Genomic DNA, 91,465 nt, shown 5'->3' with positions numbered 1-91,465 from the left:
CGTGGGAATTGCGCCACCTAATGAGAGATATGCGTTATGCGTCTTCCCACGAGAGAATTGCGCCGATCCATGAGAGAATTGCGTCAATTCATAAGACATATGCGTCAATGCACGTGGGAATTGCGCCAACTCATGCGGCATTTGCGTCGATGCACAATAAAAGGTTATCCTATCAAAATAAAAAACAGATCTATTGAAGATCTGTTTTTTCATTACATATATTTTCAATTATAGATAGACTCACGCGAATGAAAGCCATCTAAGATGATGGTTTCTTCAATATTTGTACTATTTACTGGAATTGGTTCGAGTAATACGGATGGTACATCTGATCTCCCATTATTTATAATTGTATCCGTGTGAATTTCCATACCTTTTGCTAGTTTAATAGCAAGTTCAGCAGCTTCTTGTGTTAAATCCTTAATTGGTTTGTACACAGTCATGGACTGCGTTCCTGCCACAATCCGTTGAATCGCCGCGAGTTCTGCATCTTGCCCAACAATAGGAATTCTACCACTTAACTCTCGCTTTTCCAGTTCTTGGATGATGACGCCTGCCGTCGCATCATTACCTGCAATTACTGCATCAATGTCATTACCATTTGCCTGTAAAGCCTCTTGCATATTGGCAAGTGCATTTTCAGGTAACCAATCCTTTGTCCATTGGTCATAAACAATGGTGATATTGCCATTATCAATAAGGGGTTGAAGTACATTAAATATTCCCTTTTTCACTAGGTGGGCGTTGTTATCTGTTTCAGCTCCACCAATTAATACATAATTCCCTTTAGATACCATATTAATGGAGGCAATCGCCTGAAGTTCACCAACCATTTCATTGTCATACGAAACATATAAATCAACCTCAGAATTCTTAACAAGGCGATCATAAGATAGTACTTTTATTCCTGCAGCATGGGCCTTCTTCACAATAATTGCAGTTGACTCCGCATTATGTGGAACAATTACCAATACGTCTATTCCTTGATTAATCAACGTTTCTGCTTGGGATATTTGTAAGGCATCATCACCTTGTGAAGCTAATATTTCCACTTCTGCACCTAATGCCTCAACAGCTTGCTTAAACAAATCACGATCCTTCAACCAACGCTCTTCCTCAAGTGTATCCATAGAGAACCCAATCCTTACTTTACGATCTGCTTCCAAACCTTCTCGCTTCACTTGATCATTTAAAGAAGGTTTCCTATCTAGTGCCTCTTCTTGACTGTCATCATTTTCTATCGGCTTACATGCTGAAAAAGTAAGAACAAAGATCAGTATAAGTATTAAAGTTAGTAGAGTATATGCCTGTTTCATTGTCTCAACACCTTTAAGCAAAGTTGTTTATTTTTATTCTATAATCGTTAATAGCTTCTTGCGGTATTCATTTGGTGACATCCCACTAAACTTTTTGAACACTTTACTGAAATAATTTGGGTCGTGATATCCTACATCAAAGGTGATTTCTTTCAAGCTCTTTTCTGGATTTGAAATCAACTTTTTTGCTTTTTCTATACGACACTCTGTTAAAAAATGAATATAATTAACTCCAAATTTTTCTTTAAAAATCTTGCTTATATATATTGGGCTCAATTCAAATTTAGTAGCAATCGATTCCAAGGAAATGTCCTCATTAGAATGCTCCATAATATATTGTTTAATTTGATAAGTAGTGTCCTCTTCTATTTGATTGACATGATCCATATAGTGTTGCTTCATTTGGTTGATCAGATGGTTGACCTCTACCCGTAATTGTCGATAATCAAAAATAGGAGTAGCGTAACGTGGTGTAACTAATTCTATACCTATCTCATTTAATAATCGTGATGCCAGCCAAACAATTTCAAGCACACGCTGTTGAGCCTCTAGGAGATCTGTGTCGTTATTTTCATACTGATGAATAAGCCCAATGATCTGTTCAGAGACCGCTTCCCATCTTCCACTTCTTATATGTTCAAAGAACTTTTGTTCTAACTGTTTTTCCTTCTTCAAATCGTTGCCATCTGTTAATTTTGGCAAATCGGTATAAAAACAAAACTTTGCAGGCCTTGTCGTATCCTTTGTAGCAATAAATGATTCTTGATAGGACTGCCTTGTCTCATCCAACTTGTTATAAACATTCCCTATGCCAATAAACCATCCATCGGTTTCCCTAGATTGCACGATTGAAAGTATTTCTCTAGCTAAGGTAACAGCTTGAGAACGAAAGCTTTTTTTTGGATCTCGGAATACAATGATTGGAAGCTGACGTCCATAAATAGCCCCAATCCATGCCTGTTCCAACTGCCTTATCCTCTCTTTAATAACACGATATCTAGTTTCAGAATATGGTGGTAATAGGACACAGATCACAAACATTTCATTTGTCATACGAATATCTAATAAATCAACTAGTTCATTTAGATGAACATCATGGACATGATCAAATAACAATTGGGTAACAATATCTGTTTCGATTATAGGTAAAGCTTTTTGAAATGTTATCTCTTGAATGGAATTCATTTCTTCTATTTTCTTTTCCTCTTCAATTTGTTCTAAGACAACACCAATTGTTTTGACAATATCACTTGCCCTACTAGGTTTGACTATATAGTCTAATGCCCCCAATTTAATCGCCTGTTGCGCAAAGCTAAATTCAGCATATGCAGTCATTATAATAAATTTTATAGATGAATTTCCTTCATTAATTCTCTCCATTGCCTCAAGACCGCTTATACCAGGCATTTTAATGTCCATTAAAACCAAATCAGGTTTAATTTCCTCTACTTTCTCCATTGCAATTTTTCCATTCTTTGCTTCTTCAATTGAAACTTCCGGGAAATGTTTTCGTAAAATGGCATGGATACCTTCTCTTTCAATTTGTTCATCATCAACAATTAGGAGCTTAATCATCCTTGTCCATCCTCCTTTTTCTAGGTATGTTTAAAACAACCTTCGTCCCTATACCTAAAGCGCTTTCAATATTGATGATATCTTCAACGCCATAAAAAAGTGTTAAGCGTTTTATTACATTACTAACACCAATACCTGTTGAATGTCCTTCTGTTTCATTAGATTGACCTTCTAAAATGCTACTGACCTTGTCTGCTGACATCCCTGGACCATGGTCTTGTATTTCTATTGTGACACGATCTAAACCATTAACCGCTCTAAACCAAATTGCTCCCCCATCTTCAAGTGGTTCAATAGCATGTATAATGGCATTCTCTATAATCGGTTGTAATGTTAACCTCGGTAGCTGAATATCTAAGCTCACTGGATCAATATCCATATGGAACTGCAGTCGTTCCGTAAATCTAGCCTTCTGTATTTCAATATATTGCCTGAGCACATATACCTCGTCAGATAGATAGGTTGTTTTATCCAAATTCCTTAGATTGTAACGCAATAAATCAGCAACACTTACTAAAAGATCACTTGTTTGCTCTGATCCCTCTAAGTAAGCTTTCTTAGATAAAGTATCGAGCGTATTAAACAAGAAGTGTGGATTAATTTGACTTTGTAAACTATGAAGCTGGCTTTCTTGTAATAAAAGTTTATTCTTTTGTAATTCATTTTCTAACTGTGCTTTTTGTTTTATTTCAACTAAATAATTATTAATGTTAATCCGCATTCGATCAAATGTTTTAGCCAGAAAGGCAATTTCATCATTAGATTCTACCTCAACCTTCAGATCAAAACGCCCTTTTGATAATTCACTGGCTGCTAATGTTAGCTTTTTCAATGGTGTTGTTATTCGTTTCGAAAACCAGTAGGTAAAGAGGAGTAATAATAACGTTATTAACATCAAAAGTCTAACCCCAAGCACCTTTAATTCTTCAGAACGATCAATAATACCGTGATAGAAACTATCGTATGTCTTCAGTTCTGTATCAATTAAATCTAGTGTCATCTCCGAAATATACATAGAAATGTTTGTTGCCTCAGAGAGCGCTTCCTGATAATCTTCTGATTCTTCCTCTGTTCGAAACATTAGAGCACGGTCTATTGTTTCGATAAAACTATCAATTAAGTTTTCGTAGTTAGCAATTGCAAAGTCATTCTCCACACTTCTAAACTTCGATACTTCCTCTTTCATAGTAATAATTTTAAATTTATCGTGGTTAAGCGCTTTCTTTTTGATCAACGATTGATCTACAAAATAATTGTTCAAATCTGTAACGATTTGTTGGCTTATACTTGAGACTTCATTCATAATTAAATATCTTTCCAAAATGTTATTATATTGACTTTGCATTTTATTGTTATAAGAAGTCAATGAGATCCAAATGGTTACCATAATAGAAAGTACTACAATAGCCAGGACCCATATGTTTTTCAGAATACTATTCATCGTATATCCTTCGCTTTCAGTACTCTAATATCTGTAAAATAACCTTCCAAATGAAGCGGATTTGTTTCATTATTTAACCAGTCAACCATTAACTTTACACTTAATTTCCCTATCTCTCCTGGTGACTGCTCAATAATACCATCTAGCTTCCCTTGCTTAAGTAGTGTATTCGATTCAGTATCGTCTCCAAATGAATAAATATAATACGGAATTACTTGAGAACGTCGTTCAATCTCTTGGATCATTGTCTCTGCTATATTAGCATCTACGGCTATAAAGGCATCTACATTCGGTTCCTTATTTAACAATCCTTTTGTAACTGCTATCACCTGTTCGCGCGTATGATTCGTTTCACCATCAACGATATTTATATCAGGGTAATTTTTTAAAATATCCTTTATACCCATCAAACGCTGTTCCTGATAAAATTGCTGTTCACTATTATGGATAAGAATGACATCTCCTGTGACGCCCATATCTTTTACTAATTGTTTGGCAATCATATTCCCTGCCAAATACTGGTCTGATCCGACATAAGTTCTTCGTAGACTTTCTTCCACTGATACATCATTTGCTACCGTAATGATTGGAATACCATAAGCAGCAGCTTTTGTTTTGGCTAACTCTTTAAACCGATCTGTATCAAGTCCTTGTACGATAATACCATCCACTTGGGAGTATATAGCTACCTCCATTTTCTTCAGGAAATCATCATGGTTATTTCCGTAGCTTCCCCAGACTTCTAAACTAACATTGTCCGACTTTGCCTGTTTTTGAGCCTCTGCTCCTACTTGATTCCAAAAGGGTGTATCCAAATCCTGTGAAATTAAAACTAAACGAAAATTAGATTGTGCTGTTACTTTCGTCTCTGGCAATTGCCAATCTGTTGTAAAAACTTTAGTTGCAGACATTACAGTTAAGTAAAAAAGGAAACCACAAATGAGGGTGAGTAGGGTAATTACTATTTTTCTCACGAATACTTTTCCCCTTTCATTTGACTTCACTAGCTTAATAGTAGCACAAATCAATGAAAAGACATATTTCAAATACTGTCGCCTTACTCCCTTCTCATTAATAGTCCTTTTACCTTTTTTTATTCCAGCTAGTCTACACCAAAAACATATATCTTTAAATTAGCTTTCCATTATAAACTATTAATAGACTCTTTACTACCTATACCTCTATATAAGTATGTACCTGATTACGCCCTTCTCGTTTTGCTGAGTATAATGCTTTATCCGCTTTATTTAAAAGCTGATGCAATGTTTCCATCTCTTCCGTCACCTCAGCTACTCCAATACTTAATGTAACTGAAATTAATCCTTCAGTAGTAATCAGGGGCTGCATTTCTATGCCATTTCGTAGTAGATTCGCAATTACTTTTCCCTCTAAAAGGGTCCTCCCTTTTAGCGCAAGAACGAACTCCTCACCACCATATCTAGCAAATAATGTATCCTCCATCAACTCCTCTTTGCAAACCTTGGCAACATGGATAAGCATTTGGTCACCAACATGATGACCATATGTGTCATTAACTAATTTAAAATGATCAATATCAATTAAAAGGACCGTAAAAGGGGAGGAATCCTTTCTTGCCACCGTGTACTCTTCTTCACATTTTTGAAAGAATGCTCGTCGATTATAAATTTGTGTCAGCTCATCAAAATAAGCTTGATGCTCTAATTTAACCTGAAGTCTTTTAATTTCTGTGATATCCGTAAAAATAACAACTAAACCTTTCGTATTATTCGCGTGGTGTAAGTGTGATGTCCGAACCTGATAAGTCAGTTCTGAATGATTAATAGTAAGCGTAATTTCTTTAGCAGGAGACCTTGAATCTAACGTAAATGGCAATGCTGATCCTGTAATAGATAACCACACTTTATCAAAATCATTACCAAACATTTTCTTGTTTAAGTCCGGGAACATATGACTACTTGCTTTGTTATACTCAATTAATCGATACGTGTTATCTAAGACCATTACTCCGTCATTTATACTATTAAATATAGCATCTTTGGCAAATGGCATAATCGCAAACAAACGCGATGAATTAATAGACCATAAATATAGTAGCGAAGGGACCCATAGGATAATAGGCACTGGATCAATTCCGGGTGGCGTTATTCCAATTAAATAAATGAATGCTGTAAACATAGGAACTAGTTGTCCTAACGCTAATGCAATTAATTGCGGACGGTAAACTTTAGACGTTTCTCTCCAACGGGAAAGTACTAAGAGAAACGCAATAAACATACATCCGAATGTAAAGATACCATGGACTAAATACCATATACCTATCTCTATATGAATAAAAGGAATACCCAAACTTGGATCTACCTCAAATACCTTGTAATGAAAATGATGCAACTCATTGGTAGCAACCATTATTAAACTAATAGAAGGGATCGTAAAAAGGGCAATCAGCCTTTTTTTATTTATGTTTATTCCCAAATATTGCATGATAAATAATAGACCTAAAAGTGGGGAAAATGGTAAACCTAAGTACTGAACGGTCGTCCAAAATTTCATCTGGTCTAATGTTGTAGCAGCTAAACCAAATGCAGCCCCAAAACAATAGATAGTTGTAGACAAGGCATAGATAATAAAATAGTTAGCAATATTTGTGTAATTATATCGCTTGATGAGAACGTACGCACATAAATATACATTAAGGACGCCTGATGTGCACGCTAAAGTAATAAACGCAGTTAGTTCTGAATTCACTTATAAACCTCTTCTTGTAATTATTTTTTCTTTAAATGTAGCATAAAAAATTCTATATTTGCACCTAAATATTACTTATTAGGAAAAATATTCAAGCATAAAGTACTAGATTATAAGTGTGGTTGTCACTTTTATCCGAAAAGTGAACCATATAGGAACAGTACCATTCATCATGATTATGTATTAGTTTTCTATAAAAAAAGGGTTGTCCATATAAATCTAGTGGACATCCCTTACATTAACTTCCATGATGGTTACATGTCTTATAACCTTATGTTTCAAATAAGCCATATTTCACTTTAAACCGTTCGATGATCCTAATCCAGCTATTACTAAACACCCATAGGAAAAGAACATTACAAATTGCATGAGTTAAATCAAAGTATAAGCTTGAGCTATAATACAAAATTACTTCTGTCCAGTTAAACTCCTCTATAACACCGAATACAAACCAAAGATTCATAATCCACCCAAACGCTATTCCAACCAAAAAACCGTATACACATCGGCCAAATTTGCTATGCATCATCCTCGTGTTACCTAGAAGGCCAGCAGTAAGACCAATCATTCCCCAAGCATACATTTGCCATGGAGTCCAAGGCCCATGACCTAAAAAGAGATTAGAGACAATCGCAGCCAAAGTACCAACAACAAATCCGCTTTGTGGTCCCAACACAATAGCTGCCATAATAATAACAAAGGTAGTTGGCTGAACACTTGGAATTGATGCAAACGGAACCCTACTGACAGCAGCTATAGCTGCTAAGATAGCCACCACAACAAGCTCCCTACTCCTCACTTTTTTCTTGGAATAATGAATCATAAATGGTAAGAAGGATGCGACCATAATTAGTAAGCTTAGCACCATAAAGTGCTCTGTATTGAATAATGGGAATCCTACAAGAATAACAGATATTAGGAAAGCTACTACGATTAAGATTGGCTTTGAACGAGCCATGTTCGTTTCGCCTCCTCTAACGTTACGACAGGATGGACACGATTATTTCGTGTAATTCGGTTGATTACAGTTGTGTAGTACGTGTTTTCATGAAAGAAATCTCTCGTATTTTCCGTAACCGTGATTTCACCTTGGAACAGCATGCTACATCTTGTTGCATAGTTAGAAGTAAATTCAATATCATGCGTTACCATGATAACAGTAAGTCCTTCCTCTTTAACTAATCCTGATATCACTTCCCCAAGGGCTCTTTTCGACTCTGGATCAAGCCCTTTTGTCGGTTCATCAATAAGTAATATGGTTGGTTCTGTAAGTAAGGTACCAATTAGTACCGCTTTTTGAAGCTCCCCTCCACTTAAGTCATAGGGATGGCGATCCTGCAAATGTTTGATATTAAACTTACATAATAATTCTTGAATACGATCTTCGGCATTTTCTAACCCATGCTGTAGCGCTATATGATCATATTCCTTCTTAATTGTATCTTGAATGAAAAAAAGCTTCGGATTTTGAGGTAAGTAGCTTAACGATTTCCGATCCCATTTTTTCACCTTTTTACCGTTATACCGAATTACTCCATGCTGTTGCTTAACGATACCACCGATCATTTTTAAAAGGGTTGATTTACCAGTCCCATTGGCACCAACAATCGCGTGCCATTCGCCACCACGTATCGTCAAATCTAAATTGTACAAGACAGGCGGTTTACCTTTTTCATACCGGAAGTCCACTTCTGTTAACTCTAGGATCGGCTGATTGTTTAGATTATCTACTAACACCGCCTCTTCAGAATCAAAATTTTGAGCTTTTAGCCAATTCCTTGCTTCTTTGACATTAAGCGGGATCTCTTCTGGATATAATCCTGGATAGAAGCTCAAATATAACAGCGCCGCGCTCGGTAAATAACCTCTCATTGTTTGATGATTTGCTAACTTACTTACTAATTCTCGAGGTGTAGTATCAAACCTTTTGACACCTTTTTCTAGCATGATCACCCTATTGGCTATTGTAAATAATTCCTCCAAACGGTGTTCAACGATTATAACTGTGATTCCAAACTCTTCATTTAAACGCTGCAGCATATATATAAAATCTTTTGCAGCAATAGGATCTAACTGTGCTGTCGGTTCATCTAGTAATAGAACCTTCGGATCTAGTAATAAAATAGCTGCTAAGTTCACTAATTGCTTTTCTCCTCCAGATAGCTCATCTGTCTTCTTATCTAACAAATGATTTAACCCAAAAAAATTGACCATTTCAGCGACTTTTTTCCGCATTTGTTCCGTTGTAAAACCTAAGTTCTCCATTCCAAAGATAAGTTCCTCCATCACATTGTCCATTGCAATTTGATTCTCTGGATCTTGAAAAACCATCCCTAGTTCTTTTGCTTTCATACTAGGTTCCAAGTCATCCATTGTTTTCCCTTGAAAGGAAAGAGAGCCTTCCAAACTTCCGTGTGGGGCAATCTCCGGTTTGAACAAGCGAAGTAATGTTGATTTACCACTTCCTGACGGTCCACAAAGGACAACAAAATCACCTTGTTGCACTTGGATGTTAATATCTTGTATTGCCCTTGTTGTAGCGTTAGGATAGGTAAAGCTTACTTGTTGTGTCGATAGTATTTCCACTTGATCAGCTCCTTTCCTTCCAACCAAATCGGTAAACCGATTAATAGGATGAATACGAACAAATAAAACCATTCCCTACCATATAACCAAAATGGCTCTAATATTGGTAGTAACGCCATCACTCCATCACCTAGCCACCATCCTAATAAGACAAGTGATCCACTCATTAAAAGAAATACTAATGTGATCCAGTCTTTTCTTTTCATATAAAAAGGTTGATATTTACTACGATTTCCAAGTCCATATCCTCTTGCTGTCATCGAATCTGCTGTTTGTATCGATTCCTCTAAAGACCATGTTAACAGGATCTGTAAGAGAAACATTCCATTTTTAGCACGACTTTTTATTGACCCGCTCTTAACCGATAAACCTTTCACACACTGTACATCACTAATTTCGTTGAGCCTTTTCCTTAATAGTGGGACAAACCGCATCGTTAGCATAATCAACAATGCCCACTGTGGAAAAAACTTGGAAAAGAGAAAAATAAATTTATCTGGTGTAATGACGATATTAAAGGAAATAAACAAGCACAGAATACTCACTAATGTTAAGGAAATGATTAGACCCTGCCAAATCGCCTCGTGCATAACTGGATTTTCAAACAAATAAAATAAAATATGATTGCCTTTGTGATTAAATATGGGTGTTAATATCATGGTTAAAACACCCATTATCATGATCATAAACCGCCATTTTCTTAATTCCTTTCCTCCATCCAGAATCAAATTAGCGAGGAGAATAGCTAAGAAACCTCCAGTTAAAAATAGGGGTTGCTGATACAACATAAGTCCAGCTATAGCCAATATATAATATAGTAATAGTATAATAGGATGAAATGAACGAAACCCTCGTACCATATAATTCAACTCAATTCCTTGGTTGTTCTATTCCATATAATTCTTTGTGTAACGCCACTTGATTGCTTGTCCAGCCTTTACTCCATAAACCCCTGTACTTCTATCTATTCCTTGGCCATCCACAAAAACCTCCCAGCCACTAAATGCACCATATTGCATTTCCTCGATATTGCCAATACTTTTCACATATGCTGTGGCATTAGCTCCTGAGACACTCATCTGAATCTCCTTCGCTTTGACTATTTTTTGAGTAATATCAAGCACTGTATCTCCGTCATTCATTTCCACTGTAGTAGTTGGCAGAATGGTTTCGTTATTTGTTCCCGGAGCAACAATGGTGATTGTAACTGTTTGCTTGGGCTTTGTTGGTTCCTTCGGTTGGTCTTGTTTTGTTGTAGAAGGTTGCTCCTTATTTTCACTAGTAGTTGCTTTATTCTCTTTACTTTTTTCATTATTTTCTTTGTTTTCCTCTACAGATATCTTAGGTGCTTCTGTATTAGTATTCACCTGTTCATTCGGTTGATTAGAAATACTTTCTTCTTTTTCATTTTCCGTACTAGTAGATTTGTTTTCCGATTTATCTTCTTCAGTTGATTCCAGTTCTTCCTCTATTTTCTTTCTTTCATACGTCTTGTGCTCCATTGTTACATCGTGAGCTGTTAACTCGCCCGATAGTTTTTGGGCAGCTTCAGAGCCTGGTTCCACTACTTGGTCTTTCGCACAACCAACAACAAGAAACAACGTTAGCATTATCATTGATATAAGAACCCGTTTCATCCCATTATCCCCCTTTTCCCTAATAAGAAATCAGGGTAACCCATCAAATGATAGATTACCCAACATTTACTTATACTTCTCGTTTACGTTTAACATAGATAAGAATGAACCCCATAAGCAATAACCCAAAACCAATCACCGACATGTTGAAGGTGTTAGTGGCTGTATCTGGTAATTCGTGCCCTGCTTCTTTATCTGGTTGAGTTTCAGCAAATTGATCTACATTTACTGGTTCATATTTAAATACACCATACTTACTAAAATGTGTTGTTGTTGCTGTCACGATTCCTGTTTCAGGGTTATAGGAACTATTATCCATTACTTCCCACTCGCCTGTCTCTTCATTATAATAGAAGACTTTGATCTGACTTGCCTTTAATTTAGCAACCTTATCTTGGTCAACTTGGAATGTTAACGCCACTTCTTGTCCATTAAAATTGCTAATTTCTTTTGCGCCAGCCGTAATGGTGAAATCATAAACAGCACCAATTGCCCCTGGTTCTTCTTTTTTCACTAATTTTATTTCAACTAGTTCACTTCCTGCTTCAGCAGCAATTTGCGATAGGATGGAAGTAGGAATATGAACAGAAGTATCACCTTTATTTATCTTAAGACTTGCTTTTTTGTACTTTAGATCTGAAATCGAATCGCTATCTAGTGTTACATGTAATTCGTTTTGATTGGCTGCATTACTTGATTCCAATAGAACTTCTTGTCCATTCATTACACTTTCTAAATCTGATTTCTTTATCAAGACAATAGTTGTTTTGTTTTTAACTGTAGTGTCCGGATTGATCTTAACTTGATGCTTCGTCACAGGAAACTGGTAAACTGGTCTCTCATTAGCTTTAAAACCTTGATAAGCTAAAAGAGCAAGGAAGGCCTGTTGAGTAGCCATTTCATTCGTGCCTTCACCTTTAATATGGCTAAACCCATTTTCATTTGTTTTAAACTGCATCAAACTAGATAGTAAATCTCCACCACTCTTAGTAAAATCATCCCCTGTTGGATCAACTCCGACAGATGCTAATCCTAGAATAGCTTGAGAGATAGATTCACTCGTAGCACCATCACTTGTTGAAAAACCACCTGTACTCACCTGTACGGATGATAGATACTTAACTCCATTGTTTATTGCATTTTCAACCGCTTCTTGTTCTTTGTATGGCGCCAATGCAGATAAAGCCATTCCCGTTATATCTGGACTAGCTTCTTTACCAAAAAAGGACCAACCTCCTCCATTTACTTCTGCCTTAACAATTTTATCAATAAGCTTCTCTCTAAATCCTTCAGATGTTTGATAATTACCGCTATCAACTGCTAGTAGAGCATAAATCGACCAGTTAATTGATCCATTTTGCAAATATGCATGGTTTTCTAACTTATCTATTAAGTTATACCCTTCAACGGAAGATGCATCTATTCCAGCTGCTGAAAGTCCAATAATTGCTGTCTCTAATTCTGTTACACTTTTAATAGTACCTTTTGTTCTTTTAACCTTTTCCTTTACACCGGTAATATAGGACGCAGGGATATCCTCATTAGCGTTCACTAGTCCCCATGCCCACCAATCATTAATAGTAACTTTATTCGTTTTTATATATGTTTTGATGTTTTGAATAGTATCTTTAATTTGCTGATCCGTTACGAGACTTGTTTTGTCCCCAGTTTCTGACTGGTCATCTTCAGTACCGTCAGGATGATCTGGATTTTCTGTATCCTCTGTATCGGGCTCACTAGATGTTTCATATTGTAATGTTAATTGAACCTGATCACCTTCATTAACTGGCGTATCTACAATACTGTTATTAATTGCTGTACCATTATGATCTACTTTCCACCAATCACTTGGTTCCATCTCTGTGTTGCCCACATTATTTATATACGTTAACCAACTGTCATCAACAGTAGCTACTACTGACTTCCCATTTACTTTTGCTGCTTGGATTAGTGCGTCGTAAGCACTAGCACCCTTCATTAAAGTTACTTCCTCATCAGAAATAATTTTAGTTCCTTCTCTTCCTGTTACATTTACTTTAACAGTTACAGATGGATCAAAATTATCAGTTAAAACAAATAATAAGTGATCTGCATTTTTCAACTCATAATCAGAGACTCCATCAGATCCAGGGGCTAGTCCATTTACATTAAAACTCCAATAGTAGTCATCATGATTGTTTACATTATTAATGCCTGAGATCATATTACCAAAGTTAAATTCACTATACTCAATAGCTTTTTCTTGTTTTTCACCAGCCTTAATTAACGCATCAAAAGCAATTTCACCTTCATCAAATTCCACTGCTGTTAATGGTAAAACAATATCACCATTCTCATCAATAGCTTTAACCGTTACCGCATTATCTAACGCTGCCCCAAAAGTAGTAGTTGGAAAGAATGCTAGATTACTAACAAACAATATAAAAACAGCGATAAGTGCAGTCCAACGTTGAAATACTGTCTTATTCAAATTTAGTTCCTCCTAAATATTTATTCCAAAAAAAATACACCTCAATATCTAGAGATGTGTACAAGCCAAATTACGTTGTCTGCACTGACTTAGTAACAGAAAACCAGAATTTGCTTACACCTCCCTATATCCGCGTAGGTCGAATGGCGTCAAAAATAGGCAGGTATCCTGGCTCATGATCACTGCTTTCTATCCCCTTCCCATCATAAGATAGTGGTATGTAATAGAAAGCTCCCATATACAGTGGCGGGACCGCGCCGGAATTTCACCGGTCTTCCCTTTTAATAGTTTACTTTATATATAAGTAAACTAAACCTATTCCTTCTGTATTCAATTACATTTAGCATAGATAAGGACGTGAAAATTGTCAATATGAGAAAGATAACCAGAATATTTATGAAGAACGAGGAAGTATATTATACCTTAGATATATGAGTTACTATCTCAGAATGGTGGTGGACCTAGAATGGTGTTAAGGATTAGACTACTAAACAAAAACAGTACTATAATATCAATCGCACCCTCCGCCTGATCCCCCATCACTACAACTGCCTGAATCACCGCCACCTCCATAGGAGTAATCACCGCTATTTCCATCAAACATAAACGTAAAAAATTCCCACCAACCAATTGGTGACAAAGTTACTCCATAAATTCGATTTATAACATATAAAACTAATAAAATAATATAAACTCCTATTTCAATGAAATAGATGGTATCCAGTGGTCCAAACTTTAAAAAAGTGAATAGCAATAGAAATCCATAAACAATAGATAATAAAAAGAGGTGATTTATATGGTAGTAAACAGTGGTGGTTATTCTTTTACGTTTGTATTTCTTTCTTTTTAGCTTTGGCTTTTTCATTCCATCAATAAATAATTTTGGATAATATAGTATAGATACAATAGAAAGATAAATGAAAATCCCAAAACATATTGTTAAAAGCATACCCATTTCCCCTATCCTAAGATTTAACCTTTTGAAACATTAATAGTGTATAACGTTAATTACGTATATCTATATCAAAAGTTCCATAATAAAAAAACGGCTAAGCTATGGAAATTACAAGTTATTTGTTATAGTTTACAATTCCATTCAATACACCATCAACATATCCATGTAAAGCGTTCACCTCGTTAACCATTATTTGCGAAGCGTCAGTAATCCAACTTGAAAAAAATCCCCACCTATATAAGTGGGGATTGATATGCGAAATAATATTCCTCATTAATTCGCAGCATTTATTTAACTTATTCTTCTGCGCCTTCTTCTGTTCCTTCTTCTGTTCCTTCTTCTGTTCCTTCTTCTGTTCCTTCTTCATTTGTTTCTTCGTTAGTTTCTTCTGTTTGATTCTCTTCTTCTTTTTCGGTATCATCTTTGTCTTCACTACATCCTGTGGCAAAGCCACCTACCATAACAACCATTAATAAAGCGAGTAATCCTTTTTTCATTTTCTTCATCTCTTGCATCCTTATTGCCTCCTTTTAAATTAGCATAATTACCTTATATTGCTATCATACAACATTGGAGGCCAGATAATACCCATATTACCATATATTTACACAAATGATAAATAGCATTAACCTTTTTAATAATTCCATAACAATTACTCTTAATATCACCCTAATAGGAAAATAAACTATAAAGTTTGTCCATTATCTATTATAAATGTTTGACCTGTTACGGAATTTTACGCGATTTTAAAAAGGACTGCTTCTGCAATATCATAGGGTGTAGAAATCTTCTTGAGCGGTAAGTTTCCTGCGAGCTGATACATTTTCTCCTCGTTTCTGTCCCACCACCTTGTTTCTACAGCCCCTGGTGCAATGGCATTCACTCTAATTTCAGGTGCTAATGCAATTGCTAAAGATCTAGTCATCGTATGGCAGGCTGCTTTGGTAGCTGCATATGGAATGGATGACCCTATACCCGTAATACCTGCGACACTCCCTATCATAATGATAATGCAGTCTATTTATTTTTTCATGTAAGGTTTGACTGCTTTCGCACAAAAATATTCCTTTCACATTTACATCCAAAAGCTCGTTCCATACCCTTTTCTGTTACACGAAAATTTTAAAATTCCTAATTCATCATGAGTAATGTAAAGTACGGATCGTAGTTGTTGTTTTCTTGGAAAATTCACCAATTAAATACCTACCCCCATCAATATCCCTCAATTATAAGGTTCTATTACTATCATATAACCTCACGTAACATAAGAAGCAAGTGGTTTTTTTGATAATTAGTATTAGAAGGTTCATAGCATACTAATTTATTACTAATAAGTTAATTTAATCCAAATGTACTATGAAATAATGTAAAACAAAGTCGATAGAATAAAAGAAATATAAAATAGAAGATTGCATATCTCATATAATTCCATGATCAGTAGAAAAATTAAGATTGGTCTATATATATGATGTATTCAATCGTAGGAGGATGATGTAGTGTTTTACATTTGGAAGTCATTTATAAAGTCTATAGGGTTATTGATAGCGTTTGCTCTTATCCTATCATTTTCTGCTCCAACCCTTACAGCGAAGGCAGAAATTGCAGAAGTAAAGGCAAATACTGAGGCAAGACAAATGGAGAATCTTGGACGTGGTGTTGTTGCTGTCCGCGATGGCTCAACTGTTTTTATTAGTTGGCGTTTACTTGCATTAGATGCAAAAGATATTGGTTTTAACATCTATCGCTCTTCAGCAGGAGGCAAGGAAGTCAAAATTAACAAGTCAGTCATAACAAAAGGTACTAATTATGAGGATAAGACAGCTGATTTATCCGTGAGCAATGTTTACCATGTACAGCCAGTCATCAATGGTAAAGAAGTCAAAGACAATAAAACAGCAGGCTCCATCTTTACGTTAGAAGCTGGAAAAGCGGATGGCCCCTATGTGACTGTTCCACTAAAAGAAGGGGGACCCATCAGAAATGTTTGGGTAGGGGATTTTGATGGAGATGGAGAATATGATTATTTCGTCAGTCGTTATAAAGAAAAACCTCAAGTCATAGAAGCTTATAAACAAGATGGCACGCTTCTATGGTCCGGAAACATGGGACCAAACAGCGATATCGAAAGCTCTTACAACTCTGCAACAATAGATGTAGGTATGTGGGATAATGTTACCGTTTATGATTTAGATGGCGATGGAAAATCAGAAGTAATCCTAAAAATTGCTAATGGTGTAACTTTTGGGGATGGTGAAAAATGGAGCGACGACAGCGACACCAAGCAGTGGATCGCGGTGCTTGACGGCATGACAGGAAAACTAAAAAGTGCCGAACCTCTACCTGATGATTACATCTCTGATGGTCCTTTAGCCACTCAACTCGGAATTGGCTACCTTAATGGGAAAACACCAAGTATTGTCGTATATGCAAAGAACCGTACGAAAGATAGAAAAGAATTTAATCTAGTCTATTCTGCTTATAGCTATAATGGTTCGAACCTAGTAATGGATTGGAAATGGTTACGTGAATCACAAGTACATGCAGATGGCCATCAGATGAGAATTGGTGATTTTGACGAAGACGGAAAAGATGAAATCAGTCAAATTGGTTTTGTCTTAAATGGTGATGGTACATTGAAATACTCTTTATCTGATGTGCGTCATGGTGACCGTTTTTATATCGGAAAGTTTGATCCGAACAGCGATGGTTTCCAGGGATACGGCATTCAACAGGATAATAAAAATGGATTACTAGATTATTATTATGACGCATCTAACGGTTCCATGATCTGGCAGCATAAAGATCTATCCACTGCTGGCACACAGGATGTAGGACGCGGTAATATTGGTGATATAGATCCTAGGTATTCCGGTTATGAAGTTTGGTCATTTGATGGGATATATAATGGTCCTACAAATACCCAAATTACCACATCAGAGAATCAACCTTATCCTAATTTCCGTCTATGGTGGGATGGAGATCTTTTAAGTGAGAAATGGGACTCTGGGAATATAGATAAATGGGACTACAAAGAGAACAAAGTTGGTCGTTTAGTCACCACTTGGAAATATGAAAATGCCACTAAAAATGATCGTAAAGTTATGGCATTCTATGGTGATGTTTTAGGGGATTGGCGTGAAGAAGTGATCCAACCAAGTCGGGATTACTCAAAACTTGTAATCTTTACCACTGATATGCCAACAGATACACGTTTATATACACTTGCTCAAAATCCGATGTATCGAAATTCTATGACAGTTAGAGGCTATTATCAGTCACATTTAACAGACTATTATCTAGGAAGTGAAATGACTACTCCTCCAACACCTAATATCTATTTAGCTCCATAATATGATCTAGATATAATGGTTAGATGGGATATATCTTAGACTGAATATCTCTTTTGATGAACAGAGGGATAAAGAAGTCCTTCTTCTAAATAAGGAGAGGGACTTCTATTTATATAAAGATGATTACTTCGCTACTAGGACATAATGTAATTATATTAACTTTCTTAACATTGTTCACTCGATATAATGACTATTCTCTATTATTTTACTATTTAGAGAAAGGATTGCTAGTACCCTAAAAATAGTATTAACTTAATAATGAATACAGTTGATATCCCATATAAATAGCCATAACCCATATTATAAGTGCGGAAACTTGGTTCATATGTTTTAAAAGATTACCACTTTTATCAAATTGACCAATCTTTTTACTAGAAATCGCTACGAAAAAGAACCCTACTAAAAATAACAAAGTCTTTAACCATTCGAAACTAAATACAATAATGAATACTCCCACAACAGCCAAATAAATCAGTATGGCATCACAAACTCCTGCAGTAATAATTGCAGGTAGGCATTTGTGATTTTTTTGTGTGTTGCTACTTGTTTAAATACAAATACATTCTGAATCCTAAAGGTAAGAATAATCCAAATGCTAATATCATTCCATGTAATAGGGCTTCCACCATGATTCCCCCTCTTTTCATCTAGAATAGCGAAAGATAACAAATATGTCTCCAACCAATTTAACCAACCATTTTGTTATACTTTAAAAAAATGATTGGAGATAGTCTATGTCTGAATTAGAGTGGAAGCCTCAAAAAATTCATCCGTTCCTTTACATCAACAAATATCTGAATACATGAAAAAGAATATAATGATCGGTGAGTGGACAATAGGTACTAAAATTGCACCACAAAGAGATTTAGCAAAACTATTTCAAGTAGATCGTAGTACAATTGTAATTGCACTTGAGGAACTGGCTGCCGATGGACTAATTGAATCAAAGGTTGGGAGCGGTACTAGAGTCGTTAATAATACATGAGGCCTACTTGCCTTCACTCCTCCTCCAGATTGGAATAGTTATGTAAAATCCGGTAATTACAAACCAAATATATCAATAATCCAAGAGATTAATAAAGCAGAAGCAGACCCTACTATGATTAGGCTTGAAACGGGAGAACTTTCACCAGACCTTACTACCCAACAAAAAAATGGGGCAAATACTTCAAATAGATAATGAACAGTCTTTGTCGTTTGGATACATGGAGCCTAAAGGAAGTCTATCTTTACGCGAAACGATTAGTACATATTTAAGAACAAAAGGAATTGAAGCATCATCTGAGTCAATTTCAACTGTTTCTGGAGGACTTCTAGCACTGCAATTGATATCAATTGGATTATTAAATAGAGGATCAACTTTCCTTCATGAAACACCTTCCTATTTGAACTTGGTACACGTATTCCAATCAGCTGGAATGAATTTAATGGGTTTGCCAATTGACAAGGAAGGAATTAAATTTGATGCCATTGAACGTATGAAAAGACAGCATTATGCTTCTTTATTTTATACGATTCCCACTTTCTATAATTCAACTGGCAAATTAATGTCTGAAAAAAGGCGGCTTGAATTAATAGAGGTTTGTCAAAAGGAGACTACTATCCCTATCATTGAGGATGATGTTTATGGTGACCTATGGTTTGAAAATCCACCACCAAAGCCTTTGAAAGCCAAGGATACACAAGGAAATGTTCTGTATATAGGTAGTGTGTCTAATACATTGAGCCCCGGGTTAAGAATTAGTTGGATTGTTGGACCTGAACCCGTTATTGAACGTTTAGCAGATATAAAAATGCAAACAGATTATGGCTCTAGTTCCTTATCACAATATGCTGTAGACAAGTGGCTCTGTAGTGGTATGTATGACGATTTTTTAAAGGAAATAAGAGAAGAATTAAAATTCAGAATGGATTTCACAATTCTAATATTAAAAAAATATTTTTCAGAGATAGCAACATGTAGTACCCCAAAAGGTAGCTTTTATATCTGGATTAATTTACTATCATGTGTTTCCAACCGAAAAGTATTTAATGTAGTTCTTCGAGAAGGAATTTTATTAAATCCAGGAAGCGTATATGATAATAATGACTTACAGCACCTTCGTATATCATATTCATATGCTTCCATGGAACAATTAGAAAAGGGGCTTATTTCTTTAGCAAAACTTATTAAAAGTCTTCTATGAATTTAAATTGAATCTTTTTTGCCATAAATTAACCTATTATTTTTTTAACCCTATTTCTGATTAAAGGTAAATAATATATGATTTATCACATCAAAAGTGCATGCAAATAGTGAATAAATTTCAAAAAAGAGTAGATGTTTATCTACTCTCTAGCTACTTAGTTGAATATGTTTGTTTCTTAATATGACAAACTTGTGAGTTAGTTTGTAGTTAATTTTATAGGTACTCCACTTCTCGCTGACTCCAATGCAGCATACGTCACCTCATGCGTTTTATATGCATCACTGTAGTCTGATAGAATTTGCGAAGTGTCACCAGTACGTACCGCATGGATAAATGCTTCATTTTCCAAAACATATGGATCAGCAGTATCGATATGTTCCGATTTAGGACCATTCTCGCATATTTCCAGTCGGTCAGGTCTCCAATCTAGTGTGCCTTTATCTGTATAAAGCTTCATCCCTATTTCTCCCACCCCATCAGGAAGAATGCAGGTATTTGTTAGATTGGCAATAATTCCATTCTGGAGTCTAATACTAACCGTTCCTACGTCAGCTACCGTAACATTCTCGTATTGATTATGCATGACGCGATTCCCATACATAGCATATACTTCTTCAACTTCGCCACATACAAACCTTAATAAATCAACAATATGGGTAGTTTGTTCGATAAATTGTCCACCAGACTTTTCCTGATTCCTCCACCAATTAACTCTTGGCATTTCGCCCATCCATTTTCCTAATACAATACCAATCTTTTGTTTTTTTAGATGTTCTTTCATATACTGAATCGAATTCTTGTATCGAAAATGATACCCAACAGATGTAATGAGAGGTTTTTGCTTAACACTTTGTAAAACTTTGTTAGGAATTTCTTTTTCTATCCCTAGTGGCTTTTCTACAAAAAAAGGAATATTTCGCTCTATTAGCTCTAATTCCATTTTCCCCCGTACCATGGGTGGTGCGACGATATAAACTGCATCAAGCTTCTCTGCATCTACCATCTCAAGAAAATGATCATATCCATTTGCATCCTGATGTTGGAATGCCATCTTTGCTGCCTTCTCTTTACTTGTTCCACAGATTGCTTGTATCTTAACCCCATCCATTTTTGACAAGATGCTAGCATGCAATTGACTAAACCCACCTGTTCCTATCATTCCAATTTTCAATGTCATTTCTTCTCTCCACCCCTTTGATAGTTTCAAAAGATAGTAAAGCAACATTGCAAATATATTGTAAGTAGTTCTAATCCCTCGGTCGATCTAATTTTTGATACTCCTCCATATACTTACCATTATTAGCTACATATGAATGATAAAGTGCCTTTACTGCTAAATTTTTCTCTAAGTCCATTTCGACTTTAACCTTCTTTAACTCATCATGTAATTCACGATGTCTGTTAATTAATTTCGTCATAAGTGTTTTATTGTATTTCACTTAAGCACACCTCCCTAGTTCATCACTTTTATAATTACAACCTTTAAATAATTAAATTCTGGAAAGTTATGTGGTACGGTAAAATCTTCTGGTAACTGATACTCTTCTAAAACTCTGTAGCTTTTATTTGTGTCGGTAAATGCTTTATCAATAAATGTTTTAAACTTTTTCATATTGAAGCTTGCGTTATTTGTAGATGCAACAATTATTCCACCATCATTCGTAATTTTCAGGGTATCTTTAAGTAGCTTCGGATAATCCTTTGCGGTACTAAATGTCATTTTCTTTGTCCGTGCAAAGCTTGGTGGATCCAAAACGACAACATCAAACTTCAAATCATGACGTGCTGCATAACGGAAATAATCAAAGACATTCATCACCTTAATGTCCTGTGCTTCATAATCAATTCCATTGACTGCAAATTGCTCAATTGTCTTTGGTAGACTCCGTTTTGCTAAATCTACACTCGTTGTTTCTGTCGCACCACCAAGTACTGCCGCCACAGAAAATGCACCTGTATAAGAAAACGTATTTAAAACCGTTTTACCCTTTGAGTAATGATCACGTAATGCTTTCCGTACGTTACGTTGATCTAGGAATATACCTGTCATTGCACCGTCATTTAAATCTACAGCATATTTCATGCCATTTTCCAAAACAATTAAAGGAAATTCTCCCTTTTCACCTGAAACGTAATCATCCTGTTCCAGGTATTGACCATTCGTATTAAATCGTAACTTTTCATATAACCCTCGAACATTTACTACTTCGTTTAAGGCTTGATATATATCATCACGGAATGAATAAATACCTTCACTATACCAGCTCACCATATAAAAGCCGTCATAGTAATCAATGATTAATCCACCAATTCCGTCCCCTTCCCCATTAAACACACGAAAAGCTGTTGTATCATCCGCTTCATATAAATTAGCGCGCTTTGCTACAGCTTCACTCATCTTTTTAGCAAAAAACTTCGTATCAATTTTTTCCTTTTCTTTACGAGTTAAAACCCAGCCAATACCTTTATTTTGTAATCCATAATATCCTGTTGCAACATATCTATTATTTGTATCAACTAAGTGTAAAATACTTCCCTCTTCCATCGTCACTTCTGGATTTTCCAAGGCCTCTTTCGAAAGTAGTGGATAGCCATTCGTAATGTCTTTAACCGATTTCGATTTTAACTTCATTTCTATTAACTGTCTCATATAGTCATCCTTACTATTACGGTTTATTTCATTATGCCATTATTTAATAGAATAAGCGAAAATAGTCATACATTTCCAATGAAGTAGGTTTGGTTTTAAATGGGTGATTTATGTAGGGGATCGTGTTGATAACTTAAGATAGTATATAAACATTTTTGTGATGTTATTGATAGAAGTAGCTATTCTCAAAAATACAAATCATATTATTCAAACGGTTTTCTCCGTAGTAACTTAGTCAATTTCAAAACCTAAATCTTTAATCATTTGATGATCTTTAGATCCTTCTTGACCAGCTGTAGTCAAGTAATCTCCTACAAAGATTGAGTTTGCAGGATAAAGACCAAGCGGTTGAAGGCTTCTTAGGTTAACTTCTCTTCCACCTGAAATCCTTATTTCTTTTGTTGGATTTATAAACCGAAAAAGACATAGCACCTTTAAACAGTAGGTAGGATTTAACTCATTCGTTCCTTCTAACAGCGTGCCTTCAATGGCATGCAAAAAATTCACTGGAATGGAATCTGCATCCAGGACATTCAATGAACGTGCCATTTGAATGACATCTTCATTCTTTTCCTTCATCCCTATAATCACCCCTGAACAAGGGGAAATCCCAACTCGCTTTGCGTGATTGACAGTCTCAACTCGGTCTTGATAAGTATGACTTGTTGTAATGTTTTTATGATGTTGTTCGGAGGTGTTGATATTATGGTTATAGCGATCTACTCCGGCCTCTTTTAATTGTTTTGCTTGCTCAGGTTTCAATAATCCTAAACATGCACAAACTTTCATATCGTAATTTTCTTTGATTTCTTTAACGGCGGAAGTAACAATATTTAGTTCACGATTTGTTGGTCCACGTCCACTTGCCACAATACAATAGGTACCTGACTGTTGTCGCGCCGCTTGTTTAGCTCCTTCAATAATTGTATCTTTATCCATCATCCTGTATTTTTGAATGGGTGCAGAAGAATCCCTTGATTGGGCACAATAACCACAATTTTCGGGACAAAATCCTGATTTTGTATTAATTATCATATTTAATTTTACTCGATTTCCATAATAATGCTTGCGTACCTGATATGCGCTATTTAATAGTTCCAATATTTCATCATCAGGACAAGTTAAAACAGTAAGTGCTTCCTGGTCTGTTAGTTCTTCACCTATCAACACTTTTTCAGCTAATAAATTCCAATTACTCATATTACCCCACCTTATTTTTTGACTTCGATATGTGCTTCTTTAACTACTTTCCTAAATTTTCTAAATACTAGCATAGTAAGTTATATAGTTATTGTCAACCTATTAGAAATACAGTTAACATTAATAAGGTTAGGTGTTTAGTAGAATAGAAGATAAAGTGGGAATCTTGAGAAGGATTTACATTAACCAACAGATTAATTTAATTATTAAAAAGCCTATCCATCCGGTATTGTCATCGGAAAAATAGGCGTTAGGTTATTGAAATATATTAAGTGTACAGTAATTTCCAAACATATTTTTTGTAACTAAATTACTAATTGACTTTATTTAAACAATGGCAAAATATGCTTTCTAATCAATTCGATTCTATCTTTGGCACGTGGCATAAAGCGAGAGGCAATAGTAACTACCACTTTCTTCTTGGGAATTATGAATATTACATTTCCACCATCACCTAAAGCTGCATAGCCACCATCAACAATCCACCACAAGTAACCATAGGACTTTTCTCCCCATCGACTTTTTTCCTTCGTGCTGTCCTCTATCCATTTGGAAGATACCACTAGCTCACCGTTCCATTTGCCACCATTTAAATATAATTGACCTATCTTTGTCATATCCCTTGGCGTTAAAGTAAGTCCCCAACCAGCAGTATTTACACCTTTAGGATCTGCTATCCATCCAGTTACATATTTACCCTTAAGAAAAGATAAATAGTCTTCTTTATTATGTATAAATGCATTATTAGGAGCCTGGATTCCAAGAGGTTTAAATAGGTTCTCTGTAGCAAAATCAACCAATGACTGACCAGTTGCATTTGTAAGAATACCTGACAAAACATGAATTCCAACGGTAGAATATCTAAACTCCCCAATATCGCTTTTGCCCCCTAGCAAATCTAATGCGGCTTTTACCCAGTCATCACTTGAATAAACCTTTGTATATGGCTCTGATTTATATTTATATGGTGCAGTCATGGTCAACAAATTTCTTATGGTAATATTTTGGATTGTTTTTTCGCCGCGTTTAATCGTATAATCAGGAAAAAATTCTAATACTTTCTGTTCTATATTTTTAATGTATCCTTTATCTACTGCAATACCAGTAAGAATGGATATAATACTCTTTGTTACAGATGCTACATGCAAAACGTCATCCTGGGTGTACCCATTAAAATATTTTTCATAAACCAAACTTTTATTTCTTATAATAGCAATGCCTACTATATTAGAATATTCATTTCTTATTAAATCTTCAAAATTAGAAATAAGATTATTATTCATTCTTACCTTTCGTATTTTGACACATTTATGTCAAAATACATTCCCTTCGTTATAATGATTAGCCAATATTGATATATTCAAAGTAATTTATTATAAAATATTTTTCAATGCTTTTTTACATATATACAATTCACTAGTTAGTTAAAAATATATCAATGGGAACTTATATCATTTTAAGTTATATTTTGGGTAATTTTAATAACAATAAACCCCTTGACTCAACTGAGCCAAGGGGTTTAGGTGAAGATTTAATTCATGATGTTTTTTCTTCTTTTAACTGTAAATAAAATAATGCCACCAGCTACGACTAAAAATAAACCTATCGCTAGCCAATTATATAGGTTTGTAGCAGTATCAGGTAAAGATTCTTCATCTGTTCCTGTTTGAGTATTAGCTTCTGTTGATTCCACTTCAAATACCCCATAGGCACTAAAGTGAGTCAGTTCTGCTACTACTTCACCAGTTTTTTTGTTATAAGAAATTGGTGTCAAAAACTCCTTCTTTTTCCCATTATTATCTATATATACAACCTTTAGATTATCCCAATTTTTAACCTTGTCCGGGTTAACCTTGAATGTAACTGTAATAGGGGTATCAGCAAATTCAGTAATCTCTTCACCATCTACTAAAAGAGAAAAATCAATAATTTCGCTTAAAGCATCCTTATTCTTATCAGCTGTTTTATTAGATACTTTACCAAAATTAAAGACAATATCTTTTCCTTTTGGAAACAATCCCACTGGAATGGTTGCTTTCACCTTTCCATTTGTAAGTTCTAATGAGTATTCATCAGACAATTTTTCTATTTCTTCTTTATTAATAGAAATGACTTTAGATGCTTTAGGGTAAGCGTACACCTTACTTGTATCATTTCTTACTAAATCTGATTCGGTTACTTTTTTACCAACTACTGGTTTTTCTGCTCCAGATTCATCTGTTGTTGGTTCTTCTGTTCCCGGATTTTCCGTTTCTGGCTCACCTGTTGCTGGTTCTTCTGGTTCTGGGTTTTCCGTTCCTGGCTCACCTGTTGTTGGTTCTTCTGTTTCTGGTTTTATAGTATTATAGTAATCTCTAACTTCATTTGCCGAAAGCACTTTATTACCATAGATACGAAGATCATCCATTAATCCTTCATAAGGAATATCCCAATAGTTTACCCCTAGACCGAATACAGCATCTGTTGTCGTAAAGATATTCGGGAAATCAGTTCCAGTAAATGCTTGTTCACCATTTACATACATAACTACTTCTCCATTATGAACAGTAGCTGCTACATGGGTCCATTGATCTATTGGTATTTGAGCTCCAGTAGTTGCATCATACCAAGTACTACTTCCAGACCATAGTACAGTATTACCTTCACCCGGACCATTTGGTACTAGGCTTATCCAATTGTTTGTGTCCTTACTTCCAAAGAAGGTAGTCGTATATTGAGTTAAGGCTTTTGGTTTCAACCATACAGATAAAGAGTATTCGTTGCTTGAGATCAATCCATTCGGTAACTTGACACCTGATTGACCATTAAACACAGCTGCTTTACCATTGACCCCTTCTTGATAAGATATCGTACCACCGGTGTTATCCACTCTGTCACCAGTAATACTTCCTGCATTATTATTGCCCGTTACATCTTCTAGATTATCTTCAAAACTGTAATTTGCTGTTAAACCATCTGGATTTTCATATAAAGACTGAACTTCTTCAGCAGGAAGTACAACGCCATCATATACGCGAACCTCATCCATTAGTCCTTTAAATGGTGTGTCCCAGAAGTTAACACCAAGACCAAAGACTGCATCTAATGAAGTAAATATATCTGGGAAGTTACTGCCAGAGAATTTCTGCTGCCCATTGATGTAGAACATTGCTTCTCCATCATTAACAGTAAACGTTAGATGTGACCACTTATCTGTTGGAATAGTCATGTCTGTTTTTGCATCGTACCAATTATTACTATTATTGGACCATACCATTGTTTGTGCAAAATCTGTTTTAGGAACAATGCTAATCCAGTTATTCTCCGTTCTTGCACCGAAAAATGAAGTTGTGAAATTTGTTATTACTTCAGGCTTCACCCACAGAGATATAGAATACTTATCTGTAGAAATCAACCCATTAGCAAGTTTTATTCCAGATTCACCATTAAATTTTGCCGCTTGCCCTACTACGCCGTCAGCAAAGGTAATTTCTCCACCTGTATTATTGATTCGGTTACCTGTAACTGTTGCTTCTTTCTGGTTACCAGAGCGATCTATTAAACCTTCACTAAAGTCATAATACGCAACGAGTTGACCTTGTTCTTCAGTTGGAACAGTGACTGTTACGGTTACTGTTTCTGTTATTTCATTCAAAGTAATGGTAGCCGTTAACTCTACTACTGCATCTTCAGAACCAAACTTCGGTCTTTGCACATTACCTTCCTGACTTATTACTCCTGGGTTAGAAGATTGCCAAGAAATCTTTGCTCCCTGTGTTGCACCTGTTGGCAATTTAATATCCTTGATTGCTTCAGTTGGAAGTGTTTCGCTTAGTTCTTGTTTGATACCATCAACTACCACTTGATCTGTTCTACTATCCACGTGACTTCCCCAGATAACAACACCATCATTTGACATCGCACTGAATGTCATCACCCATTTTTCTGAAGTAGGGTCATATTGACGAATAAACACACCATCATAGACTTGTCCATCCACTGTTAATTTAGCACGATAATTATCATACAGTTCCCATGTCCCTGTTACTGAACCAGAAACAGTGTGGTCTGCATTTAATTTCACCCATGTAGATTCTGTTAATGCTCCAGTTATTTCCTCACCGTGATTAATATACTTATAATCACCTAACACATCTGCTTCGGAAACGGTTTCAATTGTCTCGCCAGCATAATGATAAGGAGTTGGAACCGGCCATTTGTCACTATTTTTAAATGTTTGGTGTACGCGCACTTGGTGAAATTCGCCTTGTTGTGGGAAACGAGTATGCGTCACAATAAACTCTTTGCCTAGATCTTTATCAATTAAATAAGAGTTATGACCTGGTGACATGTAGCCAGTACCTATTCCTGTACCTTCCTCACCAAGATCTCTTTTAAATAAAAAGTTACCGATCATTTTATTACCAATATCCTTATGATCATCATTTCCTGGATAGTTCCCTACACCAAGATCAAAGCTCTCAGGATAAACAGCTTCATTTCCAGATGCATCAACATAAGGCCCTGTAATGTTTTCTGATCTAAATTGTCTCATTTGATAACCACCATCAGATGCTAGACCGCCGTACGTAATATACAAATAGTAATAACCTGTCTCTTCATCATAAACGGCGTAGGTTGCCTCACCGGATCTACCGTATCCACCGGCAATCTTTGTACCAAAATATCTATCAATCATTCTACCATCGGCTGTCTGTCCATCTTCACCTGGATAGATTGGGACACCAGTTTCTTTATTTAGCTGTAAAACATACGTACCACCGGACCACGAACCATATGTCATAAATAGGTCCCCATTCTCATCATAAAGAATATTCGGATCGATAGCATTTGTATAAAGTGAGTTTTTATAATTTCCATTTGACGTAAACCAATCTGGATTTGGCTCTTTAATAACACCGTCAGCAATCAAATCTGGGATGTTAGTATTCTCCCAATGCTTATTTATCGTACTATTACTATCATAAGCCTCATAGTTCGTAAATCCAGAGTATATGATGGTATCACGGTAATCATAAGGTCCTTCAATATCCTTTGATACTGCTATACCGATGGCTGAACGAATATAGGTGGAGGAAACACTATAGTACATCATATATGCACCAGTTGATCCATCCTCCCAAACATAGTCACTATTCCAAAAAGCATCTGGCGCCCAAACCGCATATCCACCTTTGCTGTCCGAGTCATTTTCCCCAGCCCATGCAAATGATTCAGCAAGGTTTTCAGATAAGTTGCCATATATAGGGTTGTTTTCAGGGGTTTGATATTCACTTTCGACTATAGAATTCCAATTAATTAGATCCTCTGACTTTGCCGCTCCAATATGCGAACCAAATACGTAATATGAACCATTATTCGCTTTTATAATGGAGGGGTCATGAACAGTAGCTCTATCAAATTCTATTGGTTCAGAGGTGCTAGTTGCTGCATTTACTTGGTTTGCCCCAAATAATGAATTTGGGAATAATAAAAGTAATATAAGAAAAATTATCGAACACTTTTTAATCATACTCCTCATCATTTCCTTCTCCTTTTTATCACGCGTTGAAAGCGCATACAATACTTCCCCAAAAATTCCTATCGTTTCTAAATATACATTTAAATGGATAGGATAGCTTAATTATGAAATACCTTATTGAATTATTATGAGGGAAAGTATATATTTTCACCTTTCAATGTGCGTACATGTTTTTAACCAATGTTTACCAGTGTTTGTTTTTCTAATTACGCTGAAATTCTATTATATATCCCCCCTATTCTAAAATATGTACTTATGAGTAATCTTCCGTTTAACAAAAAGTTATAGATAAGTTCACTCTTTTTAAGACTACTATATATCTATAACTTCCACAATAATAAATAATCAATTATCTAGAAAAAATCACTATTCACTTGTACTTTATGTGATAAAACATTACAAAAAAGAGGATTTATAAACTAGTGTGCATGTAATACTTCTTCGGTATTATGATACATGTACGTATGTGGTGTTTTTTATAGCTAGTAATGGATCTTATTTAGATATTGGGTACTGTCACTTTGTTTCCTTAAAAATAATTATGAGAGGGGTGTAAGGAACTTTAAGTTTGCCAGGTAGAAACCGAAATTAGCTAGAACCATTCGAGGCCCGTTTTTTGTTAGAAAGGGGGAATATTAAAGAATGCTCTTTTACGTTTGGTTTATTAAGAAAAAAGTAAAAATGTTAACTACTCTCTTAATTATATAGATTAGTAGTTGATTCCTATCATCGAATAGTTTTGAATATGGCCATTTTTCCACTTTTTTAGAGTTCCTTTGTACAAACAAATAACACTTTTATTGAGAGCGTTCTCAATTGGGGAACGCTCCTTTATTAGTGACATTTATTAAACCAGAAACGGAAGATGAATAACGTTTACGCTTCCAAGCATACTAAACAAGAACATGTTCGATGAGAAATATAAAATTTTACAACAGATAACCATTAGGAGGGACTCTTTTAGCCTTTTACGCTTAGGGCATCCAGGATATTTCACTTTTAAATTAAAGTTGAAATACATGCAGGCTGTTACATATTTACTTTTACAAAGTCATATGTCATCTCTGCCACTCTTTTATTTCCTGCTTCTGAAAAACCATGGCCTTCTCCAGGGAATATTTCCACTTTTGCGTGAGGATATAGCTCTCCAGCCTTTTTCCCATAATCAAGTGCTACAATTTCATCCTGATCTCCATGAAAAATACTAACATTATTGTTGAATTTTCCAATATGGTCAAATACATTATATCCATGTAATGATTCAATAAACTTTCTACCCAATTGAACTCCCCACAGCTCATATGTATCAGGAATACCTTCAAGTGTTGGAAATCTTCTATTCCAGTCATCTGCAATACCAAGCGCAGGATAAAGTAATAAGAGTCCTTTAATTCCCTTTATACATTCATCCGCTACTAATGCAGATACTAATCCTCCCTGACTCCCTCCAAATAAAAAGATATTATCAGGATCTACACTCTCCCAATTTTTTATAGTTTCAACAACAGCTAACAAATCTTCTTTTTCTGTAAATATAGTCATTTCATTAGTTTTTAAGTCACTCTTTGAATTTACAGAGCCACCACAAAAATCGAAACAAAATGCACCCACACCTTTTTTTGCTAAATAATCACTATTCATTGCAAAATCTACATTTGTTCCATTAAAACCATGGCTAAATATTACGATAGGACTCTTTATCTTACTGTCGGGCATGTAAGAAACACCATAAATTTCCCTCCCATGATGTCTAATCTTCACAATCTCTTTTTGATAATCACTCATCTCTAAACCTCCATGTCTTAGAAACTAGTTTACAAACTAAACAAAAAAACTCTTGGCTTAATTAATTTAAGCGCTTTATTTATTTTATCATCAATTTTAGACACAAGCCATTTCTGATACCCCCATCTTTTATTACTAATACTTTATAAGATAGGGTTTACTTTATGTTAATATTATTTTATAGATAGCGTCTCGTCTGAAATTTTTGAGACGGATCGATGGACTATATGTGGATGGATATTGCTTCATAGGACAATGATGAATTTAGATCCAATATATTTTTAAATATCGGCCAACTTTTCCGCATTTTACAAGTATAATAAACGTTATCCAGATTATGCATATAATATTTATTGGGGAGAATTCTATACATATCTTGAAAAAACAAAAAACGAGGTCATTTAATGAATAAAAGTAGTTTTGCCGATTACCATGTAAGCGAAGAAATAAACAAAGCACTAGCTGCTTTAAAGTACGAAACTCCAACAGAAGTTCAAAGTAAAGTCATTCCATTAGCATTAGAAAAGCAAGACCTTGTCGTAAAAGCCCAAACAGGAAGTGGCAAGACGGCCTCCTTTGGTATTCCTATTTGCGATCTGATTGAGTGGGAGGAAAAGAAACCACAGGTCTTAATTCTTACCCCAACTAGGGAGCTTGCGGTACAAGTTCGTGAAGATATTACGAATATCGGAAGGTTTAAACGCATTAAAGCAGTGCCAGTCTATGGAAAAGAACCATTTTCGAAACAAAAAGATGAACTAAAACAAAAAACACATGTAGTTGTTGGTACGCCTGGACGAGTGATGGATCACATTGATCGAGAAACCTTAGTTTTGGATCAAATAAAGTATCTTGTTATTGACGAAGCCGATGAGATGCTTAATAGAGGTTTCATCGATGAAGTGGAAGCGATCATTAAAGAGCTACCGTTAACTAGAGTAACGATGGTTTTTTCCGCGACCTTGCCTAAAGATATTGAAAGTCTTTGCCACAAATATATGAAAGATCCTGTCCATATTGAGATAGAATCAACTGGGGTAACGTCCGATACGATAGAACATTTTTTAATGGAAGTGAAAGAGGAAAATAAAATTTCACTCCTTCAAGACGTCACGGTTGTTGAAAACCCAGACAGTTGTCTAATCTTCTGCCGCACCAAAGAAAATGTGGATAACGTGTATCAAGAACTGAATGAAGCTGGATATCCTTGCGAAAGGCTTCATGGGGGATTAGAACAAGAAGACCGCTTTGCTGTTATGGAAGGATTTAAATTGGGGAACTTTCGTTACCTAGTCGCCACTGATGTAGCTGCCAGAGGTATTGATGTTGATAACGTAACACTTGTGATCAACTATGACGTTCCAATGGAAAAAGAGAGCTATGTGCACCGAACTGGGAGAACCGGCCGTGCTGGAAATAAAGGAAAGGCGATTACATTTGCGACACCTTTTGAAGATAAATTCATAAAAGCAATTGAAAGATATATCGGCTTTGAGATACCAATTATGGAAGCTCCCAAGCACCATGAAGTCGCTAGTGGAAAAGCCAGTTTTGATGAGAAGCTTACTAGTAGGCGCATTATAAGGAATAATAAAACAGCACGAATCAATCACGATATTATGAAACTCCATTTCAACGGTGGCAAAAAGAAGAAAATTCGTGCCGTTGATTTTGTTGGAACGATTGCCAAAATCTCCGGTGTCACAGCAGACGACATCGGTATAATTTCCATCCATGATCAGATGTCATATGTTGATATTCTAAATGGAAAGGGCTCACTGGTTATACAAGCCTTAGAGAATGCGACAATCAAAGGAAAGAAGCTAAAAGTAAGCAAAGCGATTAAATAAAAGTGCCTATGTTAAACGGCAGACAACACCTAATCTGGGTGTTGTCTTTTTTATGATCATTTCTAATGGGATTGTTTTAATCTATTAATCACGGACCCAATCAAGGGCCTCTTCTCTCTCATTTAGATTAAAGTTTTCTACTTGAATATTTGGTATCTGATCAGCAAGTTTTCCGATAGCATCAACCCATTTCTTGTCACTTATAACAGCTACCTTATTGAATTTATCTAAATGATTTGCTTCAAATTTAATATTTTCTATAAATCCTTCAAAAGAGTACTCCAAGTTGTTAACAGTAATCATCACATTTAAAACATCATATTCTTTTTCCTTCTGTTTGAAATATTTTTTAAATTCCTCAATATCCGATTCTGATACTTTTCCTCCTATTTCTACCTCTATTACCTTTGGCATATCATTAGTCTTAATGAAAAGCATGATCTTTCCCCCTAAATACTGGTTTAATAATAGTCTGTAGATAGCATTCATTAAAATACAAAATCTTAAATCCTAGGTGCTATACTTTATGTTTACCGCAGTTTAATAGCCATTAAACATCATTACTAGATCAGTTAATTTCGTCGACGATTAAACATCGTTATTCTTTTCTAGGAACCTGAAAAATTGCTATATAGAAAATCCACGCCTATTCAAAGACGTGGATCAAATTAAGATACTGATTTCCTATTGTATGTACCAGTAAATAATAGGAAATTCGTTTTTTTACTTTATGAGAAATCTAGGAGCTTTAAAAAGAGGCTATTGTTTACATAGATGAATTTACATGAGCGATTTCTTTCATTAGAAGAAGTTTACTTATTTTGGATAGTCATGTATTCGTTGTTTGAAAAACGCAGTTCCTCCATCGTATTAGGAATTTAGGAATTGCACCAGTTCATTGTTAAATTGTTCAGCATGTGTAGCGTTAAATCCGTGCGGTCCATCTTTAATGATTACTAACTGGCTACCTGGAATCTGCTCATGCGCCCTCTGACCACTAATTTCAACTGGTACAATTGCATCGGCGTCACCATGAAGAATTAGTGTTGGCAAGTTAAATTTCTTCAAGTCTAAACGAAAGTCTGTATAGCTAAATGCCGAGATGCAATCAAGTGTTCCTTTCGGTGATGCGAAGGCTGCAATATCACGATTATAGATACGAAAAGCTTCGGTAACCAAATCTGTTCGATCACCCGAGGCGAAGAAGTTCGTTGTGAAGTCATCCAGGAACGCCAATCGATCGGCCTTCACCCCATCAAGAAAACCTTGGACAGTTTCATCATCGAAACCACCCTCTGGATTATCAGGAGTTTTGTGCAAGAACGGAGGTATCGCACCGGCTAACACCGCTTTTGACACACGCTCTGTTCCATAAGTACCGATATATCGTGAAACTTCTCCGCCCCCCATTGAAAAACCTACTAGCGTCACATCGTGAAGGTCCAATTGCAAGATTAATTTATTCAAGTCTGCTGCTAGTGTATCGTAGTCGTAACCAGACCACGGTTGTGATGATTGACCGAACCCACGGCGGTCGTAGGTGATCACTCGGTAACCGGCTTCCACTAATGCAGGTACCTGCCTTTCCCATGATCTTCCACTAAGCGGCCATCCATGAATCAAAACAACCGGTCTGCCCACCCCCACATCCTCGTAGTGAATCTCAACCTCAATTCCATTTTCATGCCCCACTGTAACCTTTGCCATTTGCCATTCCTCCATTTTAAAGTACCTATTTTCACACATATTTCTATCCCATATTATCAAAGAAGCTTTTATTTTAAACGAGTTAATTGTAAAGGTTATATGTATTTCTTCGACATAGTGTTCGATATTCCAAAAGGATGTAAATGTTCTCAAGAGGGCGCGTCTTTAGTTATTCCAATTAAAACATCATTCTTTAAGATTTTAACGTTTTCAGATAAAACTCTTTCCGATAGAGAATTTTCTTTATCCTCCACACCCATTTCCCGAAAATGAACATGATTGGGGTGGCGGTTAATTAACCTATCTGCCATCCCTATACCATCTAGTTCTAGATCACTCGCATAATATAACTCGCAACCTGATTAGAAAGATAGTCTAATTATTCTTTTTAAAAACTATCATAACAAGAAATGAAGAAATGATGGCAACTATAAGAACGGGAAGGTCTATAGTAAATTCGAATAGTACTTTCAATCCTGCAATTGCTAAATGTAGGAATATGAATATCGTTATAAGGTTTAATACAAAAATTCTAATGAAACGTGGGATTTTAATCCATTCTTCTAGTAATCTTCGAGAAAATCTACTCATCTCACACCTCTTCGCATTTATTTTATTCACCTTAATTTTGAACTTTTTCAATATAGTTAGCAATTTTGTAGAAAACTTTGGTTGCCATTATTATAGGAATTCACCTTCCACAGCATACTTAATACGTGTGCAGTTGATAAATTCAACTTAGGATTTACTATCACAGTGGTACGGTTACTTATAGATTAACTAATAAATAACTTTTTTCATTGTGTCTTCTTAACTATCAAATCATCTTTTGACTATTACATCTTATCACCTCTACCAAAAATTAAACCAATATCTTTTTATTCCTCTTGACTGTATACTATATAAAGTTGTGTAAAAATTTGTAAATTTTATTATTTTTTGATGATAAAATAAAAAAGTTGTAACGAAACCTAAGAAATCTGGATATATATATGATCGGACTATTAAATAGGTGATTTATCATAAAAAAAACCAAAATTAATATCACCAAAATATTGTGTTGTAAGCGCAGTTCTATATAAGTCCGATAACAAAGGGAGGGCAGTAATGTCTAATGGGGGGATATTCTTTCTATATTTGTATATGAAAAAAGAAACGATTTCTCTACTCCTGCGAAAATATTACAAGATGGGAGTAGTTATACCTACACTTTTGTAGATGAAAACACCTTATCGCTTGATAATGGAAAAAAATACAAAATAAAAGAAAAGATAAAATAACTATACACTACAAAGATAAAATAGAAGAAGTCTTAATTAAAGATTTATATAATGAGAACTATTAATAAAAATAGAGTACTCATTTATACATGATGAGTTCTCTATTTTATCAACTAGGCTAGAAAAATGTATTTTCTACTCCTTCTAGTTAAACTTTAAATACCTTTATTCATCAGTTGATTCCGTTCTGCTTAATCTTCGGCGTAGTCAAGGTACATCGTTACAATACGATTAAGTTGCTTCATTTCTTTTTCATTTAAGTAGTTTTTTGCAACCCTTACGTCTTGCTTGCGTACTTTATCGCCTTTCCATGACTTTAAGCCCATGTTCTCCTTTGTAGCGTCTTCTCGACTTTCAATAAATTCTGATGCTGTATGACCATGTATGGCAAAGTGCAATTTATTTTGTACCGTTGCAAAAAATTCCTGTGACTGTTCTGCTTGAGGGTCATAATCAACTGCGGTAGCATATATATATGTAATCTTTAGATAAAACCTTTTTTCCGAAGCACGAATATCTCGAATACGTTCAAGTAATTCATCAAAATAATCTTGTCCAAAGTTACGCATTTCTTTTAGACGATCACCATCCTTGTAAAGCCTTTTACCAAATATTCATTTAAGCGTTCTGTTGCCCATTGACGAAATTGTGTACCTCTATGCGACCGAACTCGATAACCAATGGCAATAATCATTTCAAGATTATAAAAGGAAACCTCTCGCTCAACTTCTCGTTTTCCTTCGGTTTGAACTATTCGATTTTTCCGAATAGTTGCTTGATTCATTAAATCTTTGGATGACCTTCAATCCACTGTTTGCTGTAAGACCTTCCAATACATTATCTTTATTCCCTGTAATCAGCTGGGCAACTATAAATCTAGCAAGTAATCAAATGCTGTTCCAACTACAGATGAATCAAAGGATTTATTCAAATTGTATGGTGCTTTCACAGTGTACAGCGAAGAAAAGGCATCGTTACCCGATATCGTTTGAAACTCCTTTTTAGTTGGGATAGATTCCCTCAGTATGTTTTGTAGCTTTATGTCCTTGTTACTTTTCCCTTTAAGCATAGAAGTTAAAGACATATATACCCCCCTAAAAATAAAAGTCGTCTCTTTTATCTCTATCAAAAATAGTACTTCATATTTATGGAAATATCCATAAAAAGGAATATACTGGAACTAGATATGTAAATATTTCTCTAATTATACTGTAATTATCAAGTGAAATGTTTCATCTTATTATTAGAAATGGTTGTTCAGGGGGGACTCCATGAAAACAGAAGAAGAGGTAATTACTGAATGGTTCGATGATTATGTGGAAGATATATATTCCTTTTTATTTTATTATAGTGGCCATGCTGAAGTAGATGATCTGGTTCAAGAAGTGTTCGTGAAAGCATGGAGGAAAATACACACCAGGAACTTGGATCTGGTATTCCGTGATAAACAATAGAAATCTTTCTGAAATAGCATAAAGGAGGGGTCTTTATATATGGAAATAAATATTAAATTAGAACGAAAAGATACTTGGGAATTATCAAAAAAAGCCCGTGTTTATTCACAACGGATAAGAACATCACGCTTTTGGTTGTACGTTATATTAATATGTGTTTTCTTTCTTTTATCTCTTGGGCATACACTGCTCTATTCAGTCACAAACACTTTTATTTGGTCTGCACTCATTTTCCCTATTCTTGAACAAACCTTATACTTTTTTAGAGATAAAGTTTTTGTGAATGCTCAGTATCTTGAGGAAAGAACGCTTATTTTAAACGAGGATGGAGTTGAGTTAATCTCCCCCTCCAAAAAACAGATAATCGCTTGGGATTTATACATTGAAGCAGTGGAAGATGAAGAGTACTTCTTCCTATTTGATAAGGAAGGAAAAGTTATCTCGATACCGAAAAGATTTATAGATGATAAAGAAAAAATGGATTCCCTTCGAAAAATAATAACAGCATATATTCAAACTCCTATTAGTCATGAACCGTCACCAATTAAAGAATTTATGCCTAAGTTACGAATACTTATTCTTATCCTAATATTAGTGTTAACGGTAATTGAACATAACACTGAGCCTAAGCCAAAGAATGATATGAATGAGTTATTTAAAGTAATCCTAGGCAACTAAGACTCTAATATAATTTTTTGGAATAAAAATACTATTTTGAGGTGAAAGCATGATCAAGAAAATAATTACTTTATCCCTTCTAATGGCTATGTTCCTTTTAGCGGCTTGTCAGAATGAACCAGATAAAGCGGAATACCAAGAGAAAGAAAATGATCCACCATCGACTACTGAACAAGACATGAACGAGCCTGAGACTCCTCCATATTCCTATGGTGCAGGAGTAAAAGGCGGACAATATTCCATTACATTACAATCTGCTTACTCTAAATTTAATGAAATAAAAGAAACGCAAAATCCCTATATGGTAACAGCTGTTGTAGATGTGAAAAATGTGACACCGGATAAAGAGCTGAATGTAGAAACCATCGCCTTTAATTTAGCAAGTAAAAGTAAAGATGTTTCTTATCAAGGGGTGCTACCAGAAAATAGGAATCCCTCTGATTTAACTTTGGAACCAAATGAGAGTATATCTATTCAAGTAGTTTTTGAAGTAGAGTCTATTGAGGAAGACTTCATTGTGACCGCTAGTATATTTAACGAAGCAAGTATGAAACCTGAGTGGAAATTAGAAGGGTTAGAAACATTTCAATAAAACGAGGTCCCGATAACATACTATCGGGCCTTTTCTATATATCGACCTTTTTGTTTATGGGTTGAGTAACCTAACTATATAGAGTAAAAATAAGATAATGCAAACAGTAATAACTTATCTAATCGGAAAACCGCATTTTATTGAAGAACACCTAATTTATGGCTAGCAAAAAATCGAGAGGATAATCCTCTCGATTTTGCTATTCCTTTTCCGGTTCTTTTTCAAGTAGATTTGTCTTTATACCATTCTTTTCTCTTTCTTCTTTCAGTTCAAAGTACTTTTTAATAATTCTTTTTCCAATGGCATGGTTTACGTCGTATTGACCTGGTGCTGGTTTATTTTTAGGTACAATGACCGCGAAAGCTACTTCCGGATTATCGTATGGAGCATACCCAACAAGGGATAAGTTCTCTGTATCAATCTTATTCCCATTCTCATACTGAGGGTTTTGAGCTGTACCAGTTTTTCCAGCAACTTTGTATTTATCATACTCACTTCCCCAGTGAGACACTGCTGTTCCTTGTGAACCATGGAATACATTTATGAAGCCTTGTTGCACTCTCTCGATATACTTATCATCCATTACGATTTTGTTTAAAACATCTGTTTCTTTACTTTCTATAACAGGCCCCAATTCTCCATTTTCTGAATCAGGTTGTCGGATTTCATTTACCAGATGTGGTCGTACCCGGTAACCGTCATTTGCAATGGTGGAGACATATTGAACTAATTGCAAGGTTGTGTAAGTATCATATTGTCCAATCGCAAGGTCTAATATTTTACCTGCAATCGTATCTTCCCCAACAACACCTGTAGCCTCATAAGGCAAATCTACTCCAGTTTCTACACCTAGACCAAACTGGTTGTAATAGTTTCGCATCTTTTGGAAGGTATCCCAGTTAAAACCACGCAAAGGTTGATTCGGTTGGTAGTTCGCCCCGCTAATACGTAACGCAATATTAAACATATACACATTTGAAGACCTTTCCAGGGCTTTCAGATCAGTTGGTCTCCCTAAATCTCGCCAAGATCCTTTTTCAGGTGTACCCGCTATTCTTATTGGCGTATCGAGTATCGCTTCACCTATCTCAACAACACCGGTATCAAAGCCCGCCAAGAGAGTAGCACCTTTTATCGCTGAACCAGGCTGATGTGCATCATAGATAACTCGGTAGGATTGATCCTTGTATTCTCCATCCTCTCTATCATAACGAACACCAGACATCGCTAAAATTTCGCCAGTCTGAGGGTTCATCATCGCAACAAGTGCATCCTCCAAATATCCATTATTGTTCTGACTCATCGCTTTTTTTAATTCATCTTTAACAATCTGATCAACAGCAATCTGTAGTTCTATGTCTGTAGCTAATACTAAATTCTTTCCACTTTGACCTTCTACTACTACTTCAGAACCAACAATATCGCCTGCATTGTTCGTCTTATATTGTATTTTCTCTTTTCTACCACGTAACACGCTTTCGTATTCTTGCTCTAATCCACTAGTTCCAACCCGATCATTTAAACTATATCCATGGGTTAAATAATAATCTCTATTTTCTAGTGGAATGCCCTCATCTGCGGTAGTTATTCCACCTATAAAACTTGCGAAAGTATCTCCAAATAGTGGTTTCCGTTCCCAATCAATAGCTGCATCTATCCCTTTTAATTCAGGTAAATGTTCCGCTACTTGGGCAAATTCTTCTTCCGTAATTCCTTCATTTATGACTACATGAGGCGAGAGTTCGTATGCTTGATCAAATTCCTTCTTTATAGAGATAATGTTCAACAATTCGTCTGTCCACTCAATTGTTTGTAGATCATTCTCTGTGATGCGTTCTAGCATTAGTTTATATTGCTCACTATTATCTAACTCTAGCTCTTTCTTCGATAATTTATCTTGTGCTTCCTTCGTATTTAGTAAATACCAATACTCTTTTTTATCTCTTTCACTTACGTTATCAATTAGTTCTTCTTTGTCTTTAAACACGGTGACATACTGGCCAAGTTTTTCAGCTAACTTTAATCGTTTTTCTGCTGACTCTCCATTCTTAGGAGGTGTGTACGTAATCGCTTTGACTGGTTCATTATCTAATATTAACCTTCCATACCTATCGTACATTTTCCCTCGGGGAACTGATTTAGTTGATGCTGTACTTTCTGTTTTGTTAATCTCATTTTGTGCTTCTTCCCCATTTAGAATTTGAACAACACCTAGTTGTAAAATTAACAGTGCAAACAATGCAAAAACTCCGATAAATATTATATTTAATCGAAAAGGAACTTGAGCTTTTTTCTTCTTTTCCAATAAGCATCCTCCTCTGTTTTACTTTTGAATTTTTTCACCATCATTATTATTTTAACATATTTATCCAAGTGCAGAGATAGTCATTTTCACAGAATCGAGTTATATTCTAGAGCCTAAGTCAATCATTTTTCCCTTTGATGTTTTCTCGTAATGAGATTTTCTTTTTATGTATAAAATATCTTCTATATATAACAAACAGGTATTGGTATTTGTTCGGTATTACTGATTTTAACTATAAAGCTCGTTTTCCCCATACATCCTAAAATAATAATAAAATTCCTGTCTGTTTTTTATTCATTTTGTTTATAAAAATGAACACGATTTTGAGTCGCTTTTTAGGTGATAGGAAAAGAAAGTCAATAGGCCAAGGGTTAAGATCAAATCTTTCAATCTTTCTCTTGTTGTATTAAAACTGAAAAAAAGGACCTCTTTCGGTCCTTTTTAATGTGGTTCAACACTGTATAGCTATGAAACTGTCCGCTCGTTTTAGCCATCGTAGTCTTCTTCAAACATATCATCCATAAATAGACATATATCTTGTGAAGATCAATGTCTGTAAATGGCCCTATCTGCAAGATAAAAGAATATGTTCGAACAAATTTGGTAGTAGCTCCTTTAAAACCCTCTTGCTGGTCTTTAGGTAACTCTTTGTTTTAAAGATTCACAGCTTTGTCCAGGATAGAATTCAACTTCTCCTGTGTCTTACTTGTCTTTCTCTTCTCACTGAATTCTAAGTTACAAACTTCTCAATTTCTTCCTTTGTGTTCACCTGACAGGTATCTAATACTCTTTCTAAATCATAAAGCAAGTTAGGATCTGTTGTTTCTTGTTTACCATCACTTGTGATACGGTTCACCGTACCGGTTTGTAGGGTAAAATAATATTTAGCTAGCCCTTTTAAAGTAGAGGCTAGCTTATTTTCATAATCAAACATTATCCTTTGATCCCTTTAATCTTGATTTAGGAGAAATGAAAAGATTCTTCAAACCCAAACTCTTTTCCCCACGGCCCGGACATTACCTTAGGAATTCTATATAATTTGTAATAGGATTATGAAGTAAATGCTCTTCTCTATATGTTTCATAAAGCTCTAGCTCTTTCTAAGTCTTTAAGGAAACAATATTCTTCATAGACTTTTTCTAAGAAAGAAGTGAGACTTGTAGCTATTGCAGCCTCTTTCTCAAGCGCAAAGGTACTTTCACGAAGTAGAGCACATAGAGATCTCAATGCATATTCCATATTACTCCCGTTGACTCCCTTTGTTCCACTTAAATTTTCCAATTTTTGTTCAACACTACTCATTATTGATTCTATTGATTGATTACCGTTCAGTTTTACATTTAAGTATTCAAGCGTGCCCGCATCCATTTTACAATTGCCCAAGCAATATAATATAGATTTATATACCCCTATAATAGCATCTGCACTTAAGTAATGATTTGAATAGATAGCAAAAAAGTGCTGAAACTGACTTACATATTTTTCTATAGCTTTAATATATTTAAGATTGGTAAATGTCGTTGAAGCTTGAGTTGAATTTAAACCACGCCCATCAAAAGGTGGTACTAAATTATTTGATTTACCAAAAAGTCTTTTTAGAAACGGCCTTTGATTCTCTCTATTGTATTCAATTACAGCGGGTATGAGATTATTTTCAAGCCAGTTATATGCATACTCTGCACTCCAAACTTTATTAGTTTGAAAATCTCTTGCATTATCCACTAGTATAGATGGTTCCCAACATAACCATACATCATTATCTGATAGAGAAAATTTCTCCCACATTTCATGCTCTACAGCTTCTGGATATATAAACAATCGATAATTTCTACTAGTATCTTCTGGTGTTTTACAATATATCTTCAAATAGCTAGCATTTCCGTCAAATATATGCCAATTCGTTTTTCCCTTTTCATAATCATATTTATTTGCAAATTCGATTATATTTCTCCATAAAGATCGAGATATCTTTAGTAATCTGAATCTTCCCTTAGCAGAGTATGAAAATTCTCTTGTCTTAAAGACATTTTCAGTAGACTTAATAGCATTAATATACAATGGTGCTATCTTATCAATGATACTGCACAGCTGTTTTACTTCATCTAAACTGATGTTAAATCGATTGTTTCCCAACTGAACAACTGAACTGTTTTTACTAATATCACTATGTACTATAATTCGTCTGAAAACATTTTCTGCAGACGATCCAATTCCATGAAATATTTCATTCACTATTTCTGAGTGATTAAAAGTAATTAAACAGTCACGGATTCTTAAACTTCTAAAGGTAATTAGCATTGAACCATGAACATCTGGAAATTTTGGTAATAAACATTGAACTTCCACATTTTTAGTACTAATTCTAATTAAACTAGAATCTATATGTTCAACCTCTTTAAAATACTCATTCTCTTTAGTGAAGTAATCATAAAGTTCCTCAGCTGAGGATATTCCTTTTTCTAAGTACGTTTCTATTTGAGATATATTCTCATCAAATTTCTCTTCGGTGTCTAGTTTTTCTTTTATCTTAAGTATCATCGGAAGTAGCCTTTCGGTGATTACTAATACACCCGAAAAACTTTGAGCAGTAGGTACATACTTGCCTTTTCTAGAAATATTGCATAATGAATGTGATGGAACTAAGTTTTTTAAACCATTGAAATCAAAATCACGTTCAAGTTTTAACTCGTTAAGTATTTCCTTTTTTAGATTTTCATCAGTACTATTAGGAATAAAATGGTCGATATGTAGTTCTCTAATCGAAACATCTTCATGGCAGTAATAACATTTTTTATTATGTGCTTTCCAAATCGCTCTTCTCATATTATTCTCCAATTGTTATCACATCCAATTACTAAATATTATATATCATTATATTTCAATAAATATCATAACTTATTTCAAACAAGTCATAAAAAGTTTCTTCTAACATGTTTGGTGATTCTCCACTGATTACTTCAAACAGTTGTACCATCCCCCATATTAGCATCGAAAAATGTTCTTATTGATGTTTTTTAAGTGATCCCATGAAGATGGTTTAATAGCAATATTAACAGCTTCCATAGGTAATAATTTATTTAAATATTTTCTTCTATTATTTCAGGTACATCAAAATCAGATAAGTCTTGAAGATGGTTACCTTCAAAAACATTCGTTAATACCGCAAAACCCGAGGCTGCGAAATTAATATCTTTAGTGAATTCCCAGAACTTCTTTTTAGTTCTTTATAGTTACCAACATAGTTTTCCGGATTGGTAAAAGAAACATCATCATTTTTATCTAAGCAGCACTTTTTGTGTTTTTTTCCACTTCCACGGGGACATAGATCATTTCTCCCGACTTTCCTCATTCTATCTTCACCTACTCACTACCAGTCCATTTTTTCGTAACACTTTTAACGTCAATACCAACTCTATTAATCCCCATCCAGTGTGAAAAGAACTCCGGATCATTACTATCGGGACTTGGATTGACATCGTATAAACGAACTTGTGTAGGACTTTTAACCGCATCACCCAAAAATATCGCGTGTTGTTGTGGTAAAATAGGAAGCTGACTTAATATGTCAGCGTTAGCTGACGACACCATTTGCCTCACAAAATTCTGATCTTCAGGATTTTGAAGCCGATGTACTATAAAGGAATTGCATTGGGAAAGTATCGTTTTTGATAGTTCAGATGGCCTCTGAGAAGATATAATTAATGATAGACCGTACTTTCGACCTTCTTTAGCAATTCGTTCAAAGACTCGTTTTGAAATTGAAACACGGTCTTTCTTACGATCTAATTGAGGAATGTAATTATGCGCTTCTTCTAATACGATGGATATTGGATACTTACCACGAAATTCCTTATATTCATCTACTTTTTCAATTCTCTGTACAAATTCTAGAAGTAGTCTACCTATAAGACCAGTAATATTTTCTAGAACCTCAAAAGGTAACAGTGACATGTCTAAAATTGTTACCTGGCTTTTTTTGTCAGGATTATTTACATTATCAACTTTAAATCTGTAATTTTCAAAATCACTCTTTTGATCCTCGCTACCCTCTTGTTCAAAAATGCCCCCTAAAACATAAGTTAAAAACTTAGCCAACGAATCACCAATATCTTCATTTCCTAACATAAAAGGGATGCTAATTCTTTCGTCTGAGTTATAGCTAGAAAGCCTTAATTTTAAACTAGAGAGAAATTCCTTATATTTTGCTTGTGATGAACCTATTTCATCAATAGCCTCATCAATGAATTCTGTTATTATTTTAGAAAAGTTAAAGTAAACTGGCAAATCGATATCCTTTTCATTTAATAGCGATTCCGTTTTGGAATCCTCAATAATTTTTTTGACTAGAGTATTTAGTTTGGTATAAGCTGTATCCACAGCTACTGAACTTACGTCTCCTTTAATTCCATAATCGTCTCTTAAATTTCCTGTTTCTTTTGCCTGCCGTAAATCATTCAATTCGGAAACAATGAGACAAATTAGTTGGTCTTCGTTGTCCTGCAATGTATTAATTAAATCATCAAGCTCATTCAACAAGAAATGCTTCATATCCCTATCATTCTTCTGCAGCAAATCTATCAATCTTAATATCTTATTTAAAACTGGTTCAGATATTGCTTTTTCCACATCACTACTATTGGTAAGTTCATAATTTTTAGCTAAAGCTATTGATCTTTTTAATATCGGCGCTTGTGTCTGATAAGAAGGTTCAAACAAATAGTCAAAGTCTTCATAGTTCATAAACCAGTATGGTACTCTCAAACCATCCCTTTTTATTGTAAAGGTGTTAACACGCGATTTTAATTCTTCATCTTCAAATTGAAAAGCTCTTCTATACTCACCATTCGTATCAAATATTACAACGTGAGCATCAGTTAATTTCCTTGATTCATTTGAAACCTTAAACTCTCCTTTAAACATAGATTGGAAAATGGAAGCTATTGTACTAGACTTTCCTGATCCAGTATTTCCAAGGACAGCTACATGTTTGCTAAAGAATTTATCTGGATTTATCTTAATATCAAATTCAGAAAATACCGGTGAACTACCAATCGGTAGATAATAATCTCTTTTCAAATCAATATCGCTTTCCTTAGGCTTATAATCAAAAATAATCTCTAAATCCTTTCTTAGCACATAACAAACTGGATTATCTAAAATTGGAAAATTGTAAACACCCTGTATGTATCGATTGTCATTATTTATCGTACCTATCATAGTAGCTACTATATATCGATTAGATTTTGGTAATAATATAGAGTTTTCCAATGCGTCAAATTCCGTCTCATCATTTATTTTCACTTTAGTTATCATTGAAATAATTTTTTCAGCACCTACTGGAATAGAAACATATGAGTTGATACGTGCGATTTCATAAATATCGTTAAAGCCACTTTTGAATAGTGTTTTTACACTATCATCCAATTCAATTACCACTCTGAAACTATCTATACTTATAACTCTACCAATTGTCTGCTCTTGCATCATTTTCCACCTCTGACTCTGTTTCATTTGAACCTGAATATAATTTTTGTAAACTAGCAGCTATTTTTTCGCGAGATTCAATTTCATGGAAGTTAGGAATAATCTTCTTTGAAAATGTCTTAAAATCTCCTAAATAAGGGCCTTCTAGAATGATAATACGAGGATCATCAAGCTCATATAGTTTATTAATCACTTTATTTTTTGTACCATTAAAATCAACTATGATAAGTGTAAAACTTGGAATAGACAAGGCTTGGTATATAATATCGTTAACATGTTCGTCGAAAAAACTGTAACCAATACAAAACAGTACTGATTGAGGTTGGGTAATGGCTGATGCAAACTGCCTGAACAATTCTGAGTAAGGAAAATCGAGAGTATAGCCTTTTTTATGTGCGGTTGGATAAATAATAATATCACCAGCTGCATCCAAGTTTGCTCTTACCCAATTAATGTCTTTTTCAACTAAGCCATATTGATTTTGCGCTGAATTTGATTCTCTTATCCAGGTAAGTGAACCATGTAACTTAAAATATCTAATCATTCGTTCTACTCGTCGTACTCTACCTTCTGTCGTGTTTCCAGGGTAATATAAATCATAATCATAAACTTCTGGCTTAAAAGTTCGATTATGAAAGCCACTAAATCCATTCATATAGTGAACACCTAGTTCTTCAAAAGTATTCTCAAAAGCCAAGTCATAATTTGTTGTAAAGATGTTGGCTCTTCTCAAATTTAAAGGGCGTTGTAATAAAGATTTAATAAGGCTATTATGATAAGTATATTTGCCATTTCTTTTCATTTCGTTACTGGTTTGTTCATCTTCTGGCGGATAATACTCTAGACTGTCTAGATCACATAGCTTGAATAACTCCGACTTAATCATATTTATCAATTTTTCTATTGATGTGGTAGTTATTTCAAGATGCGTTTTACCAAAAAAATCATCATATTCAAACCCATTTATAAGATTGCGAGAATGTCCTTCTACATATTGCAGTGCAAGAAGATAATCTAAAAATTCTTCTAAAGGAACCTTTATCTCTGAGGATTGTGATTCCTCATCTCTTAAAATATCATCCGAATTCTGATACTGTTTCACTAGGTGAGTAAAAAGTGTATAAATTTCGCCATCATGTTCTATAGCATTTTCAATTTGTTTGGGAAAATTCCGAATGGAAGTCGTACCTAGATGTAGCGATGACCCAGTTCCAAACAAAAAGTTAACATTATCAAGTTGTAGGTAATTTTTTAACATCAATCTTATTTTATCAATTAACTTTTCAGCACTCTTATTGTTGGGATTTTCATTTAAAAACTCATGTACCCAATCTTTTGACCCTACAAATAACTTACTCCTCTTTAACATCTCAAAATCATTTTCTTCCATGGTTACCTCCATCAAAATTTATTATTTCTCCCTTATTCTTTTTTAAATTGCACCTATTCTAACGCATTGCTAGCTAACAACTTATAAAATTCAATTCCAGTAATAAGTTGTAACATATTACCAGGTGCCTTTGATTACAAACATCAGCATTCAGCACTAATTTACATGATTTCAGAAAGTTTCATACCTTCAAACTCCCAATATTGTGCACCTTGATAAGATCCTGATGAATTTACAGTACCTTTTCTAGTTTCTATTTCCCTGGTTAAAGGTGATAGATTCCACCTTTTCCCTTCGAATTCGACCTTTTTATCCTCTATAACTTCAACAACAATTGACTTATCCGAAATATAATTGATTTTATGTCCAATAAGCCCTAATTCTTGAAACGATAATCTGCGACTAGTTTTTTGTAAGAAGTTATTTTTTCTCCTCATTTCATCTGGAATAATTAATACCTCATCAAGAATAAATTCAATCATCCATTTACTTCTGTTTTGGATACTATTCTTATTCCACTTTGAACGATTGACTATATTGCTTTTAGCAATTTGTAGTCCAGCATTATTATTGTAAATTTTCTTTTTATCTGCGAAGCATTTATTCCCTAACTCTTGATTATGGCGAATTAATGTTAAATTACCGATATTATTTAAATACTCTTGATGTATGATTTCAAAATCCTCACCTAGTTCTTCTTCCCAGGTACTGTTCAAAGTTTGTGGCATAATATGCTCAATTTGCAACGTTTTATCATTCTTATCCGGTCGAGACTTTGTGATTTTTTCCTCTACTAATGACAATATAAACTTCGCTTGGTTAAAATTATAGAAATTCATTACATTAAGCTCACTTGTCATCTCTATATCATTTGGCAAACGTAATGCGTTTTCTTGGCTTGCTAAGATTTCAAACATACTATGCTTTTTGTCAACAGAATTTGCGAGTCTATCTATCTCTTTAACTAGTGGCGGAAAATTTTTGTTCTCTCCTTGTGTTAATTTTAAAATCCTTCGTCTCATAAAATACACTATTAGAGAGTCCAAAATATCAACAATATCTTTTTCATTAAGTTTCTCCTCCTTCCAATTATTTAGTAATCCAAGAAGGAAAGAATACACTATCGTTACGCCTATTGTACGTAAGTCTCTCAACTTATGATCGACTTTAGAGCTACCACTTGTTTTTCCCAATACAATATAAGAATAATAATTTGAATACCTATTCAAGTCATTTAACAGAACTTCAGTATCTAAATCCTCAAACAAATATTTAAAGTCAGCATATAATTCCTTATAATTATTTGTTGTTGCTTTTTTTAAGGCTTTCCCGGCTTTTAATTGCATAAAATCTCGTATAAAATTTGATACTTCTTCTGGCAATTGCTTTTCAATATGTAACCAGTAATCTTTGTATAGATTGTCTTGAACATCCGGTTCTTTACCAAGCAATAAATAGTTGCGCACTAAATCGGCCAACGATAATGGTTTCCCTAAAGAGTTCATAGACTCAAAAACTTCCTGAGGATTTTCCCATTTGTTTTGGGTAGGTTGCAACTCAATAGTAACGATACTAAACTTAGCAAGACCGTATGAAATCATGTCTATGAGATCGATTTCATCTTCTTTTTTCAATTTATTTAATTCACTTAGAAAGTAAGAATAGTTTAGATAAACTGCAGATTTTTTATTTTCATCTGTCAGATTTAAATTGAGTATGATATTTCGATAAGCCTCCCAATCGGTTTCTACTTGTTTCAATTTAATTTTGTACTCTGTATCATCAGTCACATTATCGTTTTTTAAGTATTTGTTATTAATAAACCTTTTAGAATTATCATCCTCTACTACATCACGAATAGCTACCAAAAATAGCATTGAAGTTGTGATTCTCTGTTGTCCATCTGTAAGTACTAGTTTACTTGGTTGTCCAAATATAGCATCAGTCTTTACATACACAATTGTTCCAAAAAAGTGTTCAGATTCTTGCCCATTAATATTGTCTGTTGCGGTTCTCTTAATATCATTAAAAAATACTTTGCACTGATTTTTATCCCACTCATAGTTTCTTTGATATGGTGGAATAAAGAAAGTCACATCATTATTTGACAAAAGATTTAATAGATGGTTTTCCCCAGCTTTCATTTGACTCCTCCTTGTATAGTTAATTTAGTGTTTGGAATAATTTACATATGTTATTCTGAATTGTCTGGATATCCATAATACGAACCTGTTCTATCATTTGTGTCATTTATTATACTTAATTTTAATGATTTTCCTAAACTGTTACGATATTTAACGAAGTTCACTATCTTTTTTACGGTCTATTTAAGTTATTCTCGGTAATTTTCTTACTTTACTCCTTTTCTACATTACTGAATAAATAAAACGCTAAAGAAACTGCAATGTTAAAATTAACAGTCTTTAGCGTTCTTGTGAGTTCCTAGGATGTATGAGCTAAACGCCCAAGCTATATACTTTATACATTCTCTTTCATCTGCTCATAACTATTAGCCACATCATACTTAACACCATTCTCAAGTGCAGCAAAGTGTTTACGACCGCAAGTTATTTTTCCATCCTCTCGTAATCTAAGGTCTTCTTGATCTGTGCTTCCTTTTGTTTCGATGACGAAGAATAACTTCTCAACACCATCTTTTTCAATTAGAATCGCCCAATCTGGATTATAGTTTCCTAATGGTGTATCAATGACAAATGACCCAGGCAATTTTATAAATAACTTAACATCTTCATCATTATTGAGTTTTTCAGCAAATGTTTTCTCTGTTTCAGAGTCATATTTAATATAGTTATAGACCGACTTTGAATTATCAACCTGAACAGCATTTGCTTTCATATATCCAACGAGCTCTTCATTCTCAAATAGTGATTGCTCGTAGTACTCGTGATCACCAGTTTTTTCGTACTTAATACCATCAATAATAAGTTTCCGCTTTTCACGATTTATAATTTTCATTACTGCTTCCATAAATGCTTGTGGATTCTTTTTAAAGTCCCCTAAACGTTCAGACTTTATTAATATATCCACTAGAGTTCGTCGTTTCAGATTTGTTTGTTCTTGAAGGTAGCGCAATATATCAGGTAGTCTACGTTCTTCTTCTAATGCTTCATAGACTCGCATCGTTTGACCTTCACCTGTCACCCCAGATTGTTCAACCTTTAGAAGAGCATTTTCTCTTTTTACCTTTCTTGATCTAAATGGTTCTAACTTTTTAATTGCTGAAACACTTTCACCTTTTAATCTTTTGCTATCCAAGTCAACTGAGTATGTCGTTTTAAACTTAATCTTGTCCCACAATTGTTTGAAATCATCACCAAGTAATACTTCTTTGTTCAATCCAACAGTCACTTTGTCTTTCCCATTAAATACAGGAAGTTTCTTAATCGATTTTTTGATTACTCGCTCCACTTCAACTTTAATCGGTGTAAACTCCTCTGGTACTATAAAATCTTCGCTTACTAAGTCCTGTTTAAGAGAGTCTTTCACTTTCCCTTTTTTATCAATGTACTTCTTATCTAATAGATATTTGAATAAATTCTCAGACTTCTCATAACCTAGTGTTTGTTCATTATCATTCTCATCTTTATACGTAATAGGCGCAAAGGCTTGCTGCTCAATATAGCCGAACTTGACTCCAGTTTCTTCTTCCATTTCTTTTTGAAGTGAATCAGCAAATTCCTCATATGATTCATTAGCAACAACAGTTAATATATTGTCGTTTTCGTCATATACTCGATGGCCATCTTTATTAACTGGTAACCGAAGACCTCGACCAATTTTCTGGCGCTTTGTTAGTGTGTCCTTTGTTTCTACCAACGTACAAATTTGAAATACGTTAGGGTTGTCCCATCCTTCTTTTAAAGCTGAATGAGAGAAGATAAAACGTTTTGGTTCCTCAAAACTTAGCAATCTCTCTTTATTCTTCATGATCAGCTCGAAAAAGGATTCATCATCTTTATTAGAACGAAGGGAACCATCCTTTGTCGTTCGACTATCTTTAAAATTACCCTTTTTATCCTGCGAGAAGTAACCACCATGGACATCTGCAACATTATAGTTTACAAGGTAACTATCTTCTTTAAATAACGTTTGATATTTCGGAAGCTTGATCAGACTCATGTACTCTTCTTCAAACATTTGAGCATAATCACCATGGTTCCAGGTACCATCATCGTTGTATATACGATAATTTGCAACCTTATCAATGAAAAACAAGCTAAGCACTTTGATCCCTTTATGGACTAGTTTTAACTCTTTGTCTAAATGCGTTCGGATTGTTTCACGGATTTGATATCGTTTAAGAAGACTATCATCCATCCCACCAATTACTTCGCCCAGCCCTAACACTTTTCCATTTTCAAATTCTATCGATTCATTTCCAGAGAAACAGTCGATTCCTGCTAATACATATCCCTGATATAAATCCCGTTCTCCAGATAATAAATAAAGATTTTTCTTTTTATTTGGATCTATTTGTTTTCGAACACGCTTAACCGTTCCATTTTTCTTCTTTTCGTCTAGCTCTACAGTTGCTTTATATCCGCTTTTATCGGATACACTCACTAGTTTTATATATGGATCATTATAATCATCATCTGAATTTACTGATAGCACCTCTATCTTTTTAACTAAACGTTTATCATAAGCGTCTACTGGATCCAATTTATACATCAGGTTATATGTTTCACGATGTGTTGCGGAATAACGTAATTTACATAATGGATTTAGTGAGGCTATAGCTTCCTTCGCCTTCTCTGTATTATCAACGCTTTGAGGTTCATCTATAATAACTATCGGATTTGTTTCTTGAATGAACTCAATCGGTCGCTTGCCATTCATCGTATCTCGCTCACGGTGAATTAGGTTCGCTTTCGTTTCCTTCTCAGGGTCATCAAAGCTTTTTTTGAATGCATCAATATTAATAATCATTACCTCGATGTCACTACTGGTTGCAAATTCACGAACTTTTTCAAGTTTAGAGGAATCATAGATAAAGAAATGACAATACTGCCCTGGATATAATTCATTGAAATGATCGACAGTCATTTGAAATGATTTATATACCCCTTCACGTATAGCAACACTTGGAACTACGATTACAAACTTCGAGAAACCATATTTTTTGTTTAACTCTAAAACGCTACGTGTATATACATATGTTTTCCCAGTACCAGTTTCCATCTCAACTGTAAAGTTCCAGTCTTGAATAGAACTGCTCTTTGTAAGATGGTTCTGCATTTGGATTTCCTGTATATTCTTTAATATCTCATGCTCCGAAAGTTCTAGTTTATTACCAATACCTAATTCTGTCTGTTGCTGTCCAAGAATATGGCCAGCACCAACGGAGAAGTTGGAAACTTTAACTGTTTGGCCTTCAAAGATTTCTACAATGGAGTTAACCGCATCTATTTGGTATTGTTGTTCATCAAATTTTATTTTCATTTGCGGAAACCTCCTTATATAACACGAATGTCTTCTATTTTATGACGTTTTAATATTTGTTGAGCGTTTGTTCGAACAGTATCATCTTTAAACCCTTCATCATAAAAGACAACACGAGTAGGGTTTAGCTTAGCGATTTTTTCAATGACATCCAAAGTAAGATTGCGCTCTAAGCAAATTAAAAGATATCCCATACCAACATCATAGAAAGACCTGCCCGCTATATTTTTCTGTTCAATTGGCACTGTTAAGTCTATGCCATACTTAAGTAACACTTCGTAAACAACATCATCCTGAGTACGTCCTTCTTTAACCGGATCAATCATATCCATTAAATCTTTTTCTAAATCCAATGATTCCTCATCCCATGTTCGTAGATTGGTTTCATCCAGCTTAAACACTTTAAAGCCTTTATCTAGATTATCAGTAATATTATCTTCCTCAATTATCTTATTTCCTGCTCTACGAATACGTTCTTTCCCTATATCACTAATTGTTTTATATCCAGCTTTATAAGCTTCTGATTTTACATCTGTTAACTCAGGAAGTTGAACTAATATATACCTGACATTCAAATTATTCTTGGATTGTAGTTTCATGACTGAATGAGCAGAAGTAGCAGATCCTGAGAAGAAATCCAAAATAATATCATTATCTTCACAAACTGTCTCAATTAATTGTTTAATCAAATCAACTGATTTAGGAGACTCAAAGATTTTATATTTAGTTTTAAATAGATTATATATTTCCTGTTGGCCTTTTTCCGTGTAAAAAGATTTATCATTAAAAATTGTTTTTAACATTCTTACAGCACCGTCAGCATAACTTCTACGGTAAATTTTATATAAACCATTTCTTGTTTTCCTTGCCTCGAGTAAATCTATATCCTTTGTAGCTTTAGTTCTATCCCATGTCCAACACCCTTCAAAACCATCGTCCCAGTTTGGTAATACCTCAAGAAAATCTTCTTCATGCTTCATAGATATATTTCCAGTACTTTCGTCAACATAAATAGGGTAATGTAAGTTCTTTCTATTATGTTTACCAAATTCTCGATGTGTATTTCTAAGTTCTATTAATCTATACTTTCTTCCACTTTGGTCAATTTCCTTATAATCTTTTTCTAATTGCCTATCGTCTTTCTTAACTGAAAAATATCCTTTATTAAGAAATGATTTCGAATAAACAAGAATATATTCATGGTTAGTTGCAAAAAATTTGTCTTGCGATCGTCCCTTAGGATTACATAAAGTGGTTATTTGGGCAACAAAGTTTTGTTCACCAAATACCTCGTCACATATTTTTTTTAAATTTGTAAGTTCATTATCATCAATGCTAATAAAAATAACACCGTTCTCTTTTAGTAAATTTTTGGATAATTTCAGTCTAGGATACATTAAATTTAACCAATCAGTATGATATCGACCATTTGTTTCAGCGTTTGTTTTCATGTTCTCTTCATTTTTCTTTTTATAGTTCCTAATATTGTCTTTAAAATCATCATGATAAACAAAATCATTGCCCGTATTATAAGGTGGATCAATATAAATCATTTTAACTTTATTTCGGTAAGAATTTTGTAGAATTCGCAAAACCTCTAAATTATCTCCCTCAATATAAAGATTCTGTGTTGTATCCCAATCTACACTTTCCTCCTTACACGGACGTAAAGTTCCAGTTGTTTGCTTCTGCGCAAGTTGAATGGCCTCTGTTTTACCGTTCCAGGTGAAATCGTACCGTTCTTTATCTTTCTCAACATGTTCACCCAAAGTCAACATGAACTTGTCCATATCAATTTTTCCCTCGGTAAAAATATCAGGGAATATTTCTTTCATTTTTTCAATGTTTTCTTGCACAACATCAAAAGTTTTTCCATCAAGCTTGTCCATTTAGCATAACTCCTTTATTCGATTTAATAATTGATCTTTTTCTTGTTCTTGTTTTTTTATTTTTATATGAAGTTCCATCTTTTCGCCAAAACCAAGTTGTTCCTTCTGTAATTGCTGAAGTTGATTTATATTTTTATCGGCATCATCTAAAGAATTGATTAACGGAATCAACTCTTCAGAAGATGCATTCATTTTCGGATAACTACTTATTTTTTCAATTAATGCACTCATCCTTACAGCAGAATCTATACTTTCATAAAAAGTATAAAGATTACTGTATAATAAATTATTAAAACAGATGCGCTGTAGAAAACGTTGCGCTGCTTCATCTACATTTGATAACTTAATCCGAGGTGAACAAATTGCATCTTCAACTACGGTCTTAGTCTCGTCATTATGATTTAACCGCTTATGGGCTGTACTAATACTAATATTCTCATATTCGTCAGATGCTAAAATCACAATCGGATTTGGCATAACCTTATGAAACAACTTGATCATTCGTTCATACCGCTTTATCGATTTAAACGAGATGAAAAGCCAATAAATTTCTTCGTATCGCCTATTTTCGTTAACATACTTTGGTGTTTTCAATGTGTCCTGTTTACAGATACTAAGTAAATAAATGCTTTCAATTTCGGTTGTTAACAATTCTTTTTCAGCAGTCGTTAATTGCCCTTGTTCATGAAAATGCTTTTTTGCTATCTTACGATTGAAGATTGTTTTCTGGGGCATTTGAAATAGGCTAATTAATTGATCACGCACTAACTCACCTACTTTACTATGAGATAAGAAATCAGCTCAAAGTCCTCTACTCGTTGCGTTGTGTCATAGGATAGGGATGACTCTCCTATTCTAAATAATGATGCCATTCCAATTTCCTCATTTTTTCCAATGATAAAATCTATTGCCGAAGATAGCATGGACTGGTATTTTTCCATATCAGAGTTACCATCGGTTTCCTGCTCGAAGGTATTTATTAGTTCTGGGAATACTTCGTTTTGACCAAGGCAAAGCTTCCGGTATAAATCTAATATTTGTTTACTCTTTACATGGCTAAATGAAACACGTTCATTATCATCAATATAAATTAAATAATATGGTTCTAAAGCACTTTGATCCTGTATAACCGCCTTCTGATTAATCTGACGAAGGCAAAATATGATTCCAGGATTATTATCAGATTCTGTACCACCTGATGCTATTGCATATAATCCTAATGGAGCTTTCTCAATCACCTCTCTGTGCTTTTCCATATATTCCACTAAATCCATTTTAAAATCATTTAGAGTCAGATCTGTAATTGAAAGTCCTCCTGACATTTCTTCTAAGTCAATTACTTCCTCTTGAAGTTGTTCAAGCTGCTTTCGGCGGTATTCAAGATCGTTCATTTTTTCGCCTTTGTAATCAATAACATTTTCTTCACCTGTTGCAGATATATCAACAAGTGCCATACGCCCTGTTACACGGGCTTCCAGGTTGATATACTCATCCAGTTCCATATTCGGCCAAAAATTTACTAGCTGTATTTTATCGTTCTTAGACCCAAGACGATCAATTCGTCCAAATCGTTGAATTATACGAACAGGATTCCAATGTATATCATAGTTAACAAGGTAATCACAGTCTTGTAAGTTTTGACCTTCTGAAATACAGTCAGTAGCAATTAATATATCTATTTCTTCCGTTGCATTAGGATAAAGTGCCTCTCGCCCTTTTGATTGTGGTGAAAAATGGGTTAAAACTGCATTTAGATCTTTTGTCTTAACACCTTTCATCGTGGTTTTATTGCTGCCGGAACCCGTAACTAACGCAGAATGTACATTTAAATTACTTTGTACCCAGTCGGCTATATTCTCATATAAGTAATTTGCAGTATCTGCAAATGCTGTAAAGATAATTATTTTTTTGTTCTGTCGATTAATCGGCTTTTGAATTTTGTTTTCGATGTGTCTCTTTAAATATTGTAATTTTTCATCACGGACTGGTTGAACTTTAGCCGCTTCTAATATTATTTGTTCTAAATATGTCTTATCATCTTCAAGTGCTTGTCTCCATTTAATACGATCCATATCCTGAATTAATACTTTTACCTTTGAACCTATCAGCATATCTTCAATTTCATCGTCTTCAATGTTTACATCGCTAATATTCAATGAGCTATCTGTATATTCTTTGTAATGATCTAACTTGTATATAAGATCGTCAATTCGATGAAGTAATGATGCAATAGTTTTACCAAATGAATATATGGAACTTTCCATTCGCTTTAATAGATTAACACGCATCAGGTTTATTAAACTTAGTTCACGATCTAATTGAGTTAAAACCGACTTATTACTTATTACAGTATCGTATTTCTTACTATATTCAGCCCTTTTCTCAGGTAAAAGATATCGTAATGGTGCATAAGCACTAAGATTCAATCTATTAATAGTTTTGTTTACTTCCTCCAATGGAGGAAATTCATATAGATTGTCAATCGGCGCATGTTCATTAATTGGTTTTAAACGTTTAGGGAATTTACCTATTTCTTTTAAATCATAGTACTTTTCAACGTGTTTCCGAGAACGAGCTATGGTTAATGAATCTAGGAGTTTAAAATAATCACTATTTAACATCTCTAATAATCTATCTGTATTGCGTTCTTCGTCCTCCATTTTCAGCCACTTATTAAATGCTGTTTGTGCTCTGCGTAGAGATGTTTCAATACTATGAATGCCTACATACCCCAGCGCGTCATCTTTTCCTTCTGTTATGAAGGCTACTTGGTTTTTCAAATCTTTCATTCGGTTGTTTACTGGAGTTGCTGATAACATTAGTACTTTTGTTTTTACACCTGCTTTAATTACTTTGTTCATTAATCTTTGATAGCGTGTTTCATGATCCTTCCTTGCATCGTTGTTTCGGAAGTTATGTGATTCATCGATTACAATAAGATCATAGTTACTCCAGTTGATAGTCTCTAGGTTAATATCCCCGGATATTCCATTGTAACGACTTAAATCTGTATGGTTTAGAACATCATAATTAAACCGATCAGCAGCTAAGATGTTTCTTTTATCGTTAAGTGTATAAATCGTCCAATTTTCACGTAACTTTTTCGGTGCCAATACTAATACACGATCATTTCTTAGTTCATAATACTTAATTACCGCTAAAGCTTCGAAGGTTTTACCAAGACCAACACTATCCGCAATGATACATCCATTATGTTTTTCTAGCTTATCGATTGCACCAAGTACTCCATCTCTTTGAAATTTATATAGTTTGTTCCATACAACTGTTTCGTGAAAACCAGTTTTTGATTTTACTATTATATCTTCATCGAGCTCATCCAAGTAGTCTCTAAATATATGGTAGAGAGTAACAAAATAAATAAATTCAGGATTATGGTCTTGGAATAGAACTTCTAGTTGATTAAGTAATTCCTCTTTTACATCTTCAAGTTGGTGCTTATCATTCCAATATGTATCAAACCATTTAATGTATTGCTCAGACATTGTTTTTTCATCTGTGTACGTAGTAAGAGCTGGTTCATGTGAATAAGTAAACCCTAGACTACTACTCCGAAAATTAGAACTTCCAAACATGGTAAATGAATCATGTCTTGGATTCTGAACATTAATCATATTCATAGTTGGAACTGAAGTTTTAAATGATTTTATTTCGACTTTTTCGAGGATCCACTGAGCACACTCTTTAGCAATCTTACTCTGAGTTAGAAGACTTCTAAATCCTGCTTCATCTTCAAATCCCGAAAGTCCTCGTTCCCTTTCTAGTTGATTAGTATTTTGTTTAGTATCATGGGGTTTTTCTGTAAAGGAAGGCTCAGTAAATAGAAACTTTACGTGATCTACTTTAGATAATTCCTTTTTTAATGCATTAAAGGCATAGATTGTAAAGTAAGCAGACATGATTGATAACTTTGCGTCAGACCTAATATTTTCTTTAATAGTTTCACCAATTGATCCCATTTTCTTATTATCAAGTAGCTTTTGCATGATTATATCCCCTTAGAGTATATTTTTATCTTCTATACTATCAATTTCACTAAGTATATTAGTTACAATATTTAACCTTCTTTTTCCACACTGTTGAAGAATAATTGTGGTATATTTACCGTTTTTCATAAACTTGTCACTGTTGGTCTTATGCAACTGGTGAATTAATTCAGTCATCTGGTTCTCATTTATCTTATCTTCCCAGTAATTATCTATTATTTGATTAATAGTGGATGCTAGATCCCTTTGTGTTCTTTGATACAACTTAACTTCCACTTTGAAGTTCACCTACTCTTACTTTTTTTATACTTTATTTTTATTTTATAGGTAGTCCAATAGTTGCACAATAGATATTGAGAAAATTGCATATATTTTCTCGAAGCACCTGCATTCATATATGAAAGGGGGTACCCATCCGTTTCATGCCCCACCCCTTTACATAAACCGTTGTTTATTCATTTGGATACATAACGTTTTTTTTGCGTTACAGAAACAACATGAGTGGTGAGAGGAGCGCACTATGAAAGGAGGAATGAAGTTTGAACAACTCATTGGTCAAGATTCTAATTGAAGCTAAGAGCTAAACAAATGGATCCCTGCAAAGTTCCTAGTGAAGTACGACATTCAAAAGGTTAAGCTATCAGAACTTGAGGATGATGAACTCATTCTGACTATGAAAAACAAGTCAGGGGGATTGGTATTGAAATTAACACTCAAAGGTTATCACCACTTCAATAAAAAATTATGATTATCCAATAACATTTAGGAGGAATTTATTTATGCAAAAGGACTTATGGCTTGATCATGAATTGATTAATGGGAAAGGAGTTTTTATCCCAGAGATTAAAACAATCTATCAATCTTTATTAAATGAAAGAGAAAGAATTCAAGATGAAATAGTCGATTCCATTGAATGTAATGACTATGTAAAGCTATCTCAATTACTAGCTAGCAGAAGTAGGATCCAAACAGCTCTATTAGAAGTAGAGGCATTACATGAAGATGTTTTGAAAAACAATATTTCTACTAAAGAGCGAGTTTCTTATGTACTAACCAATGTTGCTGAATCACTGGAATCAAAAGGAGAAGATGAACTGTTAAACGTAATTAAGAGCTTAGAAAAAATGAATCAATCTACACATAGCTTGGTGGCTAAGTCATTAGATTTCTCATCTATAGCAATTAGCAAAGGCAATCAATTTAATCATAAAGCAGGAAAGTTTCTTGTGAAGAAAACGTCAAATGGACTATCCAAGCTTGCAGATGCAATTAATAAAAAGTCTTAATCTATTGAAAGGAGGTGAGAAACATATGAAATCCGGTATGCAATCCCAAAGGAACAATTTAGTACCATTCTCTAATAATGAACCTGAAATAGTTTCACTACCTAATATTGTCGTATCCACTGTCGAATCAAAACAACGTGTTGAAGAACTACAATCATTTGTTAAAGAAGTGATGGTGAAAGGTGTTGATTATGGTTTAGTAGATGGATTTTCTAAGCCGACATTACTAAAACCAGGAGCTGAAAAGCTTTGTGAAGTATTTGGGTTCTCTAAAACAGCAGATGTCGTCAATCGTATCGAGCAATGGGAGTCTGGAATCTTTGCTTATGAAGTTAAGATGAAGCTAATACGTAAAGACAATGGACTCGTTGAAGCTGAAGGCCTAGGTTCATGCAACAGCAAGGAATCATCTTTTCAACAACAAGATCCTTATACCATCATCAACACCGTATTGAAGATGGCCAAAAAGAGAGCATTAATAGATGCAGTTCTATCTGCAACACGTTCAAGTGGTATGTTCACACAAGACATTGAAGATTTTCCTACACCTAAAACAAACATTACTAAAGGAGGTCGTGAGCAAGTATCAAAAGCTCAACTACAGAAGATTTTCCATATCGTCAATGAAATGGACATGCCAACAGATGTTGCAAAGGAAATGATGAAGATGACTTTTGGTATTGAGCGTAGTACACAGTTAACAAAGAAACAAGCATCGGATTTTATTCAAGACTTAGTGATGTTAAAGGAGGTGAGGATGATGGATGATCAAAACAATATTAAGTGAAAGCACATCGACTGCAAATGCAATCCATGTGCTTTTTTAATGCAAAAAAATAGATGAGCTCATCGGCATATGAACTCATCTAAGTTAAGTATTCAACAACAGTATATAGTATCAGAAGTTATCACTCAATTAGGAGGGACGCATATCGTCTCTCCTTTTTTATTTCAATCAAACAATAATGGAGGAATTTATAATGAACAATTCAATTGATAAAATCACTTTTAGAAATCTATTAGCAACAACAACACGTGAAAAGGAAGATAGTTATGTAGTGAATCAGATTTTCAGCCGCTATCCATCTATTCAGGAATTGTTGGATGTAACAGAGGAAGAGTTATTACAAATCAAAGGTATTGGGAAAGTAAAAGCTAAACAAATTATCGCTGCACTTCAACTTGCACGCATGAATCCGTGTCCAGTTGAACAACGATTTACGATACGTTCCCCTCAAGATGCTTATGATTACTTAAAAGACATGCAGTACCTTGATAGGGAATACTTTGTCGTGCTTGGCTTAAATACCAAAAATGAAGTGTTGTTTCGTGAAACTGTCTTTATTGGTTCACTTAATGCTTCAATTGTACATCCTAGAGAGACATTTAAACTTTTAATTCGCCGTAGTTGTGCAAGTGCTATCATTGCACATAACCACCCAAGTGGGCAAACAACCCCTAGTCAGGAAGACATAACTGTTACCAAACGATTGGTTGAGACAGGAAACATAACTGGCATAAGTATTCTCGATCACTTGATTATCGGACATGAAAAGTATGTGAGCTTAAAAGAAAAAGGATATCTATAAAAAAATATTTTTTAGTAAAGTCAGTGAAGGTGCTAGAAATAGCGCCAACACTGACTTTTTCTTGAAATTATCAAATTATGGGCTAAAGTAAACCAAAATCAAATCCTTCTTGTTAAGTACCACCGTTAAATCACGGTATAACCCTTGGTACAAAGGAATTTTTAATATATACATATAAATCTTATAATCTACAAAATAACCTAATAATCACAATCACTTTGTATATATCCGTATAAAGCTGTAATTGTAACATTGAATTTGTAAATTTTAGATCTTTAGATCTTTAGATCTGTATAACTTATTTTGTAGTAGTTTACTATAATATATATCTAACAACACTCTATCATTACCTGAGAATATGTATGTGTACATTGACTATATATCCTTTGCTACAACTACATTTATGTGTTATGCAGTTCGTTTGGATAGTAGGTTAATAATCGTTCTCTCATTACCTTGTTCTGCATGACGTTTATACATTCCAATACCTATATTTCTAGAACCATCAAGCAATCCTTTATTACGTATAAGATGGATATAACTTAGAAACATATTATCTACATCCTTTGTATCATCATTAGTGCAAAACACCATATGACATATATCGTGTTGCCCCGTAACTGTTGTTTTACTTATTTCTGAAAGAAGGGCTTGCTCTGTTACCTGTTGTTCAGTAGCTGCTTGTGTAGACACTATCATCGTGCCACCAACATCATAGGGAACTGCTTCTATCTTTTCTACACACGGAAGCTGGCAATTAAAAAAGATTGAATCCTTACTTAGACTGTCTTCAACCCTAACTTGAATATCTGTCTTAGGATAGCGCTTAGTCCCCTTACTCAGCCATATTTGTGCATTATTTATAATGTTGTCATCAGAAATTACCCACCTATTCAACCCGTCAAAAATAGTCTTAAGTACTCTTTCTAGTTGGATTTGACTAGGCAGTTGTCGTGTTGTAACCTCTATTTCAACATTTATTGGATTATGAAATGGATTTAATGATTCCCTTCTCAAAGCAGTTCTTGCTTCTTTCATAATCAATTGTTGAAAAAACATCATTGAGTGATTTTGAATTAACTTATTTTGAATTTGAGGTCTTACTTTTGCTTTTGGTTTATCATAAATTTGAATAATTAAATTCTGTCCAATTTCAGATGCAGTAACTTTAGGTAGGTTGGTAGATTTATTTATCATAATGCAATTTTCCCTCCTGTGCGATCTATTGCATTTTGCAACTTAAGGCTTGGTACACAGTCCATTCTGATTACTTTAATTACCTTATCAGTAGGTAAGATATTTATTTTTGTTGCATCTCCAACAAATTGTTGTTCTTTATAGAATGAATTATTGTTTATACGATAAACCGTTTCTACTTCAGAAGCATACCCCTGTTTTATGAACCATTTTACGGAACGTTCGATGTCATTCTTAGAACAACCTAATGTATAACTCAAAAGGTCACTAATATATATCGAACTGTTTACTATACGGATAGCATCAGGATCAACGCCTCCAAATTCATCTATCCAATGAAATAGATATAACTGCCCAAATATCCTTATTTTACGGTCACTCCACAATGTTTTGTCTCTTAATATTGAACCGCTCATTACTTCCACAGGTAACTCAACATAACCATTTAGGGAATCCTTCATATCAAAACGATTTCTAAAAATACTCTCATTCGAATAATATTTCTTGTTGACGTTATCGTAGTCGGGAGTAACAAGAATACGATACAGATTACTCTGATATGATCTCTTTAACTTTTGTATAAAATAGTTATTACATAGCCACTCAATCGCTTTTCTTGTATGGTACTCCGATAAATTAACTTCTTTTGCAATAGTGTTAATGCCCATAAAACATTCACCATTCGGTTTGGCACCCGCTACCCTACACATAAGCAGATATACCCGTAATTGATTCTCTTTAAGCTCCGGAAAGATATTGGTAAAAACTGTTCTATCAACAAAAAATGTATGATTTGACAATTTGTATGTCATAATTAAATGCCCACCTCATTAAGACTAATATTATTGTCTTAATACTATCAAACTGATATAATAGTGTAAAGAACAAATAATGAAGGAGGACTTACCATGGTATATAAAATTACTTCTGTTGAATATAACATTTTAAAAAACAGTAGCCTTGGCGAACGTATTCGTTTAATTAGAAAAAAGCTTATGGATGAAGTAGACCATGAATTTTACACAACTAAATCCATATCTAATAGAACTGGAATTGCATCACAGACAATTACATCCATCGAAAGAGGTGAATCAAGAAAGCCATCTTTTAATGTGATACATGCATTATCCAAAGAATTTCATGTAGAAATGCAAGTATTTACCGATGAATTCTATCAAGCAGATGAATTCCTATTTTCAGTTGGCCCTCAAAATGATGTTATAGACATTTCGGATATTGATTTAGATGAAGTTGAAAGTCTGGTGATAGGAGAGAGAGAATACTTTATCAAAGATATGGACAACGGTGAAAAAACTTGGAATCACCGGCGGAGGGTCTCGTTTATAGTTCATGAAGATATGTCTGATAACGAAAAGAAGGTACTTTACCACTTCGATAAACCAATGACAGAGATTGAATTAACTAGAGTACTTAGTCAATTAATTCAATCTGTTGAGCTATCTCCTGAAAGCTTATCTTCCTCTGAATGGAATGAAGCAATAAAGAGATCACCGTTATCAGAAGCGCATCAGATCATATCAAGACCTTACAGTGGTTTACCTGGTACTGAGTAAATCTAAATTGGATGTATATGTACTATTTTAATTATTGTATTTAAAATTAATGCTGAGAAGAGGGATATCCATTGGAAGATGAATTACGTTTATCATTAGAAAAGATAAAGGAAGAAGGACTACATAACTTAATAGATTGTTTAAACAATGAGTCTGAAAAGCGAGAGCGTTTTATAAATCAACTTGCACTTATACTGAATAATAATCTTGAACCAGATTTAAAGAACCCGAAACAAGGAACATAAATAAAACTTGCTTAGTCAAATTTAAGGAGGAATCTTAATGCTAAAAGGAGTAATCTACGCACGAGTAAGTATAGAGGAACAAGCAACAGAAGGATACAGTATAGAGGCGCAAAAGCAGCTTCTCTATGACTATGCCAAGCAACGTGACATTCAAATTATTGATGAATATATTGATGAAGGACGTAGTGGAAAGAGTATTGAGGGTAGACCACAAATGCAGCGACTACTGAAAGAGTCAAAAAATGGTGAATTTGATACTGTTATCACATATAAATTAGACCGATTGGCACGTAAAACTAGAGATTCACTTGAGATTGTCGAAACTCTTGAAAAACACAATGTTCAGTTAATGAGTTATTCGGAAAGCATCGACACAACCACACCTGGTGGTAAGATGTTCTATACTGTTATGAGCTCTGTTGCTGAAATGGAACGTGCAACGATAATTGATCGTGTAAAGATGGGAATGAATCAACGAGCTAATCAAGGAATGTGGAATGGTGGAATAGTGCTTGGTTATGATGTGATTAACAAAGAATTAATCATCAATGAAGTTGAAGCAAACATTGTAAAAGAGATATTTATCCTAGCAAGTAAAGGACATGGCTATAAGAAAATTGCCTATGAAATGAACAAGCTTGGTTATAAAACAAAAAAGAAGAAGGATTTTTCTATCGCAACCATTAAAGGTATCTTAGAGAATCCATTATACATTGGGAAAATTCGTTATAATCAGCATGAGAATTGGTCAGAGAAAAGACGGAAGGGTAAAAATAATAATCCCATCATTAAAGATGGCATACACTCACCAATAATCGAAATGGAGCTTTGGAATCAAGTGCAACAAAAATTGAAAACACGCTCCTTCCGTCCTGCACAATCTTCAAAGCCATATTTCTTAGGGCGCCTACTTCGCTGTCCTGAATGCGGATATGGAATGACTGCGGCAAAATCTAGAGGGAAAAATGGAAAGCAATATAGACTTTATCAATGCGGTCAATATAAAAACAAAGGTAGAACTGCATGCCAAGCTCATACTATTAATGCTGATAAAGCTGAACAGCATATTATTGACGAATTAAAGCGTATTGTGACAATTCCTTACTTTATTGACAAACTAGTAGAAAAAATGAACGCTGAACGATTAAATGCTGAATCACCGTTACTTAACGAGCAAAAGCGATTGTTTAAAAATAAAAGAAAGATTGAAAAACAGTTAGATAATCTAGTGACATTACTTATGGATGATCCTGATCTAAAGGATATTTATAGTAAGAAAATGCTAGAACAGAAAAAACTACTGGTAACCATTGAGAGTCAAATAGAGAAAGTTGAAATAGAGCTACAAACCATCAGTAAAGATCCCATCGACGCTGAAGCTCTTTCTCATCTTCTTAAAAACATTGATATGCTACTGGATAAAGCAGATGCCACAGAAAAGAAGGAGCTACTTGCACTCTTTATAAAGGATATCCAAATAACCAAGGAAAAGGTATCCCACAAAGAAGGGCGACAAATCAAGAGCATCAATTTGATGTTTGATTTCACCATTGAGGCTTTACAAGGTAGCTCTAGTATATTAATTAATAAAATGTCTGAAATAAACTGCATTGCTCCGCTAGATACAACCTTCATGGAAGAGCCATCTTCAAGGGAGGAAAACTTTAGGGAAGCCTTATCTTCCCTTAATATTTTACCCTTATTTATGATACGGTTCCCCCCTATTAATCCGAAACGCCCGATAAACCTGCTCCAACAACACCAACCTCATCAACTGATGTGGGAATGTCATCTTAGAAAAAGACAATGCGAAGTCACTCCGCTTCTGTACTGCATCACTTAATCCTAATGATCCACCAATAACTAGAGCAATTTTGCTTTTGCCATGTGTCGCCAATTGGTCTAATTTTTCGGCAAACTTTTCAGAGGAAAGCATCTGTCCGTTTATTTCCAGGGAAATAACGTAGGCATCTGTGGCGATTTTTGTCAGAATTTTATCACCTTCTTTTCGCTTAACCTCCTCCATTTCCGCTTGACTCATATTTTCTGGTGCCTTTTCATCAGGTACTTCTATAATCTCTATAGTGGCATACGCCCCTAACCGCTTCGTATATTCTTGTATCCCTTGCTTTAGATATTTCTCTTTTAGTTTTCCGACAGTCACAATTGATATTTTCATAATGAACCCTCTCTTAATTACAACTAGTTTTTATAAAATTGTCATATCGCATAATTGATTTACCTCATATTTTATCTTAACCTAGAAAGAGATACAAAAACACTATGTTTATCCTAGGAGGGTAATGATGGAACGGATTATATTTATCGAAACTGGAACGGGAATAGATGTACATGGACAGGATATTACAAAGGCAGCTGTTCGAGCTGTGGAAAATGCTATCCATTACAATTCAATGCCGGGTATCAAAAATTATTTACCAGAACAATCCCTACATAATATGATAGTAAATGTGAAGCTAGCTGTTCCGATGGACAAAGAAAAGTTAGACATCGAACGCATTAAACAAGAAATTCCTTATGGTACCGTCAATGTAGAAGTTATGGATGGTGGCATGGCTACAACAAGTGGAATTGTATTAGAGGACAAAGATGACAAGAATGACTTAATGTATATTGTTAATGCTTCCGTTGAGGTTGGTTACTAAAGAGGAGGACTCAGTTCCTTCTCTTTTTGTTTCAATAAAATTATCATAGGTTGTCTCACTACCTGCATACATATAAGTATCAACTTCTAAAAGGTGGTGACATCCTATGGCTCGAAATCTAACCTCTCTACAATTAATACGTTATGGAGTTGGCTATATCTTTATCGCCTCAGCAATTATGAAGTTATTTGTCGGGAATTTTGTTAGTGCTTTTGCTAGCTTTGGCATTCCCAATCCGGCAACGATGGTTCTAGTTGTGGCAATTGTAGAATTTGTTTGTGGGATACTCCTAATCTTAAATTACTACGTTCGAAATGCAACCATACCACTCATGGTGATTATAATTGCCGCTATCCTACTAACCAAAATTCCACTTTTACATCAGGGATTCTTCTCCTTTGCCTTTGAAGCAAGATTAGATATTATTACCCTTATTCTTCTTTGGATTACTTGGAAAAACCATAAGTAAAAGAAAACTCAGGTTACGAGAACCTGAGTTTTCTAGTTATCTAGAACAAACCTATCTACCTTTTGATTTAGATGATCACTCATAGTGGATAATCCATGCAGTGTGGCAGAGACCTCTTCAAAAGCAGCACTCACTTCCTCTGCTATGCCTGCTACAATTTCTGCATTAGATGAGTTATGCTTGGCAACTCCACTTACCTGCTGAATAGTTTCTCGTACTTTTCGTATTCTACTAGAAACCTTCTCCATATTTACCATTACATCATTTACATGCAAGGATACATTTTCCGTAGAATCAACTATTTCTTCAAATCTTCCTTTTGTGTTCAAAATAATTTCTTTTCCATTTTCAGTTGAATCCTTTGTTTGCTTCATCGTCTCTACCGCATAAACGGACTCTTGTTGTACATCTTGGATTATTGCGCTTATTTTCTCTGTCGCGTTAGCAGACTGGTTAGCCAACTTTCTCACTTCATCTGCCACTACTGCAAACCCCTTACCAGATTCCCCTGCTCTAGCTGCTTCAATAGCTGCGTTTAAAGATAGCAAATTGGTTTGGCTTGCTAAATCGCTGATTACGGAGACAATAGAATTAATTTGATTTGTTTTACCACCTAGAATATTAATCCTTTGCTCGGATTGCTTCACTTTAGATTCTATTTGGTTGATTTGATTAACGATTTCTTGCATATCTCCCATACCGTCTGAAGCTTTCTGTTTAGCTACACTAGATAAGCCTGTTACGGTTTCGATATTGTTCTCTACCTGATCGATTTGATTGGATATATCATTCATATAATCATTCATTCTTTCGATACTATCTAATTGATCCATTGTTTCCGATGAAACGGATTCCATCGATGCCGCCACTTGTGTGACACCGCTCTTTGTCTCCTCCGCGTTATGGGAAAGTTGTTCAGCCGTTATGTTGACATGCTTGATATTATCAATAACACCTTTTAGGACTTGTCCTAATGATTCAGTCATTATGTTAAAGTTATTCGTTAGACTTCCTAGCTCATCCTTTGTATGAACCTTTAAAGATGGAACGGTAAAGTCTCCTTTTGCCACTCTTTCAACCTGCTTAGATATTTTGGCTAGCGGTTTTGTAATAAGTATGACTGATAAATATATTAGAGCAACGGTCACAATAATAGATCCTATACTTATAATGATATTCCAACTAATTCCTTCTTGACTAAGTGTAACAGATTGTTTCACTCTAGCCTTTATCGTTTCATTTGCGTTATCCACAATCTTTAAAATCGAATTATTCGCTCGGTCAAAGTATGCGATACTCTTATAAGCTTCGTCCTTAGCTACATCATAATTACCATTTTTAGAATTAGAAATGACATTTTCGACTAACTGCTTATAGTTGTCACTATGTGTAACGAATTCTTTATATTGTATAGCCACATTTTTATTATCCAATTGTGTAACAATTGGTTCCATCTCTTTTTTACTCATTTCTAACTTCTCCATAGTTGACACTATATCACGCTCAATATTCTTCATGGTCACTGTCATCGTCGTACTAGTTAGCTCATTTATTAGCTTGTTTATGTATAATAGGTCGTTATTCATACTAGTTGCTTGAATCATAATCGGTAGGGACATTTGATCTATTTCTTTATTGTTATTTGTTATTGCACTCATCTTATTATAAGTAACTATGCTCATAATGATTAGTAATAGTAATACCACTGAGAAACTAATCACAAGACGTGTACGAATAGTTAGATTAGCTGTAAACTCTTCCCTCTTCTTCATATGCTGCCTCCTTCATACTATGTACCTATCATACATAATCGACAATTTTTGAAGAAGAGGTATAGAAGTAACTTTACCTAAATTTTACATAGAATTAATAAAAGGCCCAGGATTCGCTCCCTGAACCTTTTAAAGGATAAATTACGGATGTGATACGATAAATTCCGCATTACCTGATAATGTATAGCTATCAATCGTTGAAGGTAAAATGAAATTATCGCCCTTAGCAATATCGAAGGCATTGCCTTCAACTACAATCTGACCCTTTCCATCTACTACGCTAATTTGCAGAAAATCATTCGTTAAGCTTTGATCAACCTCTCCATCTAGTTGCCAGTGGTAAACAGTGAAATATTGTTCTTCGACTAACCTTTTCACCTTTAACCCATTACTTTCCGATTCAGATTGATCAATGTTCATTGTTTCATGTGGAACATTCGTCACCTTTATAGCAGCGTCTAGATGTAATTCTCTCGTATTTCCTTGTGCATCTGTTCGATCATAATCATAAACTCGGTATGTAATATCAGAGCTCTGTTGTGTTTCCAATATAACGATCCCTTTTCCAATAGCATGAATGGTGCCACTTGGAACATAGACAAAGTCGCCTGCTTTAACCGGAACCCTTCTTAACAAATCATCCCATTTACCATCTGCCACCATCGCTTTTAATTCGTCTTGAGTCTTCGCATGATGACCAAATATAATTTCAGCTCCAGGCTCTGCACTTAAAATATACCAACACTCTGTTTTACCATATGGTTGTTTCTCTACCTCTCTTGCATATGTATCATCTGGATGAACTTGGACAGATAAATCATCATTGGCATCTAATATCTTTATTAATAAAGGATATTCTTCCTCATTATCTTCTGCCTTATTAAATAACTCCCCATTTTTTTCCCAAGCATCCTTTAGTGTGAAGCCTTTTAATTCGCCATTTAGTATCGTACTTGGCCCATTAGGATGTGCAGAAATAACCCATGCTTCACCTGTATGTTCATATGGAATGTCATAGTGAAACTCTGTTTGAAGCTTTGTTCCACCCCATATTCTTTCCTGAAAAACTGGCTTTAAAAAGATAGGCTCTTTATACATCTTATACTCTCCTTAAATACTAGGATCATTAACAACTATAATTTTATGTCTCTTACTTAAGATACTATGTGTACAACATGAAATCAATTGAATCTTAATCGTTTTTATTAATCCATTTATTACTTATACACATAATTGTACACAACACGACAAAAAGTGACTTTATCAACAAACTTTCCCCAGTCACAAACAGGTTATCAACAGATTCTATCCACATATCCACAACCCCATTTGCTATTTTGTATCAGAATACGTGTTCGCTACCATATATAGAAAGTTATCCTCAGGTTAATCCACAGGGTGTGTATAAGTTTGTTGTTATGCACAGACCAAGCTGCAATGCCTTTATTCTTGGGTTTGCCAACAAAAAAAGACTAGGATTTCCCCTAGTCTTCCCTGTTAATAATCTAATGATGCTAGTTCTATCGTAGCTTGTTGCTTTTCACCATTTCGATAATAAGTAATAACCATATCCTCTCCAACTTCTTTCACTTGGTACAAATGCTTTCGGAGATCAATGATATTATTGATTTTTTGATCATCTAATTGAGTAATTACATCGTATGGAACCAAACCTGCTTTGTCAGCTGGTGAAGCTGGTTCTACACTTCTGATATAAATACCACCATCTATATCATCGGGTAGACTTAAGCTTCTTTCCCACTCAACTTGCGCGATATCTTCCAATGAATAAGCTTCTACTCCTAGATACGGTCTTGTTACGGTACCAGCCTGCTCTAACTGATTAATAATCGGGATCGCATCATCAACTGGAATGGCAAAACCAATTCCTTCTACAGCGGACTGAGCAATTTTCATCGAATTAATGCCAATCAGCTTACCACTCATGTTAATAAGAGCTCCACCACTGTTTCCTGGATTTATTGCTGCATCGGTTTGAATAACCTCAGCTTGCCAATCTGATCTACCGTCATTATCAAAATCCTGTGGGATCGCACGCTGCTTCCCACTAATAATTCCCTGTGTGACAGAACCTGATAAGTTCAACCCTAAAGGATTACCAATCGCTATAGCAGGCTCTCCAACCTTGATATTTTCAGATTTACCCATTTCAATAACCTTTTCTACATTACTGCTATCCATCTCTAAAACAGCTAAGTCTGTAAAAAGGTCGCTACCTCTTAATTCTGCTTTTACCCTCGTACCGTCTGTTAGGATAACTTCTACTTCATCTGCACCAGCAACAACATGATGATTGGTTACGACAAAAGCTCGTCCATCATCCACCTTATAGATAACTCCTGAACCGGTACCAGCTTCACCTGATTGCTCCTGTTGCCAAAAGTTTGATTGCGACTGAATGTTAGCAACACCAACAACCGCTGGTGCGACATCATCAACTATGTCTGTAATTTGTGTAGATACATCTACACTAATATTTTGTGTCATTCCTTCAAAATCACCTTGTAAGGAAGAATTGTTCTGTTCTATTCCGCTACTAGTTTGATCCTGAATAAAGATGTTATAAGGAAGTACGTTCATTTTCACTAATGTTGGTAAAGCAAAGGCAAACAAAAAGGCTCCAATTGCAATCCCCACTACAGTAGGTAAGAGCCAATTTGTTCGTTTGGATCGTCTTTGGGGTCGATAATGACCGTCATAATATCCCATTGGACCAACCCTTTCTAGAATGGTTTCTTACTTGTAGTTTGCCAAAACAAGTAAAATTTAAACCACTTCGTACAAAGGAGTTGGAACTTTTGGATCAGTATCATGAATTTCTAGCTCTGTTCCAATTGCATAGCCACGCTCATTTAAATAATTTTCAACAGACATTCTTGCTAATTCCTTCATATTATTATCCTTACTTAAATGGGCTAGATAAATTCTTTTCGTTTTATTTCCGATAATGTCAGTAAGCGCAATTGCACAGTCATCATTGGATACATGTCCAGAATCCCCTAATATTCTTCGTTTTACGCTCCATGGGTATCTTCCCATTCTTAACATAGATACATCGTGGTTTGATTCAAATACTAACGCATCTGCATCTTCTACCGTTTTCTTAATTCTTTCAGATACATAGCCAAGATCTGTAACAAGAGCTACTTTCTTTCCATTATGATGAAAGGTATAAAACATTGGTTCAGCTGCGTCATGTGATACTCCAAACGACTCCACATCAATATCACCAAATGTCTTTATTTCCTCCATATTAAAAATGAATTTTTGATCAAGCCCTATTTTTCCAATCGCATGATCCATCGCTTTCCACGTTTTCTCATTCGCATATATTGGTAATTTATATTTTCTCGCAAAAATACCCAACCCTTTTATATGGTCACTATGCTCATGTGTTACAAGTATTTTCGTTATTTCTTCCGGGTTAACACTTGCCTCATGAAAGAGACGCTCCATTTCTTTTCCACTTAACCCTGCATCAACTAAAATTTTCTCTTTTTCTGTTCCTATATAAAAAGCATTCCCCGAACTTCCTGAAGCTAGAACACTAAAGTTCAACGTCATTTTTCTCCACCCCAATTGTTGCATCAAATTTCTTAAGCATTCCCGTAATTAAATCACTCTTGGTTAATCCCTTTACACTACCCTCTTCAAAATTAACCAATTCAAGCTCTACACTAGCTGCATCTTCTAAATTCAGCCTTAAATTACTTAACGTCTCTTCAACAAAGACTGTTTCATCTCTAGATTGATAATGACGTTCGACAGCATTAACATAAAATACATCACCATCTTTTAATTGAACTTCCCATGTTGGAATTAGAACTTGAGCTCCATCAGGTAATGGCAAGATATTATGATAGCCTAATACCATATTTGTACGTATTTCGTCATCTGGCTGTATTTTCCCATTGTGATAAAGCGTAGATACAGCCTCGTATGCTTTAATTAATGGTTCTGTGTCAGTTGGATCATCCTTCTTTTCTAGCATTGTCTGGATATATCCAATCATTTTCCCATCTTCATTCAATTTAACTAGTAACAAACCACTTTGATTAAAAAAGATTGGGTACTCCATCTTTTGGAATAAGAGAATAGAGTTCGTATTTTGATCTATGCCCCATTTCTGATAACTCTCCCAACTTATAACATTATTATCGAGAATAGTTAAATTACTGTCAGGATTAATCTCTACTGGGCTATCAAATACAGAAATAATAGTATTGCTGTTTATCACAACGCTTTTTTGATTTTCAAATTTATCTAACTCTGCGATGTCATCTTTGGTAAATTCTTTTCTAACTGTATGAAGTTCTGATTCCTTGATTACACCTTCAGGAACTTTGTCCAAACCTAGTACATTATTCTTTAAGTTATCTTCCTCTGCTGACTCCGGTAAATAGGATTCATTTATGATCCGATTATTAACAAATTGATAGACTAAAAAAATGTCTAAGATGAAGAAACAGAGTATAAATAGCGATTTAATTTGTCCCCATTGCACTATTATACCCTCCCCCAGGCACATTCTTTTCGACTGGGTTAAACTCTTCCCAACCATTATAAGTCTTTATGTGCCACATTGGTTTCAAATCATAAACTTGTCCACCTGTCGATTCTTCAAGGTGATACCCTAAAGCAATATCTAATATAGAATTATACTGATTGCTATTCTCTAATGCATTAATCAATTGTTCACTGGAGTAAACATCATCACCAGCATTTTCATCAATTTCGTAGGAATTAGTTAAATTCACAAGTGGTCTGACGTACTCAGATACACTCTGGTCACGCATGGTAACCGATATATTAGCTAACCCCTTAGGGGAAAATATCGGATAGTTATGATAAGTTAACCGGAAAACACTACGATTCGTATCGGCGTTATATTGCAAATCAAATAATTGAAAACTAATTCCTTCTTCTTCTGCCGTCCATCCACTATGTGAATTGATAAAATTTAATGTCTGTGTAATTAGTTCACCATCTTTATTTTCTGAATCTCTACTTCTTTTATCTTCATTTTTTTCAGATGTAATGAAATTTTCGTAATCCATTAGTAACCCAGACACAACCATTGCTCTATTTCCATCTGTAAATACTTCTTCACCTGACCCCATTCTATAGGTTTTTTCCACTGAAGAAGGATTACTAAACAAGATGTTTTGTAATGATTGCGAATCTGGATCTATTGTTGTATATCTGAATTGTTTCGCAACAATTTTGGTATCCTTAGGTAAATAAATTGGCTTATCATTAACATTCTGATAGGTAATATACGATTGAAATTTATTGTTAACTTTGGATTCAGATAAGTAATCTACCACTTGAACTATGTTTTGGATATTTGCACTAATATCAATACCACTACCATCATTTTCAAAAACAATTTGATTCTTCGTTTGGTTGACGTCCATTGTGATATACATCCTCGAGAAACTTGTATTATTGTAGACCATACTATCATCAATCGTAAATAAATCCCCAATTAAAGACGATGGAATAGCAGTCGGAAAAATAATTTCCACATAATTGTCTGGCATTACTTCACTTTTATCCATAAAATCAACCATTTTAAAATCATAAAAAGACCAATCTTCTAGAAAACTTTTATAAAGCATATCTTCTTCCTCTTTATTGGCTAAGCCTAGAACATCATCACCTTCGTGAAAGAGAAGCTGCGAGGGCTGAATAATACTTTTTTTAGTCTCCTCATGCCCAGCAAGTTTAGCCTCCGTTGCTCGATCTCCATCTGCAGATTCATAATGTGGTTCATAGTTCCAGATAGCAAACGTGCAAAGTAAACTAAGGGAAATTAATAAAACTAGTATGATGGATTTAATCGTTTCTAATTTCATTATTTCCCACCTCTTTTCCTGTTTGTCAGTGGAAGTGTAAAGTTTATAGTCGTTCCTTCTCCTTCTTTACTGGTAGCCCATATCTTCCCATTATGCGCTTCAATAATTTCTTTAGAGATGGCCAGACCTAACCCAGTTCCACCTAGCTCCCTTGACCTTGCTTTGTCAACACGATAAAAACGATCAAATATTTTATCAAGTTTCTCTCTAGCAATACCAAGTCCCTGATCTGAAATACTCACGGTTAATCGATGCTTTTCTTTTTCAGCTTTAAAAGTTATCACTCCACCCTCAGGAGAGTACTTAATGGCGTTAGAGATAATATTGTCTATCACTTGGGTTATCTTATCTTTATCTAACCACATAAACACATTTTCCTTTGGTAGTTCTCTAACTATCCCAATTTTCTCAAGTTGATTCATTTCAAAGCGATCGATAATATGATGGAAAAAAGAGGTGATATTCACTCGCTCCTTATAAAGCGATTGCTCTTTATGATCCATTTTAGATAATTGCAGAAGATCATTAACTAAGCGAATCATCCGCTCTGTTTCATTTTGCGTGACATCTAGAAATCTCGGAGCAATTTCTTTATCTTCCCATGCTCCATCTGTCAAGGCCTCTAAATAACTACGCATCGTTGTAAGTGGCGTTCTTAATTCATGAGATACGTTTGAGACAAATTCTCTTCTTTCTCGTTCTACTTTCTCTTGTTCCGTAACATCACTAAGAACAGTAATTAAACCGGTAAAGTTTTCCCTTTCGTCTTGTACAATGGAAAAATTAGCTTTGATCAGGAAGAATTGTTCTTCATCACTAGCATCAATTATTATGGAACCCGCATCTTGAAATCCTTTTAAATCCACTATTTTGTCCTCTAGCTGTAACACTTCAACAAGGTTATGGCCTTTAATTTCCTCAAAGTTTTTCCCAATTAAATCAGCAGCGGGTTCATTCATTAACGTAATGGATCCCTCTTCATCTGTAGCAATGACGCCATCTGACATATTTGATAATACGGAACTCAGCTTTCTTCGCTCTTCTTCTGTAGTCAAAGTAGCCATATGCAATTTATCATTCATATCATTAAATGTAATAGCCAACTGGCCAATTTCATCTGTTCCATACACATTAACCTTTTGAGAAAAGTCACCTGTTGAAATAATCATAGCCTGCTTTCGCATTTCCGTTATGGGCTTTGTAATGGTTCTGGCAACAAGTATCCCTAAAATAATGGATACAGCAACCGCCAATCCTGTACCATTAAGAAAAATTTGATTTATTCTTTGTAATTGGCTATAAACTTCTTCCATTGAAGCCTCAATGTAGATTGCACCCAATGGGCTGTCATCAACGTCCTCTATAGGTACTACACGTACATATTCTCTATCATGCGTCACGTTATCCTGGAGAACCTTTGACGTATCTTGGCCATATCTTATGGCAACGTTGACACCACTTTCTCCCGTTATACGTTTGCCTATCAATTCGGGGTCCCCTTTGGAGCCGACAACCCGAAATTGCGTGTCAATAACCTGTAAGTCAGAATAAATATCACTGCCATACAAGGTTAAAACACTTTGAATATCCTGCTGGAGTGTTGGTCCTTCCCCTTCTTCAGGCCGCTCTTTCATAAACGCCTCTTCTAAGTTTGCAGTAAGAACCTGTAACCGTTCTTCTACATCGGCTGTAAAATTTTCTTTTAAGCTTGCCTCTAATTGTTGAGCAAAGTAGGCACCAATTACTTGTATTGCGAGCAATAACAATAGGGTAAGAATAATAATAATTTTAAATTGAATAGATTGGAAAAAGGTAACCTTCTTCATATTCGATTACTCCTGCTCAGGATTCCGCAAATAATACCCGACACCTCTTCTAGTTACAATCCAAAGTGGGTTACTAGGATTATCTTCAATCTTCTCCCTTAATCTTCGAACGGTAACATCAACTGTTCGAACATCTCCATAGTAATCATAACCCCATACAGTCTCTAACAGGTGTTCACGGGTCATTACTTGTCCTATATGACGTCCTAGGTAATGTAGTAATTCGAACTCTCGATGCGTTAATTCAATCTGTTTGCCGTCTTTGGTGACCGTATAAGCATCTGGATGAATAACTAATGTACCGATACTAATATCCTTTGTTTGTTTTGCATCCTCTGCAGGTGCCTGATGCTGCCTACGTAAGTTAGCTTTTACACGTGCAATAACTTCTCTATTACTAAATGGCTTCGTCACATAGTCATCTGCACCAAGTTCTAATCCCAACACCTTATCTATCTCTGAATCCTTTGCTGTAATCATTATGATTGGCATCGTATGTGTCTTTCTAACTTCTCGACATACTTCATTTCCATCCTTTTTTGGGAGCATTATATCTAATAACAAAAGATCCGGATTTTCTTGCTCAGTAAGTCTGACTGCTTCTTCCCCATCGTATGCACAGACTACTTCATATCCTTCTTTTTCAAGATTAAACTTTAATATATCTGCAATTGGCTTTTCATCATCTATTACTAATATTTTTTGACTCATATTTACACATCCTTTTTTTATGAAGGCTTTGCTACCTTTTATTTTAACTTACTTTTGTATAAAAGTCCTTTGCTAGCATGTACGTATTATTTTCCATCTATCATATTATTCTATTTTATTTATAAAAACCCTTGTTACAATTAAATGCAACAAGGGTTTCTGTTCATATCTTATTTTTTATTAGAAAGATCCTTCTGGGTTTACCAATGAACCATCTTTATAAAGTTCAAAGTGAAGGTGTACTCCAGTTGAATTACCTGTTGTACCCATAACCCCTATCTTACTACCTTTTTCTACTGTTTGGCCAGCATTGACACTAATAGATGAAAGGTGCGCATAAACGGTTCGGTATCCATTATTGTGGTCAATAATTACTTTATTTCCATATCCACCGTTATCCCATCCAGCAGAAACTACCGTTCCATTATCAGCTGCTAGAATAGATCTGTTGCTTACCCCTGCTATATCGATTCCTTTATGATAAGAGCCCCAGCGACTTCCCATATGGCTCGTGACAAAGCCACCAACTGCTGGCCACTGTAAATCACCACTACCACGAGATGGAACTACTTTCGTTCCCTTTATCACGATTTCCTTAACAGGTTCTTCTGTAACTGTTTCCTTTAATACTTCTTTATTGACAGTCTTTCCATTCACTGTCTCAAGGGCATAGTGTACTTCTTTGGCACCATCTTGTCCCTCTTGCTTAACCTTGGTGTCCCCTTTATATAGCTCATCAGAGGAGACAACCTCTTTTTCATGTTTAATAGTCTCTTCTACTAATTCTTCCTTTTTAACAACAACATTTACAAATGGTTTATATTCTGTGACATTTACTTCTTGTCCGATTTGGATCAGTGAATCCTCGTTTAACTTAGGGTTTAATTCCATAAGTTTTTTCAACGTTAAGTTATATTTATCAGCAATGCTTCCAAGTACTTCGCCTTCATCTACAATATGCTTCTTATCTTCAAGCGTTCCTTTTTCTAAAAGCTTTAGTCCATTTTCTTTAGTTAATAATTGATCTTCTGAAACTTTTTTTGATGAAACGGAAACCTTTTCGGATAGCTGTACGTCTATTACTTTAGAGTCACCTAGTGCTAAAGCATTTTCATCACCACTTTGTGGTTGCTCTAAAGCTTCTAATATCTCTTTATCTACATATTTAAGTTTTAGTTGCTTAATCGTATCTTCTGCAGTAGTTTGATCTTTAAAATAGCCAACTACATTGTTACCTACTTTTAATTCAAAGGCGTTAACCTGAACTGTCAATTCTTCTTCAAGTAAGTTTAAAACTTTTTCATTAGAAGCAACAGGATTAAATACTGTCTCACTTACATAAGAGATCTCTTCTTCAAAAGTATAAGAATACTCTTGGTTAGATTGTGTTAGATTATTTATTCTTTGATCGATGTACTGATCAATCACTTCTTTACTATCTACTTTACCTATATGTTCGCCATCCATATACACATGATAGATGGTATCTAGTTCTGATTCTGATGCATAGGCAACGTTAAATGTTAATCCAACTCCAACAATTGTAGTTAGTAATGTTTTCTTAATTAAACTACTTGTCTTTGTATTTAACCCTTGCCTGCCTAATAACTTCCTCATAAAAAAGTCCTCCTAAAGGATCCCAAACTTACTTTATGTAAGATTTACTTATTTTCTTTCTACTTTTATTCCTATCTTAATCTACCACATTAACTAGAGGTGTTTAAATAGTTTTATAGGTAATGTAATGAAACTGTATAATAACTTCCAAAAATAGCCTATTATTCTACATATTAATACATTTATAGTGTAATTTGTTACTTTTATAATGTAAATACACCCCTTATTTTTCAAAATTGTTACAAAACAGACCTTTGATGACGTTTTCAAGGGCTTGTTCATCATTCTATTAAGTTAAAAAACTATTAATTATTTATAACAGTACCTTTTTATTATCTATTTTGTATAGAATCACCAGTAAGAAGTTGGATAGGCAATATAACGAAGCGAAATCTTATGGTTTCTCTAATTTCGCAACGTTAGCTACCCTTTAACAAAGCGAAATCTTATGGTTTCTCTAATTTCGCGACGTTAGCTGCCCTTTAACAAAGCGAAATCTTATGGTTTTTCTAATTTCGCGACGTTAGCTGCCCTCTAACAAAGCGAAATCTTATGGTTTTTCTAGTTTCGCGACGTTAGCTGCCCTTTAACAAAGCGAAATCTTATGGTTTTTCTAATTTCACGACGTTAGCTGCCCTCTAACAAAGCGAAATCTTATGGTTTTTCTAATTTCGCAATGTAAGGAGCCCTTTACATTAGAGACTTCTTGATATTTATCTAATTCGCGACGTTAGAAGTCCTTTCGATTCACAATCCACAGCGTCGCATTTGCACTCAATAAATTAAAGAATTAAGTTACTGGAGATTTTATCTCAACTGCGTCATAGTGCAAGTCATGAGTTCGCAAAAAGTGCATAATAAAAACACACATCTAATTAGAAAATAGATGTGTGTTTATTACTTTAGCTATATACACTTCGAACCACATTGGTTTGAGATCTATCTGGCCCTACTGAAAATACGGATAAAGGAATTCCTGTTAATTGAGAAACCCTCTCTAAATAGTGACGAGCATTTTCCGGTAGCTCATGTAAGCTTTTAACACCAGTAATATCTTCCGTCCAACCCGGTAACTCTTCATAAACAGGCTCACATTCAGCAAGCTGTTTTAAACTAGCAGGAAATTCATCAATAATAGTTCCTTTATATTGATAAGCAGTACAAATTTTTAACGTTTCGATACCAGTTAAAACATCAATTGAATTTAACGACAAATCAGTTATTCCACTAACCCGACGTGCGTGGCGAACCACTACACTATCAAACCATCCAACACGGCGTGGTCTACCAGTTGTCGTACCATATTCTCTACCTACTTCGCGAATTGTATCGCCTATTTCATTATGCAATTCTGTTGGAAACGGTCCATCCCCAACACGAGTAGTATATGCTTTAGATACACCTACAACATGGTTTATTTTTGATGGTCCTACTCCAGAACCAATCGTAACCCCACCAGCTATTGGGTTTGAAGAGGTAACAAATGGGTATGTTCCTTGGTCAATATCCAACATAACTCCTTGTGCCCCTTCAAATAGTACACGGCGTCCATCATCTAAGGCATCGTTTAATACAACAGAAGTATCACAAACATACTTAGCTACTTGTTGACCATACTCATAATATTCTTCAAGTATTTCATCAATAGTTAGTTGATCTGTTTCATAAACCTTCTCAAAGAGACGGTTCTTTTCTTTAAGATTTAATGTTAACTTTTCTTTAAAAGCTTCTTTATCTAATAAATCAGCAATTCGGATTCCTACTCTTGCTGCTTTGTCCATGTATGCAGGACCGATTCCCTTTTTGGTTGTTCCAATTTTGTTAATACCCTTTTCTTCTTCTTGTAGTTCGTCTAGTTTTAGATGATAAGGTAAAATGACATGTGCACGATTACTAATTCTAAGGTTATCTGTACTAACACCTTTATCATGGAGATACTTTAGTTCTTCTACTAACGCTTTAGGGTCAATTACCATTCCATTACCTAAAACGCATATTTTATCATTAAAAAAGATCCCCGATGGAATCAAATGTAATTTATATGTAATACCATCGAACTTAATCGTATGTCCTGCATTATTACCACCTTGGTAACGTGCAACTACCTCTGCATTTTGCGATAGAAAATCCGTTATTTTCCCTTTTCCCTCATCGCCCCACTGTGTTCCTACTACTACTACTGAAGACATTCAAGGCACCTCCGCCATCCGAATTTTTTATATTATTGTTATAGCACATGATGATAGTATTTATGAAATTAGACGATTACCTTCATCTATAAGGCTTGGTATTTACCAAGATTTCTTACCAAGCTAAGTTTACCAATACCAACCTACATTGTCAAACTAATTTACGAACAATTTATATAAAAATAGATTAATTTGTTCGTATTTATTATACCGTACTTTATCAGAGTAAAACACTAAAGTTATTAGTGTTTTACTCTTTTTTATCTTAGTTCGTAAGTTAGTTTAGTCAAAAATAGAATAGACAAAAAAGGATTACCCTATTATAGGTAATCCTTTTTTGTCTATTCTATACTAAGCACCACTTCCAACTCCAACTGGTGGAACATCACTTTCCTGATAGCGGTGATCTAAGTCTACGAACTTATTATACTCTTTAACAAAAGCTAGTTCTACAGTACCTACTGGACCATTACGTTGCTTCGCTAATATGATTTCAATGATATTTTGTTTTTCAGACTCTTTATCATAATAATCATCACGATATAAGAACCCTACGATATCAGCATCTTGTTCAATACTTCCTGATTCACGTAAGTCGGACATCATTGGGCGTTTATCCTGTCTCGATTCAACACCACGTGATAACTGTGAAAGGGCAATTAACGGGACATTTAACTCTCTTGCTAAACCTTTTAGTGAACGAGAAATCTCGGATACCTCTTGCTGACGATTCTCTCCACCAGATTTACCGCTACCTGCAATCAATTGTAGGTAGTCAATTAAAATCATTCCTAGTCCATGTTCTTGTTTTAATCGACGACATTTGGATCGAATATCACTTACCCTTATTCCTGGCGTATCATCTATATAAATGCCTGCATTCGATAGACTCCCCATCGCCATAGTCAACTTGCCCCAATCCTCAGATTCTAGGCTTCCGGTTCGTAATCTAGTAGCATCAATATTCCCTTCAGCACATAACATACGTTGGACAAGCTGTTCAGCACCCATCTCTAGACTAAATATCGCCACATTTTCATCTGTTTTAACAGCTACGTTCTGGGCAATATTTAAAGCAAAGGCTGTTTTACCAACTGATGGACGGGCGGCAACAATAATTAAATCATTTCGTTGGAATCCAGAAGTTATCTTATCTAAATCCCTAAAACCTGTTGGTATTCCTGTAACGTCTGCATGATTTTGGTGTAACTGTTCGATATTATCATAAACTTCTATTAAAACATCTTTAATATTTTTAAAGGATCCAGAGTTTTGTCTATTAGAAACCTCTAGGATTTTTTTCTCTGCATCGTTTAGTACATCTTCAACCTCATCTTCTTTAGAAAAGCTATCCGTTACAATGTCTGTTGCTGTACGAATTAATCTTCTAAGAACAGCCTTTTCCTCTACCATTTTACAATAGTACCCAACATTGGCAGCGGTTGGCACAGCATTTGCGAGGTCACTAAGATAAGAAACTCCTCCTACCTCATCCAATATTTTAGCATTGGATAACTCGGTAGTCACTGTTACTAAATCTATCGGCTCACCTTTATCTGACAGTCTCAGCATCACATTAAAAATTCTTTGATGACTAGCACGGTAAAAATCCTCTGGCATTAATAATTCTGATGCAGTAGACAAGGCTTCAGGCTCTAAAAATATCGCACCTAAAATTGCCTGTTCCGCTTCAATATTATGTGGTGGGGTACGATCATTGAATTGTTCGCTCATTTGTGAGGCTCCTTTCTAAGAAGATTCTATTCTACTATTCATACAGCATTTTTTGTTTATTTTACTAGATAATTAGATAATGGGAGGATTTAATCCTCCCATCTTCATCATTTCATTCTATTACTTACTCTTCCGTAACATGTACTTTTATAGTCCCTGTAACCTCTGGATGAAGTTTTACAGGGACATTAGAATAGCCTAACGCCCTAATTGGATTATCTAACTCAATTTTACGCTTGTCCAACTTAATTTTATATGATTTCTTCAACTCATCTGCAATTTGCTTGCTAGTTATAGAACCAAATAAACGGCCACCTTCACCAGACTTTGCTTTTACATTAACTTCGATGTTCGCTAGTTTTTCTTTAAGTTGTTTTGCTTGATCAACTTCTTCTTGCTCTAATTGCTTTTCCTTATTTTTCTGTGCGCTTAATGCTTTCATATTTCCGCCAGTTGCTTCCACAGCAAGGTTGTTTTTCAAAAGATAATTTCGTGCGTATCCGTCAGATACATTTTTCACTTCTCCTTTTTTCCCTTTGCCTTTTACATCTTCAGTAAAAATTACTTTCATTCTGAATCTCTCCCCTCATAATACTCATCTATAACTGTTTTTAGTAAACCGTATGCTTCTTCAACTGACATATCATCTAGTTGAGTCGCTGCATTTGTTAAATGGCCACCGCCGTTTAACCTTTCCATTATGATTTGGACATTTACATTTCCTAGAGATCTTGCACTAATCCCTATGCGTTTATCAACCCGTTCTGAAATAACAAAAGAGGCTTCAATCCCTGTCATGGTTAAAAGCGTATCTGCTGCTTGTGCAATAACTACAGGTCCAAATGCTTCCCCAGCCTTACCCATAGAAATAGCAATGCCATCGCGATAAATTTGTGTATTTTCAATAAGATGACTACGTTTTACATAAATATTGAGGTCCTCTTTCATGAACTTTTGTACAAGTACTGTATCTGCACCTTTTGATCGTAAATAGGACGCTGCATCGAATGTTCGAGATCCTGTTCTTAAGGTAAAGCTTTTCGTATCAACAATAATACCAGCTAACAGTGCCGTTGATTCAAGCATATTTATTTTTAAATCTTTAGGTTGATATTCTAGTAATTCTGTTACCAATTCTGCAGTGGAAGACGCATATGGTTCCATATAGACCAACGTTGGATGATCGATGAATTCTTCTCCACGTCTATGGTGGTCAATAACCACTACGTGATCTGTTTTATTCAATAGTCGTTCTTCGGCAACTAGTGAAGGCTTGTGTGTATCAACAACTACTAATAATGTATTCTTTGTAACCATATTCATCGCATCGTCTGGATCCACGAAATACGACCACAATTCATCATCTTCTTTAATTTCCTCTACTAATCGTTGAACACCAGTATCAATATCATTTTCATCTAAAATAATATATCCTTCCACACTATTTGCTAAAGCTACTTTGAGGATCCCAATAGCAGCACCAATAGAATCCATGTCTGGTGATTTATGTCCCATAATTATAACATTTTCACTCTCACGAACTAATTCCTTTAAAGCATGTGAAATTACGCGTGCTCTAACCCTAGTTCGTTTTTCCATTGGGTTTGTTTTACCACCATAGAAACGGACCTTACCTGCTTCTTCTTTAATCACCACTTGGTCGCCACCACGACCTAATGCTAAGTCTAAACTAGATTGTGCTAATTCTCCAAGGATAGGTAGCGACACACCGCCAAGACCTATACCTATACTTAGTGTTAGTGGTACATTCTTATCTGATATAAGTTCGCGTACCTCATCTAATATTTCAAACTTAGACTTTTCTAACTGTTCTAGTATTTGTTGATTCATTACTGCTAAAAATCTTTCCTGTGATGTACGCTTTAGATAGATACCGAACTGTGTTGACCATTCATTTAGGATGGAGGTTACACGTGAATTAATCTGGCTTTTAGCAGTGTCGTCCATCGCTTGTGTGATCTCTTCATAATTATCTAAGAAAATAATCCCTAAAACAGTTTGTTCATTATGATATAAGTTTTGAATTTCAGTCTGCTTCGTACGGTCAAACAAATATAATAATCGTTCATCTTTCTTGTTTATTGCTTGAAATTCGAATTCATCTAAAGGTATCCAAATCTCATCCTTATCTTCTTTAATCATCGGTATTAAATCGTCTGATAAATCAGCTAAGGTCTTTCCAACTACATTTTCATCTGTAGTAAATTTATTCATGTACGGATTAGTCCATTCAATGACATAATCCTCACTATACAAAACGATACCAATTGGCATTTCTAATAAAGCTTCTTCCCCTACCTTTTTAACTCGGTAAGATAGCGTAGTGATATATTCTTCTGTCTCATTCAACAGCTGTTGCTCTGTTCGAATACTATTGTATAAAGAAACTACAAGCAGAATGGTCATAATGATTCCAAAGAAAAACTGGTAATACCAAATAAATCCTAGGAGAATAATGGATAAACCATATATGATCCATAAATGATTGCTCATTACTGGCTTCTTAAAAAAATCTGGCATGATAATCAGCTCCCAAACTCAAAATTCGAGCTCACTTTGCTTTTAATTTCTTTCTTAATGAAAAACCTAAATCAATTATACCTAAGATTCTGGCCAAATAAAGTCCAATAGGTAGAAAAAGAACAGTAAATACAGTAACAATTATTGGTATTGCTATGGAAGCCTTTTTCATATAAGTCCAATAAAAGATAAAAGATATCCCTTGTAGTGCGATAAGTATGCCTGTTAATTGAGATACATTAATGCTCACTTGATACATCATACTATTAGTTTCATAATCAAATGATGAAAAAATAATGGTAAATAGATATACCCACACTAATATTTTAGGCAATACAAAATTTCTAAATGGCGGAAAATAAAGTTTTGTCTTTTCTAGCTTATTCAATACTTTAAAACTAAGCCATTCCGTTATAAATGCAAGGAATAAAGCCATAACGACAAATATAACTGGAAGTAAGTCGACAACAACCATAATTTCTTCACGGATTTGATCTAACTCTTCTGGAGTAAATTGTTGAATTCCAAAACTGTTCATTAACTCCTGTGTTGTATTTATCGATTGTTCCATCGTCTGGTTTAATTCATTTATAATATTTATTCCAAAAACTAACTGTACAAAAATAAATATCATTAACATCCCAAGTACAAAACCAGCAGTCCCTCTCGCTAAGATCTCATAGGCTGATAACTTTTGATTAATAGCCATCCCAATAAACAATCCCCCTAATCCTGCAAGAAGTGTAAGTGGGAATGATAAGATCATCATATAAAACAGTGACACTACTAATAGAAATAAGACAAACAAACATGCAGAGATGTTCCCATTCCTTACTGTATACACAATAATTGGTATAGGCAGTAAAAATACAGTTAATATCTCCGAAGCAGGAACGATTACCGTTATTATGATTAATAGCATATATATAGCGGCAAATAACAATCCTTCCTGTAATACTTTTTTATTCATTGAGACACCTCTTTATCGATTCAACTAACTTTTCAAACATTGTCAGAAAAAGCACAGCTATCTTTGCTGTGCTTTTTTCACTAGCTTCTAACGACTAAGTTCATTACTCGATTATAAACATTATGACACGGTATTACAAATCTTTCTGTTTCCAGTTGACTTCATTCACTAAGTGTTCACTTTTATTGTTAATTCATATATATGGAAGGGTATTCAGAATATTTATATTACATTGAAAATATATCCGTTTACTTTATAATATAAGGAATGACCTGCTTTTTCTATTAATTTTTTGGAGGGTAATAATGATAAAATCTATCTTTTTCGATCTAGATGATACACTACTTTGGGATAAGAAAAGTGTCAAACAGGCATTTATCGCTACCTGTAAACTTGCAGAAGAAAAATACAGGGTAAATCCAGCACAGTTAGAAGACGCTGTACGAGAAGAAGCTAAGATACTTTATGCTTCTTATGAAACATATGATTTTACACAGATGATTGGAATAAACCCTTTTGAAGGACTTTGGGGGGATTTCTTGGATAGTGGGGATAATTTTAAAAAGATGAGTAAAATCGTACCGTCTTATCGAAAAGATGCCTGGTTTAATGGCCTTAAACAAATTGGTATTGATGATAAAGACTTTGCTACACATCTTGCAGAGCAATTCCCTATTAATCGTAAAGATAATCCATTTGTTTATGAGGATACTTTCGATGTTTTAGATAAATTAAAAGATGACTATCAATTACTTTTACTTACTAACGGTTCTCCTAGTCTACAAAATACCAAATTGGAAATCACGTCTAGGCTACGCCCCTATTTTGACCACATAATCATCTCAGGTGCATTTGGTAAAGGGAAACCTGATCCCGATATTTTTGAGTATGCACTAGATAAAGCTAATCAGGACAAAGATGATGTCATTATGGTCGGAGATAACTTAATGACAGATATTCTTGGTTCTAATCGAGCAGGTATTCGAAATGTTTGGATTAATCGAGAAGATAAACCAAGAAGTGAGGTAAAACCTACATACGAAATCAATCATTTAGAGCAATTATTTTCTATATTAAATGATATAAAATAATTAGTACACTTGTAGGCTTTTATTTGTAAAAGTAAAAGCTTAGTCCCAACTATGTTAGGACTAAGCTTTTTTATTGTTCTTTGGAAGTTTCTTTTGTATCTGTTAAGGAATACTTTTTATAGTTCTATTGCTGTCACACCGTTAATATCATCTAGGTTATTTAATTGCTGTAACTCATTATCGTTTAAAAGCTTATCAACCGTTAAAATCATAATTGCATCGCCACCAACATTAGAACGACCTACCTGCATAGTCGCGATATTTATTTCATTTTCTGCTAATAAGCTACCAACCTTACCTATTGCCCCAGGTTGGTCTTTATGACGAATAAATACTATATGTCCCTCTGGTACAACATCAACACTATAATTATCAACTTGAACAATTCTTGCTCCGAGACCATTTAGCAGGGTACCAGCGATTGTTCTGGTAGCAGCCTTTGTTTTGACTTCTACTTTTAAAAGATTTGTGAATCCTTTAGTTGCTTTAGACTTTTGCTCATTAACATCAATACCTTTTTTCTCGGCTAGGAAAGAGGCATTAACATCATTAACATGACTTCCTAAATGGCGTTTAAGAATTCCCTTTATTGTATTTCTAGTTAAAGGGGCAACCTCAAGCTCTGTTAACTCTCCTGAGTAAACGATATTAATCTCTTCAATCACATCTTTAGTTAGGTGTGTAAGAAACGTACCAAGTTTTTCAGATAGGTTGAAATATGGCTCAATTCGTTTCATAACATCCTTGGCAACAGAAGGTAAATTCACAGGGTTTCTAGCTAAACCTCCAGTTAAAAAGCCAACTACATCTTCACTAACGTCTATTGCTACATTTTCCTGAGCCTCTATAGTACTTGCACCTAAGTGTGGCGTTGCAATGACTTCAGGAAGTTCAAGTAATTTATGATTAACGGCAGGCTCTTCTTCAAATACATCTAACCCAGCTCCTGCGACCTTCTTGTTTATGATTGCTTCGTAGAGAGCCTCTTCATCAATGATACCTCCACGAGCACAGTTAACAATTTGCACACCGTCTTTCATCATTTCAAATGCTTCTTTATTAATCAAGTGCCTTGTCTCTTTTAATAATGGTGTATGAACCGTAATAAAGTCTGCTTGTCGGACAACATCCTCTACAGTACCATAGTCAACACCCATTTTTTCGGCCTTTTCAGCAGTTAGAAACGGATCATAGGCAATAATATTCATCCTTTGCCCTTTAGCTCTTGTAGCTACCTCAGCTCCTATTCTACCTAGCCCAATAACGCCTAATGTCTTCCCTTTCAGTTCTACACCTACATGTGATTTCCGATCCCACTTTTGATTTTTGAGTGCATAAAATGCCTGAGGAATTTTACGTGCTAATGACATAATCATGGCTATTGTATGCTCTGCTGCAGAATTAGTATTTCCGTCTGGTGCATTAACAACAATTATACCGTGTTCCGTAGCTGCATCTAAATCTATGTTATCTACCCCAACACCAGCACGACCGATGATCTTTAAATTAGTAGCTTTATTGATGATTTCTCTCGTCACTTTAGTCTGGCTACGAACTAATAATGCATCAAATTGGCCAATTTTATCCGCTAATTCAGCTGGAGATAGATCTGTATCCACTACTACTTCAATATTACTTGCTTCCCTTAATGGTTGAATACCTTCTTCACTTAACGGATCACTGATTAAAACTTTAAATGTTGTCATTACCTTACCTCCTAATAAAATAAAAATTCTATTGGCTACTAAATAAACATAAATGAGAACAATTCCTAAAATTTATAAAACATATAAAAGTGTATTTAAATATAAATAAATAAAAAAACTTCCCACCCCCTACTACTTGGTAAGGGGCGAAAAGTTAACTCACGCGGTACCACCCTTTTTCACTGTGCAATATTCCACAGTCTTCATTGGCATCATGCATAACGGGCATGTTCCGGGTAAACTTACTATATTTCAGCTTACCTATTCCGGAGTGCTACTCACTGCTAGAAACACTGGTTTTCACCAACCACCAGCTCTCTTAAGTTTCCTATTCAATGAACCTTTCTCCATCTTCATATTTATTAAGAATTTTGAATTTTCATTTATCATAGCAGAATTATAAAGTTTGTCAACATATATAACAGAACATTTATATTGAAAACGCTATCTATTTATATTATTTTCATCGTATAAATATACTCTTTCTATTGATTTCTAAGACTAGGATAACTACCAACTAGTAAGGATATAGACTACTATGGTCATCAAAAAAAAACCTATCTGTATAAACAGATAGGTTTTCATAATTAACTACTCAGTCACGTATGGCAATAATGCCATTTGACGAGAACGTTTGATTGCTCTTGTTAATTTACGTTGGTACTTTGCAGAAGTTCCAGTTACACGACGAGGAAGAATTTTTCCACGTTCAGAAACGAAACGTCTTAGTAAATCTACATCTTTATAGTCGATGTGTGTAATTCCATTCGCTGTAAAATAACACACTTTACGACGCTTTGCACGACCACGACGAGCTGCCATAAGGAAAACCTCCTTTTAAATTAGAATGGTAAATCATCATCAGAAATATCAATAGGTTCACCGTTATCTCTAAACGGATCCTC

73 protein-coding genes, 3 pseudogenes, 1 riboswitch and 1 other annotated feature (1 of these 78 running past the window's edge) are annotated in these 91,465 nt (G+C 34.8%); of the genes and pseudogenes, 17 read left to right on the top strand and 59 right to left on the bottom strand.

What is annotated here, in order from left to right; all coding sequences use genetic code 11:
- Positions 1 to 197, top strand: a 197-nt coding sequence (locus H7K77_RS06640) for a hypothetical protein (RefSeq protein ID WP_222599252.1), incomplete at its 5' end; no start/stop codon positions are given.
- A gap of 27 nt (positions 198 to 224) precedes the next feature.
- Here H7K77_RS06640 and H7K77_RS06635 read toward each other — a convergent pair.
- From H7K77_RS06635 to H7K77_RS06575, 13 genes and pseudogenes are all read right to left on the bottom strand, one after another.
- Complete coding sequence (locus H7K77_RS06635; protein WP_186576939.1) at positions 225 to 1,316, bottom strand: sugar ABC transporter substrate-binding protein; 1,092 nt, start codon at positions 1,314 to 1,316, stop codon at positions 225 to 227.
- A gap of 33 nt (positions 1,317 to 1,349) precedes the next feature.
- Positions 1,350 to 2,891 (bottom strand): response regulator, encoded by a 1,542-nt coding sequence (locus tag H7K77_RS06630; protein WP_186576938.1) that lies wholly within the window; start codon positions 2,889 to 2,891, stop codon positions 1,350 to 1,352.
- Positions 2,884 to 4,332: a sensor histidine kinase gene (locus H7K77_RS06625; protein WP_186576937.1), complete on the bottom strand. Its 1,449-nt coding sequence runs from the start codon at positions 4,330 to 4,332 to the stop codon at positions 2,884 to 2,886. Before H7K77_RS06625 ends, H7K77_RS06630 begins: the two co-directional genes overlap by 8 nt.
- Positions 4,329 to 5,306 (bottom strand): sugar ABC transporter substrate-binding protein, encoded by a 978-nt coding sequence (locus H7K77_RS06620; RefSeq protein ID WP_328701055.1) that lies wholly within the window; start codon positions 5,304 to 5,306, stop codon positions 4,329 to 4,331. Before H7K77_RS06620 ends, H7K77_RS06625 begins: the two co-directional genes overlap by 4 nt.
- Positions 5,307 to 5,505: 199 nt before the next feature.
- The gene (locus H7K77_RS06615) at positions 5,506 to 7,059 is read right to left on the bottom strand and encodes a histidine kinase N-terminal 7TM domain-containing diguanylate cyclase (RefSeq protein ID WP_186576936.1); all 1,554 of its coding nucleotides are present in this window, start codon (positions 7,057 to 7,059) and stop codon (positions 5,506 to 5,508) included.
- Between the two features lie 271 nt (positions 7,060 to 7,330).
- Complete coding sequence (locus H7K77_RS06610) at positions 7,331 to 8,017, bottom strand: ECF transporter S component (RefSeq protein ID WP_186576935.1); 687 nt, start codon at positions 8,015 to 8,017, stop codon at positions 7,331 to 7,333.
- Positions 7,993 to 9,645, bottom strand: a complete 1,653-nt coding sequence (locus H7K77_RS06605; RefSeq protein ID WP_186576934.1) for an ABC transporter ATP-binding protein — start codon at positions 9,643 to 9,645, stop codon at positions 7,993 to 7,995. The genes H7K77_RS06610 and H7K77_RS06605 overlap by 25 nt, the downstream gene beginning before the upstream one ends.
- Entirely contained in the window at positions 9,618 to 10,505 is an 888-nt protein-coding gene (locus H7K77_RS06600) for an energy-coupling factor transporter transmembrane component T (RefSeq protein WP_186576933.1), read from the bottom strand. Before H7K77_RS06600 ends, H7K77_RS06605 begins: the two co-directional genes overlap by 28 nt.
- 27 nt (positions 10,506 to 10,532) lie before the next feature.
- Positions 10,533 to 11,282, bottom strand: a complete 750-nt coding sequence (locus tag H7K77_RS06595; RefSeq protein ID WP_186576932.1) for a DUF4430 domain-containing protein — start codon at positions 11,280 to 11,282, stop codon at positions 10,533 to 10,535.
- 70 nt (positions 11,283 to 11,352) lie between these two features.
- Positions 11,353 to 13,752: a DUF4430 domain-containing protein gene (locus H7K77_RS06590; protein ID WP_186576931.1), complete on the bottom strand. Its 2,400-nt coding sequence runs from the start codon at positions 13,750 to 13,752 to the stop codon at positions 11,353 to 11,355.
- Between the two features lie 141 nt (positions 13,753 to 13,893).
- Positions 13,894 to 14,086: riboswitch (cobalamin riboswitch) on the bottom strand.
- Between the two features lie 177 nt (positions 14,087 to 14,263).
- Positions 14,264 to 14,701 (bottom strand): hypothetical protein, encoded by a 438-nt coding sequence (locus tag H7K77_RS06585; RefSeq protein WP_186576930.1) that lies wholly within the window; start codon positions 14,699 to 14,701, stop codon positions 14,264 to 14,266.
- Positions 14,702 to 15,003: 302 nt separating this feature from the next.
- A complete protein-coding gene (locus H7K77_RS06580) occupies positions 15,004 to 15,222 on the bottom strand; it encodes a hypothetical protein (RefSeq protein WP_235988850.1) in 219 nt (72 codons plus the stop codon).
- Positions 15,223 to 15,443: 221 nt separating this feature from the next.
- A pseudogene (locus H7K77_RS06575) lies at positions 15,444 to 15,810 on the bottom strand (SDR family NAD(P)-dependent oxidoreductase); the annotation flags it as partial.
- A gap of 393 nt (positions 15,811 to 16,203) precedes the next feature.
- Here H7K77_RS06575 and H7K77_RS06570 point away from each other — a divergent pair.
- Positions 16,204 to 18,057, top strand: coding sequence for a rhamnogalacturonan lyase family protein (locus H7K77_RS06570; RefSeq protein ID WP_222599250.1), 1,854 nt, complete (start codon positions 16,204 to 16,206; stop codon positions 18,055 to 18,057).
- A gap of 247 nt (positions 18,058 to 18,304) precedes the next feature.
- Here H7K77_RS06570 and H7K77_RS20995 read toward each other — a convergent pair.
- Positions 18,305 to 18,683, bottom strand: a pseudogene (locus H7K77_RS20995) (hypothetical protein).
- A gap of 122 nt (positions 18,684 to 18,805) precedes the next feature.
- On the opposite strand from H7K77_RS20995, the gene H7K77_RS21700 reads away from it, so the two are divergent.
- Positions 18,806 to 19,042 carry a winged helix-turn-helix domain-containing protein gene (locus tag H7K77_RS21700; RefSeq protein ID WP_328701053.1) on the top strand — a complete coding sequence of 79 codons (237 nt, stop codon included), beginning with the start codon at positions 18,806 to 18,808 and terminating at the stop codon, positions 19,040 to 19,042.
- 169 nt (positions 19,043 to 19,211) lie between these two features.
- Positions 19,212 to 20,243, top strand: a complete 1,032-nt coding sequence (locus H7K77_RS06565) for an aminotransferase-like domain-containing protein (protein WP_328701052.1) — start codon at positions 19,212 to 19,214, stop codon at positions 20,241 to 20,243.
- A 199-nt stretch (positions 20,244 to 20,442) separates the two neighbouring features.
- On the opposite strand, the gene H7K77_RS06560 is transcribed toward H7K77_RS06565, so the two are convergent.
- The 7 genes from H7K77_RS06560 to H7K77_RS06530 form a co-directional block, all read right to left on the bottom strand.
- The gene (locus H7K77_RS06560) at positions 20,443 to 21,423 is read right to left on the bottom strand and encodes a Gfo/Idh/MocA family protein (RefSeq protein ID WP_186576929.1); all 981 of its coding nucleotides are present in this window, start codon (positions 21,421 to 21,423) and stop codon (positions 20,443 to 20,445) included.
- Between the two features lie 70 nt (positions 21,424 to 21,493).
- Positions 21,494 to 21,685: a hypothetical protein gene (locus H7K77_RS06555; protein WP_186576928.1), complete on the bottom strand. Its 192-nt coding sequence runs from the start codon at positions 21,683 to 21,685 to the stop codon at positions 21,494 to 21,496.
- A gap of 14 nt (positions 21,686 to 21,699) precedes the next feature.
- Positions 21,700 to 22,896, bottom strand: coding sequence for a class I SAM-dependent rRNA methyltransferase (locus H7K77_RS06550; RefSeq protein WP_186576927.1), 1,197 nt, complete (start codon positions 22,894 to 22,896; stop codon positions 21,700 to 21,702).
- Between the two features lie 231 nt (positions 22,897 to 23,127).
- Positions 23,128 to 24,096 (bottom strand): biotin synthase BioB, encoded by a 969-nt coding sequence (gene bioB / locus H7K77_RS06545; RefSeq protein ID WP_186576926.1) that lies wholly within the window; start codon positions 24,094 to 24,096, stop codon positions 23,128 to 23,130.
- Between the two features lie 323 nt (positions 24,097 to 24,419).
- Positions 24,420 to 25,379, bottom strand: coding sequence for a serine hydrolase domain-containing protein (locus H7K77_RS06540; protein ID WP_186576925.1), 960 nt, complete (start codon positions 25,377 to 25,379; stop codon positions 24,420 to 24,422).
- Between the two features lie 248 nt (positions 25,380 to 25,627).
- The gene (locus H7K77_RS06535) at positions 25,628 to 29,620 is read right to left on the bottom strand and encodes a LamG-like jellyroll fold domain-containing protein (RefSeq protein ID WP_407926420.1); all 3,993 of its coding nucleotides are present in this window, start codon (positions 29,618 to 29,620) and stop codon (positions 25,628 to 25,630) included.
- Positions 29,621 to 30,646: 1,026 nt separating this feature from the next.
- Positions 30,647 to 31,402, bottom strand: a complete 756-nt coding sequence (locus H7K77_RS06530; protein ID WP_186576923.1) for an alpha/beta hydrolase family protein — start codon at positions 31,400 to 31,402, stop codon at positions 30,647 to 30,649.
- Positions 31,403 to 31,806: 404 nt separating this feature from the next.
- On the opposite strand from H7K77_RS06530, the gene H7K77_RS06525 reads away from it, so the two are divergent.
- Positions 31,807 to 33,252, top strand: a complete 1,446-nt coding sequence (locus H7K77_RS06525; RefSeq protein ID WP_186576922.1) for a DEAD/DEAH box helicase — start codon at positions 31,807 to 31,809, stop codon at positions 33,250 to 33,252.
- Between the two features lie 84 nt (positions 33,253 to 33,336).
- Here H7K77_RS06525 and H7K77_RS06520 read toward each other — a convergent pair whose 3' ends face one another.
- The 6 genes from H7K77_RS06520 to H7K77_RS06500 form a co-directional block, all read right to left on the bottom strand.
- Positions 33,337 to 33,690 (bottom strand): SpoIIAA family protein, encoded by a 354-nt coding sequence (locus H7K77_RS06520; protein WP_186576921.1) that lies wholly within the window; start codon positions 33,688 to 33,690, stop codon positions 33,337 to 33,339.
- Between the two features lie 432 nt (positions 33,691 to 34,122).
- A complete protein-coding gene (locus H7K77_RS06515; protein ID WP_186576920.1) occupies positions 34,123 to 34,959 on the bottom strand; it encodes an alpha/beta fold hydrolase in 837 nt (278 codons plus the stop codon).
- 149 nt (positions 34,960 to 35,108) lie between these two features.
- Positions 35,109 to 35,270 (bottom strand): hypothetical protein, encoded by a 162-nt coding sequence (locus H7K77_RS06510; RefSeq protein WP_186576919.1) that lies wholly within the window; start codon positions 35,268 to 35,270, stop codon positions 35,109 to 35,111.
- Between the two features lie 1,160 nt (positions 35,271 to 36,430).
- Positions 36,431 to 36,808, bottom strand: a complete 378-nt coding sequence (gene rhuM / locus H7K77_RS21810) for a RhuM family protein (RefSeq protein ID WP_268911897.1) — start codon at positions 36,806 to 36,808, stop codon at positions 36,431 to 36,433.
- A 5-nt stretch (positions 36,809 to 36,813) separates the two neighbouring features.
- Entirely contained in the window at positions 36,814 to 37,023 is a 210-nt protein-coding gene (gene rhuM / locus H7K77_RS21805) for a RhuM family protein (protein WP_268911896.1), read from the bottom strand.
- Between the two features lie 84 nt (positions 37,024 to 37,107).
- The gene (locus H7K77_RS06500; protein WP_186576918.1) at positions 37,108 to 37,323 is read right to left on the bottom strand and encodes a hypothetical protein; all 216 of its coding nucleotides are present in this window, start codon (positions 37,321 to 37,323) and stop codon (positions 37,108 to 37,110) included.
- Between the two features lie 187 nt (positions 37,324 to 37,510).
- Here H7K77_RS06500 and H7K77_RS06495 point away from each other — a divergent pair, with 187 nt between their 5' ends.
- Genes H7K77_RS06495 through H7K77_RS06485 form a run of 3 tightly spaced genes read left to right on the top strand, consistent with a single transcriptional unit; the run spans position 37,511 to position 38,963 of the window.
- Positions 37,511 to 37,693: an RNA polymerase sigma factor gene (locus H7K77_RS06495; protein ID WP_186576917.1), complete on the top strand. Its 183-nt coding sequence runs from the start codon at positions 37,511 to 37,513 to the stop codon at positions 37,691 to 37,693.
- A gap of 39 nt (positions 37,694 to 37,732) precedes the next feature.
- Positions 37,733 to 38,371 carry a YcxB family protein gene (locus H7K77_RS06490; RefSeq protein WP_186576916.1) on the top strand — a complete coding sequence of 213 codons (639 nt, stop codon included), beginning with the start codon at positions 37,733 to 37,735 and terminating at the stop codon, positions 38,369 to 38,371.
- Between the two features lie 49 nt (positions 38,372 to 38,420).
- Positions 38,421 to 38,963 carry a hypothetical protein gene (locus tag H7K77_RS06485; RefSeq protein WP_186576915.1) on the top strand — a complete coding sequence of 181 codons (543 nt, stop codon included), beginning with the start codon at positions 38,421 to 38,423 and terminating at the stop codon, positions 38,961 to 38,963.
- 199 nt (positions 38,964 to 39,162) lie between these two features.
- Here the strand turns inward: H7K77_RS06485 and H7K77_RS06480 are convergent, their stop codons facing one another.
- From H7K77_RS06480 to H7K77_RS06425, 12 genes are all read right to left on the bottom strand, one after another.
- On the bottom strand, positions 39,163 to 41,268 hold the full coding sequence (locus H7K77_RS06480) for a peptidoglycan D,D-transpeptidase FtsI family protein (protein WP_186576914.1): 2,106 nt from the start codon (positions 41,266 to 41,268) through the stop codon (positions 39,163 to 39,165).
- Positions 41,269 to 41,998: 730 nt separating this feature from the next.
- Positions 41,999 to 42,202: a hypothetical protein gene (locus H7K77_RS06475; RefSeq protein ID WP_186576913.1), complete on the bottom strand. Its 204-nt coding sequence runs from the start codon at positions 42,200 to 42,202 to the stop codon at positions 41,999 to 42,001.
- A gap of 146 nt (positions 42,203 to 42,348) precedes the next feature.
- A complete protein-coding gene (locus H7K77_RS06470; protein WP_186576912.1) occupies positions 42,349 to 44,091 on the bottom strand; it encodes an HNH endonuclease in 1,743 nt (580 codons plus the stop codon).
- A gap of 331 nt (positions 44,092 to 44,422) precedes the next feature.
- Entirely contained in the window at positions 44,423 to 44,617 is a 195-nt protein-coding gene (locus tag H7K77_RS21215; protein ID WP_186576911.1) for an SEC-C metal-binding domain-containing protein, read from the bottom strand.
- A gap of 11 nt (positions 44,618 to 44,628) precedes the next feature.
- Complete coding sequence (locus H7K77_RS06460; protein WP_186576910.1) at positions 44,629 to 46,752, bottom strand: ATP-binding protein; 2,124 nt, start codon at positions 46,750 to 46,752, stop codon at positions 44,629 to 44,631.
- Positions 46,730 to 48,142 carry an SIR2 family protein gene (locus H7K77_RS20985; protein ID WP_222599249.1) on the bottom strand — a complete coding sequence of 471 codons (1,413 nt, stop codon included), beginning with the start codon at positions 48,140 to 48,142 and terminating at the stop codon, positions 46,730 to 46,732. The genes H7K77_RS06460 and H7K77_RS20985 overlap by 23 nt, the downstream gene beginning before the upstream one ends.
- Before the next feature lie 161 nt (positions 48,143 to 48,303).
- A complete protein-coding gene (locus H7K77_RS06450; RefSeq protein WP_186576909.1) occupies positions 48,304 to 50,286 on the bottom strand; it encodes a DUF262 domain-containing protein in 1,983 nt (660 codons plus the stop codon).
- Positions 50,287 to 50,620: 334 nt separating this feature from the next.
- Positions 50,621 to 53,605 (bottom strand): type III restriction-modification system endonuclease, encoded by a 2,985-nt coding sequence (locus H7K77_RS06445; RefSeq protein WP_186576908.1) that lies wholly within the window; start codon positions 53,603 to 53,605, stop codon positions 50,621 to 50,623.
- 14 nt (positions 53,606 to 53,619) lie between these two features.
- On the bottom strand, positions 53,620 to 55,494 hold the full coding sequence (locus H7K77_RS06440; protein ID WP_186576907.1) for a site-specific DNA-methyltransferase: 1,875 nt from the start codon (positions 55,492 to 55,494) through the stop codon (positions 53,620 to 53,622).
- Positions 55,495 to 56,259 (bottom strand): DUF4391 domain-containing protein, encoded by a 765-nt coding sequence (locus tag H7K77_RS06435; RefSeq protein WP_186576906.1) that lies wholly within the window; start codon positions 56,257 to 56,259, stop codon positions 55,495 to 55,497.
- Between the two features lie 8 nt (positions 56,260 to 56,267).
- Positions 56,268 to 59,498 carry a helicase-related protein gene (locus H7K77_RS06430; protein ID WP_186576905.1) on the bottom strand — a complete coding sequence of 1,077 codons (3,231 nt, stop codon included), beginning with the start codon at positions 59,496 to 59,498 and terminating at the stop codon, positions 56,268 to 56,270.
- A gap of 12 nt (positions 59,499 to 59,510) precedes the next feature.
- Entirely contained in the window at positions 59,511 to 59,762 is a 252-nt protein-coding gene (locus tag H7K77_RS06425; RefSeq protein ID WP_222599248.1) for a TIGR04540 family protein, read from the bottom strand.
- A gap of 515 nt (positions 59,763 to 60,277) precedes the next feature.
- Between H7K77_RS06425 and H7K77_RS06420 the strand changes: the two genes are divergently transcribed.
- The 3 genes from H7K77_RS06420 (at position 60,278) to radC (ending at position 62,373) form a co-directional block, all read left to right on the top strand.
- Positions 60,278 to 60,784 (top strand): hypothetical protein, encoded by a 507-nt coding sequence (locus tag H7K77_RS06420; RefSeq protein ID WP_186576903.1) that lies wholly within the window; start codon positions 60,278 to 60,280, stop codon positions 60,782 to 60,784.
- A gap of 25 nt (positions 60,785 to 60,809) precedes the next feature.
- Entirely contained in the window at positions 60,810 to 61,571 is a 762-nt protein-coding gene (locus H7K77_RS06415) for a hypothetical protein (protein WP_186576949.1), read from the top strand.
- A 193-nt stretch (positions 61,572 to 61,764) separates the two neighbouring features.
- Positions 61,765 to 62,373, top strand: coding sequence for a RadC family protein (gene radC / locus H7K77_RS06410; RefSeq protein WP_235988849.1), 609 nt, complete (start codon positions 61,765 to 61,767; stop codon positions 62,371 to 62,373).
- A gap of 408 nt (positions 62,374 to 62,781) precedes the next feature.
- Here radC and H7K77_RS06405 read toward each other — a convergent pair whose 3' ends face one another.
- Together H7K77_RS06405 and H7K77_RS06400 are read right to left on the bottom strand one after the other, a co-directional pair.
- Positions 62,782 to 63,570 carry a hypothetical protein gene (locus tag H7K77_RS06405; protein WP_186576901.1) on the bottom strand — a complete coding sequence of 263 codons (789 nt, stop codon included), beginning with the start codon at positions 63,568 to 63,570 and terminating at the stop codon, positions 62,782 to 62,784.
- Positions 63,567 to 64,382 carry a helix-turn-helix domain-containing protein gene (locus H7K77_RS06400; RefSeq protein ID WP_186576900.1) on the bottom strand — a complete coding sequence of 272 codons (816 nt, stop codon included), beginning with the start codon at positions 64,380 to 64,382 and terminating at the stop codon, positions 63,567 to 63,569. The genes H7K77_RS06405 and H7K77_RS06400 overlap by 4 nt, the downstream gene beginning before the upstream one ends.
- Positions 64,383 to 64,478: 96 nt before the next feature.
- Between H7K77_RS06400 and H7K77_RS06395 the strand changes: the two genes are divergently transcribed.
- The 3 genes and pseudogenes from H7K77_RS06395 to H7K77_RS21210 all read left to right on the top strand — a co-directional run.
- Positions 64,479 to 65,144, top strand: coding sequence for a helix-turn-helix domain-containing protein (locus H7K77_RS06395; RefSeq protein WP_186576899.1), 666 nt, complete (start codon positions 64,479 to 64,481; stop codon positions 65,142 to 65,144).
- 71 nt (positions 65,145 to 65,215) lie between these two features.
- Positions 65,216 to 65,389, top strand: a complete 174-nt coding sequence (locus H7K77_RS06390) for a hypothetical protein (RefSeq protein WP_186576898.1) — start codon at positions 65,216 to 65,218, stop codon at positions 65,387 to 65,389.
- 37 nt (positions 65,390 to 65,426) lie between these two features.
- Positions 65,427 to 66,461, top strand: a pseudogene (locus H7K77_RS21210) (recombinase family protein); the annotation flags it as partial.
- Positions 66,462 to 67,088: 627 nt separating this feature from the next.
- Here the strand turns inward: H7K77_RS21210 and rlmH are convergent.
- Entirely contained in the window at positions 67,089 to 67,568 is a 480-nt protein-coding gene (rlmH, locus tag H7K77_RS21205; protein ID WP_235988848.1) for a 23S rRNA (pseudouridine(1915)-N(3))-methyltransferase RlmH, read from the bottom strand.
- 127 nt (positions 67,569 to 67,695) lie between these two features.
- Here rlmH and H7K77_RS06380 point away from each other — a divergent pair, with 127 nt between their 5' ends.
- Together H7K77_RS06380 and H7K77_RS06375 are read left to right on the top strand one after the other, a co-directional pair.
- A complete protein-coding gene (locus H7K77_RS06380; protein WP_186576896.1) occupies positions 67,696 to 68,055 on the top strand; it encodes a Lin0512 family protein in 360 nt (119 codons plus the stop codon).
- Positions 68,056 to 68,161: 106 nt separating this feature from the next.
- Positions 68,162 to 68,524, top strand: coding sequence for a DoxX family protein (locus H7K77_RS06375; RefSeq protein ID WP_186576895.1), 363 nt, complete (start codon positions 68,162 to 68,164; stop codon positions 68,522 to 68,524).
- A 32-nt stretch (positions 68,525 to 68,556) separates the two neighbouring features.
- Here the strand turns inward: H7K77_RS06375 and H7K77_RS06370 are convergent, their stop codons facing one another.
- From H7K77_RS06370 to H7K77_RS06305, 14 genes are all read right to left on the bottom strand, one after another.
- Complete coding sequence (locus tag H7K77_RS06370) at positions 68,557 to 70,296, bottom strand: methyl-accepting chemotaxis protein (protein WP_186576894.1); 1,740 nt, start codon at positions 70,294 to 70,296, stop codon at positions 68,557 to 68,559.
- Positions 70,297 to 70,437: 141 nt separating this feature from the next.
- Positions 70,438 to 71,394 (bottom strand): mannose-6-phosphate isomerase, class I, encoded by a 957-nt coding sequence (gene manA / locus H7K77_RS06365; RefSeq protein WP_186576893.1) that lies wholly within the window; start codon positions 71,392 to 71,394, stop codon positions 70,438 to 70,440.
- A gap of 399 nt (positions 71,395 to 71,793) precedes the next feature.
- Positions 71,794 to 73,026 carry a S1C family serine protease gene (locus H7K77_RS06360; protein WP_186576892.1) on the bottom strand — a complete coding sequence of 411 codons (1,233 nt, stop codon included), beginning with the start codon at positions 73,024 to 73,026 and terminating at the stop codon, positions 71,794 to 71,796.
- Between the two features lie 57 nt (positions 73,027 to 73,083).
- Complete coding sequence (locus H7K77_RS06355) at positions 73,084 to 73,881, bottom strand: MBL fold metallo-hydrolase (protein ID WP_186576891.1); 798 nt, start codon at positions 73,879 to 73,881, stop codon at positions 73,084 to 73,086.
- Positions 73,865 to 74,821: a two-component system regulatory protein YycI gene (locus tag H7K77_RS06350; protein ID WP_186576890.1), complete on the bottom strand. Its 957-nt coding sequence runs from the start codon at positions 74,819 to 74,821 to the stop codon at positions 73,865 to 73,867. Before H7K77_RS06350 ends, H7K77_RS06355 begins: the two co-directional genes overlap by 17 nt.
- Positions 74,802 to 76,175 (bottom strand): YycH family regulatory protein, encoded by a 1,374-nt coding sequence (locus tag H7K77_RS06345; RefSeq protein ID WP_186576889.1) that lies wholly within the window; start codon positions 76,173 to 76,175, stop codon positions 74,802 to 74,804. Before H7K77_RS06345 ends, H7K77_RS06350 begins: the two co-directional genes overlap by 20 nt.
- Positions 76,175 to 78,001 carry a cell wall metabolism sensor histidine kinase WalK gene (gene walK / locus H7K77_RS06340; RefSeq protein ID WP_186576888.1) on the bottom strand — a complete coding sequence of 609 codons (1,827 nt, stop codon included), beginning with the start codon at positions 77,999 to 78,001 and terminating at the stop codon, positions 76,175 to 76,177. Before walK ends, H7K77_RS06345 begins: the two co-directional genes overlap by 1 nt.
- 6 nt (positions 78,002 to 78,007) lie before the next feature.
- Positions 78,008 to 78,712 carry a response regulator YycF gene (gene yycF / locus H7K77_RS06335; RefSeq protein WP_186576887.1) on the bottom strand — a complete coding sequence of 235 codons (705 nt, stop codon included), beginning with the start codon at positions 78,710 to 78,712 and terminating at the stop codon, positions 78,008 to 78,010.
- Positions 78,713 to 78,892: 180 nt separating this feature from the next.
- Positions 78,893 to 80,329, bottom strand: a complete 1,437-nt coding sequence (locus tag H7K77_RS06330) for a peptidoglycan DD-metalloendopeptidase family protein (RefSeq protein ID WP_186576886.1) — start codon at positions 80,327 to 80,329, stop codon at positions 78,893 to 78,895.
- Between the two features lie 902 nt (positions 80,330 to 81,231).
- Entirely contained in the window at positions 81,232 to 82,518 is a 1,287-nt protein-coding gene (locus H7K77_RS06325; RefSeq protein WP_186576885.1) for an adenylosuccinate synthase, read from the bottom strand.
- A gap of 351 nt (positions 82,519 to 82,869) precedes the next feature.
- Entirely contained in the window at positions 82,870 to 84,252 is a 1,383-nt protein-coding gene (dnaB, locus tag H7K77_RS06320; protein ID WP_186576884.1) for a replicative DNA helicase, read from the bottom strand.
- Between the two features lie 124 nt (positions 84,253 to 84,376).
- On the bottom strand, positions 84,377 to 84,823 hold the full coding sequence (gene rplI / locus H7K77_RS06315) for a 50S ribosomal protein L9 (protein ID WP_186576883.1): 447 nt from the start codon (positions 84,821 to 84,823) through the stop codon (positions 84,377 to 84,379).
- On the bottom strand, positions 84,820 to 86,793 hold the full coding sequence (locus tag H7K77_RS06310) for a DHH family phosphoesterase (RefSeq protein WP_186576882.1): 1,974 nt from the start codon (positions 86,791 to 86,793) through the stop codon (positions 84,820 to 84,822). The genes rplI and H7K77_RS06310 overlap by 4 nt, the downstream gene beginning before the upstream one ends.
- A 31-nt stretch (positions 86,794 to 86,824) precedes the next feature.
- Positions 86,825 to 87,763, bottom strand: a complete 939-nt coding sequence (locus tag H7K77_RS06305; RefSeq protein ID WP_186576881.1) for a YybS family protein — start codon at positions 87,761 to 87,763, stop codon at positions 86,825 to 86,827.
- A 305-nt stretch (positions 87,764 to 88,068) separates the two neighbouring features.
- On the opposite strand from H7K77_RS06305, the gene H7K77_RS06300 reads away from it, so the two are divergent.
- On the top strand, positions 88,069 to 88,854 hold the full coding sequence (locus H7K77_RS06300) for an HAD family hydrolase (RefSeq protein ID WP_186576880.1): 786 nt from the start codon (positions 88,069 to 88,071) through the stop codon (positions 88,852 to 88,854).
- 116 nt (positions 88,855 to 88,970) lie between these two features.
- Here H7K77_RS06300 and serA read toward each other — a convergent pair whose 3' ends face one another.
- The 3 genes from serA to ssb form a co-directional block, all read right to left on the bottom strand.
- Positions 88,971 to 90,560 carry a phosphoglycerate dehydrogenase gene (gene serA, locus H7K77_RS06295; protein WP_186576879.1) on the bottom strand — a complete coding sequence of 530 codons (1,590 nt, stop codon included), beginning with the start codon at positions 90,558 to 90,560 and terminating at the stop codon, positions 88,971 to 88,973.
- 139 nt (positions 90,561 to 90,699) lie between these two features.
- Positions 90,700 to 90,923 (bottom strand) — a binding site (T-box leader).
- A 228-nt stretch (positions 90,924 to 91,151) separates the two neighbouring features.
- On the bottom strand, positions 91,152 to 91,382 hold the full coding sequence (gene rpsR, locus H7K77_RS06290; protein ID WP_186576878.1) for a 30S ribosomal protein S18: 231 nt from the start codon (positions 91,380 to 91,382) through the stop codon (positions 91,152 to 91,154).
- A 20-nt stretch (positions 91,383 to 91,402) separates the two neighbouring features.
- A protein-coding gene (gene ssb, locus H7K77_RS06285; RefSeq protein ID WP_186576877.1) for a single-stranded DNA-binding protein crosses the window boundary here: on the bottom strand, positions 91,403 to 91,465 show its final stretch. Its footprint extends 426 nt past the window's final position; only the last 63 of its 489 coding nucleotides appear in the window; its start codon lies beyond the right edge, outside the window; it ends in the stop codon at positions 91,403 to 91,405.

It is taken from the genome of Aquibacillus kalidii (assembly GCF_014280935.1).
Lineage (GTDB): Bacteria > Bacillota > Bacilli > Bacillales > Amphibacillaceae > Aquibacillus_D > Aquibacillus_D kalidii.
Note: the sequence above shows the minus strand (reverse complement) of the source record. Positions and strands in the feature narration are given on the sequence as shown.

What these genes read in the sequence shown, in the direction of transcription:
- H7K77_RS06370 (WP_186576894.1), bottom strand. Translation starts at nt 70,296, where the DNA reads ATGAAGAAGAGGGAAGAGTTTACAGCTAATCTAACTATTCGTACACGT.
- H7K77_RS06525 (WP_186576922.1), top strand. Translation starts at nt 31,807, where the DNA reads ATGAATAAAAGTAGTTTTGCCGATTACCATGTAAGCGAAGAAATAAAC.
- H7K77_RS06500 (WP_186576918.1), bottom strand. Translation starts at nt 37,323, where the DNA reads ATGTCTTTAACTTCTATGCTTAAAGGGAAAAGTAACAAGGACATAAAG.
- H7K77_RS06520 (WP_186576921.1), bottom strand. Translation starts at nt 33,690, where the DNA reads ATGCTTTTCATTAAGACTAATGATATGCCAAAGGTAATAGAGGTAGAA.
- H7K77_RS06635 (WP_186576939.1), bottom strand. Translation starts at nt 1,316, where the DNA reads ATGAAACAGGCATATACTCTACTAACTTTAATACTTATACTGATCTTT.
- H7K77_RS06325 (WP_186576885.1), bottom strand. Translation starts at nt 82,518, where the DNA reads ATGTCTTCAGTAGTAGTAGTAGGAACACAGTGGGGCGATGAGGGAAAA.
- H7K77_RS06510 (WP_186576919.1), bottom strand. Translation starts at nt 35,270, where the DNA reads ATGGCAGATAGGTTAATTAACCGCCACCCCAATCATGTTCATTTTCGG.
- H7K77_RS06585 (WP_186576930.1), bottom strand. Translation starts at nt 14,701, where the DNA reads ATGCTTTTAACAATATGTTTTGGGATTTTCATTTATCTTTCTATTGTA.
- serA (WP_186576879.1), bottom strand. Translation starts at nt 90,560, where the DNA reads ATGACAACATTTAAAGTTTTAATCAGTGATCCGTTAAGTGAAGAAGGT.
- H7K77_RS06445 (WP_186576908.1), bottom strand. Translation starts at nt 53,605, where the DNA reads ATGAAAATAAAATTTGATGAACAACAATACCAAATAGATGCGGTTAAC.
- H7K77_RS06565 (WP_328701052.1), top strand. Translation starts at nt 19,212, where the DNA reads ATGGGGCAAATACTTCAAATAGATAATGAACAGTCTTTGTCGTTTGGA.
- H7K77_RS06440 (WP_186576907.1), bottom strand. Translation starts at nt 55,494, where the DNA reads ATGGACAAGCTTGATGGAAAAACTTTTGATGTTGTGCAAGAAAACATT.
- H7K77_RS06550 (WP_186576927.1), bottom strand. Translation starts at nt 22,896, where the DNA reads ATGAGACAGTTAATAGAAATGAAGTTAAAATCGAAATCGGTTAAAGAC.
- rhuM (WP_268911896.1), bottom strand. Translation starts at nt 37,023, where the DNA reads ATGAATCAAGCAACTATTCGGAAAAATCGAATAGTTCAAACCGAAGGA.
- H7K77_RS06460 (WP_186576910.1), bottom strand. Translation starts at nt 46,752, where the DNA reads ATGCAAGAGCAGACAATTGGTAGAGTTATAAGTATAGATAGTTTCAGA.
- H7K77_RS20985 (WP_222599249.1), bottom strand. Translation starts at nt 48,142, where the DNA reads ATGGAAGAAAATGATTTTGAGATGTTAAAGAGGAGTAAGTTATTTGTA.
- H7K77_RS06610 (WP_186576935.1), bottom strand. Translation starts at nt 8,017, where the DNA reads ATGGCTCGTTCAAAGCCAATCTTAATCGTAGTAGCTTTCCTAATATCT.
- H7K77_RS06495 (WP_186576917.1), top strand. Translation starts at nt 37,511, where the DNA reads ATGAAAACAGAAGAAGAGGTAATTACTGAATGGTTCGATGATTATGTG.
- H7K77_RS06310 (WP_186576882.1), bottom strand. Translation starts at nt 86,793, where the DNA reads ATGCCAGATTTTTTTAAGAAGCCAGTAATGAGCAATCATTTATGGATC.
- H7K77_RS06330 (WP_186576886.1), bottom strand. Translation starts at nt 80,329, where the DNA reads ATGAGGAAGTTATTAGGCAGGCAAGGGTTAAATACAAAGACAAGTAGT.
- rhuM (WP_268911897.1), bottom strand. Translation starts at nt 36,808, where the DNA reads ATGCGTAACTTTGGACAAGATTATTTTGATGAATTACTTGAACGTATT.
- H7K77_RS06625 (WP_186576937.1), bottom strand. Translation starts at nt 4,332, where the DNA reads ATGAATAGTATTCTGAAAAACATATGGGTCCTGGCTATTGTAGTACTT.
- H7K77_RS06420 (WP_186576903.1), top strand. Translation starts at nt 60,278, where the DNA reads ATGCAAAAGGACTTATGGCTTGATCATGAATTGATTAATGGGAAAGGA.
- H7K77_RS06400 (WP_186576900.1), bottom strand. Translation starts at nt 64,382, where the DNA reads ATGACATACAAATTGTCAAATCATACATTTTTTGTTGATAGAACAGTT.
- dnaB (WP_186576884.1), bottom strand. Translation starts at nt 84,252, where the DNA reads ATGAGCGAACAATTCAATGATCGTACCCCACCACATAATATTGAAGCG.
- H7K77_RS06415 (WP_186576949.1), top strand. Translation starts at nt 60,810, where the DNA reads ATGAAATCCGGTATGCAATCCCAAAGGAACAATTTAGTACCATTCTCT.
- H7K77_RS06355 (WP_186576891.1), bottom strand. Translation starts at nt 73,881, where the DNA reads ATGACGTTGAACTTTAGTGTTCTAGCTTCAGGAAGTTCGGGGAATGCT.
- H7K77_RS06515 (WP_186576920.1), bottom strand. Translation starts at nt 34,959, where the DNA reads ATGGCAAAGGTTACAGTGGGGCATGAAAATGGAATTGAGGTTGAGATT.
- walK (WP_186576888.1), bottom strand. Translation starts at nt 78,001, where the DNA reads ATGAAGAAGGTTACCTTTTTCCAATCTATTCAATTTAAAATTATTATT.
- H7K77_RS06405 (WP_186576901.1), bottom strand. Translation starts at nt 63,570, where the DNA reads ATGATAAATAAATCTACCAACCTACCTAAAGTTACTGCATCTGAAATT.
- H7K77_RS06430 (WP_186576905.1), bottom strand. Translation starts at nt 59,498, where the DNA reads ATGCAAAAGCTACTTGATAATAAGAAAATGGGATCAATTGGTGAAACT.
- H7K77_RS06535 (WP_407926420.1), bottom strand. Translation starts at nt 29,620, where the DNA reads ATGATGAGGAGTATGATTAAAAAGTGTTCGATAATTTTTCTTATATTA.
- H7K77_RS06530 (WP_186576923.1), bottom strand. Translation starts at nt 31,402, where the DNA reads ATGAGTGATTATCAAAAAGAGATTGTGAAGATTAGACATCATGGGAGG.
- H7K77_RS06360 (WP_186576892.1), bottom strand. Translation starts at nt 73,026, where the DNA reads ATGGGATATTATGACGGTCATTATCGACCCCAAAGACGATCCAAACGA.
- H7K77_RS06490 (WP_186576916.1), top strand. Translation starts at nt 37,733, where the DNA reads ATGGAAATAAATATTAAATTAGAACGAAAAGATACTTGGGAATTATCA.
- radC (WP_235988849.1), top strand. Translation starts at nt 61,765, where the DNA reads ATGAACAATTCAATTGATAAAATCACTTTTAGAAATCTATTAGCAACA.
- rpsR (WP_186576878.1), bottom strand. Translation starts at nt 91,382, where the DNA reads ATGGCAGCTCGTCGTGGTCGTGCAAAGCGTCGTAAAGTGTGTTATTTT.
- H7K77_RS06380 (WP_186576896.1), top strand. Translation starts at nt 67,696, where the DNA reads ATGGAACGGATTATATTTATCGAAACTGGAACGGGAATAGATGTACAT.
- rlmH (WP_235988848.1), bottom strand. Translation starts at nt 67,568, where the DNA reads ATGAAAATATCAATTGTGACTGTCGGAAAACTAAAAGAGAAATATCTA.
- H7K77_RS06595 (WP_186576932.1), bottom strand. Translation starts at nt 11,282, where the DNA reads ATGAAACGGGTTCTTATATCAATGATAATGCTAACGTTGTTTCTTGTT.
- H7K77_RS06450 (WP_186576909.1), bottom strand. Translation starts at nt 50,286, where the DNA reads ATGAAAGCTGGGGAAAACCATCTATTAAATCTTTTGTCAAATAATGAT.
- H7K77_RS06630 (WP_186576938.1), bottom strand. Translation starts at nt 2,891, where the DNA reads ATGATTAAGCTCCTAATTGTTGATGATGAACAAATTGAAAGAGAAGGT.
- bioB (WP_186576926.1), bottom strand. Translation starts at nt 24,096, where the DNA reads ATGAGTAATTGGAATTTATTAGCTGAAAAAGTGTTGATAGGTGAAGAA.
- H7K77_RS06560 (WP_186576929.1), bottom strand. Translation starts at nt 21,423, where the DNA reads ATGACATTGAAAATTGGAATGATAGGAACAGGTGGGTTTAGTCAATTG.
- yycF (WP_186576887.1), bottom strand. Translation starts at nt 78,712, where the DNA reads ATGAGTCAAAAAATATTAGTAATAGATGATGAAAAGCCAATTGCAGAT.
- manA (WP_186576893.1), bottom strand. Translation starts at nt 71,394, where the DNA reads ATGTATAAAGAGCCTATCTTTTTAAAGCCAGTTTTTCAGGAAAGAATA.
- H7K77_RS21215 (WP_186576911.1), bottom strand. Translation starts at nt 44,617, where the DNA reads ATGAGGAAAGTCGGGAGAAATGATCTATGTCCCCGTGGAAGTGGAAAA.
- H7K77_RS06600 (WP_186576933.1), bottom strand. Translation starts at nt 10,505, where the DNA reads ATGGTACGAGGGTTTCGTTCATTTCATCCTATTATACTATTACTATAT.
- H7K77_RS06345 (WP_186576889.1), bottom strand. Translation starts at nt 76,175, where the DNA reads ATGAAATTAGAAACGATTAAATCCATCATACTAGTTTTATTAATTTCC.
- H7K77_RS06305 (WP_186576881.1), bottom strand. Translation starts at nt 87,763, where the DNA reads ATGAATAAAAAAGTATTACAGGAAGGATTGTTATTTGCCGCTATATAT.
- H7K77_RS06470 (WP_186576912.1), bottom strand. Translation starts at nt 44,091, where the DNA reads ATGAGAAGAGCGATTTGGAAAGCACATAATAAAAAATGTTATTACTGC.
- H7K77_RS06485 (WP_186576915.1), top strand. Translation starts at nt 38,421, where the DNA reads ATGATCAAGAAAATAATTACTTTATCCCTTCTAATGGCTATGTTCCTT.
- H7K77_RS06580 (WP_235988850.1), bottom strand. Translation starts at nt 15,222, where the DNA reads ATGCAAGAGATGAAGAAAATGAAAAAAGGATTACTCGCTTTATTAATG.
- H7K77_RS06540 (WP_186576925.1), bottom strand. Translation starts at nt 25,379, where the DNA reads ATGAATAATAATCTTATTTCTAATTTTGAAGATTTAATAAGAAATGAA.
- H7K77_RS06395 (WP_186576899.1), top strand. Translation starts at nt 64,479, where the DNA reads ATGGTATATAAAATTACTTCTGTTGAATATAACATTTTAAAAAACAGT.
- H7K77_RS06475 (WP_186576913.1), bottom strand. Translation starts at nt 42,202, where the DNA reads ATGTTTGATTATGAAAATAAGCTAGCCTCTACTTTAAAAGGGCTAGCT.
- rplI (WP_186576883.1), bottom strand. Translation starts at nt 84,823, where the DNA reads ATGAAAGTAATTTTTACTGAAGATGTAAAAGGCAAAGGGAAAAAAGGA.
- H7K77_RS06300 (WP_186576880.1), top strand. Translation starts at nt 88,069, where the DNA reads ATGATAAAATCTATCTTTTTCGATCTAGATGATACACTACTTTGGGAT.
- H7K77_RS06375 (WP_186576895.1), top strand. Translation starts at nt 68,162, where the DNA reads ATGGCTCGAAATCTAACCTCTCTACAATTAATACGTTATGGAGTTGGC.